Genomic DNA, 82,400 nt, shown 5'->3' with positions numbered 1-82,400 from the left:
CGGGACCAGCCTGCGCGGCGGCCGCGGCGGAGTGGGCCTCACCCTGCTGGGCATCCTGACTATCGGCTACCTCGAAAAAATACTGAGCATCAACGCGGTGGGCGAGGAGAGCCGCCTGATGCTGACCGGCCTGATAATAATAGTGGCGGTCCTGTTCCAGAAACGGCAGGCCTGACCATCCGTCCTCCACTTACCGGGAGAGCCACAGCCATGCAGAACAACCGTCCGAACCGCGCCCTGCTCTTTGCCGCCCTTGCCCTCGCCCTGGCCGCCCTGGCCTGCGGCGGCGGCGCCAAGACCGAATCCGCATCCGAGGGCTCGGCCGCGCAATCCGGCAAGGCCAAATGGATTATCGGGATGAGCCAGTGCAACCTGGGTGAGCCCTGGCGCGTGCAGATGAACGCCGACATCCGGAAGGCCGCCGAGGCGCACCCCGAGGTGGAGGTGATCTTCAAGGACGCCCAGAACGACAACCTGCGCCAGAGGTCCCACGTGGAGGAGTTCGTGCGCACGGGGGTGAACCTGATCATCATCTCGCCCAAGGAGGCCGCGCCCCTGACCGAGCCGGTGGCGGACGCCTACAAGAAAGGCATCCCGGTGATCGTGCTCGACCGCCGCGTCCTGGGTGAGGACTACACCTGTTTCATCGGGGCGGACAACAAGATGATCGGCAAGGCGGCCGGCCAGTGGATCGTGACTAAACTGGGTGGCAAGGGCAAGGTGGTGGAGCTCAAGGGCCTGATGACCTCCACTCCCGGCCAGGACCGTCACAGCGGCTTTGTCGAGGGTATCCGAGGCTCGGCCCTGGAGGTGATCTTCGAGGCGGACATGAAATGGCTGGAGCCCAACGCGCGCCAGGAGATGGAGAGCGCCTTGGCCCGTTTCGACAAGATCGACCTGGTCTACGCCCACAACGATCCGGGCGCGCACGGGGCCTACCTGGCCGCCAAGGCCGCTGGACGCGAGAGCCAGATGCTGTTCGTGGGTATCGACGGCCTTCCGCAGGAGGGCCAGGTCTATGTGAAACAGGGCGTGCTTGCTGCCAGCTTCGAGTACCCCACCGGCGGGCAGGAGGCGATAGACAACGCCCTGAAAATCCTGAGCGGCGAGAGCGTGCCCAAGGAGATCACCCTGCGCAGCCGCGTGTTCACCCCGGAGAACGTGGATCAGGGCGGCGAGTGGCTGGGAAATCAGTGAGAGATGCCTCTGCGGTCGTTGGGCTTTTTGTCAATGTAGGGTCGCACTCGCGTGTGCGCCCGGGCGGACACAGGGGTCCGCCTCTACGCTGATACGAATGTACATTGCCAACTCCACGAGGGAGGCCGGATGAAAATTCGCCTGAGCTGGAGTGTGCTGAGCCTTCTGGTGTTCACGGCCACGGTATCGGCCCAGACAGCCTGGACCACCCGCTCCGTGCCGGCCACACTCGACCTGCGCGAGCACGCCGCCGCCTCGATCAATTTCCTCACCCGCGCACCCGATTCGGCCCAGGGCATGCTGCCCTATTTCTGGACCTTCATCGGGCCGGACTGCACCGAGCTGCGCCACAACCACTGGGACTATTCCGAGAACCCGGGCCGCAACCTCTACGGCCTGATCGCCGCGCGCCAGATCACCGGCAGCCTGGAGGGTCTCGAGGCCCAGCGCGCTTACCAGAAACTTATCTACCACTCGATCTCACCCGAGTACGGCCTATCCTCCCGCCCGGCCTACAGCCCGTTCATGCGCGGCGAGGGCCGCGCCGAGGTGAACCTCTGGGACAACCGCAGCGTGTTCATGGGCCTTCTGAGCCTGTACATGCTGTACGGTGAGCCGGAGGTGAAAGACCGTCTGGAGGCCATGCTGGACGGCCTGGAGAAGCTGGCCGTGCGCCAGGGCAAGTATGTCTGGTTCGAGAACGAGGCCTACTACCCGGGCCATGTGGTCGACCCATCGCGCCCGCCGCGGGTGAGCCAGAACTCCGGCGGCTGGATCACCCCGCTGGTCAAGTACTGGCAGGTGACCGGCAGCGAGCGCGCCCGCGCGTTGGCCGCGGGTCTGGCCAATTTCATTGTCGACTACCAGCACACTTCGCTGAGCGGGAAAAAGAAACTCGGCATCGCCAATGTCCACGGGGCGCTGTTCGCCGTGGCCGGGGTGATCCGCGAAGCCCTGGCCGGGGGCGACCCGGAGCACATTCTCTGGGCGCGCCGGATGGTGGACTACGCCTCGGAGCACCTGGCCAGCCGTTTCGGCTGGGTGATGGAGATGGAGGGGCGTGAATGGATGAAGCCCGAGGACACCAACTCCTGCGAGACCTGCGCCGTGGTTGACATGCTCCAGTGCTACCTGTTGCTGGCCGGGGCCGGGTACCCGGAATACTGGGACCGTGCCGAGCGCTATCTGCGCAACTATTTCACCGCCGGGCAGATGATAGACACCGGCTGGATGCACGCCTGCTCGCCCTGCCCGGACAACGTGGCCTCCTCCTGGACGGATGTCCCCTCGCGGGTGCGCGGCTGCTTTGTGGGCTGGGGCGCGCCCAACGACCTCGTTGACGACCACGCGCGGGTCAAAAACGCGATCCAGAACTGCTGCGCCCCGCACGGGGCCTGGGGCCTGTTCCTGGCCTGGCGCCGGATCGTGACGGTCAGCGGCGACACGGTGCGGGTGAATCTGGCCCTCAACAAGGAGACCGCCGCCTGCCGGGTGGAGAGCAGCCTTCCGTACCAAGGCAAAGTCGAGGCCGTGCTCTACCGGGATGCCGTGGTGCTGCTGCGCGCCCCCGGTTGGGTGGACCGCGCCGCGGTGCGCTGCCGGGTGGACGGCCGCGAGGTGGAACCTGTCTGGAACGGAACCTATGTACAGTTCTCAGGGGCTAAAACCGGCCAGCGCCTGAGCCTGGAATACCCGCAGAGCACCGAGACCCGCGTCGAGAAGCTGGACGGCCGCGAGTACAAGGTCCGCTGGCGCGGCGACACGGTGGTGGCCCTCGACCCGCCGGGCGCGCATGTGCCGATCCTGGAGCGGCCCTGGTTCGAGAAGGACGAGGTCCCGCAGCGGCAGGAACCCCAGTTCCAGTTCCGCGAGGAGATCGACCGCGCGCTGAACGAGATAGACTGGTAGAACCGGGCCCGGCGTGCTATCTTTAGAGCGGTTCTTAATTCCGCGCCAGGTAAAGTGACAAGGAAAATCGACGTGGACTACACCAACCCCCCGGAATGGCTGGTCAAGGTGGAGCGGGTGGTGAACAACCGCCTGTGGAGCCTTTCCTACGGTAGCTATGTGCGCTCGCTCAGGCTCAAGGGAAGCGAGCGGGTGCTCGATTTCGGCAGCGGCAGCGGCGCGGCGGCCGTTCACCTGGCGCGCGCGTTGAGCGCGGGCGGTGGACGGCTCACCTGCCTGGACATCTCCGAGAAATGGTTAGAGTGCGCCCGGGCCGAGCTGGCCGCGTTCGGCAATGTGGATTTCGTGCTGGGCGACATTTTCAGCGCCGCCCTGGAGAGCGGGGTGTATGACGTGGTGTTCGTGCATTTCGTGCTGCACGACATCGCCCCGGACTCGCGCGCGGAGGTGGTCAAGGCCCTGGCCGCGCGGCTCAAGCCCAACGGGCAGATCTACCTGCGCGAGCCGCTCAAGATGGGGTTCGGCCTGCAGCCCGAGGAGGTCCGCCTTCACATGCAGGCCGCAGGCCTGGGCCAGGAGAGTTTCCGCCTGGAGAAAGTGTTCCTCAAGGATAGTTTCCGGGCCGTGTACGCGCGTCAGAAAACCCTCCAGGAGCAGATGGAGGAGTTCGCGCAGGGAGGGATGAGGCCGTAAAGATTGTAGAGGGGTGATACGGACTCTTCCGTTGGATTGCTTCTCACCTCGTCGTAGGTATCCCTAAAAATGACAGACCGTCAAGCCAGCCGCACCGCCGTGGGCGTCGCCTACCTGCGCGCCGCCCACCAGATATTCGACGCCTGCCCGCTGATCCTGGACGACCCGCTGGCCTTGCGCCTGCTGGGCGAGGGGACCGAAAGTAAGATACGCTCGACGCCCGAGCGTTTCCAAACCCCCGAGAACATAGCCCTGCGCTCGCACGTGGTGCTGCGCTCGCGTTTCGCCGAGGACTGCCTGCAGGAGTCGGTGGCACGGGGTGTGACCCGTTACGTGCTCCTCGGCGCCGGGTTCGACACGTTCGCCCTGCGGCAGCCCGAGTGGGCGAAGGGGCTGCAAATCCTGGAGGTCGACCATGCCGGCACCCAGGCCGAGAAACGCGCCCACCTCGACGCCGCCGGGCTTGCGATCCCCCCGAACGTTTCTTTCATCCAGATTGATTTCGCGCACGAGTCTCTGCTGGAGGGTCTGCGCCGTCAGGGGGTCCAGCCCGATGCACCGGCCTTTTTCTCCTGGCTTGGCGTGTGCATGTACCTGGAGCGGGCCGCGATAGAATCCACCCTGCGCTCTGTGGCCGCGTTCCCGCCGGGCAGCCGGATAGTGCTCACTTTCCTGCCGCCCGAGGCCAGAGCACAGCTGTCTTTCTCGCAGTTGGGCGTGCACGTGGCGGGCCTGGGCGAGCCGTTTGTCAGTTTTTTCACCAGAGATGAGATGCAAGCGCTGCTGGAGGGGGCCGGTTTCAGCCGGGTGGAGTTCCTGACCCCGGAGGCCGCCCGCGAGCGCTACTACGACTGCCGCCCGGCGGACCTTCCCCCGCCCGCGCGCAGCGGGATCGTGAGCGCGATACGGTAGGGGAAGTAATCACAACGCATTGGCACAACAAGCGCCGGGGCGCAACCATCACACCCCGGCGCTTCCGTTTGCTGCAATGTTATGGCTGCCTTGGCTTTAGTCCCCTCTCGAGAGGGGCGCCCGCGCCGCAGGCGCGGGCGGGGTGTGTAAAGCCTGCGGGCGGGATATATCCCGCCCCTACGACAGCGCCGGTGGGCGCTGCACAGGCCATCCACCGTCTTTCCCTCTTTGGGCAACGGGGGAAACCTCCAGCCTACTTCTCGAACGGCCCCTCCACGGGCAGGCCCTTAGCCGCCTTGTGGCTCAGGCTGGCCTCAGCGGAAAAGTCGCCGCAGAGGAACACTTTCATTCCCAGGGCGCGCGCCATGGCCGCCTTGGCAATGGCGATGGAGTTGGCGCTCTCCGGGTCGGGGGCGTAGCTCACGGTTATGTGGTTGCTGCGGTGACGGGCCATGAGCTGGTCGCGGCTGACTCCGTACAGCAGGGCGTGCATCAGCGGCCACTGCTCGGTGGTGGCGTCCCAGCGGCGGCGGCTCTCGGCCTCGGGCAGCTCCAGCGCGGCCCCGCGTCCCACATCCAGGCAGAACCGTCCGCCGTCCACGTACACCCGGCTCCAGACCAGCTCGCCCGGACGGGCCGTGCACTTGGTGCAGATTCCGCCCTCGACGAAGAACTCATAGGCCTGGCGCGTGGCCTCCATATCAGCCCAGCCTCGCTCGGCGTGGCCGGCCGGGGTGTTGCCGCTCAGCTCGAAGGCCCAGAGGAACGCTTCAACTTTCAGCTTGCCCTTGCCCGTGAACTTCGCCTGGCCCTTGTAGGTCTCGCCCCAGCGGACATCGTGCTGCGTGGTCTCCCAGAGCCGTGGGGGCAGGCCGCTGGCGCGGTAGATGAACTTGCTCAGGGTCTGGTCCACGGCGCAGCCCATGTCGGCCTCGTTGGCGCACATGATCGGCTCGCCGGGCATGACCGTGGCGCCGCGGTACTCGACGGGCGGACGGTCGGAGCTGTTGAGCATGGCCTCGGCCAGGTCGCTGGCCGCGGTCAGGCGGGCCAGGCCCAGCTGGTAGGGGATGCCCAGGCCGTCCAGGCGTTCCTCGGCCAGGTGACGGGCCATGGCGGCGTACATCCGTCCGCTCTCCACCACCGCCGACTCGGTGATCTCGCGGAACGGGTCGGAGCCGATCGTGAGCTTGAACCCGCGGTCCACCAGCCACTTGATATAGCCCAGGGCCTCGCGGCGCGGGATGTCCTGCATGCGGGCGTAAAGGTCGCTCTGGTTCAGGCGGCGCAATTGGATGCCCAGGCCGAGCATGTCGTGCTCATCGAACGCGGCGTTGATCATGCCCATGCAGAGCGGGTCGTAGAGGCCGATGATCCGGGGGCGGGCCCGGAAATCCCCGGCCGCGGCCTCGCCGAACCTGACCGCCGGAAGCAGAGCCTTATCCGCCTCGCCGAACTCGCGCGCGTGCGACATGTCGTGCGTGATCGCACCCTTGGCCAGCCATTCCTTGAGCTTTTTCACACTTTCCTTGTCCTTGAACTCCTCACTGCTCCAGAGCAGGCTGTGGCCTTTCTGGTCGCGGGCCCAGGCGTGCTTGGTCAGGCAGGCGGCCAGGCCCAGCGCGCCGACCAGCCCCGGCCACTGGCCGTCGAAATTCGAGGCGACCAGGATCGGCCCGCGGTGCTCCCAGAGGTTGTAGGCCACGTGGTTGGAGTACTGCCAGACCGCCTCGGCCACCACCAGCGGGGTGTCCTTGGGAATGCGGGCGAAGATGTCGCGGCCCTGGGCCTGGGTCTCGATGAAACAGTGGCCCAGCTCCGGGTCCACCTCGGGGTGGGCGCGCAGCAGCTTCCAGCCCTGTTTCTCGAACGCGGCGCGGAGCTGCCTCTCGCACTCTAACTGAGCTTTCTGGCAGGAAAGGTTGGCTGTGCGGCGACGGTCGCCGTTGGCCACGAGGATCGCCTCTTTCGGCCCCGGTTTCAGCATCTCCGGGCCGGAGAACACGGCTTTGTCCCACTTCAGCATCGGACTGCCCCCTGTAAAGGTTGCCTTGTCAGTCGGGAACGGGTCGGGTTATTTTTTTTCCTCATCACCCCAGAGTTGCTGGCCGTTGCCCAGGCTCTTGCGCCAGGCATCGCGCCAGCGAAGTATCTCCACACCGGTCGGCACGGGCATGGGCTTGCGCGAGGTCCGGTCGCCGATGGCAGGGAACGGCTTGTGCGGCTCGCTCTGGTACCAGTAGGCCACCGTGGCCAGCTCCAGGGTCAGGGTGTTGTCGTGGCCGTGCTCTATGGTGGCGCGCAGCGATTTGCTGAAGCGCACCGGGTCCTGGATGTGGAAACGGTAGCAGTGGCTGCGCCCCAGCCAGTCGGTCTCGTTGTTGATCCGGGCCAGGCCGTAGTAGGGGTGGTTGTAGAGTTCCTTGGGGCACCAGCTCATGTTGAAATAGTCCTCGGTCCCGGTGCCCTGAAGGCTGGCGGGCCACTTTTCGCCGTCGATGAAGAACATGTCGTCACCCTCGCCGTACCACATCGGCTGGGGGCTGGTCACATAGTAGTTGACCCCCACATACTGGCCGCTTCCGGTGGTCTCCATGAACACGTAGTTGCTGTCGCCGGTCGTGTTGTGCCCCTGCGGCCAGAGTACATCCCACTCGTTCTCGCCCTTGGGGTCGGCCGGGGTGATGCGGTGGTTCCACCAGGCGTGGAAGCGCCCCAGGTCGGCTTCCAGCTTGGGGTGGACCTCGTAGTCCACGTAGTAGTAGAAAGCCTGGACATCCGTGTCCGAGTCGTTCTGCAGGGTGATCCGGGCGCCAGCGGCAAACGGCATCGGGAAATAGCAGACCATGGCCCGTCCGCCGCCCGGCCCGGCGGAGAGGTAGGGGGTGACATAGTTGTAGAACTCGCCCCAGCCCTGGCCGAAGAAATCGCCCAGAGGGGCCTGGACGCTGGGCTCGGTCTCGCCGTCCCAGTACATCCTGAGGATCAGGTTGCGCCGCGACAGCGGGTCATCGTGGTTCACCGTGACCCAGATGTGGGTGATGATCCCGGCGCCCTTGACATTGAACAGTTCGGCGGTGGTCCCGGCCGGGATTTTCAGGAAATCGTTATTGCCGCCGTTGCGGTCGTAGCTCGAGACCCGTTTGCTTTTCACGTCGTTCTTGATCCGGGCCAGGTCTTTCAGGTCGCCGAAGCTTTGGGCGGCGAGGACGGCGGCGGCGATCAGGCTGAGGACGAGGCTGAGAATCAGGGCGCGAGCGATCCGCATCGTTTTCTCCCGGTCTGGGGTTGGGACGGTTGACAGGCTGCGGCGGAGTGCGCTGTAAAGATAGCGTCCCGAACCCGTTCGGTCAACGCCCGGTACTTGGAAGTGTGCCGGGTGGGTCACCGGAGAAGCCCGCCCGTTTGCCGGAGGTACTTGTCTTTATTGTATAATTTCTATAAGCTTAACAAGATCGAGCCTTGAAATGCGCGATTGCGGGTCAGGTAAAATCCTGATGGCCTTGGTGTTATAAACATGGCCTTTCTCGGTGGCACGTTGTATCCCGTATCATCCAAAACCGGTTTCACTGTCGTGCTGAGTACAAGATGGAAAAAAAGAGTTCAAAGACAGGCGAAAAGAGCAGGAGCGGGCGGAAGATAAAAGAGGCCGGGGCTGAGGTATGCCAGGCTGTGTCGCTGGATGCGCCCGGCAGCGACCTGTCGGTGCTGTTCCAGGTCGGCAGCCTGGTGATGCTGATCATCGACCCGGCGGACGGCCGGATCGTGGATGCCAACGAGGAGGCCCTGCGTTTCTACGGTTACAGCCGCGAGCGGATGCTCGAGCTGACAATCGGCGCAATCAACGGCAAGCCGGAAGAGCGGCTGTGGGAGGACATGCGCAAGGCCGGAAGCGAGGGCGGGCGCTTTATCTGCCGGCACCGTCTGGCGGACGGGTCGCTGCGGGACGTGGAGGTGGTGAGCGCCCCCCTGCACGGCGAGGGCCGTCCCCTGCTGTACTCGGTGATCCTGGATATAACCGCCAGCAAAAGGGCCGAACGGGAGCTGGAGGAATCGGACAACCTCTATCGCACCCTGTTCGAAAACGCCGGGGATGCGATTCTGATCCATGATCTGGGGGGCCGTTTCCTGGAGTGCAACCACCTGGCCCATGAGCGTCTGGGTTATACCCGCGAGGAACTGCTCGGACTTTCCCCGCTCGACCTCGACACCGCCCGGAACGCCGCTCTTTTCCCCGAGCGTCAGAAAGAGCTTGTGGCAAAGGGACGCCTGCTGGTCGAAACCGAGCACCGGCGCAAGGATGGGTCGATCATGGCGGTGGAACTCAGCAGCGTGATCATCCGCTTCCACGAGCAGCCCGCGGTGCTGACCATCGCCCGCGACATCACCCGGCACAGGGAAAGCATAAACAACCTCGAGCAGCAGGCCGATTTCTCTCAGCGCCTGATCGACACGATCCCCAGCCCGGTATTCTACAAGGATATCCACGGGTGCTACCAGGGCTGCAACCGCGCCTTCGAGGAATTTGTCGGGATCAAGCGCGACCAGCTGATCGGCCGGACGGTGTTCCAGACCTTCTTCGATGAGCACGCCCGTCACCACCATAGCTTCGACCAGATGCTGCTGAAGAACCCGGGAACCCAGACTTACGAGTCGGTGGTCCGGGCTGCGGACGGCCAGGAGCATCAGGTGGTTTTCCACAAGGCCACCTATTACGACTCAGAGGGGCGGGTCGCGGGGATGGTGGGAGTGTTCACCGACATGACCGAGAGGATTCGTTTCGAGGAGGTGCTGCGCCGCTCGGAGGAAAAATACCGCCAGTTGGTGGAAAACATCAGCGAAACCCTGTTCACTCTTGACGCCCAGGGACTGATCGAATATGTCAGCCCGGCGATCAAGCTCATCCTAGGGTTCGAGCCGGAAAGCCTTCTCGGGCGGATGTACGAGGATGTCATCTGGCCGGATGACAGGCAGCGGGCGGAAGCATTTGTCCAGGTGCTGCTTTCGGGTAAAGAGGATATCACCGAGATACGGCTCCTCACCAGGGAGGGACGCTCGCACTGGGTGCGGGCGGCCTGCCGCCCGTTCTACGATGAAAACAAAGTCCCGCAGGGGATTCAGGGTGTCCTGACCGACATAGACGAGCGCAAGAGGGCCGAGGAGGCGCTCCGCGAAAGCGAGGTTTTCATCCGCTCCACGGTCGACTCGCTTTCGGCCCACATCGCGATAGTGGAGGCCTCCGGCCGGATCATGTATGTGAACCGGGCCTGGAAAGAGTTTGCCACGGCCAACGGGGGCGACCGGGGCGAGCATGTGGGGATGAACTACCTCGAAATTTGCGACCGGGTGCACGGTGGATCCGAAAGGGAGGCCCGCCTGGCGGCCGGGGGCATTCGGGACGTGCTGGCCGGTAAAAAGGACAAATTCGAGCTGGAGTACTCCTGCCATTCGCCGGAGCGCGAACGCTGGTTCAACCTGCGGGTCACCCGTTTTACGGGGGGTATACCGGCCCGCGCGGTCGTGGCGCATGAGGATATCACCGAGCGGGTGTTGTCGCAGCAGGCCCTGCGTCGCTCGGAGGAGACCTACCGCGACCTGGTGGAGAACATCAGCGATGTCATATACTCCATGGATACAGACAGGAAAATAAGCTACATCAGCCCGGCCATCGAGCGGATCACCGGCTACACGCCGGAGGAACTGGTGGGAGGCGGGATCGACAGGTTCGTTTTCCCCGAGGACATGCCGCAACTGGAGCAGAGGATCGAACTGCTGTTGCGGGATGATGCCGAACCGGCCGAGTACCGGATTCGGACCCGCGCCGGAGGGACACGCTGGATACGCGCGGTCAGCACCCGGGTGGTGCAGAACGGCCAGGTGGTCGGACTGCGCGGACGGCTCACCGATATAACCGAGCGCAAACGCGCCGAGGAAGCGATCCAGACCCTGGTGGAAAGCTCGGTGGGCACGATCGGCCAGGAGTTTTTCGACCGGATAGTGGGCACGCTCTGCCGCTGGCTGGGGGCGGATGTGGGAGTGATCGGCGAGCTGGTCGGCCCCTCCCGTCTGCACCCGCTTTCGATGATGGTCGACGGCGGCTATGTCCAGGTGGACGACTACGACCTCGCCGGCACCCCCTGCGAGAAAGTCTACGCCGGAGGATTCAAATATTATCGGGAAAAGATCACCGAGCTGTTCCCCCGGAACGAGGAGCTGCGCCGTCTGGGCGCCGAGGGCTATATCGGCATCCCGCTGACTGCCAAGGATGGGAGGCCGATCGGCATCATCAACGCGGTGTTCAGGCGGGTGACCAACCTGCCCCGCCGGGCGCAGGATGTGCTTTCGATAATCGCGGCGCGCGCCTCGGCGGAACTGGAGCACAAGAAGCTCAAGGAGCTTCTCTCGGTCGAATCACGGCTCAATTCCTCTTTCGCCGAGTTGTCCTCGCGGCTGATCCAGAACTCGTCCCTGGAAAGCATCTCCGCCACCGTGCTCGATTATGTCCGGGGCCTGACCGGCAGCCCGGCTGGCTTCGCCGGGTTCATCGACGCGCGCAGCGGGAGCCTGAACATACCAGCCGCCACCAACGATATAGTCAAACTGGAGCCGGGCCTTTCCAAGTCAATCGAGATAAAGGAATTCACCGGTCCCTGGGGCCCGTGCCTCAGAGACTGCAATCCGGTGATCGCCAACAGCGCCGAATCGTTTGCCGGTTACGGGACCGTTCCGGAGGACCATATCGACATCGGCCGCTTCATCGCAGTGCCGGCCCTGATCGACGGGGAGCCGGTGGGGGTGATAGCCGCCGCCAACGCGAAGGAGGACTACACCCAGGAGCACCGGGTGATCCTGGAACGGGTGGCGACCCTGTACGCCCTGGCGATCAAACGGCGCCGCGCCGAGGAGCAGGTGCGGAAGCTGTCCGTGGCCGTGGAGCAGAGCCCCACCTCGATCGTGATTACCGACAGCACGGGCGCAATCGAGTATGTCAACCCCAAATTCAGCCAACTCACCGGCTACTCGTTCGATGAAGCCCTGGGCCAGAACCCGCGGATACTGAAAACCAGCGGCACTCCGGCCGAAACGCACCGCGTTCTCTGGGAAACGATCATGGCCGGCAGGGAATGGAAAGGCGAGTTCCTCAACCGGAAGAAAAACGGCGAGCTGTTCTGGGAGATGGCCTCGATCGCTCCGGTGAAGAATGAAAACGGCGAGATCACGCATTTCATCGGGGTGAAAAAGGACATCACCGACCTGAAACAGGCCGAGGAAAAGCTGCAGAAAGCGCACGACGAACTCGAGGAAAGAGTTCAGGAGCGCACCCGCGAGCTGATTCAGGCCAACGTGGAGCTGAAAAAGGAGGTCAACGAACGTCAGCGGGCCGAAGTGGCGCTCAAGCTCGAACGCAGCAAGCTGGAAATGATGTTGAGCCAGAAAAGCCTGCTGGCCGAGATCGCCTCGCGGCTCAATTCTGCGGAGTCGTTTTCCGAGGTCACCGGGTTCCTGCTGGATGACATCCGGCAGACCATGCATCTCGACAGCGCCTGCCTGTTCCGCTTCGGCGAGAACCAGTCGGCGGTCTCCCTGCTCAGCGCAGGCGCCGGTCCAACCGGGAATGAAACTGTGGTCTGCCCCGGCACTCTGGCCTTGAACGAGGACAATACTCCCGGTCTCCTCGTCACGGTGCTGAAAAACGAGGTGTATTTCATCCATAACGTGACTGAGGCCGTGGGCAAGGAGCGGGAATATTTCGAAAAAAGAGGGATACAGGCCCTGCTGGCCTGTCCCCTGGCCCTGGCCGGGCAGGTGAAGGGCTTGCTGCTGTTTGTCCACCACAAGCTGCATTTCTGGGTCCCGGAGGAAATAAACCTCTTCACCACTATCGCCGACATGGTGGTGGGCGCCTGGGAGCGCAATCTCCAGGTGCACGAGCTGATTGAGGCCGAAAGGAAGCGCACCGAGGCCACCCGCCTGGCCGAGCAGTCCTCGCGCCTGGCCTCGATCGGAGTGATGGCTGGGGGAATAACCCACGAGATCAACCAGCCGCTCAACGCGATCAAGCTGACCGCCGACAGCGTGGTGCTCTGGATCCAGCGCAACCCGGTCGAGATACCGGGCAAGATGGTGGAGAAATTCAAGAAAGTCTCGGAACACGTGAGCCGGATCGATGAGATCATCAAGCACATGCGCCAGTTCTGGGTCGCCCCGACCCAGTCGCCCCCCGGAGTGTTCGATCTGCACGACACCGTGTGCAGCGCGCTGGACCTGATCGAGAACCAGATCGGCTCCCACGGCATCCATCTCGAAACGGTGTACTGCCGGGAACCTCTCAAGGTGCAGGGCGCCCGGATCAATCTGGAACAGATCGTGATCAACCTGGTGGTCAATGCCATGCAGGCCCTGGACGAAACGTCGCGAAACGATAAATTCATTCTGGTCAAGACAGTCCGGGTCGGAGACAAGGTCAGGATCGAGGTCCGGGACAACGGACCGGGTTTCCCGGCCGAGATGGCCGACCGGCTTTTCGACCCCTTCTATTCGACCAAGAAACCCGGACAGGGCACCGGGCTTGGGCTGGCCATTGTCAAGCGTTTCGTGGATGAGATGAGAGGACGGGTGGAGGCGGCTCCGGTCCCGGAGGGAGGCGCTGTTTTTTCGGTCATGTTGCCGTTGCTAACGGAAAGGAACCTGAGGACGGATGCGAATTCTTCTCGTTGACGACGACCCGCACGGGCGGGAACTGCTGGCGGACTACCTGACCGACCAGCTCTATCACGATGTGACCCAGTGCGGGAACGGGATCGAGGCGCTTGCGACGTTCAAGGCGCAGCCTTTCCCTCTGGTGATTTCCGATATCCGCATGCCCGGCATGGATGGGCTGGAGCTGCTCCAGCACCTGAAAAGCCTGCCGCTGGGCGACAAGACCGACCTGCTGTTCATCACCGGGCACGGCGACATGAGCACCGCGGTCCAGGCCTTGCGCGGCGGGGCCTGCGACTATCTGCTCAAGCCGGTCAACCTGGAGGAATTAGAGCTGATTGTCTCCCGGATCGCCGACAACCGGGCCATGCGCGAGGAGAACCGCGAGCTGACCACCCGGTTCCGGGAGAAAGTGGACGAGGCCACCCGAGAAACCCGCGACCGCCTGGCCGACCTGCAGAAAGCTTTCGCCCAGGTGGTGGGAGTAGGAAAGGTGGGCGTGTTCTCCGACAAGATGCAGGAGATCGTCGCTCTGGCCGAGAGGTTCCATGAGGACCGCTCCGTGCCGGTGCTGATCGAGGGTGAGACCGGCACCGGCAAGGAGGTGGTGGCCCGCCTGGTGCACTACGGGCACGCCGCGGTCAGCCCGGAGCCGTTCATCCCGATCAACTGTTCGGCCATTTCCCCCACGCTGTTCGAGAGCGAGCTGTTCGGCTACGAGGGCGGCGCGTTCTCCGGGGCCAGAAAGACAGGCCAGCCCGGCAAGTTCGAGCTGGCCTCGGGCGGGACCCTGTTTCTGGACGAAATCGGCGACATGCCCCTCGACCTTCAGCCCAAGCTGCTGCGCGCCCTCCAGGAGCGGGAGTTCTTCCGGGTGGGCGGGATCAAGCGCATCGCCGTGTCGGTGCGGATTGTCTGCGCCACCAACCAGGACCTGGCCGGACAGGTGCGGGAGGGCAAGTTCCGCCGCGACCTCTATTATCGTCTCAACACCGGACGGATCCGTATACCCCCGCTGCGCGAGCGTCAGGATGAGGCGCTGCAACTGGCCCGGATGTTCCTCGAGCAGTTCGCCGCGCAGAGAAAGAAAGCCTTCCACGCCTTTTCGCCCCAGGCCGAAAGGATACTGCTGGATTATCCCTGGCCCGGCAATGTCCGCGAGCTGCAGAATGCCATCGAGCGGGTCACGCTGCTGCACGACGCCACGGAGGTGTCGCCCGAGCATCTGGCTTTCCTGGCCACAGAGGAGCGTTTCGACCTGCCCGCCCCCGATGGCGGCGCCGATCCGGCCGAGGGACTGCTGGTCCGGTTCCCCGCCGGGGGCCTCGACCTGCGTCAGGTCGAGGAGCGCGTGATCCGGCGTGTCCTGGACATGTTCGAGGGCAACAAGAGCCGGGCGGCCGCCTACCTGAACGTCAACCGCAACACCCTGCACAACCGACTTAAATAGACCTTCCCCTCTGCTCCCCAAACAGTGCTGTGCATTTCAGCAGTGCTTAAAAATTAGGCGCTGTAATATTTGGCGCCTTGTCTCCCCGCTGTGTTTTCCCTCTTGGAGTGATTGTTGTAACTCGTTGTAATTCAAGGAAAAAGCGAATCTGATTTCCGTCGCCTCCCATTGGCACCGTTCTTGTATTAACACCAGTCAAGAGTTTTTGACAATCGAGCAATACATACGAGCCGGGAGACACGGAGGTGGTAACAGCAATGAACAAAGCACTCAACATAATGCTGGTGGATGACGATAAGGGCAGCCTCGAGGCCCTGGCAGACGCCCTGACAATCAGCGGGTTCGAGGTCTCGCCGTTCTCGAATCCGGTCACGGCCATCGAGAATTATTCCTCCGAGCGTTTCGATGTCGTGGTGACCGACATCAACATGCCGGAGGTCTCGGGTATCGAGGTGCTGGAACAGATACGACTGAAAAACCCCAAGGCCTGCGTCATAATCCTGACCGGGTTCGCCGACATCGAAAACGCCATCGCGGCCAACAACCAGGGGGCTTACGGTTTCTTCCGCAAGCCGCTCGATATTATCCGCTTTCTGGAAACCCTCGAGAAAATTGATCGTGAGCAACGGCAGAAGAAAACCGACGCGCTGGAGGCCAGCCGTTTCCAGGAGATGGAGACCGATCTGGACATGACCTACCGTGAGCTTCAGCACTACGTGGTGCTGCTCGACCAGCTGCAGTGGGTCAGCCGCAAGATTTACGGCGCCGGCGGCCTGCGGGAAATCCTGAGCGAACTCGCTGGCAGCGCCGCGCACCTGATAAACGCCGATGCCAGTTTCATCGCCTTCAAGGACGGCATGGACAGTTGCTGTTACGGTTACACGCGTTCCGACTGCCAGATCACCGATTACTTCCACGGCGGGCTGCCCGAACGCGAGCCGTTCCTTACCTGGCTCAATGAGAAAGGGTATCACCTCGAGAATTCTCCGGACGCCTCTCTGAGGGGCAAGCTGCGCGAACTCGGAGTCGAGGTCGCCAACTGCATCCGCCTGCCGCTGATCAGCCATGACCGGGTGATCGGCGCGCTGGTGGCGGTCAACAAGCCGGGCGGGTTCAACTCCACCGACAAGTTCCTGGTCGACTCGCTCGCCAATTCCGCTGTCACCGCGATAACCAACTTCAGGTTGATCTCCGACCTCGAGATGCTGTTCGAAAAGACGCTGATCGTGCTGTCGCACGCGATCGAGGCCCGGGACAACTATACCGGCGGACACACCAACCGGGTCAACGCCTTTGCCATGACCCTGGGCCGCCGTCTCGGACTGAGCGAACCCGAGCTGAAAGACCTGCATATCGGCACCCTGCTCCACGACATCGGCAAGATCGGCATCCCGGACGCGGTGCTGAACAAACCCGGCCGCCTGAACGACCGGGAGTTCGAGTTGATGAAGAGCCACGTGCTGATCGGGGAGCAGATGGTGAAAGACATCCCACAACTGGCCGGGGTCCTGCCCGCGATCCGCAATCACCACGAGCGCTACGACGGCCGGGGGTACCCGGACGGCTTGCGCGGAGAGGGCATCCCGATCGCGGGTCGCATCATCGCCGTGGCGGACAGTTTCGACGCCATGACCAGCACCCGGGCCTATCGCGAAGCGCTTTCCGTGGAGTTCGCTCTTGCCGAACTGCAGACCTGCTCCGGTTCACAGTTCGATCCCAGGATAGCGAAAACTTTTATCGAGTTGCACGAGGAAGGGGCTTTCGGTCCGGCCAACATAGGACTGAAAGCGGTTGCCGGCAACCGGAACGAAAGGATGAGAGCCTGATCAACTGAATTTGCATCAAGCATTCGAGCAATGTCGTGAAGTCAAACTTGAATCTGTCCTGGAGGGACGGATGCAGATTACGGGAGCAGCGATGGAAACCAGATGGCGCAGGGATAGCGCGAGCGAAGCCGGGGAAAAATATCTCACTTTCCGGCTTGCGGATGAAGAGTTCGGAGTGGATATCCAGAAAGTCAGGGAAATAATCGGGATGATCGGCATCACACGGATCCCCAGGGCGCCGCAGCATATCAGCGGGGTGATCAACCTTCGCGGCAGCGTGATCCCGGTGCTGGACCTGCGCGAGAGGCTGGGGATGGAGCGGCGCGAAAAGACGCGTACAAGCTGTATCATGGTGGCCAACTTGAGGCTGCGCGACAGATACCTGAACGTGGGAGTCGTGGTCGACAGTGTTTCGGAAGTGCTGGACTTACGTCCGGATGAAATCGAGTCGGCCCCGTCTTTCGCTCCGGATGTGGAGTCTGGAATGATCGAGGGGATCGGCAAAAAAGGGGAGAGGGTGATTATGCTGTTGAACCTGAATGCGGTGGCCACGGAGGAGGACTTGAAATTCACGCTCGGCCAGAATTCGAAGGGCAGGGAGAAATAGACTGTCGGTGCGGAACGGCGGCGCTTGCGCCGCAAACAGCGATTCTGATTCTGAAATCCAGGCCATGACCCGAAAGCGGGTCGATTCTCAAGGGGAGAACGGAAAATGAAAATGACGCTCAAAACCAGGATCAGCGCGGGGTTCGCCTCCCTGATCGCCATCACGCTCGTCCTCGGTTCCGTGACTATCTGGAACATGAGCAAAGTGATGAGTGAGTCCAAGAAGCTTGACAGCGAGTACATGCCGCAAGTGGATGTCTCGAACGACATAGAACGCTCCAACCTGTTGACCATGTACAACATGCGCGGCTACGGCTTTACCGGTGACGCCGAGTTGCTGCGGCTGGGACGGGAGAATCTCGACGAAGTGCGTAAGAGCATCCAGACCGCCCGCGACCTGGCAGCCAAGTCCAGTCATCTATCCGAGCTGAATTCCCAGGCCGATGAAATGGAGAAACTGGTCGAGCGTTACAGTTCACTGGTGGATCAGACAGTAGTCGTGAACGATGCCGACGCCACCGCCCGGAATAACTTGAACGCAGCAGCGGCCGATTTCATCCGCGAGGCCACTTCGTATGTCGAGAGCCAGAAAGCCGATGCGCTCAAGGAAATCGGTTCCTCCAAAATGGGTGAGCGGCTGAAGAAGATCAATCAGGCCAACGATGTGATCAGCCTGGCCAACGCCTCCCGGGTGCTGGTCTGGAAAGCCCAGGCCCTCCGTCAGCCCGAGCTGATGGAGCAGTCGTTGCCCAATTTCCAGAAAATCAACGAACTGCTGGAACAGATCCGTCCCCTGACCCACAAGGAGGTCAACCTCCGTCAGCTCGATGTGATCACCGCGGCGGCTGAGAGTTATAAGAAAGCCACCCAGACCCTGATCGACGACAATGTCAAGCTGGGGCAGCTTCGACAGGAGCGTGAGAAAGCGGCTGCGGAGCTGATGACCCTGTCCGAGGCGAGTTCGACCAAGGGCATCGAAGCGGCGCGCAAGATCAGCGGCGACACCCGCATGGCCCTGTCCAGCACCTCCTGGATGACAATCGCCGGTTCGGTGATCGCCATGGTCCTGGGCGTGATCCTCGCTCTCTGGCTCACCGGGATGATAACCCGGCCCATTATCCGTATCACCGAGATCGCCCGCGGTCTGGCCAAGGGCGACCTGAAGCAGAACATAGAGATCCGTCGCGAGGACGAGGTGGGCATGCTGGCCGATTCTTTCCGTGAGGTGGTGGGCGCCCTGGATCAAGTCAACCGTGACCTGGCGCACCTGACCCAGGCCGCCCTGGACGGCCGTCTGGACGAGCGGGCCGCGCTGGAACGCCACAACGGCAGCTTCGGCGACCTGGTCAAGGGGCTGAACGAGCTGCTGGGCGCCGTGGCCTCGCCGATCAACGAAACCTCCAACGTGCTGGAAAAGGCCGCCGACAAGGATCTGACCGCCAGGGTCAAGGGTGATTACCGCGGACAGTTCGCCGACCAGCGCGACAATGTCAACCGGACCCTCGAATCCCTGGACGATGCGCTGACCCTGGTCTCGACCTCCGTGTCCGAGGTGGCCACCTCGGTGGATCAGCTCAAGACCGCCTCTGAGCAGGTGAACTCGGCCAGCAGCCAGATTTCCGCGGGCAGCCAGTCCCTGGCCGAGGGGGCCAACGAGCAGGCCAGCTCCCTGGAGGAGATTTCCGCCAGCCTGGAAGAGGTCGCCTCGATGACCAAGCAGAACGCTGACAACGCCAATCAGGCCAAGGTTCTGTCCCTGGCGGCGCGTGAGAGCGCGGACAAGGGCACACAGTCGATGCACCGCATGAGTGATGCGGTCAACAAGATCAAGGATTCCTCGGACAAGACGGCGCGTATCGTGAAGACTATCGACGAGATCGCGTTCCAGACCAACCTTCGGGCCCTGAACGCGGCGGTCGAGGCGGCCCGGGCCGGCGAGGCGGGCAAGGGCTTCGCCGTGGTGGCCGAGGAAGTGCGCAACCTGGCGCAGCGCAGCGCCCAGGCCGCCAAGGAGACGGCCCAGATGATCGAGGACTCGGTGCAGAACGCCGAGGGCGGTGTGCAGATCACGGCCGAGGTGGCCTCCGCCCTGGAGGAGATCGCCGAGGGCAACCGCAAGGTGAGCGACCTGGTCAGTGAGATCGCGGCCGCGGCCCGTGAGCAGTCCACCGGGATCGACCAGGTCAACACCGGCGTCTCCCAGCTCGATCAGGTGACCCAGCGCAACGCCTCCAGCGCCGAGGAATCGGCCAGCGCGTCCGAGGAACTGAACGGTCAGGCTGAGAACATGAACGCCCAGTCGAACGAACTGCGTTCTCTGGCCGATAACCTCAACCGTAAGGTGGCGGAGTTCAGGCTGACCCATCAGGCCGAGAGCGCCCCGGCGGTCAGGCCGCAGGCGAGCCTCCCGCCGGCCCGGCGCACCGGTTCCGATTCCGGCGCGCGGGAGCGCCTGTCCGGGAGCAACCTCGCGAGCCGGAGCGTGTTCTCGAAAGGCAACCGGGTCAACAACGGCGGCTCAGGGGCGCCGCGTAACGGAAAGAGCCCGAAGTCTCTGATCCCGCTGGATGACGAGGATTTCAAGGACTTCTGAGTTGTAGTGCCGGAGAGGGTCTCACAGGGAAGTGAGACCCTCTTTGTTATTTCCAGTTGTACGAGTTGATACTTCGGTTTATTTTACATACCACTTTCTATTTCCAACCGTCTTTCCAAATCCTCAGCCGCGGGTTCAGGGGCAAAGAATGAGATATCCGTTAGTGTTGGCAGGATTATTGTGTCTTTTTTCGTCGTCTGCCGGGATCTGTCAGAACGAGGCTGATTCAGCGCAGAATGAAAAGGGATCGAAAACACAGCTAAACGTATCGACCGCCGTGATGAGCCGGTATATCTGGCGGGGGCTCCGACTTACCGACGGTCCGGTGTTTCAGCCGTCGGTGAATCTGTCCAAAAGAGGTTTATCATGCAATGTCTGGTTTAACATGGACTTGTGTGATGCCAACGAGGATCGGTGCAAGGTGAACGAAGTGGATTATACACTTTCATACGACTTTTCCATCAAACCCTTGAGCTGTACTGTTGGAGGAATGCACTACACATACCCGAAAACTGGTGAAATCTCGTCCACGGAACTTTTTCTCGCGGTCGGGCTGGATGCATTCATGCAGCCGACAGTGAGCATTAACCAGGACATTGATGAAGCCAAAGGCTCCTATGTCTCTTTCAGCCTGGGGAATGAATTGCCGGTCGATTTCCTCAAGACTCAAATAGAATATTCCGCCACTGTCGGCTGGGGCTCCTCCAACCATAACGGGTACTATTATGAAGTGGAGAAGAACGCATTCGCCGATGCGGGCTTCTCGCTCGAAATACCGTTCACGCTGCGCCAATGGCTGACTGTCACTCCGGTATTTTCCTGGTCCAGCTTGATTGACGGGCAAGTGCGCAAGTCTCAGTCGTTTGATGATCACCTGTTTTTCGGCGCCACTCTATCGTGCGATCTGTGATATTGCCCATCTCATCGTGAAGACAGATTTGGATGCTTGGCGATGCTTGGAGGGAATTAGAAATGTACATTTTCAAACGCCGGATTACGATAAAGAGCATCGATAAGAAAATAGCGTTGATCTTCATCTGCCTGTGGCTGGCCGGATCGAGTCTGCTGGTCTTGCTTTCCTATCAGTCGATGAAGAAAGAGCTGATGTCGGATATCCGCACGCGCGTTCGGGATTATGTCGCCCTCGGCGTGCTGAGCCTTCCGACCGAAAAGCACGCCCTGTTGCAGCGGAAGGAGGACGAGGGGGGTGAGGCGTACCAGCAGGTGGTCGCCGCTCTCCGGCGGATACGTGGTTTCTGTACGGATATCCGCTTCGTCTACACGATACGCAGGAACGAGAAAGGACAGGCCAGCTTTGTGGCGGATGCCGAGGAAAACGCCGATCAAGTGTCACATCTGGGCGATGTCTACGAGGATGCTCCGCCTCTGTTGCAGCAGTCGCTGGGCGGTCTGACCTCGGCGGTGGTCGAAAATGATTTTTATACGGACGAGTGGGGGACTTTTCTCAGCGCCTATGCACCCATCCTTACCGCCGACGGCAGGCAGGATGGTCTGCTGGGTATCGACATCTCTCTGGAAAATGTCCAGAAAGCTTTGCGCGGGCTGCTTTGGCGGGACATCCTGCTGCTTGTCATCACCACAGTCCCGGTGATTCTGGTGGTTATCCTCGTGTCGCGCCGGATTTCCAATCCGATAACCGTTATCAGCAAAGGGCTCAGTAGACTCGCCGAGGGTGACCTCAATCAGGAGATCGATATTCATCGCGAGGATGAAGTCGGGATGCTGGCGGATTCGCTGCGCGAGGTGATTCGGGCCATAAAGCAGGTCAGCGCCGACCTGGGCCGTCTTACCGACGCGGCTCTTAACGGACGACTGCAGGAACGGGCCGACGTTTCCAGCCACAACGGCAGCTACGCCGAGCTGGTCAAGGGGCTGAACGATTTGCTGGTCGCGGTCTCGGCGCCGATCAACGAAACCTCGAGCGTGCTGGAGAAAGCCGCGGCCAAGGACCTGACCCCCCGGGTCGGGGGCGATTACCACGGGCAGTTCGCCGACCTGCGCGACAATGTCAACCGGACCCTCGAATCCCTTAGCAGGGCCCTGAGCCTGGTTTCGGGTACTGTCAGGGAGGTCGTCGATTCGGTTGACAACCTGAAAACGGTCTCCGATCAGGTGAATTCGGCCAGCGGGCAGATTTCGTCCGGCAGCCAAGCCCTGGCCGCGGGGGCCAACGAGCAGGCCAGCTCTCTGGAGGAAATCTCGGCCAGCCTGGAGCAGATTGCCGCGATGACCAGGCAGAACGCCGACAACGCCAACCAGGCGAAAAGCCTGACGATGTCCGCGCGCGCGAGCGCCGACAAGGGCGCCCTCTCCATGCAGCGCATGCGCGAGGCGATCATGAAGATCAAGGACTCCTCCGACCGTACGGCGCGGATCGTGAAGACCATCGACGAGATCGCGTTCCAGACCAACCTCCTGGCCCTGAACGCCGCGGTCGAGGCGGCGCGGGCCGGCGAGGCGGGCAAGGGATTCGCGGTGGTGGCCGAGGAGGTGCGCTCCCTGGCGCAGCGCAGCGCCCAGGCGGCCAAAGACACGTCCGCGCTGATCGAGGAATCCGTGCACAACGCCGAGGGCGGTGTGGAGATCACCGCCGAGGTGGCCGCCTCCCTGGAGGAAATCGCCGAGGGCACCCGCCGGGTGAACGACCTGGTCAGCGAGATCGCGGCCGCGGCTCTTGAGCAGTCCACCGGGATCGAGCAGGTGAACACCGGGGTGTCGCAGCTCGACCGGGTGACCCAGCAGAACGCCTCCGGCGCCGAGGAGTCGGCCAGCTCGGCCGAGGAGCTGAACGCCCAGGCCGGCAACATGAACGCCCAGTCGGATGAACTGGCCTCCCTGGCCGAGGGGCTCACCCGGATGGTGACCGAGTTCAGCCTCAGCCAGGGGGCCGCCTCGCCGGCGGCGCCCTCCAGGCCGGACCGGCTCGTGAAGAAACCGGACAACCGTCCCGCCGTTCAGAGCCGGGGGCCTTTGGAGGTCAAACGTCCCTCGCCGGGCCGTCCGGACAAGGGGCCCGGCGCCAAGCCGGAGGAGGGGACCAGAAGTGGGGAGAAAAAAGCGCCCCGACGGATCATTCCGAGGGATGACAAGGATATCATCGGGTTCTGATCCCGGCTGGGTTGTCGTACAGGGTGGGTGGGCCCCCGCAGGCCACCCACCATTTTTTTTCGCTCGACGCCACCGTTGACAGGACAGGGAAATGGTGCTTTAATATAGAAGTACGTTAGAAAAGCATTTTCAGCCCAAGGAGGAGCGATGCGATCGACGCTGTTCGGCCAGTTCCTGCTCGAAAGGAACATCATCGACGCCGATCAGTTGAAAGAGGCCCTGGAATACCAGGTGCGCAACAACCGTTTACTGGGAAAACTGGCTCTGGACAAGGGTTTTCTCTCCGAGGCGGATGTCCGCCGCGTCATAGAGCGTCAGTGGACCGAGGACAAGGAATTCGGCACGCTGTCCGTGGAGTTGGGAATTCTCACTCCCGAGCAGCGCGATGAGCTCCTGCGCGAGCAGAAAAGCCATCATATCCCCCTGGGCGAGGCCTTGATCGCTCTGGGCACGCTCAGCCGCGAAACCCTGCTCCAGAGCCTCGATGAGTACTCGGCCAGCCGAGATGAGGCCATAGAACTCGGCAACTGTGATTACTGCAATGCCGAGAGCAGCCACGAACTGTGCTTTTTCAGCCTACTGGGCAAGCTCCTGCCCCGGGTCACCGGGGGGCGGTTCATTCCGGGCGGGTTCTATCCCACGATCTCGATCAACCGGTTTGATGTGGCGATCAGCCAGCGCGTGCGCGGCCAGCTCGACCTGGAGGCGGTCCTGTTGCTCCCGGAGGCCCTGCTCGAAAGCATGGCCCTGGCCTCGCTCAACGGCGGCGGCGGCTCGGCGCAGATCGACGGCCGCAAGCCCAACCGCTTCGAGCGCACGGTCAAGGGCATCCTGGCCCTGGTGGTGCGGAATTTCATCTGTCAGCAGGAGATTCTGGGCCGGCATTGCTCGGCGAGTTCCGGTCCGCGGCGGATCAGCGAGAACACGTTCCGCGCGCACCGAAGCCGGGCGCGCAAGGTCAATTGCGTCGAGGTGATCCTGATCAGCCCGCCGGCCCCGGCCGGGGATTTTCTGCAATTCAATATCTGCCTGCTCGATTACCGGGACAAGGACTGAGCCGCTCCAGCACCGCGGCTCAGAAACCCTTGGGGCGCGGGAAGATGAACAGCAGCGGACGGCGCTCGTCGCTCTGCCGCAGGGTTTGCAGGTTCCCGTCCAGCGCCACCAGGATCACACCATCGGTCAATCCCAACCCCTCACTGTTGCGGTATTCCTCGCGCTGATTCACATAGCGGTGCTTGAGGCTGTCGGCGCAGGTCTTGAACGAGGCCACCGCCAGAATGCGCCCGCTTTCCGGGTCGATCTTGTAGACCTCGCTTCTCATCCGTCCCAGGGCGTACAGCCTGCCCCTGTCCACGCACAGATCGGTCAGGTCCGGGCTGTCCGCGACTTCGATCCTCTTTTCCAGCTCCAGGCCCCGGTCCAGGCGGTAGACCAGGACCACGGCCGGCCGCATCTCGTGGGCGATGAAAAGCCGGTTGCCCAGGCGGGCCACCCCCTCGAACGAGGTGTTGAGGCCGGCCGCCAGAAGGTCCTCCTGGCCGCGCAACAGCACCTCCGGCCCGGCCACCAGGCCGATCTCCGCCGCGGATGGGTCGAACTCCAGCAGCAGGCGGTCGCGCTCATCCACGGCCCAGAGCTTGCCGCCCGGCGCCAGGCAGAGTCCCTCCAGGTCGTACTTGTTCACCTTGCCGGCTTTCTGCGCCAGGGCGGCGAAATCGAACGCCCCTCGGGCCGGCCCCACCGGGTGAAGCCGCACCACTCCGGAGCCGCTGTGAAGCAGGCTGTCCAGGCCCGCGGCCAGCAGGACCGGGTTTTCCGGCTGCCAGTCGGGAGGCGTGGGCCCACGGTCATCGGCAAAGAATACCCTCCCGGTGGAATCGATCGCCACGGCGGACAGGTTGAGCACTTCGGGATATTCCAGAAAAACGGCGCGTTCGAGGTGCAGGTCCACCGAATCCGGGTGAATCACGGGGCTGGCCGCCAGACAGGCGGACAGGGGCAGGATTCTTGCAAGTCTTTTCAGTACGTCGCGCATAGGGCGGCTTTCTCCAGGGGGGTGATTGTGAATCTGTCTGCGATACAATGAATCATGCCGGAGCGCTCTGTCAAGTGGTTCTGTTCAGGGAGCCGGATCGTGCACGCCGCGGGGTGGGCGCGACGGTTATTCTTGAAAATAGGCGTCAAGTTGTTATATTAAACAATTGTTTTATTTGAGTTTAGTCCGAGGACAGAGGTCGCAGTGGAGGATAACCCCGACTCCGGCAGCGCTTTGCGTATATCGGCGACCGGATCGGGCACTCGACGCCCTGAAAACGGGAAGGGACCATGAAAGGTGTAATCCTGGCCGGAGGTCTCGGCACGCGGCTGCATCCGCTGACCAAGGTTACCAACAAGCACCTCCTGCCGATCTACGACAAGCCGATGATCTACTACCCGATCCAGGCTCTGGTCAACGCCGGGGTGCGGGATATCCTGGTGGTCACCGGCGGGAACAACGCCGGAGATTTCCTCCGCCTGCTGGGCAACGGCAAAGCTTTCGGCCTGGACCGTCTGAACTACGCCTACCAGGAGGGCGAGGGCGGGATCGCCGAGGCCCTCGGTCTGGCCCGCCATTTCTGCGAGGGGCAGAAGCTGGTGGTGGTCCTGGGCGATAATATAATAGAGAAAAACATCTGCGACGCGGTGCAGGATTTCGAGCGCCAGGAGCGCGGCGGCAAGATACTGCTCAAGGAGGTCCACGACCCGGAGCGCTTCGGCGTGGCCGAGGTGCAGGACGGGCGCGTGGTGCGGATCATCGAGAAACCGAAAAACCCGCCCTCCAACCTGGCGGTGGTGGGGATCTATTTCTATGACTGCCGCGTGTTCGAGATAATCGGCACCCTCAAGCCCTCGGCGCGCGGCGAACTGGAAATCACGGACGTGAACAACGCCTATCTGGAGCGCGGCGAGCTGACCTACTCGGTCCTGGAGGGTTGGTGGACCGACGCAGGGACGTTCGAGTCCCTCTACCGCGCCGCCAACCTGGTGGTCCAGACCGGGGCGAACAACCTCTGAGACGGCCGCCGGATGGCGAGCGCCTCAGACTGGAGAGCGAGATGATAGAAGGCGTGGCGACCAAGACCCTGAAGGTGATCCCGGACGAGCGTGGCCGTCTGATGGAGATACTGCGCGATGACGATGCGCTGTTCGACCGTTTCGGGCAGCTCTACATGACCTCGGTCCATCCGGGCGTGGTCAAGGCCTGGCACTACCACAGCGATCAGACCGACCACGTGGCAGTGGTGCACGGCATGATCAAGCTGGCCCTCTGCGACTGGCGGCCCGGCAGCCCAACCTACCGTCAGGTCCAGGAGTTCTTCCTCGGCGAGCACAACCCGCTGCTGGTGCGTATCCCGCCCATGGTGCTGCACGGCTGGAAAGGGATCGGCGAGAAAGAGGCGCTGGTGGTCAACCTGCCCAACCGTCACTACCAGTACGACCACCCGGATGAGTTGCGCCTGGCCTGGGATGACCCGGAAGTGCCCTACGACTGGGCGATCAAGTTCTATTGAGATTTGACGGAAAGCTGGACCATGAAATTACTGGTCACCGGAGGGGCCGGCTTCATCGGCTCCAATTTTGTGCTCTACATGCTGGCGCGCTACCCGCAGCTCAGCCTGGTCAACCTGGATTGCCTGACCTACGCCGGCAACCTGGAGAACCTGGCCGCCCTGGAGGGTGACAACCGTCACCGTTTCGTGCGCCTGGACATCCGCGAGGCCGCCCCGCTGGAGAGTTTTCTGGCTGCGGAACGTCCGGACGCGGTGGTGAATTTCGCCGCCGAGAGCCACGTGGACCGCTCGATCACCGGGCCGCAGGTGTTCGCCCAGACCAACGTCCTGGGCACGCTCAACCTGCTGGAGGCTGCACGCAAGGCGGGTGTGGGGGTGTTCCTGCAGGTCAGCACGGATGAGGTCTACGGCAGCCTGGGCGAGCAGGGCTTTTTCACCGAGGACAGCCCGATCCGGCCGAACAGCCCCTACGCGGCGAGCAAGGCCGGCGCGGACCACCTGGTGCGGGCCTGGCGACACACCTACGGGATGGACACGCGGATCACCCGCTGCTCCAACAACTATGGGCCCTTCCAGTTCCCGGAAAAGATGATCCCGCTGATGATGACCAACGCCCTGGAGGGCAAGAAGTTGCCGGTGTACGGCGACGGCCTCAACGTGCGCGACTGGCTGCACGTGGAGGACCACTGCCGCGCCCTGGACCTGGCCCTGCACAAGGGCAAGGCCGGCGAGGTCTACAATGTCGGCGGGGGGACACAGCTCACGAACCTGGAGCTGGTGCGCACCCTGCTGGGTATCCTGGGCCGGGATGAGAGCCTGATCAGTTTCGTCCCTGACCGCCCGGGCCACGACCGCCGCTACGCCATCGACGCGTCCAAGGCCCGCCGCGAGCTGGGCTGGCAGCCGCAGGTGACGTTCGCCGAGGGCCTGCGCCGCACGGTGGAATGGTACAGCGGGAACACGCGCTGGTGGGAGCGGATCAAGTCCGGGGCCTACCGCGAGTATTACGAGAAGATGTACGGGAAGCTCGAATGAAAGTGCTCGTGACCGGCGCAGCCGGGATGCTGGGCCATGACCTTCTGCCGAAGCTGGCCGCTCGCGGCCTGACCGCCGTGGGCGTGGACCTCGACCGGGCCGATATCAGCGTGCCTGAGTCGGTGCGCGCCCTGCTGGCGGATGAAAAGCCGCAAGTGGTGATCCACGCCGCGGCCTGGACCGATGTCGAGCGGGCCGAGAGCGAGCCGGAGGCCGCCCGGCGGGTGAACGTCGACGGCGCGCGCAACGTGGCCGCCGCCTGCGCCGCGCTTGGGGCGCGGATGATCCTGATCGGAACGGATTTCGTGTTCGACGGGGCCAAGGCCGCCCCTTACGTGGAATCGGACCAGACCGGGCCGCTGGGGGTCTACGGGCGGACCAAGCTGGAGGGCGAACTCCTGGCCCGCCGCGAGCTGCCGGGTCTTACCGTGGTGCGCACGGCCTGGCTCTACGGTGCGGGCGGACAGAATTTTCTCACCCGTATCCTGCGCGCCGCCCGTGGCCGCACCGAGTTGAACGTGGTGGAGGATGAATTCGGCAGCCCCACCTGGAGCGTGGAGCTGAGCCGCCTGCTGGCCGGCATCGCGCTATGCGAGGCCCCGGGGCCGCTCTACCATGCGGCGGGCGGCGGCTCGTGCAGCCGCTACGGGCTGACTGCGGCGCTGTTTGGCCGGCTGGGAATCGATGCGGTGAAACTGAAACGGGTTAAAGCTACGGCGTTTCCGAGCCGGGTGAGTCGTCCGGCCAACAGCGCCCTGGCCTCGGAATGCCTGGAGCGGGATGGGTTCGCGCCGCTGCGGCCCTGGGAACAAGCCCTGGATGATTTCGTGAGACTGGAGCGGCAAAGGCTGTTGAACGTGTATCGGGGTGTGGATGACAAATAAAGGGCCTCAATGCTGCCCGCTACGGCGGCTCGTTCCCTGGCTGCTGCCGGTGCTCTGGCTCCTGTTGATATTCGCTTTGAGCAGTATGCCCATACCGGTGTCGCGCCTCAAGTTTTTCCGGCACCAGGACAAGCTGGTCCATTTCATCGAGTACGGGGTGCTGGGCTTGCTGCTGGTGCGCGCCGCGTACCAGAGCACGGTGCGCCGACGGCGCAATTACTGGCTCTGCCTGCTCGTGGCGGTGCTCTACGGCCTGAGCGATGAGTTCCACCAGATGTTTGTCCCGCACCGTACGGCGGATATCTGGGACCTGATGGCCGACTCCGCCGGGGCGTTCGCGTTTGCCTGGACCTGGCTGGCGCTGAAAGGCCAGCGCCTGTTCGGCCGGGCGCGCGCCGTCCTGGAAAGCGAGAGCACCATCGGCCCGGAGTGAGCGCACGGGGTTGTCGTTAGGTGGATGTAGGGGCGGACCCATGTGTCCGCCCGGGCGCACACGCGGGTGCGCCCCTACAGTGATCCGATTAACGCGAATTGAGCCGATCCGCTCGCAGTTGACTTGTTTTTGGGGCACGGCAGGCCGCGCCCAAGATCGAAAAATAAATCCAGGAAAGTACAAAGAGGCTTTGATGAAATACAGCGCACCACGGGGCACGCAGGACATTCTCCCGGCCGACAGCGCGGCCTGGCAGGCGCTCGAGGCCGCCTCCCGCGCCGTGTTCGAGCGTTACGGCTACCGCGAGATCCGCACCCCGATCTTCGAGCAGAAAGAGCTTTTCCTGCGCAGTGTGGGCGAGCAGACCGACATCGTGCAGAAAGAGATGTACACTTTCACCGACCGCAAGGCGCGCGAGTTCGCCCTGCGGCCCGAGGGCACGGCCTCGGTGATCCGGGCTTACATCGAGAACCGGCTCTGGACCGAGCGGCCGCTGCAGAAACTCTACTATCTGGGCCCGATGTTCCGCTACGACCGTCCGCAGAAAGGCCGCTACCGCCAGTTCCACCAGATCGGGTGTGAGGCGGTGGGCAGCCTCAACCCCCTGGTGGACGCCGAGGTGATCGCCCTGATGGGCGACATCCTGCGCGCGGCCGGGGTGAGCCGGTTGAGCCTGCACCTGAACAGCCTGGGGGACGCCGAGACCCGCGCCGCCTACGGTGAGGTGCTGCGCGGCTATTTCGGCGCGCGGCGGGAGGAACTCTGCTCCGACTGCCAGGCCCGTCTGGAGCTGAACCCCCTGCGCGTGCTGGACTGCAAGGTGGAGTCGTGCCAGAAGCTTTCGGCGGGTATCCCGCCCATCGAGGACAGCCTGAGCCCCGACAGCCGCGCCCATTACGAGGCCGTGCAGCGCTGGCTTACGGTGCTTGGAGTCGATTTCGTCAAGGACCCGCGCCTGGTGCGCGGCCTGGACTACTACACCCGCACCGCGTTCGAGTACCATCACGGCGAGCTGGGCAGCTCGGTGGCCTTGGGCGGCGGCGGACGGTACGACCGTCTGATCGCCGAGTGCGGCGGCCCGGACACGCCCTCGATCGGCTTTTCGCTGGGCGAGGAGCGCGTGCTGCTGGCCGCGGCGCAGGACAGTCAACTGGCCGCACAGGCCGCGGCCGAGGCCCGTACGCCGGGCTTTTACCTGGTCTACCTGGGGGATACGCTGCTCGAGCCCGCCGTCCGGCTGGCCCGGCAGCTTCGCAATTCCGTGCGGGTGGAGCTGGACCCCGAGCCGCGCAGCCTGAAAGCCCAGATGCGCCAGGCGGACAACCTGAAGCTTTCCCACGCCCTGATCCTGGGCGAGAGCGAACAGGCCGCCGGGAGGATCGTGGTCAAGGACCTGGCCGGCGGGACTCAGGTCACTCTGGAGCAGTCGGCGCTGACCGCCGACCCCCTGGGTGCGCTGGCCGGACCCGGCCGGGACGGTTGAAACGGCGCGGGCAAACTGTGAATAGATGCTTGTTCTTCAGGATAAATTCATGAATCGGGCAGGAGGCTTGAAAGCTAAAATGGAATCCAAACATTACAAGACAGCCTATAGAACGGAAACCTGCGGCAACCTCAGGCTCGAGGACAAGGGCCGCGAAGTCACCCTGGTGGGCTGGGTGTTCCGCTGGCGCGACCACGGCGGGATCGTGTTCATCGACCTGCGCGACCGCTACGGAGTGACCCAGATCGTGTTCGACCGCAAGAGCTCCGAGCAGGACATCGACTCCCTGGCGCACAAGCTGCGCGGCGAGTACGTGGTGCAGGTGCGGGGGCTTGTCCGTCCGCGGCCCGAGGGCACGCTCAACGAGTCCCTGATCACCGGCGCCATCGAGATCAGCGCCACGCACCTGGAGATCATCACCGAGAGCGACAGTATCCCGTTCCGCCTGGATGACAAGGGCTCGGTGTCCGAGGATCTGCGCCTGACCTACCGCTACCTGGACCTGCGGCGCGAGGAGTTGCAGCGCTGCCTGATCGTACGCTCGCAGGCGGTTTCGGCCACGCGGCGTTATTTCGACAGCCTGGGCTTCCTGGACATCGAGACCCCGATACTGTGCAAGCCCACACCCGAGGGCGCGCGCGATTTCATCGTGCCGGCACGCCTGCACCCGGGCAAGTTCTACGCCCTGCCGCAGAGCCCGCAGTTGTACAAACAGTTGCTGATGGTCAGCGGGTTCGACCGCTACTACCAGATCGCGCGCTGCTTCCGGGACGAGGACCTGCGCGCCGACCGTCAGCCCGAGTTCACCCAGATCGACGTGGAAATGTCGTTCATCGCTGAGGACGATATCATCGCGGTGACCGAGGGGCTGCTCAAGGACATTTTCAAGGCTACGCTGGGGGTGGAGATACCCACCCCCTTCCGGCGGATGAATTATACCGAGGCGATGGAGAAATACGGCTGCGACAAGCCCGACCTGCGTTTCGACCTCCAGATACGCGACTTCAGCCCGGCGTTCAAGGGCTGCGGGTTCCGGGTGTTCGAGTCCATGCTCGAATCGGGCCAGCGAATCCGCGGCATCGTGGTGCCGGGCGCGGCGCGCTACAGCCGCAAGGAGCTGGACGACCTGGGCGCCCTGGCCGTGGAGATGGGGGCCAAGGGTCTGGTCTGGCAGCGTGTGGGCGAGCCGGGGGCGCACGACAGCTCGATCAAGAACATCATCAGCCAGGAGACCATGGACCGCGTGGCCGCCCTGCATCCGGCCAAGCCCGGCGACCTGATTGTCCTGGTGGGCGGCCCGGACTGGATGAGCAGCAAGGCCCTGGCCCGCGTGCGCCTGTTCCTGGGCGACAAGGAGGGCCTGATCGACAGGACGGCGCTCAATTTCCTCTGGGTGGTGGAGTTCCCGATGTTCGAGTGCGACCCGGCCACCGGCGCCCTGGGCGCGGCGCACCACCCGTTCACCAGTCCCAAGCTGGAGGACATGGACAAGCTGGAGAGCGACCCGGCCTCGGTGCGCAGCCGGGCCTACGACGTCATCCTCAACGGCAACGAGATCGGCGGCGGCTCGATCAGGATTCACCGCAGGGACGTGCAGCAGCGGGTGTTCAGCGCCCTGGGGATCAGCCCGGAGCAGGCCGAGTACAAGTTCGGTTTCCTGCTCAAGGCTTTCCAGTACGGCCCGCCGCCTCACGGCGGCATCGCCTTGGGCATGGACCGTCTGGCCATGCTGATCAACGGCACGGATTCGATCCGCGACGTGATCGCGTACCCCAAGACCGCCAAGGCCAGCGCCCTGATGGAGGACTCGCCCTCGCTGGTGGATGAGCGCGAGCTGCTGGAGCTGCATGTGCGGCGTATCGTGAAGAAGTAGCACCCCTCCATGCCCCGATGCCGGAGCCGCAACCCACCGCCATCGGGGCGTGGAGTCTCCGGACGGGCCGCCGACAGCGGCTCGCGGAATGCTGTCTTGAAAATGCGGAACGATTGTGGCAGAATATAGCAGTGCTGTTCCAGCCGGCCGGCGGGAAGGAGTGCTCTGGTCGGCTGGGGCGAAGGATTGTCGGTCAGGGACCGCGAAACTCTCGCAGGGGATTGACCCGCAGATGGCGAAAACCAACAACCGCACGCATTTCACCCGCCGTATCCCGGTGGAGGGCGTGGACATGCTCACCCTGCTCGGGCCGAACGACCAGAACCTGCACCTTCTGGAGACGATGTTCGACTGCGAGGCCTACATCCGGGGCGATGAACTGATCCTGATCGGCGAGGAGGGCGCGGTGCAGGACCTGGAGCGCACCGTGCGGCGGATGATCGCCATGGTGCAGACCGGCAAGACCTTCCAGGTCTCCGAGATCGGCGGGATCGCCCGCGAGGTGCGCGAGGGGCTGGTCCGCGGCCAGGACCTCTACGAAAGCGAGCAGGTCTACCTGACCGGCAGCCGCAAGGTGGTCAAGCCGCGCGGGGTTGGGCAGAAGCAGTACCTGAAGATGGTGCAGGAGAACGACATCGTGATCGGCATCGGGCCGGCCGGTACGGGTAAAACTTACCTGGCCGTGGCCGCGGCTATCGACGCGCTGAACAAGAAACGGGTCAAGCGGATAATCCTGTCGCGGCCGGCGGTGGAGGCGGGCGAGCGCCTGGGCTTCCTGCCCGGCGACATGCAGGAGAAAGTCGACCCCTACCTGCGGCCGCTCTACGACTCGCTGCAGGACATGCTGCTGCCGGACGCGCTCAGCCGCTACCTAAGCTCCGGCACCATCGAGATCGCGCCCATCGCGTTCATGCGGGGACGCACCCTGCACGATGCCTTCGTGATCCTGGACGAGGCGCAGAACGCCACCCGGATGCAGATGAAGATGTTCCTCACCCGTCTGGGGGTCAACTCCAAGGCGGTGATCACCGGGGACAAGACCCAGATCGACCTGCCCAGGCCCGAGATGAGCGGCCTGCTGCAGGTGGAGGAGATACTCAAGGGCATCGACGGGATCGAGTTCGTCTATTTCACGGAAGAGGATGTGGTCCGTCACCGCCTCGTTCAGCGGATAATCCATGCCTACCAGGAGTCGGGGCAGGGCGAGGGGGAGCAGGCGGGCGGCGACACAGACGGGGCGGTAGGGGGGTGAGGCCTGAGGGCCGCTGTGTGTAAGACGGCGGCATTCCTTCAGCGGCGGACCTGTCCCGGACAGGGGCGCCGGGAGCCGGATGTTGCGCAAGATGAAATGGAAAGTCAACACCTACCTGCGCCGCTGGGTCCGTCGGCTGCGGGAGGGCTCAAGGGCCGTACTCGACCGTCTGCGGCGGCCCTCTCTGCATCACGGCCTGCGTTTTGTCCTGCCCGTGCTGCTGTCCTGGGGTGCGCTGGTGCTCACTCCCTCGCGCGAGATACCCGACCCCTTCATCGACATCGCCGCCGGACGCGTGGCCGACCGTGACATCATCGCCCCGTTCGATTTCCAGGTCTACAAGAGCCCCGAGGAACTGCAGAGCGAGCGCGAAAAGGCCGCGGCCGAGGTGTTGCCCATCCTGGAGTTCCAGCCCGAGGTTAAAGAGCAGGTCCTGGCCCGGATGCTCGACTTTTTTAACGCCCTGCACCGGGTGGCCCAGGAGCCCGAGATCGCCCGCCGTCTGCCGAACTGGAATGACTACACCCGCCAGGGCTCCGCGGGCCGTCACGGCGGCTACACGGTCAGCCCGCGCGTGCTGCGAGCCCTGTACGAGGTCGACTCGCTGCTCTCGCTCTCGGACGACGAGATAGTCTACCTGCTTGACCCCGACTGCGCCCGTATCCTGCGCAACAGCCTGAAGGATTTCATGGTCTACCGCCTGCGCGAGGGCCTGATCGACCGCGAGACCCTGGGGCAGGTGGACGGCGATTTCGTGGTGCTGCGGCGCGAGGGCAACGAAAGCCTGATGCAGAAAAACGAGCTGTCCACCCTGCGGCAGGTGATGGACCTGGCCCGCGCCGAGACCGTGGACCAGCGCTACCCCGAGATCAGCAAGAACCTCTTCATCAGCATGCTCAGCCGCTTCATGCAACCCAACATCCATTACAACTCCGACGAGACCCAGAACCTGCGCTATCTGGCCCGTCAGCGGGTCAAGACCACCCGCGACCAGACCGTGCTGCGCGGCGAAAAAATAGTGGGCCGGGGCGAGCGGGTGACCGAGCAGCACCTGGAGCGCCTGGAAAACCTGAAACGCCAGTTCGCCCTGCGCCAGAGCGAGGCCGGCGGGATGGGCCAGTTGCGGCGGGATACCGGCCTGTACCTGATCTACCTGGTGCTGCTGTTGCCGTTCTGGATCTACCTGCTGCTGCACCGGCCGGAGGTCTACCATCGGCTGTCGCCCATGCTGATAGTCTCGATCACGTTCCTGATCGTGCTGGGCTTTTCCTGCCTGGTGCTAAGGAGCGAGGACTTGCCGGTCTACATGATTCCGGTGTCGATAGCGCCGCTGCTGCTGGCCTACCTGATCGACGACCAGGTTGGCATCGCGGCCATGGTCAGCCTGTCGCTGATGGTGGGAGTGCAGGCCGGGTTCTCGATCTATGTCACCCTGTTCAGCCTCACCGCCGGGGTGGCCGCCGCGATCAGCGTCCGGCAGGTCAAGAGCCGCAAGGGGCAGTACCTCTCCATCCTCTACATCGCCGTGGCCAGCCTGGTGGCCGTGTTCGCCATCGATTTCCTGTTCCGCGGCGAGGGTGCGGCCGAGGTGGTCGCCACGGCCGGCTGGTCCACGGTGAACGCGTTCCTGTCCACGATGATAACGATCGGCCTGTTGCCGCTGATGGAGATAATTTTCAAGGTGACCAGCAATTTCACCCTGCTCGAGCTGAGCGACCTGAACCGTCCGCTGCTCAAGCGCCTGGCCATCGAGGCTCCCGGCACCTACCACCATTCGATCATCCTGGGCAACCTGGCCGAGGCCGCCGCGGCCGGCATCGGGGCCAATCCGATATTCGCGCGCGTGGCCGCCTACTACCACGACATCGGCAAGCTGCGCAAGCCGCTGTATTTCGTGGAGAACCAGGCCGGACGGGAGAACCCGCACAACAAGCTCAGCCCCAAGATGAGCAGCCTGATCATATCGAACCACGTTAAGGAGGGGGTGGAGCTGGCCCGCGCCGCCCGCCTGCCCGAGTGCATAATCGACGTCATCCGGCAGCACCACGGCAAGACCCACATCTCGTTCTTCTTCACCAAGGAGAAAGAGCGCAACCCCGAGACCCGGCTGAACGAGCACGATTTCTGCTACCCGGGGCCCAAGCCGCTCACCCGCGAGGCGGCCATAATCATGCTCGCCGACTCGGTCGAGTCGGCCTCGCGCACCCTGAGCGAGCCGACTGTCAGCCGGATTAAGGGGTTGGTCAAGAAGATAATCGACGCCAAGTTGCGGGACGGCCAGTTGGACCACACCGGGCTGACGCTCAAGGACCTGACCCGCATCGGCGAGGAGTTCGTGCCCATCCTCATCGGTGTGCACCACCAGCGGATCGAATACCCAGACAGGGGAAATGCCGAGGATGCCAAAGTCAAAGCCACAAACGGACGGAATAGAAATCAGTCTAAGCCGAACGGTGAGAAAGCCGCTGGAAAGCCTGTTCCCGGCGCTGAGGAACATGCTGCACTCACTGATGAGGACGCATCGGAAGCCTGAGGCCGAAGTCTCGCTCACCTTCGTCGGGCGCAGCCTGATCCGCCGTCTCAACCGCGAATACCTGGGCCACGACTACGTGACCGACGTGATCTCGTTCAGCCTCTCCGAGCCGGAGGAGGCCGAGCTGGTTGGGGATATCTACATCTGCCTGCCGCGGGCCGAGCAGCAGGCCGCCTGGTACGGCGCCCCGGCCCGCGAGGAACTGGTCCGCCTGGCCGCCCACGGCACGCTGCACCTTCTGGGCTACGACCACGAGAAACCGGAGGAGGCGGCCCGGATGAACGAGTTGCAGGAGGCCTGCGTGGACAGTTTCCGCGCGGGCCGGTACGACAGCGCCGAAGGTGGCCGGCCGGCGGAACGCGAACCTTGATATTCCACCGCGCCGGGATATAATTGTAGCAGCCTTTTCTCCCTTGGGCGACGCCGCCCGGGGAGTCGCCAGGAACCTCACGCTTTCTGCCAGGTCGGCCGGATGGATGTCTACCTTCTGATTGCCTTTCCCTTGCTGATCATGCTCTCCGGCCTGTTCAGCAGCTCGGAGACCGCGTTTTTCAGCCTCTCCAATTTCGAGCTTTCCGAACTCGAGGAGGAGCATCCCGCGCGCGGCCGCCTGGTGCGCCGGTTGCTGGCCGACCAGGATATCCTGCTGACCGGCATCCTGCTGGGCAACCTGATAGTGAACATCTGCGCCACCTCTGTGGCCACGATCATCCTGCACCGCTGGGGGCTGCGCCTGGGCTGGAGCGAGCACGTGGTCTACCTGGTGGACATCGTGGGCATGACCTTTGTCCTGCTGGTGCTGGGCGAGATCGGCCCCAAGGTATACGCCCTGAGCAACGCCCGCCGTCTGGCCCTGCGCCTGACCGGGTTTGTGCGTGCCTGGCTGTCGCTGACCCGCCCGTTGATCCGCCTGCTGGCCTTGCTGAGCGGCTGGGTCAAGCGCCTGAGTTCCCATGCTGGGCAGGACCGTCAGCTCCTGGAGGACGAGCTCAAGCTGATGGTCGACCTGACCGCCGAGCAGGGCGGTCTGGAGCAGGAGGAAAAGCAGATCATCCACAACATTTTCGAGCTGAGCGAGACCACGGTGCGCGAGATCATGGTCCCGCGCACGGACATTATCGGCATCCCGGACGGCACGCCGCTGCCCGAGGTGGTGAAGATCGTCCAGGAAAGCGGCCACTCGCGTTTCCCGCTGTTCCGGGACGATCTGGACGATATCGTGGGCATCCTCTACACCAAGGACCTACTGGGGCCTCTCTACCGGTTCGGACCCGACCAGACGCTTTCGGCCCTGGCGCACGAGGTCTCCTACGTGCCAGAGACCAAGTCGTGCAGCGACATGCTCCAGGATTTTCAGAAACGGGGCATCTACATGGCCATCGTGGTCGATGAGTACGGCGGCACGGAGGGGCTGGTGACTGTGGAGGACGTGATGGAGGAGATCATCGGCGAAATCCAGGACGAGCACGACACCGAGGAGCCGATGATAGTCTGGGAGGCCCCCGACCGTTTCCTGGTGGACGGGCTGATAAATATCGAGGACCTCTCGGAAGAACTGGGCGTGGACCTTCACGGCGAGGGCTACGAGAGCCTGGGTGGGTTCACCCTCTCGCGTTTCGGGCGGTTGCCTCATCCGGGCGAGTCCTTCGACGAACAGGGCTACCGTTTCGTCATTTCGAAGCTATCCCGGCGGCGGGTCTGGAAAGTCCGGATCCTCCGCCTTCCGCAACCCGAGCGGCAGGGCGGCGCTGGGGACGGTTCCGGCAGCGGCGGCGGGGAAGACAGCCGGTAACTCAACCAGAGGAAAACGTGGAAGCAGAACAATGGCTCCTGCTGCTGACGCTCCTGGGGAGCGCGTTTTTCAGCGGTACGGAGACGGCTCTGATCTCGATCAACAAGATCAGGTTGCAGAGCCGCCTGGACAAGGGCGGTGCCATAGCCTGGCTGGCGCGGCGGTTCAGTGGCAAGCCGGGCGATATCCTGTCCACTCTGCTGGTGGGCAACAATGTGGTCCATATCCTGGCCACGGTCCTGATCTCGGACATGGTGTTCGAGTACATTCCGCAGGACAGTTCGCACCCGCTGCTTGTCTCGGTCCTGTTGATACCGGCGATTGTCACTCCACCCATCCTGCTCTTCGGCGAAATACTGCCCAAGAGCCTGGCGCGCGACCACGCCGCGGGCCTGCTGCCGGTGCTGGCGGCGCCGCTCTGGCTGTTCTACTACCTGCTTCTGCCGGTGAACCGGGTGGTGCACCGCGCGGCCCAGGTGCTGCTGAAACTGGCCGGAGTGTCCAACCCCGGGCAGGAACAGCTTTTCACCCGCAAGAACATCCAGCGGGTGCTGATGGAGAGCGAGCGCGAGGGGGTGCTGCACAAGGAGGAGAGCAGCTACATCTCCGGGGTGTTCGATTTCAGCGAGACCATGGTCCGCGAGATCATGACCCCGCGCACGGACCTGGTGGCGATCCGCCACGAGGCCTCGTTGCGCGAGGTGGCCGAGAAGATGAGCGAGAGCTACTTTTCGCGCATCCCGGTCTACGAGGGCACGCTCGATCACATCATCGGCATGGTGCACGTGGTCGACCTGGTGCGTAGCGAGCCGATCGAGGCGCCGGTGATCCACCCGGTGATTTTCACCCCCGAGACGAGCAAGTGCGACAGCCTGCTCTACGAGATGCGTCAGAAGAAAATCCACCTGGCCGTGGTGCTTGACGAGTACGGCGGCACGGCCGGGATCGTGACCCTGGAGGACCTGTTGGAGGAACTGGTGGGCGACATCCGGGACGTGCACGACAAGCGGGGAGCCCTGGTCACGGTGGGGCGCGACCGCAGCCTGACCGTGAGCGGCAGCACGCGCTTCGAGGACCTCGAGGGGCAGATCGAGCTGCCCGAGACGGACCACGAGGTGGAGACAGTGGCCGGGCTTCTGATGGCCGAGCTGGGGCGTATCCCCGAGGTCGGCGAGAAATTCCAGCTCGGCTCGGTGCGCATCACCGTGTTGGAGGCCTCGCCCAAGCGGGTGGAGCGCCTTCAGCTCAAGCAGATGGATGACAGCGGACACCCGGCGGCCCGGGATGGGGACGGACGGGTGCACATTCGTCGGATTGAGGACAGACAGGAGTGAGAGCGTGAGCGAAGACAAGGGCCTCGACAGCCAGGAGCAGTACGCCGAGGGACAGCAGCCTCTTACTCTCGAAGAGGTGCGTGAACTGCTCGAAGCGGGCGAGACGGGCCTGGCCAGCTTGGTCGAGGCGGTGCAGTCCGAGCACCCGGCCGACCTGGCCGACCTGGTCGAGCGGATGGATGAGGACGAGCGCAAGCTGTTCTTCAACCTTCTGCCGGCGGAAATCGCCTCCGAGACCCTGGCCGAGACGCGCGAGGAGGACCAGGAGGAGCTGATCCGCAATCTGGATGACCAGGCCCTGTTCGAGCTGTTCGAGGAACTGAGCGATGACGACGCCACCGACATCGTGCAGGAGCTGTCCGAAAAGGAGGCCGCCCGCGTCCTCAGCGTGATCGACAAGGAAGACCGCGAGGACATCCAGACCCTGATGACTTACGCCGACGACACGGCCGGCGGAGTCATGACCAGCGAGCTGGTCTCGGTCGAGACCGGGCTGTCCGCGGCCGAGGCCATCGAGCGGGTGCGGCGGCTGGGCCAGGAGATACAGTTCTTCACCGTGTACGTGGTGGACAGCGAGAACATACTGCGCGGCACCCTGGCGACCACCGACCTTATCCTGGCCGACCCCGGGGCGAAAATCGCCGACATCATGGACACCGACATAGTGAGCGTCTCACCGGAGATGGACCAGGAACAGGTGGCCCACCTGCTGTCGCGCTACAACCTGGTCTCCATCGCGGTGGTGGACAGCCAGGGGCGTCTGTTGGGACGGGTCACAGTGGATGACGTGATCGACATCATGGAAGAGGAGGCGACCGAGGACATTTTCCGCATGAGCGGCGTCAACGAGGACGAGAGCGTCGAAAAGCTGGGCGTGTTCCAGTCCGTGCGCTACCGCCTGCCCTGGCTCGTGCTCAACCTCGGTTTCACCCTGGTCTCGGCCCACATCATCAAGCTGTTCATCGGAGTGCTCGAACGCGAGGTGGTCCTGGCGATGTTCCTGCCGGTGGTGGCGGGGATCGGCGGCAACACCAGCACACAGAGCCTGGCCGTGACCCTGCGCCGCCTGATCCTGCGTGAGATGGAGGGGCGCAAGAAAATCGTGGTGATGAGCGAGGCTGCGGTGGCGCTGCTCAACGGCCTGGCGATCAGCCTGGTGATCGGGGCTTTTGTCTGGTTCACCCAGTCCAACGCCCAACTGGCGCTGATCGTGGGCTCGGCGGCCTGGACCGCCATGACCATGGCCGGCACCCTGGGGGCGATCTGGCCCCTGATGCTGCGCGCCCTGGGTTTCGACCCCGCGGTCTCCTCCACGTTCATCACCAACATTACGGACATTATCAGCTTTTTCCTCATCCTCGGTCTGAGCGCGATGTTCCTGCTGCACTGAGACCGGTGGTGTACAGAACCCGGACTTGGGCACAGAGGCGCGTGATGCAGCCGCTCAAGCAGGATGCCATAGTGCTCGGCGGGGTCGACTACAGCGACACCAGCCGGGTGATCTGGGTGCTGACCCCGGACGCTGGACGCCAGAGCCTGATGGTCAAGGGGGCCCGACGTCCGCGCAGCAAGTTCCAGGGTTGCCTCGAAACGTTCAGCCGGGTGAGCCTGATCTACCGCAAAGCGGCCCACGGCGCCATGCCCACCTTGCGCGAGGCCGACCCGCTGGCCCAGCGTCCCGGGCTGCGCGAGAGCCTGGAGGCGTTCCTGGCCGCCTCCGAGGCGGTGGAGGCGATCAAGTCTTTCAGCGAGCCGGACCAGGAAAGCACCGCGCTGTTCGGCCTGCTGGATGAGTTTCTGGTCCTGTGCGACCTGCACGGCCGCGAGCACGATTTCCTGCGCCTGGCGCGCCTGGCGTTCCGCTGGCGTCTGGCCGCGGTGCTGGGGCTGGAGCCGCAGCTTGTCGAGTGTGTTCGCTGCGGACAGCCCCACGGGCGGCGCAGCCGCTACCGTTTCGTGATCGCCGAGGGCGGGCTGCTCTGCCCGGAGTGCGAACCCTCCCGCCAGGACCAGGACTATGCCCCTGAGGGCGGCCTGGATTACGCGGGCTTGCGTTTCCTGTACCGCAGCCTGCGCCGTCTGCCCGCCGGGCCGGATGACCTGCAACAGGCCCCGGACGAGGACAGCCTCAGGGAACTGGAACGCTTGGCCCGCCGTTATTTCGCCTACCATGTGGGCGAGTTGCCTGCCGCCCGGGAGGGCCTGTCCTGGAACGGGCCATCCACCGGCGGCGCCTGAGGAGGAGATTTGTTCAACCCGCTTAAAAACGCGTTCGTGGCCCGGCACTACCGGACTTTCATTTTCAGTCTGGTGCTGATCAATACGGCGCTGATCTTTTTCCTGATCGTGTACATCTGGTCCTACGGTTCGGAGAGTGCCACCGGCCGCTGGGCCGCCACGGGCACACTCAGCCGGCGGGCGGTGCAGCCTGCGGTGGTGGTGGCCGAAAGCGAGACCGCCTGGAGCGAGCCGGGCGGGGCCGGGGCCGGGGCGGTCAGCCGGGGCGTGCTGGAGCGCGGCCTGAGCGTGGACATCGTGGACAGCACCCGTCAGGACGGCCAGCTGTGGTACTGCCTCACCTGGAACGAGGGACGAGGCTGGGTGCCGGCCGGGGCGGTGCGTTTCATCCAGGCGGCGCGGTGAATATAACGACAGAACGCCAAGTGATAGCTTCAAAAGTGACAGGGTGGATAGACCGATTTACTATTTAAAATGAGATAAATGCAATCAAGACAACAAGGTGGTGCGTGTAAATTAATTGAAGGTTGCGATGAAAAAATTGTTGTTAATAATTATATTGATATTAGGGGCGGTATTGTTTCTTCTGGGATGGGATAAATACACAAGTCCGGAATATTCTTTGGGTGAGGTTATAAGTGCCATTAAAAATCATGATGTCACCCAATTTAATAAATATGTAGATATTGATGGGGTGGTTGAAAGCGCTATAAATCAACTATTGAGAGGGCGAGACAAAAACAGTGTTGTGCTAAATCAACGGGAAGAAACAGGACCGAATATTGATAAAGGGCTGCTTGATATAATGCGGCCACAACTTGTCAATGACTTGAAGAGACAATTGATTGACCAGGTTGAAACCGGGAGCTTTGAAAGCGATGATACAAGTTCCTGTTTTTCTGAGACGCCACTGCTGTATGGCGTTGATGTAAAGGATGTATTGAATTGTATAAAATTCGTGAAACAAGAAGGAAGCATAGCATATGTTGGAGTCGATGTGTCTTTGGGCAGTGCTGACGACGTGTTTGTTGTTAATCTGAAAATGAGAGACAGGGGTGTTTACTGGCAATTAGTCGAGATTGTTAATATTGATAAAGTATTGATAAAGAAGCGATCTATTGACAATGCAAGAGCTGTGGAATTGGATGAGAAGGAATTCCTTAAGATAAAAGAATCAAAAGATGTAAATGTTTTAAAAGGGTACCTCAATGCGCATGCTGGTGGATTGTATGTAACAAAAGTGCGCGAGATGATAGAGGAAGTGTTGTATGAAAAGCTTTCGGATAGCAGCTCGATTGAGGATATGAAAAAATATCTGAATGAGTGTCCTCGATGCGTTCATGAACAAGAGGTGCGAGCGGCTCTGGGTCGAAAAATTGAGATAAATATAACAGAACCAATGGGAATTAAAATGGTAAGTATCCCGGCGGGCGATTTTATGACTTTAGATCGCAGCAATTTCGTTCCATTCACAAAAGTGAGTGGTTTTAAGATGAGTACGACGGAAATTACAATTCAACAGTTCAGAGTATTTGCAAAAGATGTCAATTATCCTCATGGCGAGTGGAATGACCAGTATCCATACATTTCAAATGAGCAGCCAGTGGTATTTGTGTCATATCAAGACGCGACAGCATACTGTGATTGGCTCAGTCAAAGAACAGGATTATATTTTCGACTTCCGTTTGCATATGAATGGGAATATGCCTGTAGAGCGGGTTCGGATACAAAATATTTTAGCGGTGATGAAGAATTAAATTTAAGTGAAACAGATTGGTATAAAGGGAATAGTTCCGGGAAAACGCATATGGTGGCATCGCGTAAGGCGAACAAGTGGGGTCTTTATGATATGCATGGAAATGTAAGAGAATGGTGTTCGGCTGACATTCATGGTGTAGCGCCGATAGCTGCAGGCGGAAGTTGGATGTCTGAAGCGAATTATTGTGTTTCTTTTCGACGTGATAAGTATGATAATAACACAAAATTTGGAAGTATCGGCTTCCGTGTGGTAAGAGAATATTGAAAAGCAGGATGATAAAAAATATGAAGGCCGGTCCAATTGCTGGACCGGCCTCTTTCATTTCCAGGTCTCGTTCACGCCGGCTGGATTATTCATCCTCCAGCTTGCTGGCTCCCGCGGCGGCCGAATTGGCCGGGCCGGCGGCCAGGCTGGGCTCGGGCGGGCCGTAGGGCGAGCCGATGTGATCCATACGGTGGACCATTTCGTCGCGGTGCGATTTGTAGGCGCTCAGCACCGACTTGTCGATCGGGTCGCCGTTGGGGATATCCACCTTGAGCGGATCGACCGGGGTGCCGTTCCTGAAGAAGCGGAAATCCAGGTGCGGGCCGGTGGCGAGCCCGGTGCTGCCCACCAGGCCGATCACCTGCCCCTGGCGGACAGTGGTGCCGCTATGCACCAGTATTTTCTGCAGGTGGCCGTAACCGGTGGCGTACATGCCGTTATGCTTGAGCAGGATGAAATTGCCGAACCCGCCCTTGCGGCCGGAGAACGTCACCCGTCCGTCGCCCAGGGCCAGCACGGGGGTCCCGGCCGGGGCGGCGTAGTCCACGCCCAGGTGCGGACGGCGGATCTTGAGGATCGGGTGGAAACGGCTGTAGGTGAAACGGCTGCTGATCCGGGGCATGTACTTGAAGGGGGACTTGAGGAACTTGCGGCGCATGCTCAGGCCATCCAGATCGAAATAGTCCTGGCTGCCGTCCTTGTTCGTGTAACGGATCGCGTAGAAGTCGCGTCCCGCGCTCTGGTAGACCGCGGCGAAAATTTCGCCCACCTTCGCGGTTCCCTTGGGGTGCACCTTTTCCTCGTAGATCAGCTTGAACCGGTCACCCTTCTGCACGTCACTGTGGAAATCGATCTGCCAGGCGAAAATCTCGCTCAGGCGCATGGCCAGCTCGGGCTGCCCGGCCACGTCCACCACGCTCTGATAAAGAGAATTCTCGATCGTGCCGCTGACCTCGCGCTCGCGCACCTGGTACTCGGTCTCCACCAACTCGGCGTTCCAGTCCACTTCCGCCATGGTGTCGGCGCAGGTCAGGCGCAGCGTGCGGTCGGGGTCGATCTCGTACTCCAGGGCGGCGAGCTTTTCGTTCTGGAAGATGAACTTGATCTCGCGTCCCACCACCACGCGGTTCAGGTTGTACAGCGGACGGGCGCACTGGATCATCTGGAGCATGCGGTCGTAGTCGATGCCGTTGCGGCGCAACAGGGTCTCGAACGTGTCTCCCACCCGCACTTTGTCCAGGGTGCTGATCGGCTCGACCAGCCAGCGGATGATGGAGGATGAATCCCGGGCGGCGTGCGGCCCGCCGCTGGAATCGAGGTCGGAGTTGTCGAACTGGATTTCCGGGGAGGGATCGAAATAGAGGTTGAGCGTATAGAGAGCGGCCAGGCTGGCGGCCAATACAGTGGCATAGCGGCGTATTTTCTGTCTGCGGCCGGCAGGGGTCCGTGCTGGCCCCTCGGCGCTGCCACGCGCGGGGGTATCCTTAAAATCTTGCATGGGCATTCAATCTCGATTTGAATTGAAACTTATCCGTGGAGGCGACCCCGCGGCAGCTGCCGTGGGACGCGGATTTGTCTGATTGTTGTGCCTTGGCGGCTGGCCGAAAATATACAGCGTGCCGGTTAAATGCAAGATTATACTCAAAAGTTGCAGCCTGTCAAGATCGTGAGCTGCTTAAAATAAATTTTTCGAACTTTACCGAAGAAATCCAAAGCCAGTTCTGTGCGGTAGTCAGGATAAGTCCAATCAAGGCTTTCCAGCCTTCCGGCCCGCACGAGCAGGGTCACCTCGGCGAACACCCTCCGCCCGATGGCGATGCGGTGCGAGTAGTTCTTGGTCGAGGCCAGCACGAGTTTGGCATCCGACCAGTAGCCCGGGTCCACGTTCACCCGCCGTCCTCCGCCGGGGCGGGAGCCGCGTAGACGCTCACAGGCCGCGGTCCGGCGCTTGAGCGGGGCCAGGAATTCCGGAAGACTTAGGCGGCTGAAACTCACAAATCTCTTGACAAGAGGCCCGCCCATCTCCCGGCGGTAGTAGTCCGAAAAATCGAAAAGATAATCCGGGCTGCTCAGGTCCACCGGGCCGAGTTCCTGGGTCAGGTTTGCCACCGCCGCGTCCAGCAGCTCCGGCTCGGCGGACATGACCGCGGCCACGGGTTTGACCAGCCTGGGGATGCGAATCTTTCTGCCGGCCATCTCGACGCTTCCCGGCGGGGGGCCGCCCGGTAGAGATTGCACCGGACGGCCGTTTCAGTCAAAGAGACCTTTTCAGTCGATCTGGCGACGGATGAAAGTCGGTATCTCCAGTTCCTCGTAAGTCAGCGGGTTCGGCTTGCCGGGCGCGGTCGGGATCGGCTTCGACGCCTGGGGCTTGTCGCCGCGCAGCATGGAGCTGCTGCGCCCCGAGACCACGAACGAGCCCGAGCCCGACAGGTCATCGCCGATGGCGCGGTCGATGGCGCGCTCGATCTCGATCACGTTGTTCAGGGGCTTTTCCGCCACCATGCGCTCGGGGACGGCCTGCTCCTCCTCGCGGCCGAAGCCGGTGGCGATCACGGTCACGCGCACCTGGCCGTTCATCGACTCGTCGATCATCGCGCCGAAAATGATGTTGGCATCCTCGCCCGCGGCCTCGTATATCACGTTGTTGGCGTCGTTCACCTCGTGCAGGGTCAGGTCGCTGCCGCCGGTGATGTTGACCAGCACGCCGCGCGCACCCTTGATGTGCACGTCCTCCAGCAGCGGCGAGCTGATCGCCTCCTGGGCCGCCTCGGCCGCGCGGTACTCGCCGCTGGCGAAACCGGTGCCCATCAGGGCGTCGCCCATGCCCGACATGATCGTCTTCACGTCCGCGAAGTCCAGGTTCACCAGGGCCGGGGTGGTGATCAGCTCGCTGATTCCCTGGCAGGCGTAGAGCAGGATGTTGTCGGCGATCTTCAGGGCTTCCTCGAAGGTGGTGTTCTTGCCCACCAGGCCCAGAAGGCGCTGGTTGGGCACGATGATGATCGTGTCGACGTGCTTGCGCAGCTCGGCGATGCCCAGCTCGGCCTGCTTGATACGTTTGCGGCCCTCGAAAATGAAGGGCTTGGTCACGACTCCGATGGTCAGCGCGCCCAGCTCACGGGCGATCTCGGATACCACCGGGGCCGCCCCAGTGCCGGTGCCGCCGCCCATTCCGGCGGTGATGAACACCATGTCCGAGCCCTCCAGCATGCTGGCCAGCTCATCACGGTCCTCCTCCATGGCCGCCTTGCCCACCTCGGGGCGAGCGCCCGCGCCCAGGCCCTTGGTGAGCTGCTTGCCGATCTGCACCTTGTAGGGGGCGCGGCTGATCGAGAGGGCCTGGACATCGGTATTGGCCGCGACGAAGTCGACGCCTTTCATTTGCGAGTCGATCATGTGATTGATCGCGTTTCCGCCGGCGCCGCCCACTCCCACCACCGCTATCCGGGCCATCTGGTCCGCAAGATCGGTCAGTTCAAATTTCATTTTTCCTCTCCCCCCGCTACGCTGCGGGTTGCCGGTTTATGGGTCTCAGATTCGACACCTGTTGTATATTCTTTTTACCAGAGGTCGTTGAGCCAGTTTTTCATGCGGTCGACGACCTTGTTGAAAACGTTGCTCTCATCGCCCTGGAAGCGTCCCTCGCCCGGCTGCTGCTGCGCGCCAAAAAGCACCAGCCCCACGCCGGTAGCGAACTTGGGATCGTCGATCATGTTGGTCAGGCCGGTCACACCTCCGGGCTTGCCCACACGCACCGGCAGCTTGGTCACGTCCTCGCACAGCTCCACGATGCCCTTGAGCCCGCTGGTCCCTCCGGTGAGCACGATCCCCGCGGCCAGGAGGTCGTTGTACTCCTCGATCTCGCGGAACGCCAGACCCAGGATTTCCTCCATGCGCGGCTGGATGATCGAGGCCAGCAACTGGCGCGACACCTGGCGCTCACTCTGAGTCGAGGCGCTGGGCACTGAGATCATCTCATCCGCGTTGACCATCGAGGCCACCGCACAGCCGAATTTCTCTTTCAGCTCGCGGGCCTTGTGCGCCGGAGTGCGCAGGCCGATGGCGATATCGTTGGTCAGGTTGTCGCCGGCCAGGCCCAGCACGCTGGTGTGGCGGATGCTGCCGCGCGAGAACAGGGCGATGTCGCTGGTGCCTCCGCCGATGTCGATCAGGGCCACACCCAGGTCTTTCTCGTCCTCGGTGAGCACGGCGTAGCTGGAGGCCAGCGGTTCGAGCACCAGGTCGTAGACCTCGAACCCGGCGCGGTGGATGCTTTTTACAATATTCTGCGCGCTGGTGACCGCGCCGGTGACTATGTGCACCTCCACCTCGAGGCGCACGCCGCTCATGCCGACCGGGTCGCGGATGCCGCGCTGGTCATCGACTATGAACTCCTGGGGGATGACGTGGATCACCTCGCGCTCAATCGGGATGTGCGCGGCCTGGGCCGCCTCGACCACCCGGCGCACGTCCTCCTGGGTGATGTCGGTGTGCTCGCGCGAGACCGCGATTATACCCTTGGAGTTGATCGAGCGGATGTGGTCGCCGGCGATCCCGGCGTAGACCCCGCGCACCTCGACCCCGGCCATCAGCTCGGCCTCCTCGATGGCCTTGGTGATCGACTGCACGGTTTTCTCGATGTTGACCACCACGCCGCGCCGCAGGCCCTCGCTGCGCGAGGTGCCCACGCCGACCAGCTTGAGCGCCCCCTCCTCGGTCGGCTCGGCGATCATGGCGCAGATCTTGGTGGTGCCTATATCCAGCCCCACGATTATGTTGTCTTTGGCCATCAGTCCTCCCGGACGGCCGGCGTGATGTTGCGGCTTTTATCCCCCGCGCGGGCGGCCGGCCGTTAACTCGACGCGAAGGTCCAACCTTTGACTGTATTTTTTCCGTTATCGGCGGATCAGATGCCTTTGGTGTCCTTGACTATTATCTGGCCGTCGAAGCTCAGGTCCACCTCGCGCGGACCGGCCTCGCCGCCCTCGGCCAGACGGGCCATCATCCACTTGAGGTAGCGCACCGTCTCGGGACGGACCCATTTGCCGATCACCACCTGCACGCCATCGTTCAGGGTCACCAGGGTGATCTTGCCCTCGGAGTTCACCGTGAACTCGCTGATAAGCGGCAGCATCTCGGGCGCGGCGCGACGGAAAGCCAGGGAGGTCTCCAGCAGCATCCGCCCGTCCTTGTCCAGGCGGTGGCGGCTGTCGCCGGGCTCCAGGTTCTCGAAAGCGGCCTTCCGCGGGGTGAGAAGCGGCAGCTTGGCGCAGGCCGCGGGGTCGTTGAGCGGCAGGACATAGCCCTCGTTGTCCACGGGCAGAAGCTCGCCGCAGTTGAGCATGGCCACCGGCTCACGCTCGGTCACCACCACCTTGACCCGGTCCGGGAAACGCCGGTGCAGGCTGACATCCTTGATCAGGGGGTGACGGCGCAGGACCGCCTCTGCCCCGGTGAACCCGCCCAGCATGCTGCGTCCCAGAAGGGCCTCGCGGCTCAGGGCCAGCAGTTCGCCGGCCGGTATCCGTCGGGTGGGCTCCACGCTCACCTCGCGCACCGAGAAATAGTGCGACAGGTCACAGCGCTCGGCCCCGTAGCAGGAAAGCCCGGTCAGAGCGAGCAACAGAAGCAGTTTGAGTCCCCTGGCGCCGCGTCTCCGTCCTGATGCGCTCCGGCGACGGTTCCGGACCGATCTTCTCCCGACTGTCATCGCACCCCTCGCAGCATTGAATGTTTAGTGTCCCAGAATCAATTCTTTACGATGGAGACCGCATAAGGGGTGAGGTCTCCCAGTTCTTCCGCTGTGAATCCCAGCAGGCGGACCTCCGGCTCCAGGGTGATCCCGGACTGACTGCGCACGGTGTCGCGCACCAGCTTGATCAGGGCCAGGATGTCCAGAGCGGCGGCGCCGCGGTCGTTCTCGATGAAATTGGCGTGCTTGGGGCTGACCCGCGCTCCGCCGATCTGAGTCCCCTTGAGCCCGGCCGCGTCGATCAGCTTCGCGGCGATCATCCCCTCCGGGTTCTTGAACGTGGAGCCGAAAGTACGGCTGTTCCACGGGTGTTTCTGTTTTCTCTGGCTCGACAGCTCTGTCGCCCGTATGGCTTGGGAGGCCGGGTCGCCGCCGGGGCCGCGCCGGAAATCGAGCCGCGTGATCACGCCGGCCTCCGGGGCCAGGCTGCGGCGGTAGCCGCGGCTTAGCGCGGCGGCCGGGTATTTTTTCAGCTCGCCCCGGCCGTTCATCAGGTAGAGGCTTTCCACCAGGTCGCCCAGCTCTTTCACATGCGTGCCGGCGTTCATCGCGGCCGCGCCGCCCACCGAGCCGGGCACTCCGCTCAGTTCCTCGAACCCGGGGAACCCGCCCTGCACGGCCAGACGGACCAGACGCGCCAGCGGCGCCGCGGCCCCGCAGACCAGGCGCTCACCGCTCAGGGCCAGCCTCCGGAAACCGCCGCCCAGGCGGACTATCACCCCGGGGAAATCCCGGTCGCTCACCAGAAGGTTCGAGCCTCCGCCCAGGATGAACCAGGGGGCGGCCCCCAGGGCGAGCAGAAGGTTGCGCAGGGCGGACAGGCTTTCCACCTGGGCGAACCAGCGCGCCGCGCCCCCAGCGCCGATAGTGGTCAGGCGTTTCAGGGGATAGCCCTCGCGCAGGGAGAGGCCCTTGACCCCGGTCAGACCGGCCAGGCTTATGTCCCGGCTTTCGCTCAAGCCTTGCTCTCTCCCAGGAGGGTCAGCACCTGCTCGCCCACCTTGTAGATATCGCCCGCGCCCAGGGTCACGATCATATCTCCTGGCTGGGAAAGCCGCACCACGGCCTCGGCCAGGGCCTCGCGCTCCGGCGCGTACAGCACCTGCCTGTGCCCGTAGTTGCGGGCCGCCTCGGCCACGCTCTCGGCGCTCACTCCGGGGATGGGTTTCTCCCGCGCCCCGTAGATCGCAGTGACTACCAGAATGTCCGAATGCATGAACGAGCGGCCGAACTCCTCGACCTGGTCGCGGGTGCGGCTGTACAGGTGCGGCTGGAACACAGCCACGATCCGGCGGTTCCAGGCCTTTTTCAGCCCCTCCAGGGTGGCCCGCACCTCGGTGGGGTGATGGGCATAGTCATCCACCACCATCCGGCCGGCGGCCTCGCCTTTCACCTCGGAGCGGCGGTGCACGCCGCTGAAAGCGGCCAACCCCTCCGACATCCTGCCGAAATCGAGGCCCAGTTCCAGGCCCACGCCCAGGGCGGCCAGGGCGTTCTTCACGTTGTGCTCGCCCGGCACCTGGAGGTGCAGCTCGCCCAGCTCTGCGCCGTGGCTGTAGACCCGGCAGTGGGTGCCGCCCTCCTGGTGCACGATGTCGCGGTGCTGGAGGTCGGCCTGGGCCGAGCCGCCGTAGGTGACCAGGCGGCGCTCCAGGCGCGGGATGATCGATACGGCCAGCGGGTCATCCAGGCAGGTGACCAGCGCGCCGTAGAACGGGACCTTGTTGGCGAACTCCACGAAAGCGTCCTTCAGCTCGTCCAGACTGTTGTAGCAGTCCATATGCTCGCGGTCGATATTGGTGATTATGGCCACCGAGGGGGTGAGGCGCAGGAAGCTGCGGTCGAACTCATCCGCCTCGGCCACCAGTATGTCTCCCGCACCGCTGCGGGCGTTGCGGCCCAGCGAGCGCAGGCGCCCGCCCACGATCACCGTGGGGTCGAGGCCGGCATGCTCCAGCATCTGGCCGATCATCGAGGTGGTGGTGGTCTTGCCGTGGGTGCCGGCCACCGCGATGCCGTATTTCATGCGCATCAGCTCGGCCAGCATCTCGGCCCGGCGGATCACCGGGATATGCCGCTCGCGGGCGGCGACCTGCTCCACATTGTCGCGGTCCACGGCCGAGGAGATGACCACTACATCGGCCCCCTCCACCTGCTCGGCGCGGTGGCCGATCCAGACCCTCGCCCCGAGCTGGATCAGGCGGTCGGTGGTGGCGCTGCGGGCCATGTCGCTGCCCGAGACCGTGAACCCGGCCTCCAGCAGTATCTCGGCGATGCCGCACATGCCTGTGCCGCCGATACCCACCATGTGAATGTTTTTCACCCGCCTGAACATGTCGAGCTGGGTCATGCCGGTTCTCCCTCGGTGCTGCGGCTGATGTTGTTCAGTATCCCGATGGCCCAGAAGCTGGTGAAAAGGCTCGTGCCGCCGAAACTCAGGAACGGCAGGGTCAGACCGGTGGTCGGGGCCAGGCCGGTGGCCACGGCCAGGTTTATCAGGGCCGAAAACAGGAGCGACAGGGTCAGCCCGCCGGCCAGCAGGAACCCATAGAGGTCGGGCGCGCCCCGGGCGATCCGTATGCCCACGAAAGCCAGCCAGCAGAACGCCGCGATCACCAGCGCGCCTCCCACGAACCCCAGTTCCTCGCCGATGATAGAAAAGATGAAATCCGTGTGCGCGGCGGGCAGGAAGAAATATTTCTGCCGGCTCTGGCCCAGGCCCACTCCGGCCAGCCCGCCCGAGCCCAGGGCCAGCTTGCTCTGGTAGGCCTGGTAGCCGCCGCCGCTCTTGTCGTCCTCGCCCATGATGAAGCTGCTGATACGCTCGCTGCGGTAGCCCACTTTCATGACGAACTTGTAGGTGACGAACGGGGTCAGGCAGACCCCGAGCAGCAGGAGGTGGGTCAGGCGTATGCCGCCGACATAGCCCAGGATGATCGACAGGCTGAACACCACCAGGGCCATGCTCAGGTCCGGCTGCTTGACTATGAGCAGGCAGAAAAAGCCCACTATCAGAAGATAGGGGACAAACCCGCCCGAGAACCGTCCGATCCGGTTGTTGCGGGCCACAAGGAACCCGGCCGCCCAGCAGATCAGGAAGAATTTCACCAGCTCCGAGGGCTGGAAAGTCAGCGAGCCCAGATGGACCCAGCGCCGCGCCCCGCCGATGATCGGGGCGATCGAGTAGGTGCCCGGGATCAGGCAGATCAGCATCAGGAAAAGCGACACCAGCAGGGCCACCAGGCTGATCCGGCGCATCAGGTGATAGTCCAGGCGCGAGGCGACCAGCATGATCACCAGGCCGACCAGTGTGCGCAGGGCCTGTTTCTGGAAATAGGCGTAGCTGGAAAGGTGCTCGGCCTGGGCGCTGATACTGGTGGCGCTCAGGACCATGACCATTCCGGTCAGGGCCAGCATGATGGAGATGACCACGGCCTGTCCGCCGAGACGGCGGCTGTCGGTCGGTTCGCCCTTACGAAGCATCCGCCACGATCCTCCTGATTGCCTCGCGGAAACGGTCGCCACGCTGCTCGAAATCGGTGAACATGTCGAAACTGGCGCAGCCCGGCGACAGCATCACCGTGTCCCCGGGGCCGGAGAAAGTCCAGGCCGCCTTGACCGCGGCCTCCAGGCTGTCGGCCCGCGAGACCGGCGCCAGGCCGCCCAGGTCCTGGTGGATCAGGTCGGCGGCCTCGCCGATCAGGATCAGGCGCTTGACCTTGGCGCGCACCTCGGCGGCCAGAGACTTGTATGGCGCGCCCTTGTGGCGGCCGCCCATTATGAGGATGACCGAGCCGGCGTAGCTTTCCAGGGCCCGCTGGACCGAATCCACCGTGGTGGCCTTGGAATCGTTGACCCAGGTGACGCCCTCGGACTTGACCACTATTTCCAGACGGTGAGGCAGGCCGACGAAAGAGGGCACGCCCTTGCGGATACTGGCCGGGTCCAGGCCCAGGGCGGTCACCGTGGCCGCGGCGGCCAGCAGGTTTTCCTGGTTGTGGCGGCCCGGCAGCGGGAATTTGTTCAGCGAGATCACCTCCACCGCCCGATGGTCCCGTCCCCGCACGAAAAGGCTGCCCTCGAAGCTGAACGCCAGGCTTCCCACGCGCTCCTTGAACCCGAACCAGGCCGGCTGCATCCCGCCCACCAGCGAGGCCCACTCCGCGGTCTCCGGCTGGTCGGCGTTGAAAATCGCCGTGTCGCCCGGGCCCATGATGTCGAACAGGCGCAGCTTGGCCGAATAGTAGTCGCGCACCTCGGCGTAGCGGTCGAGGTGGTCCGGGGAAAGGTTGAGCAACGCACCCACCCGCGGGCGGAACGTGCGGATGGTGTGGAGCTGGTAGCTGCTGATCTCGGCCACGATCACTTTCTCGTCTTTCAGCTCGCTGATCGCGCGGCAGAAAGCGTAGCCGATATTGCCGGCCACCTTGCAGTGCACTCCGGCGGTGTTCAGCAGGTGCCCGACCAGGGCCGTGGTGGTGCTCTTGCCGTTGGTGCCGGTCACCGCGGCCACGGGCAGGGGGCAGAACCAGTAGCCGATTTCCACCTCGCCGAACAGCGGGATGCCGTAGAGGATGGGCTCGGTAAGCAGGCCCTTGGTCTCGTCGATCCCGGGGCTGACCACGATGAATTTCGAGGCGGCCAGACGTTTGAGGTCGTGACGGCCCAGTTCGACCTCCACGCCCAGGCCGGACAGGGCGGCGCACTCGGTTTCGAGCTTCGGGGTGCGGGCGCTGTCGGACAGGTAGACCTCGTAGCCCTTTTCGGCCAGCAGGCGGGCGGCGGCCTGTCCACTGCGGGCGGCCCCCAGCACCGATACGCTCGCCGGAGGTGGAATCAAGGGTTCGTGCTCGTTGGGTTCGGGCAGCTTCCAGTTGTTCATACGAACTCCTGTTCTATGGCGCGGAGCACCGTTTCCAGACGCATTCCCCGGCTGGCTTTGAGCAGGACCAGATCCCCAGGCCGGAGAAATTCCCTGAGCGCCGTCCAGGCGGTGTCGCTGTCGGTTGCGGCCAGGACCCGGTCACGCTGTCCGCCGGCCTGAATAAAAGATTCTTTCATTTCTTGCGCGTACTTCCCGACGAAAAGGGCCAGGTCCAGCTCCCGTGCGGCTGCATCCCTCGCCACGCGCGCGTGCAGGTCGCCCGAGAGGTGGCCCAGCTCCAGCATTTCGCCCAGCACGGCCAGACGGCGGCCGGTGTGCTCGATCTGCTCCAGGGTGTTCAGGGCCTCGGTCACGCTGGAGGGATTGGCGTTGTAGCAGTCGTTGAGCACCTTGAGCGCGCCGACATGGAGCATCTGCATGCGCATGCCCAGGGCCTCGGCGGCCTCCAGGCCCGCGCGAATCCCCTCGTAGTCCATCCCGAAAGCCTTGCCCACCGCGGCGGCGGCCAGGGCGTTGAGCACATTGTGGCGGCCGGGGATTCCCAGCCTGACCCGGCAGGCCCCGTCCAGGCTGAAACCCGCCCGGGCCTGATCATCCAGCGAGATTTCGGTGGCGCGCGTTTCGGCGGCCTCGCCCAGCCCGAACCCCAGGGCGTCCGGGAAACGCTGCGGCACGGCCCCGGCCAGGCGCGGGTCATCGCTGTTGTAGAGGCGCCAGCCGGCCGGGACGGTCTGCTCGAACAGCTCCAGCTTGGCATCCCGCACGCCCTCGACACTGCCGAAGCCCTCCAGGTGCGCCGGGGCGATATTGGTCACCACCGCGGCATCCGGAGCGGCCAGGCCGGCCAGATGGCGAATCTCGCCCGGGTGGTTCGCTCCCATCTCGGCCACCAGGACCTGGGTCTCGGGCTCCAGGCTCAGGAGCGTGAGCGGCACCCCGATATGGTTGTTCAGGTTGCCCGGCGTGGCCTGGGTGCGGAAAGCGCGCCCCAGGACCGCGGCGATCATCTGCTTGGTCGTGCTCTTGCCGTTGGAGCCGGTCACGCCGACGACGCGGCAGCCGCTCATCCGGCGGCGGTGCCAGGCGGCCAGACGCTGAAGGGCCTCCAGGCTGTCCTTGACCCGGAAACACTGGAGACCGTCGGGAAGCTCCTCCGCTCCCGGCCCGACAATCGCCCCGGCTGCTCCGGCCGCGGCCGCCGCGGCCACGAACCGGTTGCCGTCGAAACGCTCTCCGGCCAGGGCCACGAACAGTGTGCCGCTGCAATCGGCGCGGCTGTCGGTGGCCACCCGCGCGTACCCGCGCTGTCCCTCCGGTCCGCAAAGGACCGCCCAGGGGAGGGCTGAGCGTATGTCAGCGGTCGTCAGGAGCATCGTCACCTACCAGTGGAGGACCCGGCTGTCGTTGAGCAGCACATCCCCGTTGTCGTTGAACGCCAGTATCTTGAGCGCGGTGTAGTTTTCCAGGCTGTCCTTGAGCGGCACCAGGGCGTCAATTTGCTTGAAGCGTCGGATCGAATAGCTGTCGCCCAGGCTGTAGACCACCGGGCGGGAGCGCTCCAGGTTCAGCTCGGGGAACGTGCCGTACATGTCGACATCCCCGCTCTTGTGCTGGGCGATTACCATCAGGTAGCCGTTGAGGGGCCGCTCGTCCGGCGTGGTGTTGGTCAGCCGGAACCCCAGGGACAGGCTGTGGGTGTCCTGCGAGCGGACTTGCACGTCCTCCACCTTGAGCTGGTTCGAGCTGACCACGCTACTCAGCTCGGTGGTGTCCTGCTTGCCGTCCACCAGAAGGATCAGACCCTTGCGGGAGTCGAGTTCGCTTTTCAGGCTCTCGAGCTGGTTTTCTTTTTGCTTGAGGTCGATCTTCAGGCTGTGGAACTCGCTGCTGAGCGAGGAGTACTCGCGACGGATGTCCCGGAAGCGGAACAGGGAGTAGCCGGCGCTGGAGAAAATGGTCAGCAGAAGGACGAAAAAGAGCGCCAGCTCACGCAGCGAAAACTCCATGGTCATGGGTTCGCGTGTTTCCGGGACCAGCACGATGGTGATGGAGTCTCTTCTCACCGGACCTCCCCGTAGGATTGTTTCCGGGCCGGGGTTTCGGCCCTGGCCTGCTCGGTCTCGCCAGTGCGCGAGACTGAATTGTTTCGGATGTCGACCGGCACTCCGGTCAGGGTGACCACCTCACCGGGGCGCAGGCTGGCGCCGGGCGGAGGGTTCTGCCCGAGCACGCGCACCGCGCCGGTCACGTTGACTTTAAGGCCCAGTTGTTCCAGGCGCGCCGCGGCCAGACGGATTGTCATTTCGCGTACATCCGGCGCCACCAGGGTTCCCTGGCCCACACCGAGGCTGTCGGCAACCGGCTTCCGCGACCGGGCGGGTGAGGCGGCCGGCTCGTGGAGCGCGGCGAGCTGGGAGGCCGGCGCTGCTGCTGCTGCGGCCACCTGCATCTCGGCGCTGGGCAGGCCCAGTTTCACCCGGTCGAGCACGGTCGAGCGCGACAGCAGGGTCTTGCGGATCGACTCGCCGAACACCGGCGCGGCGCAGGAGCCGCCCCAGCGGTGCTGGTAGTCGGGGTCATTTATCATTATATACATGGCTATCTGCGCGTCATCCGCCGGGAAATAGCCGCCAAACGAGCTGATGTACCCGGCCCCGTTGTACCCACCGCCGGGATGGGCTTTCATGCTGGTGCCGGTCTTGCCCGCCACCTTGAACCCAGGGACCTGGGCCGCGATTCCGGTGCCGGAATCGACCACCGAGACCATGGCCCGGCGCATCTGCAGCACCGCCTGCTCATCCAGGGCGCGGCGCACCATGCGCGGGGTGAAAGCCGAAACGCGGCGGCCGGAGTCATCCACCACCTCGCTGACCAGGGCCGGCTCGTACAGGATGCCGCCGTTGGCCAGGGCGCCATAGGCCATCGCCATCTGCAGCGGCGTGACCATCAGATTGTAGCCGATCGCCAGGCTTGTCTTGGTGGTCTTGTCCCATTTGGCGGGTTCGGGAAGGATACCCTTGTCCTCGCCGCCGAAACACTGGCCGGTGTACTGGCCGAAACCCAGGGCGCGCAGGGTGCGGTAGAGCTCGGCATCCGGGATGCGCTGGATCAGCTTGCCCATGCCGACGTTGCTCGAATGGGTTATCACCTGCAGGAAATTCAAGTCGCCGAACCGGTGGGTATCCCGCATCGTGCGGCGGGCGCTGATCACCCAGGCCCCATTCTCGCAGAACACGTGGTCGCTCAGCTTCACGTGGCCGCCGGCCAGAAGGGCGCAGCCGGTGAGTGTCTTCATCGTGGAGCCTGGCTCGAACGGCGAATTGGCCGCGATGTTCTTGAAGCCGTCGCGGGCGAAAGAGCTTTCGTCGTTCAGGTCCAGCGGGGGATAGTTGGCCAGGGCCAGGATTTCGCCGGTGGCGGGCCGCACCGCGATCGCGCAGCCGTTACGCGCCCCGCTTTCGGTGATCGTGCGGGTCAGCTCGGCCTCGACGATCTCCTGGAACTCGGCGTCCAGGGTCAGGCGCAGGTGGTCGCCGTTCTGCTGGCGCACCACCGGGTAGTCCAGCAGATTGTAGGGGCGGCCGCGGGCGTCGCGCTGCACCACCAGCCAGCCCGGCGTGCCGCGCATCAGCTTGTCGTACTGGAACTCCAGCCCGGTCAGGCCCTCCTCGTCGATCCCCACGTAGCCGATCAGTTGGGCGGCCAGGGTGTGGTGCGGATAGTAGCGCTTGGAGGAGGGGATGAAGCCGATCCCCGGCAGGTTCAGACTGCGCAGGTGCTCGACCTCCAGGGGATTGACTTTCTGCTGGATCATCACGAACGGGCGGTCGTTGGAGATGCGGCCCAGGATGCTGCGGCTCTCCAGACCGAGCTGCTCGGCCAGGGCGGAGGCGGTGGCGCGCTTGTCCTCGATCTGCTCGGGGACGGCGTAGATGTTCAGGCCCTCGGCCGAGACAGCGAGCGGCTCGCCGTTGCGGTCGAAGATGTGGCCGCGACGGGCCGGCAGCACTATCTTCTGCTTGTGCTGGCGCTCGGCCTCGGCCAGGTAGCGCTCATGACTGAGCACCTGGATGCGGAACAGGTTGACTGTCACCACAGCGGCGCCGAGAAAGGCGACCGCCAGGGCCAGCCGTATGCGCTTGTCTGCCTGGGAGGGGACCAAATCACATACCTCTGAAAACAGTTATTGCCGGGCCATATCCTTGGCGCCGGTTCCTGCTGCGGTGCTTTCCAGCCTGACCCAGCGCACCTGGCCGGGTTCGGGAAAATCCAGCCCGAGCCGTTCCCTGGCGAAAGCGATTATCCTCTCCCTGGACAGATATTCCTGCTTGCGGCTGATATAGATCGACTGCTCGGTGATCAGGCGCTTGTGCTCGGACTTGAGGTTCTGCACCTCGATCAGCAGTTGCTGCCCCACGGTCCGCTTGCCGACCAGGACACACGAGGCGAGAAACAGCAGGAAAAACGCGACCAGGGCTCCGGAAAAAGCCGTGCGGCGCTGAATGCGCCGGTTGACCACCTGGTTCCGTCTGTAGGCGCCGGCATACGGGTTCATCGCGGGCCCTTCCGTTCAGGCGGCCAGACGTTCGGCGGCGCGAAGGCGGGCCGAGCGGCTGCGTGGGTTGGCCTCCAGCTCGTCCGCGGCAGGGCCGACCGGATGGGCGGTCAGCACCCGCGCCCGGCTCTTGCGCCCGCAGGCGCAGACCGGAAGGCCAGGCGGACAGACACACGGGTTTTCCAGGCCGCGGAAAAAGTGCTTGACCAGGCGGTCCTCCAGGCTGTGATAGGCGATCACCGCCAGGCGGCCACGTTCGGCCAGGGTCTCGAACAGGGCCGGCAGGCCGCGTTCTAAGGCCCCCAGCTCGTCGTTCACCGCGATCCGGAGGGCCTGGAACACCTGGACCACGCTCTTGCGCTCCTGGAGCACCGGGACGGCGCGGCGGACCGTGTCCGCCAGCATCGCGGTGCTGTCAATGTATCTGTCGGCGCGGGCGCGGACTACGGCCCGGGCGATGTTGCGATGGAAACGGGTCTCGCCGTAGCGGGCGAAAAGGCGGTCCAGCTCAGCCTCGTCGGCGGAGTTGACCAGGGCGGCGGCGGACTCGCCCCGGCCGGACATGCGCATGTCCAGGGGGCCGTCCTTGTCGCAGGAGAAGCCGCGCCCGGCCTCGTCCAACTGATGCGAACTCACGCCCAGGTCCAGCAGGATGCCGTCGAACCGCAGGCCCGGGAACGCCGCGGGGGCCTGCTCGAAATTGGCGCAGGCCAGGCTCAGGCGGCCGGCGAAAGCGGCCAGGCGTGCGCGCACCGCCTCCACGGCCTCGGGGTCGCGGTCCAGGGCGCAGACACGACCCTCCGGGGCGCTGGCCTCGAGCAGGGCCCGGCTGTGGCCGCCGCCGCCCGCGGTGCAGTCCAGGTAAAGGCCTGCGCTGCGCGGGGCGAGCAGCTCCAGGACCTCGGCGACGAGGACGGGGTTGTGGTATGGGGAGCGATAATCCATTTCCGCCAGAATCCGGTTCGGCCCCGGCCGCCGGTGAGCGGCCCGTGCCTGGAAAGGTTCTTGCCGACTGCAAAAGCCGAACTGCCGCCGCGTTCAGTCGAATATCTCGGCGATATCCTCGAAAGTGAGCGACTGCTCCTTCTCGAAGCGGCTGGTGTACTCCTCCTGCCGGGCCGGGTCCCAGAGTTCCACCCGGTCGTTGGCCCCCTGGAACACGACCTCTTTCTTCAGGCCGGCCAGGTCGAGCAGCTCCCGGCTGATCAGGATCCGGTTCTGCGTGTCGAGCTGGACATCCGTTGCGAACTTGGTCCACTCGCGCATGAAGAACCGGACATTTTTCTTGTTGCCGGGAAGGTTCTGGATCTTTTCGAGGGTCTGCTCGTACTGCTCGGGAGTGTAGAGATAAAGGCAGCCGTCCAGGCCGCGGTTAAGGACATAGTAGTCCGTGTCCTTCTGGCGGAACCGCGCGGGCAGTGAGACTCTGCCTTTCGCGTCAAGGGAGTTGATTGACCGTCCCCAGTGTCTCATGCCGCCTCGCCCGGGATTGACTGCGGTGGTGCAGAACGTCTTTGGGATATGCTGCCACTTTTTGACACAATTTGACACCCGAATTCAATATAAAGGCCTCAGAAAGCTTGTCAAGATAAAAGAAGGGGTATTTAACACTTTTTTTTAAAGAATTTTTCTACGCCTTGGGAAAAGAACGCTTTAGCGGGTCGGCTTAATGTGACGGATCAGGTTGTGGCGGCCTGGAAAACGTGAAAAAAGGGTGGGTCTGGGGCAGGGAAATGGGCTACTATCCAATCGGATAGCAAAATGATGTAAATGAAATAAAACAAGTATGATACAGATCGAGATGCAGGTGGGGAGCGGTGTCAGCTCATTATGATCGGGTCATCCGGCGCGCTGCCGGCTGGAGGCAGGGGGCGGAGCAGGCCGCGCAGGCGGCAGAAAAGGCGGCGCTCGAAATCGGCTGAGGCGTGGATGCCTTGCATTTCACGCTGGTCCCAGAGGACAAGCAGGCGGTTCACCTCGCACAATTCGTCAAGTTGCTTTCTCCAACTTTCGTTTTCCAGGAGTGTCGCTCTAAGTCCGGCCGATTCCTCCTCCGGCAGCTCACCGTCGAGGTAGGCGCTCAAGCGCTCGGAGTTATCGGCCGGTCTGTTCATTCTCGGAGCACCGATTTCAGATGAGTGGAAAGACGCTCTTTGAGCTGGTTTCGCGCCCGGTGGATCCAGATCTTGACCTCGTTGAGCGAGGCACCCATGATCTCGGCTATTTCCTTGTAGCTGTAGCCGTGGAACTGTCGCAGGATCAGCACAGTGCGATAGCGCGGGGAGAGGCCGCCGAGCTGCTGGCGGATTTTCTGCCCCAGTTCCTTGCTGTAATACTCCTGCTCCGGGTCCGGGCTGCTCTCGTCGCTCAGCAGGTCGTGCCTGCTCATCCGGTCCATGCCGCCCTCGGGCATGGCGTCTATCTCGACCGTGGTATAGGCCTTGCGCTTGCGGAACTCGTCCAGGCACAGGTTCATCAGGATTTTAGACAGCAGGGTGATGAACTTGGCCGTGATCTGGTACTTGTGACGGTACTTGTAGAGGCGGATGAACCCCTCCTGCGAGATGTCCTCCGCCAGCTCGTAGTCCCGGACGAACCGGTAACAAAATCGGACCGAGTAGTCCTTGTAACGGCCCAATATCTCGTTGAAAGCCTCTTCCCGGCCCTGCTGGAGCTCCAGCATCAGCTCCTCGTCCGATATTTCCGGGAAAGAACGCTGCGTTGCCATTTCGGCACTCTCTGCACCAGAGTTTTAACGGAAATTATGCGAGTGTGTTACTTGCAAATGCCCTTGTTAATCTGGACATCAAGGTACAGTATAATTGTACTCCGGGCTTTGCCGGTTGTCAAGAAAACCCTTACAAAATAATGTTCAGTAAGCCTCGGAGCTGCCTCAATTCTTGCAATGGAGGCGTACCGGCAGTAGAATAAGGGGGCGCGGCCGGAGTGTGCCGCTACGCCGGGACGAAAATGAAAAGATGTATCTCATTTGGATGATATTACTTGGAGCGAGGGTGAGGGTGTGAGCGGTTGCCGGTTTCACGGAACGCCGCCGTACCGGGCTGTGGCGGTGCACGGTGGGCCGGGGGCGCCGGGTAGCGCTTCAACGCTGGCCGCCGGGCTGGCCCGCTGGCTGGGGACAGTCGAGCCGCTGCAGAGTGCGGTGAGCGTGTGGGGCCAGGTCGAGGAACTGGCCGGCCAGATACGGGAGCACGCAGCCTGGCCTGCGGTGGTGTTCGGCCACTCCTGGGGCGCTTGGCTGGCCTGGCTGCTGGCCTACAGCCGCCCGGAGCTGGTGGAAAAAATTTTTCTGATCGGCTCCGGGGCGTTCGAGGCGCGCTACGCCGAACAGATGACCCGGCGGCGGCTGGCCCGCCTGGAGCAGGTGGAGCGGGAGGAGTATCTCCGGATCGTCAAGACTCTGCCGGAGTCGCGGGGCGAGGCGCATAACGGGCTGCTCGCCCGGCTGGGCGCGCTGGCCGAGCGCGCGGACAACTTTTCGGTGGAGGACTCGCCGGAAAACTCGGACGAGCTGGTCCGGGTGGACAGCGGCCAGTACGCCAGCGTATGGGCCGAGGGGGCGCAGTTGCGGCAGGAGGGTTTCTTTGTGAAAATAGCGCCGGATATCGCCCGGCCGGTCCGGGTGCTTCACGGCGCCTACGACCCGACTCCGCTCGAGGGGGTAATCGGCCCGATCCGCGGGCAGGTCAAGGATTTGCGCTGGTACGAGCTTGACCGTTGCGGCCACGCGCCTTGGAAGGAAACACACGGCCGGGAGCGGTTCTGGCGGATCGTGGCCGCCGAGCTGGGGCTGACGGAGGCCGAAAGCTCGTGATTGCGTAGCGGTAGCCAGTGTGTATTGTTGATCTGAATCAGGAATTACGAACCGGACATGTTAAACTACTTTAAGTCAAGGAGAGCCGGGTGACCAAATCTCTCGATGTTCTGGCCGTGGTGGCCCACCCGGATGACGCCGAGCTGACCTGCGGCGGGACCCTGATCCGCATGGCGGATGCCGGCTACCGGGTGGGAGTGCTCGATCTGACCGGAGGGGAGACCGGGACCCGTGGGGATTCCGCTCTGCGCCGCCGCGAGGCCGAGGCGGCCTCGGAGGTGATGGGGCTGGCGGTGCGGGAGAATCTTGGCCTGCCGGATGCCGCTCTTCAGGATGACCAGGACTCGCGCCTTGTCCTGGCCCGCGCAATCAGACGCCTGGGGCCGCGGGTGCTGATCCTGCCCCACTGGCGCAGCCGTCACCCCGACCACGAGACCGCCGCCAGCCTCGGCCGGGCCGCGGCTTTCCTGGCCGGGCTGAAAAATGTCCCCGGCGAGGGCGAGCCGGTCCGGCCGGAAAAGATCCTCCACCCCTTGAGCTTCATCGAGCACGGCGGCAAGCCGACTTTCGTGGTGGACATCAGCGCCCAGTTCGAGCGCAAGCTCCAGGCTGTGCAATGTTTCGCCAGCCAGTTCGAGGGACGGGTCGAGGCGGGGGAGCTGTTCCCCAACGGCCAGCCGCTGTTCGAGCTTCTGCGGACCCACGCCCTGCACTACGGCTCGCAGATACGCGCGCTCTACGGCGAGCCTTTCCTCACCCGCGAGACTGTGCGGGTGGATGATATTGTTAGCATGGGTGTGAAATCGATCTGAGCTTTATCTGATTGACACGTATCGGCTAATACGTTCAGCCGGCAGATGTAGGGGCGGACCCATGTGTCCGCCCGGTCGCACACATGGGTGCGACCCTACATGAAAAGCACACCGGCGCTTCAAACCATCGGATCGGCGCAAGGGCACGCCGCGCCATGCCCCGCACGGTTCGAGGTTTCTTTGTCAAGAGATATGCTGTCGACACGGCAAGCGCCATAAAGGAGGCGGGAATGATCTGTCATGGCTGCGGGCGGGATGTCCAGGTGGCGGACAAGGTGTTCCGGGGCGATATGTGCCCGGGTTGCGGGCGGCCCCTGCACGCCTGCCTCAACTGCGCGCTGCACGACCGCAACGCGCACAACGAGTGCCGCGAGCCGCAGTCCGAATGGGTCCCCGACCGGGCCAAAGCCAATTTCTGCGACTGGTTCCGCCCGCGCGAGGGCGGCGGCGGCGGTCCGGCCGGACAGGTCGGGCCAAACCCGGGGCAGGCGCGCAAAAAGCTGGATGACCTTTTCCGGAAATAAGCCGCGGTTGTCAGGATTGTAATCGGGGAGGGTAAGCCGGTCAGGCCTGATGGTTGCTGGTCAGCTCCCAGACCCGGCCCTCACTGAATACCTTGAACAGGTCCGGGTCGATCTTGCCCTCACCGACCTCCCAGCTCAGGATGCTGAGGGCTTTCTCAGGCGGCATGGCCGGCTTGTAGGGTCTGTCCGTGGCGGTCAGGGCGTCGTAGATGTCCGAGATGGTCATCATGCGGGTCTGAAAGCAGATACGGTCGGCGCTGATTCCCAGCGGGTAGCCGCTGCCGTCCAGCTTCTCGTGGTGGCCGTGGGCGATCTCGGGGATGTTCTTCAACTCGCTCGTCCAGGGTATCTTGGTCAGGAAATTGAACGAGTGGGTCACGTGCGATTCGATCTCGTGGCGCTCCTCCGGGGTGAGCGAGCCTTTGGGGATCGTGAGCACTCGGTGCTCCTCCGGCACGAGCAACGGCAGCGGCCCCTCGTCCGCGTCCGAGATCACCGTGTGGGCGATCTCCTCCAGCCGGGAGAAATTTTCCTCCACCAGCACAGTTGGCTCGTTGGCTGTGATTATCTGCTGCAGGTACTCGTCCAGCAGGGCGATCCTGGCCGCCAGGGCCGCGTCCACCTCGCCGAAACTGGACAGGAAAGCCTCCCGCCCGGCCTCGAGCAACAGCTCCATCTTGTTGCGGTTGGTTTCCTTGCGGAAAATCTGGCGCGCGATGTCGAAACGCTTCTTGATCAGCTCCAGGTGCTGAGGGTACAGCTTTTTGGCCTTGAGCAGCACGTGCTCGCGCACCCCGACCTTACCGAAATCGTGCAACAGGCTGGCGTAGCGTATTTCCTTGATCTGGTTCTCGCTGAAACGCACCTCGCGCAGCCGCCCGGCGCCGGTGCGGTTGACCAGCTCGGCGATCCCCACGGTCAGGGTGGCCACTCGCTCGCTGTGGCCGCAGGTGGTCGGGTCTCGGGATTCAATCGCCGTGACCGAGGCCTGGACAAAACCCTCGAACAGCTTTTCTATCTCCTGGTACAGACGGTAGTTTTCCAGGGCCACCGCAGCCTGCGAGGCCAGGGCGCCGATCAGGCTGCGCGAGCGCTCGTCGAACGGTATCACCTGCGCCTCGGCCACCTGCGGGCCGGAGAGCAGCAGGTCGATCCTCGGCTTGCGGTTGATCAGCTGGATCACCCCGGTGATTTCGTCTTTCTGGTTGCGCATGGCCACGGCCAGCATGCTCTTGGTACGGTAGTTGTTGCTCTCGTCGAACGAGCGGTTGATCGAGAAATGGTACTGGCGGGGGATATGGTAGCAGTCGTCCAGGATAAGTGACTCACCGGTCAGGGCCACGTAACCGGCGATAGAGTCGGGCCCGATCGGGATCGAGAACTCCTTGAAATCGGTCTTGATCGAGTTGCCCCGCGTGTTGCGGAAACGCAGGACACTCTCGCCGCTGTCGTTGGCGTCGATGATGTAGATGCTCCCGGCGTCGGCCGTGGTCACGTTGCAGGCCTCTTCTAGGATTTTGTCCATCAGGCGGTCGATGTTGCGCTCGCTGGAGAGCGAGATTCCGATCTCGATCAGTTTCTGCAGGTCGCTGTGTCCGCTGTCCAGGGTGCCGCGCAAGAGCTCGATCTCGCGGTTAAGGCTGGCGTTGCGGAACGCCTCGCGCACGGCCACCAGCATCTGGCGCTCGGTGAACCGCTCGTTCAGCAGGGCGCAGACATACTCCGGCATGCTGTCGCCGTAATCTCCGTCATCGATCAGGATCACCGGCCTGCGGTAGTGGCTGGCGGAGATGAAAGCGTTGATCTCGTCTTTCTGGGCGCTCCAGCCGGCCGAGTCGAGGATGAAAATCGCCGGCTCGGGCACGGCCCCACCGGCCTCGGAGTCCAGCAGCCCGCGCAGGAAGAACCCCAGACCCTGCAAGGACTCGCGCATGAACGCCACCCGGCCGCTTTCGGCCAGGAACACTGTCCCTTTGTATTTTTCCACCCTTTTACGCGGGGTCATTCCTGGTGTTAGGGTTCCAGTTTCCAGGGACATCGCTCTTCTCCAAGCCGCTGACAGACCGTCACTCTTGACCTTGCCGGGCGTATATTCTAATTTAAGAAACACTTCTTTGGATTTCAATATGAAGTTTTAATTCAGCCGGATCTGAGAGTCGATGCCCTCCAGAGAACAGCCACTGCCACGGAGGGAGACACCGCCTGACGCCGTGGTCCGTCCGGACAGCCGCCCGGCCTGGGGCCCGCGCGAGGCTGCGCTGAGGCTCCTGTCGCGCCAGAAATGGGATGAGGCCGCGCGGGAGTCCGCCCTGCGGCCCCTGGATGAGCGCGACCGCGCCCTGGCCGCCGGGATAGCGGCCGGAACGCTCCGCATGCGGGGCGCCATCGACTTTTACCTGGGGCATTTTCTGCATCAGGATCTGTCCGTCCTCCCCACCGGCGTCCTGAACCTTCTGCGCACGGCCGTTTTCCAGTTGCGCTGGCTCGACCGGGTCCCGGACTGGGCCGTGGTCAGCGAGTCGGTGGAGCTGGCCAAGCGGATCGAGGGCGGCCGTCACCACAAGCTGGTCAACGCCGTGCTGCGGCGTTTCATCCGCGAGGCGGACAGCGTGCCGCTGCCCAGCCTGGAAAGCGAGCCGGTGCGGGCGCTGTCCGTGCGGCACTCGTTCCCGGAATGGCTGGTCGGACGCTGGCTGGACCGTTACGGCCCGGATGAGACAGTGCGCCTGCTGGAGGCGCTGAACCGTCCCGCGCCCCTGACCCTGCGCGCGCACGCCACTGCGGAGGGCGCCGGGAGACAGTCCGCGCTGGAGGATCTGTTACGCGGCGAGGGAATTCAGTTCAGTCCCGGAGCTTACGCCCCGGAGGCCCTGAGCCTGGAGTCCGGGGCCAACCCGGTCCGGCTGCCAGGCTACGCGGAGGGCCTGTTCTACGTGCAGGATGAGGCCGCCATGCTGGTGAGCCGTCTGGCCGCGCCCGCAGCCGGGGCGACCGTGCTCGACCTCTGCGCAGCACCGGGCGGCAAATCCACGCACCTGGCAGAGCTGGCAGGCCCCGGCGCGACCATAGCCGCGGCCGAGCCAGCCCCGGTGCGCCTGGGTGTGCTGCGGCGGAACATAGAACGTCTGAAAGCCGGAAATGTTTTCGCTGTGGAGGCCGAGGCGCTGCATCCGCCGTTCCGGCCGGCCGATACGGTGCTGTGCGATGTCCCGTGCAGCGGCACCGGGGTGATCCGGCGAAAGCCCGACCTGCGCTGGCGCCTGGCACCGGACGATCTGGTGAGCCTGCCCGCTCTTCAGGGGGCGATCCTGGCCGCGGCCGCCGAGGTCGTGCGTCCGGGCGGCGTGCTGCTCTACGCCACCTGCTCGCTGGAGCCGGAAGAGAACCGGGCTGTGGTGAACGCGTTTCTGCGCGCGCGGGGTGATTTCAGCCTTCAGGATGCGCATGGGTTCCTGCCCGCTGCGGTGGTCTCGGCCGAGGGTTTTCTGGAGACCCGGCCCCAGAGTCACGGGATCGACGGGGTTTTCGGGGCGCGGCTGCTCAGGCAACAATGAGCGGCGGTCTTTATTATTTTTCTCTGGAGTGCTCATCGTGAAAGGCAGATTGCGCTCGTTTCTGGTCTACACCCTGACTGCGGTTTTCTCATTCTTCCTCGGCCTGTTCATACTCGACCAGGTGATCCTGCCCCAGATCACGGGGGGCAAGGAGGAGGTGGAGGTGCCGAAGCTTGAGGGGATGTCCCTGGATGAGGGCCGCTCGCTCTGCCGCGGGCAGGGCCTGGAGCTGATCGTACAGGGCGAGACCTACCACGCCAGCGTGCCGGCCTCGCATATCATGAAACAGGACCCGGAGGCCGGGGCAATGGTCAAGCGGGGCCGGCAGGTGTACGTGCTGTCAAGCCTGGGACCCGAGACTGTCACCGTGCCGCCGGTGGGCGGCCTGACCCTGCGCCAGGCCCAGATACTTATCGAGCGGGGGATGCTCAAGGTGGCCGCGGTGCACCGCAGGCCCGACTCCCGCGTGGCCCGCGACCGGGTGATCGAGGTCCAGCCGGCCGAGGGCAGTCCGCTGCCCTGGGGCGGAGCGGTTGAGCTCACAGTGAGCGACGGGGTGGAGCAGTTGCGCGTGCCGTCCTTGATCGACAAGCCGCTGCAGGAGGCCGAAAGCACCCTCAACGCGGCCGGGCTGCGCCTGGGACGGGTCTCGTACCAGCAGAACAGTTTCATTCCGGCCGGACGGGTGCTGGATCAGGCCCCGCTGGAGCGGGCGATTGTCAACTCCGGCGCGGCGGTGGACGTGGTGGTCTCGGGCACGGCCCCCTGAGAGCCCGGGGTGGGGACAGTCATTGCAGAGCTGCACGAAAATATTGATTTATAGTGAATTGTAGATTAAATTCTAACTTTTATCAAGACAATCTCTCCGCGCGGCGCGAAAGCGGTTGGATTTCGCGCCGAATGCGGTTTTGTGCGTTTACGGGACTGTGAGATTCCCACGAGGACGCCGGAAAACGGAAAGGGTTCGGATCGATGTTCGAAGAGCTTGGCGAACGGTTGGAAGGGGTAATCCGGCGCCTCGGCGGCCGGGTTGTCCTGAACGAGGAGACGATCCGCGAGAGCCTGGGCGAGATTCGCAAGGTCATGCTGGAGGCGGATGTCAACTACCGCCTGGTCCAGGATTTCCTGAAGCGGGTCGAGCAGAAAGCCCTGGGGCGTGAGGTCATCAAGAGCGTCTCCCCCGGCCAGATGATGGTCAAGATCGTGCACGACGAGCTGGTGGAGATGCTGGGCGGCTCGACCAAGCCCCTTCAGCGCGGCTCGGGCGTGACCACGGTCTACATGCTCTGCGGCCTTCAGGGCTCGGGCAAGACCACCACCGCCGGAAAGCTGGCCCTGCAGCTCAAGGGCCAGGGCCGCCGTCCCATGCTCATCGCCGCCGACATCTACCGTCCCGCCGCGGTGGACCAACTGCGAACCCTCGGCCGCGACATCGATGTCCCGGTGCACGGGGTGGATGACCCGGCCGGCCGCAAGGTGACCTCGATCATCAAGGACGGGCTGGCCGAGGCCTCCAAGCTCAAGGCCGACACAGTGCTGATCGACACCGCCGGTCGGCTGCATATCGACCGCGAGATGATGGACGAGCTGGTCGAGATCAAGAAACACGTGCGGCCGGATGAAATCCTGCTGGTGGTGGACGGCATGACCGGGCAGGACGCGGTCTCGGTGGCCGAGACTTTCAACGGCGACCTGGGCCTGACCGGCCTTATAGTCACCAAGCTGGATGGTGACGCCCGCGGCGGCGCGGCCCTCTCGATCTACGGCGTGACCAAGGTGCCGATCAAGCTGATCGGCGTGGGCGAGAAGATGGACGCCCTGGAGGTGTTCCACCCCGACCGCATGGTCTCGCGCCTGCTGCAGATGGGTGACATAGTCTCCCTGGTCGAGAAGGCCGAGGAGAAGATGGACATGGAGGTCGCCGAGAAGCTGGAGAAGAAAGTCCTCCGGCGCGGCGACATGGACCTGGAGGATTTCCTGGTCACCCTCAAGCAGATGAAGAACATGGGCTCGTTCGAGAGTATCCTCAAGCTGATCCCCGGAGTGAGCAGCAAGATGCTGCGCAACACCGAGGTGGACAACGACCGTTTCCGCCGCATGGAGGGGATAATCAACTCGATGACGCCCCAGGAGCGCCGCGAGCCCGACCTGCTCAACACAAGCCGCAAGCGCCGTGTGGCCGAGGGCAGCGGGGTGACGATCCAGGACGTGAACCAGCTCCTCAAGCAGTTCGACCAGATGCGCAAGATGATGAAGCAGATGGGCCTGTTCTCCCGCGGCCGTGGCGGCGGGATGTCGGGCCGCCGGATTTCCAATCTATTACGCTGAATTCAGACCAAGGCACCTAACATAAACCCTCGGAGGAATATCCATGTCGGTTCGTATCAGGCTGCGCCGGATGGGGAAGAAAAAAAGCCCCTCCTACCGTCTGGCGGTTGTCGATTCCCGCGTCAAGCGGGACGGCAGATTCGTCGAGTTCGTGGGCTACTACAATCCGATGACCCAGCCGCCCAAGGTCAAGCTGGAAGAGGAAAAGATTTTCGGCTGGCTCAAAAACGGCGCCACGCTGTCCGACACCGTGGGCAGTATCCTTCGTGATGCCGGAATCCTGGCGCGCTGGCACGAGATGAAGACCGGGCAGAAGGTCGAAAAAGGCGCCGCTCCTGCGCCCGCCGCGCCCAAGCCCGAAAAGCCCGCTGCCAAGAGCAAGGCCAAGAAGGAAGAAGCCGCCCCGGCTGCGGCCCCGGCTGTAGCCGAGGCTCCCGCGGCTGAGACCCCCGCGGCTGAGGCCCCGGCTCCCGAGGCGCCGGCCGCGCCCCAGGAATAAGAGCGGTTGGACGGTAAACGGGCCATGGACAGTCGTCTCTTCCTGCAGGTCGGACAGATAGTCAAGCCGCACGGCGTGCGCGGTGAGCTGGGCATAATCTGCCTGACCGAGCGCCCCGACCTGCGGTTTGTCCCCGGGGCTGTGCTCCTGGCCGGGCCGCGCGAGAACGCGCTAAAGCCGCTCAGTATCGAGAGCGTGCGCCCCTACCGCCAGGGTTTCCTGGTCTGTTTCGAGGGGGTGACCGACCTCGACCGGGCCGAGGCCATGCGTGGCTGGGGGCTGTTCATCGACTCGACCGAGGCGGCTGAGACCGAGGACGACGCCTGGTACCACCACGAGCTGATCGGGCTGGAGGTGGTGCGGCAGGACGGCAGCCCGGCCGGGCGGGTGGAGAGTGTGATGGAGATGCCCGGCCAGGACCTGCTGGAGATCAAGCGTCCGGATGGGCGCAGTTTCATGGTCCCGATGGTGGCCGAGTTCGTGCTTGCGGTGGACCTGGAGGCAAATCGCCTGACCGTGCGGTTGCCGGAGGGGCTCGAGGAACTCTGAGACAGCCCTGTCCTGGGAGAGAAGGCGTATGCTCCGGATCGACATTGTGACCCTGTTCCCGGATTATTTCCAGGGTGTGCTGGGACTGAGCATTCCGGCCCGTGCCGCGCGGGAGGGCCTGGTGGCTTACCGCACGGTGCAGTTGCGCGATTTCGCCGTGGACCGTCACGGCACCGTGGATGATTACCCATACGGTGGCGGCTCGGGCATGGTGATCCGGCCCGACCCGGTGTTCGACGCGGTGGAATACTGCCGCGGCGAGGAGCCGCAGGACCGGGAAAAGACCCGGGTGGTGCTGCTCTCGGCGCGCGGCGAAAGGTTCGATCAGCGCCTGGCCGAGCGCTTCTCGCTGCTCGACCGTCTGGTCCTGGTCTGCGGGCACTATAAGGATGTGGACGAGCGCGTGGCCGTGCACCTGGTGGACCAGGAGGTGCGGGTGGGCGACTATGTCCTGACCGGCGGCGAACCGGCCGCGGCGTTGATCCTGGACGCGGTGGTGCGGCTGATCCCGGGCGCGCTGGGCGATTTCGGCTCGGCCACTGAGGACTCGTTCTTCGAAAACCTGCTGGGCGCGCCCCAGTACACCCGTCCCGCCGATTACCGCGGCCTGAAAGTGCCGGAAGTGCTGACCAGCGGCGACCATGCCCGGATCGAGGCCTGGCGTCAGGCCGAGGCCCTGCGCCTGACCCGCGAGCGACGGCCTGACCTGCTGGCCGAGGATTGAGCGCGCAGCGATTTTATTGACATAGAGACTGTTGAGCGTTACTGTTTTTACCCTTGCGCCGAATGTATATTGTGTGAATATTGAAAGACAGTTCGACCGCCCCGCTGGGTCTGGTCGGTGGACATGAAATAAAGCCAATCACTGTACCGGCCGGGCGCCGGAAAGAGCAACGAGGGTCATATGAACAAATTCACCGAGATCGAGAAAGAGTTCCTCAAGAAACCTGAGGCCATCCCGGAGTTCGGTCCCGGAGACACGATCCGGGTGCGCACCTGGGTCCGCGAGGGCAACAAGGAGCGCATCCAGGTGTTCGAGGGCGTGGTGATCGGCCGCCGCGGCGGCGGGATCAACGAGACTTTCACCGTGCGCAAGATTTCCGGCGGTGTGGGCGTGGAGCGTATTTTCCCGCTGCACAGCCCGATCGTGGAGGGCCTGGAGGTGGTGCGCCGCGGTAAAGTGCGCCGGGCCAAGCTCTACTACCTGCGCAAGCTGACCGGTAAGGCGGCCCGTATCACGGAGCGCAACATCCAGTAGAGCCGGTTCTCGAATCCGAGATTCAGAAGGGCGTTCGCGGCACTCTTGCCAGACGCCCTTTTTGTTTTCAAATTGTGTATCGGGCCGGTAGAATGTCTTGTTACTGTAGGGGCAGGCCCCTGTGCCTGCCCTCGATGCCGTGAGGGCGGCCACTGGGGGCCGCGCCGGTGGAAAGATGCTATACCCGATGAGCTTCCGGTTGTTGTAGGGGCGCACCCGCGTGTGCGCCCGGGCGGACACATGGGTCCGCCCCTACGTGGGATAACATCGATGGGCGGATTATGGATTTTTCGGATTTGAGCCTGGCCGCGATCCGCGACTGGCTGGGCGCGCAGGAGCAGGTGGATGACAGCCTGATCGAGGCCCTGAGCCGCGACAGCCGCGCCGGGGTGCGTGCCCTGGCCGCGGCGGCGACTGCCCGGCGGGAGCGGCGGCGGCGGCATGAGGCGGAACAGGCGCGCATGCTGGAGCTGGAACACTCGTTCCACGCCCGGGGCCTCACGAACGTGGCCGGGGTGGATGAGGCCGGACGCGGGCCGCTGGCCGGGCCGGTAGTGGCCGCGGCGGTGGTGTTCCCGCCGGGGTGCGACTATCCGCCCGCGCGCGACTCCAAGCAATTGGACGAGGCCCGGCGCGAGGAGCTTTTCGACCTGATCCATGCTCGCGCGGCTGCGGTGGGGGTGGGGCAGGTCGAGAGCGACGAGATCGACCGCCTGAACATCCATCAGGCCAGCCTCAAGGCCATGTACCTGGCGGTGAAGGCCCTGGGCGGGCTCCCCGTGCACGCCGTGCTGGTGGACGGCCCGATGGTGCTGCGCCTGGGTTGCCCGCAGGAGGCGGTGATCGGCGGGGACGCCAAATGCCTGTCAATCGCCGCGGCCTCGGTGGTGGCCAAGGTCACCCGGGACCGCCTGATGAAACAGTACGACAGCCAGTACCCGGGCTACGGTTTCGCCCGCCACAAGGGCTACTGCACGCCTGACCACGAGGCTGCCCTGCGCCAGCTCGGCTCCTGCCCGATCCACCGCCGCACTTTCCACCAGGTGGCACGCCTGACCCAGCCGCCGTTGAGCCAGCGTTGCCTGGCTTTCCACGAGCGCCTGACCCGTGCCGGCTCGCGCGACGAGCTGGAGTCTGTGGCAGCGCAGATCCGCCAGGTGCGGGACAACCTAAGTGACTTCGAGCTGGACAGCCTGCGGCGGCGCTACCTCAAGACCCGCCGCGAGCTGGAACGCGGCCTGCCGGGCTGAAAACCTCTCCAAACGAACGTAGGGGAGGATTTCAAACCCTCCCCTACGTTTTATCTCCACTCGTCGACAGGCTGTGCGGTCAATTCCCGCTTTCCGTCTTCGGGTCCAGATCGTACTCGAATTTACGCAGGTAGGCCGGCTTGAAGCCCAGGCGGTCGGTGAAATCGGTCAGGAGCTTGTACATCACCGGCACGTAGACCAGGGTGAGCAACGTGGCGAAAGTCAGGCCGAAGATCACGGCAATGGCCATCGGGCCCCACCACTGGCTGCTCTCGCCGCCGATCTCCCACTTGAAATCGATGAAATTGAACCCGATTCCGGTGGCCAGGGGCACCAGTCCCAGCACGGTGGTTATCGCGGTCAGCATGACCGGCCGGAAACGCACCAGACCCGCGGTGATCACGGCCTCAACCTTATCCATGCCGCGGTGGCGAAGCTGCTGGACGTAGTCGATCAGCACGATGGCGTTGTTCACCACCACCCCGGCCAGCGAGATCACCCCCAGGCCGGTCATGATGATGCCGAACGAGGTCCCGGTCACCATCAGCCCGATCAGCACTCCGATCAGCGACAGGATGACCGAGAACATGATGATCAGCGGCAGCACCAGCGAGTTGAACTGGCTGATCAGCACCAGGGCGATCAGGAACAGGGCCACGAAGAAAGTCTGGGTCAGGAATTCCTGGCTCTCGTTCTGTTCCTCGTTCTGGCCGGTGAACTCGATGAAGTAGCCGGTCGGCAGATTGTACTTGGCCAGCTTGTCCATGCACTCGTGCAGGGCGGCGTTCTCGTTGCGGCCGTCCACCTTGGCGCTGACAGTCACCACGCGCTTGAGGTCCTTGTGCTGGATCGTGCCCACGCCGGAGGAGCTTTCGATCCGGGCGATGTTGGGCAGCGGTATCTGCTCGCCCTCGTAGAAAACGTTGACCCGCTGGAGGTCCTCCACGCTGGAGCGGGATTCCTTGGCGTAGCGCACGGTGATGTCGTACTCATCCTCACCGATGCGGTACTTGCTGGCCTCGGTCCCGTTGATCGCCGTGCGGACCGTCTCGGCCACGTCCTTGGTGGTCAGGCCGAGCAGGGCGGCTTTCTCGCGGTCCACGGTCACCCGTATCTCGGGCAGCGCAGCGTCGTAATCGTCCTTGATGTCCACCACGCCCGCCACGTCGCGTATCTGCTCGCGGATTGCCTTGGCCTGCCGTCCCAGGACCTCGTAATCCTCACCCGAAATCTCGATGTTGATCGGGTCGCCGGTCGGCGGGCCGTTCTCCTCCTGATTCACCTCAATGTCCGCGCCGGTGATGCCGGTCAGTTTCTCCCGCAACTGATCGCGGGTCAGGCGGCTGTTCTGGGTGCGGTCATCGAAATCCTGCATGTCCACCATCACGCGGCTCTTGTTGGGTGTACCGCCGCCGAACGAGAAATTGATGTCCGAGCCCTGGCTGCCCACGTTGGCAACACAGTTTTTGATGTCGGGCAGGACTTTCACCACCTGCTCCACCTGGCGCACCATCTTGTCGCTGGTTTCGAGGTTCGTCCCGCTGGGGGCGTTCACATCCACGTAGACCTTGTTCGGGTCCGTGTCCGGGAAGAACTCCACCCCGTGGCCGAACACTCCGTAGAGCATCGCCACCGCGATCAGCAGCCCCAGCGAGGCGGAGAACGTGAGCAGAGGCCGTTTCATCGCCGCGCGCAGGAAACGCAGGTACGAGCGCAACACCAATCCCAGGTTCTGTTCGCTGGCCTCGATCACCCGGTGCTCCTGGCTGGGTTTCATGAACCGCGAGCAGATCGCCGGGTTGAACACCAGGGCCACGAACAAGCTGGCCGTGAGCGAGATGATTACCGTGAGCGGCAGGTAGTACATGAACTCACCCACGATCCCAGGCCAGAACAGCAGCGGCGCGAACGCCACCACCGTGGTCAGGGTGCTGGTGGCCACCGGGATGGCCACTTCGTTGGTCGCCGCCAGGGAGGCCTGGGGTATTGTCTTGCCTTCCTGGTGGTGACGGTAGATGTTTTCCACGATCACGATGGCGTTGTCCACCAGCATGCCCACCGCCAGGATGAGCGAGAACAGCACCACCATGTTCATGGTTTCGCCCATTATCCTGAGCACCAGGAAAGTCAGCAGCATCGACAGCGGAATGGCCGTGCCCACCAGGAACGCGTTGCGCGTGCCCATCACCACCAGCAGCACCAGCACGACCAGCACCAGGCCGCTGATGATGTTGTTCTCCAGTTCCTTGACCATCTTGCGGATATCGGTGGACTGATCGCCGGTGACGCTCATCTCCACGCCGACGGGCAGCTTTTTCTTCATTGTATCGATCTGGCCCTTGACCCGGTCGGCGATCTCGATCAGGTTGGAGCCGGAGCGCTTGGTGATGGCCAGCGAGACGGTTTCCTCCCCGTTCAGACGGCTGATCGAGTCACGCTCCTTGAACGAGTAGACCACCTGGGCCAGGTCGCGCATGAAAATGGGCCGTCCGCCCTCGACCTTGACCACGATGTTCTTCATGTTCTCGGGCACGACGAACTCGCCCGGCACGCGCACCAGGTACTTGGTGGTCCCCAGGTCGATCGAGCCGCCGGGGGTGTTCAGGTGCTCGTTCTGCACGGCGTCGATCACGTCCTGCACCCCGAGGTTGTAGTAGCGCAGGCGCTGCGGGTCCACGTTGACCTGCACCTCGCGGGTCAGGCCGCCGGTGATGTTCACGTTCAGCACGCCGGGGATAGTCTCGATCTCGTCCTTCAGGTCCTCGGCGATCTGCTTGAGCCCCACCAGCCCCATCTTGCCCGAGATGTTGAGGATCATGATCGGCAGGTCGGAGAAATTGATCTCGGACAGCACCGGGTCCTCGGCGTCCTTGGGCAGGTCGGGCTTGGCCAGGTCGACTTTCTCGCGCACCTTCTGCAGAGCCGCGTCCACATCCGTGCCGGCCACGAACTCGATGATCACGGTCGAGAAGCTTTCCTGGCTGGTGGAGCGGATCTCTTTCACATCCGCCAGGCCCTTGAGCTTGCGCTCGATAGGCCGGGTGACCAGGTTCTCCATGTCCTCGGGCGAGACGCCGAAATAGGGCGTGGAGACGATGATATAAGGAATCTTGATGTCCGGCGAGGATTCCTTGGGCAGTTTGATATAGCTCTGGAACCCGAGCACGATGATGATGAACATCAGCACGAAGGTGCTCAGACGGTTTTTCAGAGCTATTTCCGTAATATTCATCTTGGGCTCAGTCCTTTCTCCCGGTCACTTTCACTTTCTGTCCGTCCACCAGCTCGCGGTTGCCGGTGACAACCACCGCCTCCTCGGATTTGAGACCCTCGTCTATAACCACCAGGCCGCTGTTCGAGGCGCCCGGCCTGACCGGCTGACGGCGGGCGGCGTCGCCCTCCATCACGAACACACTGCGGCCGTCCTCGGTTTCCACCAGGGCGCTCTGCGGCAACACGAGCACGCCGCGGTGCACGATCTTGAGCACCCGCACCCGGGCGTACATCCCACCGCGCACCTGACCCGAGGGGTTACTCAGGATAAACTCGCAGGGGAATGTCCGGCTGGCGCTCTGCGCGCTGGCGGCTACATAGGAAAGCTGGGCGTGGAACATCGAGTCCGGGAACGCGTCGAAAACCACCTCCGCGGTTATTCCGGGCTTGAACGTGACCACGTCCTTCTCGGCGAACTCGCTCTTTATTTTCAGGCTGGAACAGTCCACCAAGTGGAAAAGCTGGCCGCCCGGGGCGACCATCTCGCCCGGGTCCACGAAGCGGTCGTCGATCAGCCCGCTGAACGGAGCACGCACAACGGCGCGGTCCAGGTAGCTCTCGGCGGTCTTGACTCCGGCAGCGGCCACATCGTATTCCACCTGGGCCTGAAGCTTCTGCATCGAGGTGATGCTGCTGCGCTCGAACAGGGCCAGGGCCTTTTTCAGCGCGGCGTCCTTGAGCCTCAGGTTGGCCTGGGCCTCGGCGAGCCTGGCCTCGTAGATGTCGGCGTTGACCCGCGCCAGCACCTGGCCCTGGCTCACCCGGTCGCCCCGGTCCACCAGGAGCTGCTGCACAGTGCCGCCCTGCTCGCTGGAGATCACGATGTCGTGGCGGGCCTCGGTGGCCCCGCTCAGCTCCAGGTACTCCGGCAGGTCGGTGGGATGCAGGACCTCGACCTCCACGTTGGTCAGGCGGACCTGCTCCAGCGGGGCCTTGGATTGGTCGTTTTCGGCCTGGCCCTTGGAGCAGCCGCATAGCAGCGCCAGGACCGCCAGAGCGGCCAGGGCGCCGGCAAGAATCGTACGTCTCATCGTTCCAACCCCGTTTCTTTCAGGAATGTGGTGCGGTTTGTTTCTGTATTCTCTGTTCATGGTTTCAACCCTTGATCTCGAACAAGTGATCCGCCGGTACTCCCATCACCCGCTTGAGGGAGGCGATTTCCTGGAGCAGGGTGTAGCGCGCCTGGATGTAATTCTTGCGCGCCTCGATCACCCGGCGGTTTGAGTCGAGCAGCTCGTAGACAGTGGCCAGTCCCTGCTCGAAATTGTCCGCCGTGACCCGTTCCTCCTCCTCGGCGCTCTGAAGCGACACCTGGCGCGACTGGTAGACCTCCAGTGCGGCGCCGCAGGCATCCGTGGCCTGAAGGGCGTCCAGGCGGATACGCTCGCTCAGGTCGTGGCTCTGAATCTCGCGCTGGCTCTTCTGGGAGCGGTACTGGTTCACCTGGCCGCGGTTGCGCAGGCCGTCGAACACCGGCACCTTTACGGTCAGGGCCACTCGCCAGGCCTCGAAGTTGCGGTCCAGAAGGTCCTGCCGCCGGATGGTCGAATAGCCGAAATTGCCGTCCAGGTCCACCCGCGGCCGCATGTCGGCCTTGAACACGTTGACCGTGCGGCTGAGCATGTCCACCTGGACGTTGAGCTGGTGCAGGTCGGTTCGCTGGTTCAGCGATACAGTCACCACGCTGTCCAGGGGCGGCACCTCGAACGAGCCGTCGAAATCCACCGGCACGGTGTCCACAGTCTCATCCAGGCCGCGGCCGAGCCGGTAGTTCAAGTTTTTCTTGGCCTGGGCCAGGTCGTGACGGGCCTGGAGCAGGTCGGGACGGGTGGCGGCCAGGGCCGCCTCAGCCCGCAGGACATCCAGCCGGGTGGCATCCCCCAGGTCGAAATAGTCCGTGGTCTGTTTGAGGTAGCGCTTCTGCACCTCGAGGGACTTTTCGTACATGGTGATCGTTTCCTCGGCCAGGAGCGCGTTGTAGTAGGCCTCCGTAACCTGCAGGGCCACGTCCTGGCGCTTGGTCTCCAGCTCCAGGTTGACATCCTGGATGCCCATCTTGGCTATTTTCACCGCATTGCTGACTTTGCCCCAGGTGAATATGGGCTGCGAGAAAGTCAGGCTGAGGCCATAGAATGTCTGCGGCTTGGGCATGATCGCGTCGATCGGGAAATCCATGCCCCCCATATCGCCGCCGCCGCCCTTGAGCAGCTCCTGGCCGAATGTGCTGTTGAGGAACCCCGGGTCGCGCACCCGGTAGCCGTCGGCGCTGAGGTCCAGTTGCGGCAGCGCGTCCGCCCGGGCCTCCAGCACCTGCCCGTAGCGCTCGTTGATTTTTTCCCTGACGGTCTGGATATCGCGGTTGTGTTCCAGGGCGTAACCGACCGCCTCGCCCAGGCTCATGGCGGATAGCCCGCCCGCGGCGAGCAGGGCCGTGGCGGCCGTCATCGCGGCGAAACGCCTGTATGCTCCTGCCGGTACGATTTTCATGGATACTGTCATTCTCCTTCTTCCGGTTCGATTCTTTTCGAGGCTTGAATCTACTTGTTTCATCAGGCTACGTTGTGTACGCTGCTTACCGCGGCTTCCGGTTTACCGAAAGCCTGGCGGAAGGCTTTCACCATCTGCGAGGCCTTGCGGTTGATGATTTCCTGGGGCTGGCGGAACAGGCCGAAGCCGTGGTCCATGAACTCCATCAGCACCCCGTCGTGAAAACGGTCCATCACGCTGTCGATCATGAACGCCGCAGCGTCCAGGTCGATGTCCTCTCGTATCTCGCCGCGGGCGATGCCGCGCTGAAGGACCAGGCGCGTGTAGTAGGTGCTCAGCCGTCCGAACTTGGCCAGCACCTCGCCCTTGAAGTCCAGATGCTCCTGGTAGAGCACGTTGCAGAGGACATTGTTGTGAACGGCGAAGCGTCCCTCCAGGGTGTAAATCGAGACCAGGTGGTCACGCAATGTGGAGAACGCATCGTGGTTGCGGTGCTCCTCCAGGAACTTCTGGACGTACTGGTCGATCTCGTTGACCAAGTTGTCCACCAACATGAGGTAAAGGTCCTTCTTGCCCTCAAAATACCTGTACAGCGCGCCTTTGGCGATTTCGGCCTTTTCCGCGATCATGTCCATGCTGGTCTTGGTGTAGCCGTGCTGCGAGAAACAATCCAGCGCGCTCTGAAGTATCCGGGCTTTCTTCTTTGAATCCAGTTTCTCGAAAGTCTCACTTGGCATGCTTGTTTTCCTCCTGAAAAGTGACTGATGGGTCACAATATAAATAGGGCTTTTTATTCTGTCAAATATTTTCGAAATAAATCCACATCCTTGCGGTATGCCATTGTGGCAGCCATTGGACGGAAAGGGCCGCGTGGGGTTTCAGTGAAATGTTGACTGATTGGTTCTGCTTTATTGCGGAAAGACGCTTCTATCGGAAGGACTCACTCGCGGTCCGCTGGGAGCAGGCCCGGCGAAACAAAGCCGGGGCGGGTTGATGACCCGTCCCGGCGATTTTTCGCACAGCTATCGGTTGGGGGACACGGATGGAGTGACCACTGAATTCAGGTGCGCCGGTCAGGGCTCGATCGCGGCCAGGGCCGGCACGTCCAGCACCTGGAACCCCCGCGCGGCAGCCTCGCGGCGCTCGGCAAGGCCGTTGTAGCCCCAGCCGGCCAGGAAACAGCGCACCCCCAGGCCGTCGCAGTCGATCAGGTGGCTGACCTTGTCGTCGATGAAGAAAATGTCGTGATATTCCACGCCGAAGATGCCGCGCAGGGCGGCCAGATGGGCGCGCTTGGACTCGCCGGCGCTCTTGTCCACCAGCGACCCCGGACGGAAAAAGCGCTCCACCCCGTAGGTGGCCAGAAGCGCGTTCACCGAGCGCCCGTCCTTGCTCGTGGCAATCGCCAGGTCGAAACGACCGCTCAGTGCGGCCAGGGCCTCCGGGATGCCGGGATAGGCCGCGTTGAGTGCCAGCCAGCGCGACTGGTCGGCCGCGGTCAGCGCGTAGCGTTCACGGTAGAACTCGGCGTGGAATGCCTCCAGCCAGGGCTCGAACCGTCGACGGTAGCCGTCGAACTCAGCCTGGGTCGCCAGGCGGCGGTTCTCGTGCACCGCGGACTGAATCACCAGATAATCCTCGCAACGGTTGCCGAACGGCACCAGGGCCGAGAAATGCTCCCAGTGCGCCTTGTGGCTGTCGCGGAAGACTTGGATCGACTCCAGGTCGGGCCGGGGCTCGGAGGAGGCCAGCTCCGGCAGTACGGCGCCGCTGATGCGCCAGGTGATGAGATACGCTTCAAGAAGGCTTTCGCTCAGCACTCCATCGAAATCGAAGGCAAACACTTTTTTCATGCTTCCGGTCCGGTTCTCCGTCCTGTTCACCCGTAAGCCCGGAACTGATTCCGGGCGTGCTCTCAGCTCTGTTTGTCCAGCTCCAGCTCGACCAGCGCCATCGCCGCCGCTCCCACCATCCCGGCCTCGAACCCCAGTCGCGCGGGCACGATGGGGGCCATGCGGAGCTGACGGTAGAAAAGGTAGCGCTCGTAGGCGTTCTGGATGGGCTCGAAAATCACATCCCAAGCCTGGGCGATCCCGCCGCTCAGGACCATGGTCTCGGGGTCGAACACCATGGCGAAATGCGCCAGGGCCATGCCCATGTAGTGGCAGGACAGGTCGATCACCTCGCGGGCCAGGGGCTCGCCCTCGCGGGAGGCATCCAGCACCATCTTGGCGGTCAGGCGCTCCAGGTCGCGGCCCGCGGACTCGGTCAGCCGGGTGGAGCGACCGGTGGCCACGGCCTCGCGCACCTGGCCCACGATGCCCTTGGAGGAAAGGTAGGCCTCCAGGTGGCCCTCGATGCCGCAGGGGCAGCGCCGTCCGCCGATCTGCACCACGGCGTGGCCGATCTCGCCGGCGCAGTAATTGGCCCCACGGTGGATACGCTTATTCAGCACCACGCCGCCGCCGATCCCAGTGCCCAGGGTGACCACGAACACGTGCCTCAGCCCGGCGCCGGCCCCGAAAGTGGCCTCGCCCATCACCGCGCACTTGGCGTCGTTGTCCACGAAAGTCGGCAGCCCGAACGTCTTCTCGATCGGCTCCTTGATCTGGCGGCCGGTCCAGTTGGGGATATTGGGCGCGCAGTACATCACCAGCCCGCGCTGGACATCGATCGCTCCGGGAGTGCCCAGTCCGATTCCCAGCACGCGACGGCTGCCGGCCCGGGCAATTATGTCGCGGATCGAGGCCAGGATATTCTCCATCGCCCGGTCCGGGCCGAGCTGGCTCTCGGTGGGACGGGTGAAATGATCGAGCAGCTCGCCCCGCGGACTGATCAGTCCGCTGGTGATAGTCGTTCCGCCGACATCGATGCCGGCAATGCAGGTCTGCGTGTCCATGTCTGTCCGACTGTCGAAAAGGGTGGAGGGGAGAGGCCCGGCGCGGTCAGCTCCCGCGCGCCGCAGCCCATACGGCGCATGGAACTGTCCTGCGCCCTGGATTTCTGTTTAATTGTCTCAGCTATGGTAACAGGCTTGGAAACCTTTTGTCTTCTTCGCCGAATCAGCAATGTCCGGTTAGGAACTTGCAGTTTGAAGCTGACCGTCTCATTTCTGCTTTGGTTTCGGTCAAAGCAGCAAAGCCAGCGGGGGCCGCAAACTCGTCCAAACCGAGACTCTGCGTCAATCTTAAGTGTTTACGGAGTCTTAATTCCGCTCCCGCGTTGCAGCGGCGGCGCTGCCGCGAATCGCCGCCGAACCGTGCGGCAATTACAGCCCCGGCCGTTTCTCGCTCAATTAAACGCTACCCTGGCGGGAGGCTCAGACAGGTGCGGCCCCCAAAGGCAACAGCCGGCGGCCTGTCAGCCGCACGGGGTTTGGCTTTGACCC

At 63.5% G+C, this 82,400-nt stretch carries 65 protein-coding genes and 1 pseudogene; 39 read left to right on the top strand and 27 right to left on the bottom strand.

What is annotated here, in order from left to right; genetic code table 11:
- Positions 1 to 210: 210 nt before the first annotated feature.
- The 4 genes from LLH00_04565 to LLH00_04550 all read left to right on the top strand — a co-directional run bounded on the left by LLH00_04565 (position 211) and on the right by LLH00_04550 (position 4,710).
- On the top strand, positions 211 to 1,197 hold the full coding sequence (locus LLH00_04565; GenBank protein ID MCE5270537.1) for a substrate-binding domain-containing protein: 987 nt from the start codon (positions 211 to 213) through the stop codon (positions 1,195 to 1,197).
- 129 nt (positions 1,198 to 1,326) lie between these two features.
- Positions 1,327 to 3,105 carry a glycoside hydrolase family 127 protein gene (locus LLH00_04560; GenBank protein ID MCE5270536.1) on the top strand — a complete coding sequence of 593 codons (1,779 nt, stop codon included), beginning with the start codon at positions 1,327 to 1,329 and terminating at the stop codon, positions 3,103 to 3,105.
- A 54-nt stretch (positions 3,106 to 3,159) separates the two neighbouring features.
- Positions 3,160 to 3,798 (top strand): class I SAM-dependent methyltransferase, encoded by a 639-nt coding sequence (locus LLH00_04555; protein ID MCE5270535.1) that lies wholly within the window; start codon positions 3,160 to 3,162, stop codon positions 3,796 to 3,798.
- A 69-nt stretch (positions 3,799 to 3,867) separates the two neighbouring features.
- Positions 3,868 to 4,710 carry a class I SAM-dependent methyltransferase gene (locus LLH00_04550; GenBank protein MCE5270534.1) on the top strand — a complete coding sequence of 281 codons (843 nt, stop codon included), beginning with the start codon at positions 3,868 to 3,870 and terminating at the stop codon, positions 4,708 to 4,710.
- Between the two features lie 253 nt (positions 4,711 to 4,963).
- Here LLH00_04550 and LLH00_04545 read toward each other — a convergent pair whose 3' ends face one another.
- Together LLH00_04545 and LLH00_04540 are read right to left on the bottom strand one after the other, a co-directional pair.
- The gene (locus tag LLH00_04545) at positions 4,964 to 6,736 is read right to left on the bottom strand and encodes a fucose isomerase (GenBank protein MCE5270533.1); all 1,773 of its coding nucleotides are present in this window, start codon (positions 6,734 to 6,736) and stop codon (positions 4,964 to 4,966) included.
- A gap of 48 nt (positions 6,737 to 6,784) precedes the next feature.
- Complete coding sequence (locus tag LLH00_04540) at positions 6,785 to 7,978, bottom strand: DUF2961 domain-containing protein (GenBank protein ID MCE5270532.1); 1,194 nt, start codon at positions 7,976 to 7,978, stop codon at positions 6,785 to 6,787.
- A gap of 404 nt (positions 7,979 to 8,382) precedes the next feature.
- Here LLH00_04540 and LLH00_04535 point away from each other — a divergent pair, with 404 nt between their 5' ends.
- From LLH00_04535 to LLH00_04500, 8 genes are all read left to right on the top strand, one after another.
- On the top strand, positions 8,383 to 13,428 hold the full coding sequence (locus tag LLH00_04535) for a PAS domain S-box protein (GenBank protein ID MCE5270531.1): 5,046 nt from the start codon (positions 8,383 to 8,385) through the stop codon (positions 13,426 to 13,428).
- A complete protein-coding gene (locus LLH00_04530; GenBank protein ID MCE5270530.1) occupies positions 13,409 to 14,860 on the top strand; it encodes a sigma-54 dependent transcriptional regulator in 1,452 nt (483 codons plus the stop codon). The genes LLH00_04535 and LLH00_04530 overlap by 20 nt, the downstream gene beginning before the upstream one ends.
- A gap of 257 nt (positions 14,861 to 15,117) precedes the next feature.
- Positions 15,118 to 16,686, top strand: coding sequence for a response regulator (locus LLH00_04525; GenBank protein MCE5270529.1), 1,569 nt, complete (start codon positions 15,118 to 15,120; stop codon positions 16,684 to 16,686).
- A 91-nt stretch (positions 16,687 to 16,777) separates the two neighbouring features.
- The gene (locus LLH00_04520; protein ID MCE5270528.1) at positions 16,778 to 17,293 is read left to right on the top strand and encodes a chemotaxis protein CheW; all 516 of its coding nucleotides are present in this window, start codon (positions 16,778 to 16,780) and stop codon (positions 17,291 to 17,293) included.
- Between the two features lie 105 nt (positions 17,294 to 17,398).
- The gene (locus tag LLH00_04515) at positions 17,399 to 19,885 is read left to right on the top strand and encodes a methyl-accepting chemotaxis protein (GenBank protein MCE5270527.1); all 2,487 of its coding nucleotides are present in this window, start codon (positions 17,399 to 17,401) and stop codon (positions 19,883 to 19,885) included.
- A 421-nt stretch (positions 19,886 to 20,306) separates the two neighbouring features.
- Positions 20,307 to 20,795: a hypothetical protein gene (locus LLH00_04510; protein MCE5270526.1), complete on the top strand. Its 489-nt coding sequence runs from the start codon at positions 20,307 to 20,309 to the stop codon at positions 20,793 to 20,795.
- Between the two features lie 62 nt (positions 20,796 to 20,857).
- The gene (locus LLH00_04505) at positions 20,858 to 23,014 is read left to right on the top strand and encodes a methyl-accepting chemotaxis protein (GenBank protein MCE5270525.1); all 2,157 of its coding nucleotides are present in this window, start codon (positions 20,858 to 20,860) and stop codon (positions 23,012 to 23,014) included.
- Positions 23,015 to 23,161: 147 nt separating this feature from the next.
- Positions 23,162 to 24,070 (top strand): hypothetical protein, encoded by a 909-nt coding sequence (locus tag LLH00_04500; GenBank protein ID MCE5270524.1) that lies wholly within the window; start codon positions 23,162 to 23,164, stop codon positions 24,068 to 24,070.
- 19 nt (positions 24,071 to 24,089) lie between these two features.
- Here LLH00_04500 and LLH00_04495 read toward each other — a convergent pair whose 3' ends face one another.
- On the bottom strand, positions 24,090 to 25,052 hold the full coding sequence (locus LLH00_04495) for an esterase-like activity of phytase family protein (protein MCE5270523.1): 963 nt from the start codon (positions 25,050 to 25,052) through the stop codon (positions 24,090 to 24,092).
- 290 nt (positions 25,053 to 25,342) lie between these two features.
- Here LLH00_04495 and LLH00_04490 point away from each other — a divergent pair, with 290 nt between their 5' ends.
- From LLH00_04490 to LLH00_04415, 16 genes are all read left to right on the top strand, one after another.
- On the top strand, positions 25,343 to 26,071 hold the full coding sequence (locus LLH00_04490; protein MCE5270522.1) for an NTP transferase domain-containing protein: 729 nt from the start codon (positions 25,343 to 25,345) through the stop codon (positions 26,069 to 26,071).
- 41 nt (positions 26,072 to 26,112) lie between these two features.
- Positions 26,113 to 26,568, top strand: coding sequence for a dTDP-4-dehydrorhamnose 3,5-epimerase family protein (locus LLH00_04485; protein MCE5270521.1), 456 nt, complete (start codon positions 26,113 to 26,115; stop codon positions 26,566 to 26,568).
- A gap of 21 nt (positions 26,569 to 26,589) precedes the next feature.
- Positions 26,590 to 27,603, top strand: a complete 1,014-nt coding sequence (rfbB, locus tag LLH00_04480; protein ID MCE5270520.1) for a dTDP-glucose 4,6-dehydratase — start codon at positions 26,590 to 26,592, stop codon at positions 27,601 to 27,603.
- Positions 27,600 to 28,487 (top strand): dTDP-4-dehydrorhamnose reductase, encoded by an 888-nt coding sequence (gene rfbD / locus LLH00_04475; protein MCE5270519.1) that lies wholly within the window; start codon positions 27,600 to 27,602, stop codon positions 28,485 to 28,487. Before rfbB ends, rfbD begins: the two co-directional genes overlap by 4 nt.
- Positions 28,477 to 28,920, top strand: a complete 444-nt coding sequence (locus tag LLH00_04470; GenBank protein ID MCE5270518.1) for a VanZ family protein — start codon at positions 28,477 to 28,479, stop codon at positions 28,918 to 28,920. The genes rfbD and LLH00_04470 overlap by 11 nt, the downstream gene beginning before the upstream one ends.
- Before the next feature lie 193 nt (positions 28,921 to 29,113).
- Positions 29,114 to 30,403, top strand: coding sequence for a histidine--tRNA ligase (gene hisS / locus LLH00_04465; GenBank protein ID MCE5270517.1), 1,290 nt, complete (start codon positions 29,114 to 29,116; stop codon positions 30,401 to 30,403).
- A 79-nt stretch (positions 30,404 to 30,482) separates the two neighbouring features.
- Positions 30,483 to 32,276 (top strand): aspartate--tRNA ligase, encoded by a 1,794-nt coding sequence (gene aspS, locus LLH00_04460; protein ID MCE5270516.1) that lies wholly within the window; start codon positions 30,483 to 30,485, stop codon positions 32,274 to 32,276.
- A gap of 232 nt (positions 32,277 to 32,508) precedes the next feature.
- Complete coding sequence (locus tag LLH00_04455) at positions 32,509 to 33,528, top strand: PhoH family protein (GenBank protein MCE5270515.1); 1,020 nt, start codon at positions 32,509 to 32,511, stop codon at positions 33,526 to 33,528.
- A 91-nt stretch (positions 33,529 to 33,619) separates the two neighbouring features.
- Positions 33,620 to 36,061, top strand: coding sequence for an HDIG domain-containing protein (locus tag LLH00_04450; protein ID MCE5270514.1), 2,442 nt, complete (start codon positions 33,620 to 33,622; stop codon positions 36,059 to 36,061).
- The gene (gene ybeY / locus LLH00_04445; protein MCE5270513.1) at positions 36,024 to 36,431 is read left to right on the top strand and encodes an rRNA maturation RNase YbeY; all 408 of its coding nucleotides are present in this window, start codon (positions 36,024 to 36,026) and stop codon (positions 36,429 to 36,431) included. Before LLH00_04450 ends, ybeY begins: the two co-directional genes overlap by 38 nt.
- 102 nt (positions 36,432 to 36,533) lie before the next feature.
- Positions 36,534 to 37,853: a hemolysin family protein gene (locus LLH00_04440; GenBank protein ID MCE5270512.1), complete on the top strand. Its 1,320-nt coding sequence runs from the start codon at positions 36,534 to 36,536 to the stop codon at positions 37,851 to 37,853.
- 17 nt (positions 37,854 to 37,870) lie between these two features.
- The gene (locus tag LLH00_04435; GenBank protein ID MCE5270511.1) at positions 37,871 to 39,187 is read left to right on the top strand and encodes a hemolysin family protein; all 1,317 of its coding nucleotides are present in this window, start codon (positions 37,871 to 37,873) and stop codon (positions 39,185 to 39,187) included.
- A 4-nt stretch (positions 39,188 to 39,191) separates the two neighbouring features.
- The gene (gene mgtE / locus LLH00_04430) at positions 39,192 to 40,577 is read left to right on the top strand and encodes a magnesium transporter (GenBank protein MCE5270510.1); all 1,386 of its coding nucleotides are present in this window, start codon (positions 39,192 to 39,194) and stop codon (positions 40,575 to 40,577) included.
- A gap of 44 nt (positions 40,578 to 40,621) precedes the next feature.
- On the top strand, positions 40,622 to 41,425 hold the full coding sequence (recO, locus tag LLH00_04425; protein ID MCE5270509.1) for a DNA repair protein RecO: 804 nt from the start codon (positions 40,622 to 40,624) through the stop codon (positions 41,423 to 41,425).
- 9 nt (positions 41,426 to 41,434) lie between these two features.
- Positions 41,435 to 41,830, top strand: a complete 396-nt coding sequence (locus LLH00_04420) for a hypothetical protein (GenBank protein ID MCE5270508.1) — start codon at positions 41,435 to 41,437, stop codon at positions 41,828 to 41,830.
- Positions 41,831 to 41,957: 127 nt separating this feature from the next.
- Positions 41,958 to 43,448 (top strand): SUMF1/EgtB/PvdO family nonheme iron enzyme, encoded by a 1,491-nt coding sequence (locus tag LLH00_04415; protein MCE5270507.1) that lies wholly within the window; start codon positions 41,958 to 41,960, stop codon positions 43,446 to 43,448.
- Between the two features lie 85 nt (positions 43,449 to 43,533).
- Here the strand turns inward: LLH00_04415 and LLH00_04410 are convergent, their stop codons facing one another.
- From LLH00_04410 to LLH00_04330, 17 genes are all read right to left on the bottom strand, one after another.
- Complete coding sequence (locus LLH00_04410; protein MCE5270506.1) at positions 43,534 to 44,946, bottom strand: peptidoglycan DD-metalloendopeptidase family protein; 1,413 nt, start codon at positions 44,944 to 44,946, stop codon at positions 43,534 to 43,536.
- 143 nt (positions 44,947 to 45,089) lie between these two features.
- Positions 45,090 to 45,644, bottom strand: a complete 555-nt coding sequence (locus LLH00_04405) for a DUF4416 family protein (GenBank protein MCE5270505.1) — start codon at positions 45,642 to 45,644, stop codon at positions 45,090 to 45,092.
- Between the two features lie 72 nt (positions 45,645 to 45,716).
- Positions 45,717 to 46,937, bottom strand: a complete 1,221-nt coding sequence (gene ftsZ, locus LLH00_04400) for a cell division protein FtsZ (protein ID MCE5270504.1) — start codon at positions 46,935 to 46,937, stop codon at positions 45,717 to 45,719.
- A 74-nt stretch (positions 46,938 to 47,011) separates the two neighbouring features.
- Positions 47,012 to 48,241: a cell division protein FtsA gene (gene ftsA / locus LLH00_04395; GenBank protein MCE5270503.1), complete on the bottom strand. Its 1,230-nt coding sequence runs from the start codon at positions 48,239 to 48,241 to the stop codon at positions 47,012 to 47,014.
- A gap of 116 nt (positions 48,242 to 48,357) precedes the next feature.
- The gene (locus tag LLH00_04390; protein ID MCE5270502.1) at positions 48,358 to 49,074 is read right to left on the bottom strand and encodes an FtsQ-type POTRA domain-containing protein; all 717 of its coding nucleotides are present in this window, start codon (positions 49,072 to 49,074) and stop codon (positions 48,358 to 48,360) included.
- A 125-nt stretch (positions 49,075 to 49,199) separates the two neighbouring features.
- A complete protein-coding gene (gene murB / locus LLH00_04385; protein ID MCE5270501.1) occupies positions 49,200 to 50,162 on the bottom strand; it encodes a UDP-N-acetylmuramate dehydrogenase in 963 nt (320 codons plus the stop codon).
- The gene (gene murC / locus LLH00_04380; protein ID MCE5270500.1) at positions 50,159 to 51,553 is read right to left on the bottom strand and encodes a UDP-N-acetylmuramate--L-alanine ligase; all 1,395 of its coding nucleotides are present in this window, start codon (positions 51,551 to 51,553) and stop codon (positions 50,159 to 50,161) included. The genes murB and murC overlap by 4 nt, the downstream gene beginning before the upstream one ends.
- On the bottom strand, positions 51,550 to 52,686 hold the full coding sequence (ftsW, locus tag LLH00_04375; GenBank protein MCE5270499.1) for a putative lipid II flippase FtsW: 1,137 nt from the start codon (positions 52,684 to 52,686) through the stop codon (positions 51,550 to 51,552). The genes murC and ftsW overlap by 4 nt, the downstream gene beginning before the upstream one ends.
- The gene (gene murD / locus LLH00_04370; GenBank protein ID MCE5270498.1) at positions 52,676 to 54,085 is read right to left on the bottom strand and encodes a UDP-N-acetylmuramoyl-L-alanine--D-glutamate ligase; all 1,410 of its coding nucleotides are present in this window, start codon (positions 54,083 to 54,085) and stop codon (positions 52,676 to 52,678) included. The genes ftsW and murD overlap by 11 nt, the downstream gene beginning before the upstream one ends.
- Positions 54,082 to 55,461: a UDP-N-acetylmuramoyl-tripeptide--D-alanyl-D-alanine ligase gene (locus LLH00_04365; GenBank protein ID MCE5270497.1), complete on the bottom strand. Its 1,380-nt coding sequence runs from the start codon at positions 55,459 to 55,461 to the stop codon at positions 54,082 to 54,084. The genes murD and LLH00_04365 overlap by 4 nt, the downstream gene beginning before the upstream one ends.
- Before the next feature lie 6 nt (positions 55,462 to 55,467).
- Positions 55,468 to 56,151: a hypothetical protein gene (locus tag LLH00_04360; GenBank protein MCE5270496.1), complete on the bottom strand. Its 684-nt coding sequence runs from the start codon at positions 56,149 to 56,151 to the stop codon at positions 55,468 to 55,470.
- Positions 56,148 to 58,250: a PASTA domain-containing protein gene (locus LLH00_04355; protein MCE5270495.1), complete on the bottom strand. Its 2,103-nt coding sequence runs from the start codon at positions 58,248 to 58,250 to the stop codon at positions 56,148 to 56,150. The genes LLH00_04360 and LLH00_04355 overlap by 4 nt, the downstream gene beginning before the upstream one ends.
- 21 nt (positions 58,251 to 58,271) lie before the next feature.
- Positions 58,272 to 58,643, bottom strand: coding sequence for a hypothetical protein (locus LLH00_04350; GenBank protein ID MCE5270494.1), 372 nt, complete (start codon positions 58,641 to 58,643; stop codon positions 58,272 to 58,274).
- A 15-nt stretch (positions 58,644 to 58,658) separates the two neighbouring features.
- Positions 58,659 to 59,588 carry a 16S rRNA (cytosine(1402)-N(4))-methyltransferase RsmH gene (gene rsmH, locus LLH00_04345; protein ID MCE5270493.1) on the bottom strand — a complete coding sequence of 310 codons (930 nt, stop codon included), beginning with the start codon at positions 59,586 to 59,588 and terminating at the stop codon, positions 58,659 to 58,661.
- Positions 59,589 to 59,681: 93 nt separating this feature from the next.
- Positions 59,682 to 60,116, bottom strand: a complete 435-nt coding sequence (gene mraZ, locus LLH00_04340) for a division/cell wall cluster transcriptional repressor MraZ (GenBank protein MCE5270492.1) — start codon at positions 60,114 to 60,116, stop codon at positions 59,682 to 59,684.
- A gap of 347 nt (positions 60,117 to 60,463) precedes the next feature.
- Positions 60,464 to 60,757, bottom strand: a complete 294-nt coding sequence (locus tag LLH00_04335) for a zf-HC2 domain-containing protein (GenBank protein ID MCE5270491.1) — start codon at positions 60,755 to 60,757, stop codon at positions 60,464 to 60,466.
- A complete protein-coding gene (locus tag LLH00_04330; GenBank protein ID MCE5270490.1) occupies positions 60,754 to 61,371 on the bottom strand; it encodes an RNA polymerase sigma factor in 618 nt (205 codons plus the stop codon). Before LLH00_04330 ends, LLH00_04335 begins: the two co-directional genes overlap by 4 nt.
- 261 nt (positions 61,372 to 61,632) lie before the next feature.
- Here LLH00_04330 and LLH00_04325 point away from each other — a divergent pair, with 261 nt between their 5' ends.
- The 3 genes from LLH00_04325 to LLH00_04315 all read left to right on the top strand — a co-directional run bounded on the left by LLH00_04325 (position 61,633) and on the right by LLH00_04315 (position 63,814).
- Positions 61,633 to 62,478: an alpha/beta hydrolase gene (locus LLH00_04325; GenBank protein ID MCE5270489.1), complete on the top strand. Its 846-nt coding sequence runs from the start codon at positions 61,633 to 61,635 to the stop codon at positions 62,476 to 62,478.
- A gap of 89 nt (positions 62,479 to 62,567) precedes the next feature.
- Positions 62,568 to 63,290 carry a bacillithiol biosynthesis deacetylase BshB1 gene (gene bshB1 / locus LLH00_04320; protein ID MCE5270488.1) on the top strand — a complete coding sequence of 241 codons (723 nt, stop codon included), beginning with the start codon at positions 62,568 to 62,570 and terminating at the stop codon, positions 63,288 to 63,290.
- A gap of 230 nt (positions 63,291 to 63,520) precedes the next feature.
- A complete protein-coding gene (locus tag LLH00_04315; GenBank protein MCE5270487.1) occupies positions 63,521 to 63,814 on the top strand; it encodes a hypothetical protein in 294 nt (97 codons plus the stop codon).
- 40 nt (positions 63,815 to 63,854) lie between these two features.
- Here LLH00_04315 and LLH00_04310 read toward each other — a convergent pair whose 3' ends face one another.
- Positions 63,855 to 65,801: a GAF domain-containing protein gene (locus LLH00_04310; GenBank protein MCE5270486.1), complete on the bottom strand. Its 1,947-nt coding sequence runs from the start codon at positions 65,799 to 65,801 to the stop codon at positions 63,855 to 63,857.
- A 172-nt stretch (positions 65,802 to 65,973) separates the two neighbouring features.
- Between LLH00_04310 and rsmB the strand changes: the two genes are divergently transcribed.
- The 8 genes and pseudogenes from rsmB to LLH00_04270 all read left to right on the top strand — a co-directional run bounded on the left by rsmB (position 65,974) and on the right by LLH00_04270 (position 73,252).
- Positions 65,974 to 67,368, top strand: a complete 1,395-nt coding sequence (gene rsmB / locus LLH00_04305; GenBank protein MCE5270485.1) for a 16S rRNA (cytosine(967)-C(5))-methyltransferase RsmB — start codon at positions 65,974 to 65,976, stop codon at positions 67,366 to 67,368.
- A gap of 37 nt (positions 67,369 to 67,405) precedes the next feature.
- On the top strand, positions 67,406 to 68,137 hold the full coding sequence (locus LLH00_04300; protein MCE5270484.1) for a PASTA domain-containing protein: 732 nt from the start codon (positions 67,406 to 67,408) through the stop codon (positions 68,135 to 68,137).
- 203 nt (positions 68,138 to 68,340) lie between these two features.
- Positions 68,341 to 69,696 carry a signal recognition particle protein gene (ffh, locus tag LLH00_04295; protein MCE5270483.1) on the top strand — a complete coding sequence of 452 codons (1,356 nt, stop codon included), beginning with the start codon at positions 68,341 to 68,343 and terminating at the stop codon, positions 69,694 to 69,696.
- Positions 69,697 to 69,739: 43 nt separating this feature from the next.
- Positions 69,740 to 70,009 (top strand): annotated as a pseudogene (rpsP, locus tag LLH00_04290) (30S ribosomal protein S16).
- A gap of 210 nt (positions 70,010 to 70,219) precedes the next feature.
- Positions 70,220 to 70,744 carry a ribosome maturation factor RimM gene (gene rimM / locus LLH00_04285; GenBank protein MCE5270482.1) on the top strand — a complete coding sequence of 175 codons (525 nt, stop codon included), beginning with the start codon at positions 70,220 to 70,222 and terminating at the stop codon, positions 70,742 to 70,744.
- A gap of 28 nt (positions 70,745 to 70,772) precedes the next feature.
- Complete coding sequence (trmD, locus tag LLH00_04280; GenBank protein MCE5270481.1) at positions 70,773 to 71,468, top strand: tRNA (guanosine(37)-N1)-methyltransferase TrmD; 696 nt, start codon at positions 70,773 to 70,775, stop codon at positions 71,466 to 71,468.
- Between the two features lie 180 nt (positions 71,469 to 71,648).
- The gene (gene rplS / locus LLH00_04275) at positions 71,649 to 72,002 is read left to right on the top strand and encodes a 50S ribosomal protein L19 (protein ID MCE5270480.1); all 354 of its coding nucleotides are present in this window, start codon (positions 71,649 to 71,651) and stop codon (positions 72,000 to 72,002) included.
- A gap of 281 nt (positions 72,003 to 72,283) precedes the next feature.
- Positions 72,284 to 73,252 (top strand): ribonuclease HII, encoded by a 969-nt coding sequence (locus tag LLH00_04270; GenBank protein MCE5270479.1) that lies wholly within the window; start codon positions 72,284 to 72,286, stop codon positions 73,250 to 73,252.
- Positions 73,253 to 73,331: 79 nt separating this feature from the next.
- On the opposite strand, the gene LLH00_04265 is transcribed toward LLH00_04270, so the two are convergent.
- From LLH00_04265 to LLH00_04240, 6 genes are all read right to left on the bottom strand, one after another.
- Positions 73,332 to 76,484 carry an efflux RND transporter permease subunit gene (locus LLH00_04265; GenBank protein MCE5270478.1) on the bottom strand — a complete coding sequence of 1,051 codons (3,153 nt, stop codon included), beginning with the start codon at positions 76,482 to 76,484 and terminating at the stop codon, positions 73,332 to 73,334.
- A gap of 7 nt (positions 76,485 to 76,491) precedes the next feature.
- On the bottom strand, positions 76,492 to 77,556 hold the full coding sequence (locus tag LLH00_04260) for an efflux RND transporter periplasmic adaptor subunit (protein MCE5270477.1): 1,065 nt from the start codon (positions 77,554 to 77,556) through the stop codon (positions 76,492 to 76,494).
- Positions 77,557 to 77,620: 64 nt separating this feature from the next.
- The gene (locus LLH00_04255; GenBank protein ID MCE5270476.1) at positions 77,621 to 79,012 is read right to left on the bottom strand and encodes a TolC family protein; all 1,392 of its coding nucleotides are present in this window, start codon (positions 79,010 to 79,012) and stop codon (positions 77,621 to 77,623) included.
- Positions 79,013 to 79,074: 62 nt separating this feature from the next.
- Positions 79,075 to 79,749 carry a TetR/AcrR family transcriptional regulator gene (locus LLH00_04250; GenBank protein ID MCE5270475.1) on the bottom strand — a complete coding sequence of 225 codons (675 nt, stop codon included), beginning with the start codon at positions 79,747 to 79,749 and terminating at the stop codon, positions 79,075 to 79,077.
- A 336-nt stretch (positions 79,750 to 80,085) separates the two neighbouring features.
- Positions 80,086 to 80,865 carry an HAD family hydrolase gene (locus LLH00_04245; GenBank protein MCE5270474.1) on the bottom strand — a complete coding sequence of 260 codons (780 nt, stop codon included), beginning with the start codon at positions 80,863 to 80,865 and terminating at the stop codon, positions 80,086 to 80,088.
- Positions 80,866 to 80,927: 62 nt separating this feature from the next.
- On the bottom strand, positions 80,928 to 81,911 hold the full coding sequence (locus LLH00_04240; GenBank protein ID MCE5270473.1) for an ROK family protein: 984 nt from the start codon (positions 81,909 to 81,911) through the stop codon (positions 80,928 to 80,930).
- Between the last annotated feature and the right edge of the window lie 489 nt (positions 81,912 to 82,400).

The organism is bacterium, from assembly GCA_021372515.1.
Lineage (GTDB): Bacteria > Gemmatimonadota > Glassbacteria > GWA2-58-10 > GWA2-58-10 > JAJFUG01.
This window is presented reverse-complemented; position numbering and strand designations above follow the sequence as displayed.

What these genes read in the sequence shown, in the direction of transcription:
- LLH00_04565 (MCE5270537.1), top strand. Translation starts at nt 211, where the DNA reads ATGCAGAACAACCGTCCGAACCGCGCCCTGCTCTTTGCCGCCCTTGCC.
- LLH00_04560 (MCE5270536.1), top strand. Translation starts at nt 1,327, where the DNA reads ATGAAAATTCGCCTGAGCTGGAGTGTGCTGAGCCTTCTGGTGTTCACG.
- LLH00_04550 (MCE5270534.1), top strand. Translation starts at nt 3,868, where the DNA reads ATGACAGACCGTCAAGCCAGCCGCACCGCCGTGGGCGTCGCCTACCTG.
- LLH00_04545 (MCE5270533.1), bottom strand. Translation starts at nt 6,736, where the DNA reads ATGCTGAAGTGGGACAAAGCCGTGTTCTCCGGCCCGGAGATGCTGAAA.
- LLH00_04540 (MCE5270532.1), bottom strand. Translation starts at nt 7,978, where the DNA reads ATGCGGATCGCTCGCGCCCTGATTCTCAGCCTCGTCCTCAGCCTGATC.
- LLH00_04530 (MCE5270530.1), top strand. Translation starts at nt 13,409, where the DNA reads ATGCGAATTCTTCTCGTTGACGACGACCCGCACGGGCGGGAACTGCTG.
- LLH00_04525 (MCE5270529.1), top strand. Translation starts at nt 15,118, where the DNA reads ATGAACAAAGCACTCAACATAATGCTGGTGGATGACGATAAGGGCAGC.
- LLH00_04520 (MCE5270528.1), top strand. Translation starts at nt 16,778, where the DNA reads ATGGAAACCAGATGGCGCAGGGATAGCGCGAGCGAAGCCGGGGAAAAA.
- LLH00_04515 (MCE5270527.1), top strand. Translation starts at nt 17,399, where the DNA reads ATGAAAATGACGCTCAAAACCAGGATCAGCGCGGGGTTCGCCTCCCTG.
- LLH00_04505 (MCE5270525.1), top strand. Translation starts at nt 20,858, where the DNA reads ATGTACATTTTCAAACGCCGGATTACGATAAAGAGCATCGATAAGAAA.
- LLH00_04500 (MCE5270524.1), top strand. Translation starts at nt 23,162, where the DNA reads ATGCGATCGACGCTGTTCGGCCAGTTCCTGCTCGAAAGGAACATCATC.
- LLH00_04495 (MCE5270523.1), bottom strand. Translation starts at nt 25,052, where the DNA reads ATGCGCGACGTACTGAAAAGACTTGCAAGAATCCTGCCCCTGTCCGCC.
- LLH00_04490 (MCE5270522.1), top strand. Translation starts at nt 25,343, where the DNA reads ATGAAAGGTGTAATCCTGGCCGGAGGTCTCGGCACGCGGCTGCATCCG.
- LLH00_04485 (MCE5270521.1), top strand. Translation starts at nt 26,113, where the DNA reads ATGATAGAAGGCGTGGCGACCAAGACCCTGAAGGTGATCCCGGACGAG.
- rfbB (MCE5270520.1), top strand. Translation starts at nt 26,590, where the DNA reads ATGAAATTACTGGTCACCGGAGGGGCCGGCTTCATCGGCTCCAATTTT.
- rfbD (MCE5270519.1), top strand. Translation starts at nt 27,600, where the DNA reads ATGAAAGTGCTCGTGACCGGCGCAGCCGGGATGCTGGGCCATGACCTT.
- LLH00_04470 (MCE5270518.1), top strand. Translation starts at nt 28,477, where the DNA reads ATGACAAATAAAGGGCCTCAATGCTGCCCGCTACGGCGGCTCGTTCCC.
- hisS (MCE5270517.1), top strand. Translation starts at nt 29,114, where the DNA reads ATGAAATACAGCGCACCACGGGGCACGCAGGACATTCTCCCGGCCGAC.
- aspS (MCE5270516.1), top strand. Translation starts at nt 30,483, where the DNA reads ATGGAATCCAAACATTACAAGACAGCCTATAGAACGGAAACCTGCGGC.
- LLH00_04455 (MCE5270515.1), top strand. Translation starts at nt 32,509, where the DNA reads ATGGCGAAAACCAACAACCGCACGCATTTCACCCGCCGTATCCCGGTG.
- LLH00_04450 (MCE5270514.1), top strand. Translation starts at nt 33,620, where the DNA reads ATGAAATGGAAAGTCAACACCTACCTGCGCCGCTGGGTCCGTCGGCTG.
- ybeY (MCE5270513.1), top strand. Translation starts at nt 36,024, where the DNA reads ATGCTGCACTCACTGATGAGGACGCATCGGAAGCCTGAGGCCGAAGTC.
- LLH00_04440 (MCE5270512.1), top strand. Translation starts at nt 36,534, where the DNA reads ATGGATGTCTACCTTCTGATTGCCTTTCCCTTGCTGATCATGCTCTCC.
- recO (MCE5270509.1), top strand. Translation starts at nt 40,622, where the DNA reads ATGCAGCCGCTCAAGCAGGATGCCATAGTGCTCGGCGGGGTCGACTAC.
- LLH00_04415 (MCE5270507.1), top strand. Translation starts at nt 41,958, where the DNA reads ATGAAAAAATTGTTGTTAATAATTATATTGATATTAGGGGCGGTATTG.
- LLH00_04410 (MCE5270506.1), bottom strand. Translation starts at nt 44,946, where the DNA reads ATGCAAGATTTTAAGGATACCCCCGCGCGTGGCAGCGCCGAGGGGCCA.
- LLH00_04405 (MCE5270505.1), bottom strand. Translation starts at nt 45,644, where the DNA reads ATGGCCGGCAGAAAGATTCGCATCCCCAGGCTGGTCAAACCCGTGGCC.
- ftsZ (MCE5270504.1), bottom strand. Translation starts at nt 46,937, where the DNA reads ATGAAATTTGAACTGACCGATCTTGCGGACCAGATGGCCCGGATAGCG.
- ftsA (MCE5270503.1), bottom strand. Translation starts at nt 48,241, where the DNA reads ATGGCCAAAGACAACATAATCGTGGGGCTGGATATAGGCACCACCAAG.
- murC (MCE5270500.1), bottom strand. Translation starts at nt 51,553, where the DNA reads ATGACCCAGCTCGACATGTTCAGGCGGGTGAAAAACATTCACATGGTG.
- ftsW (MCE5270499.1), bottom strand. Translation starts at nt 52,686, where the DNA reads ATGCTTCGTAAGGGCGAACCGACCGACAGCCGCCGTCTCGGCGGACAG.
- murD (MCE5270498.1), bottom strand. Translation starts at nt 54,085, where the DNA reads ATGAACAACTGGAAGCTGCCCGAACCCAACGAGCACGAACCCTTGATT.
- LLH00_04365 (MCE5270497.1), bottom strand. Translation starts at nt 55,461, where the DNA reads ATGCTCCTGACGACCGCTGACATACGCTCAGCCCTCCCCTGGGCGGTC.
- LLH00_04350 (MCE5270494.1), bottom strand. Translation starts at nt 58,643, where the DNA reads ATGAACCCGTATGCCGGCGCCTACAGACGGAACCAGGTGGTCAACCGG.
- rsmH (MCE5270493.1), bottom strand. Translation starts at nt 59,588, where the DNA reads ATGGATTATCGCTCCCCATACCACAACCCCGTCCTCGTCGCCGAGGTC.
- mraZ (MCE5270492.1), bottom strand. Translation starts at nt 60,116, where the DNA reads ATGAGACACTGGGGACGGTCAATCAACTCCCTTGACGCGAAAGGCAGA.
- LLH00_04335 (MCE5270491.1), bottom strand. Translation starts at nt 60,757, where the DNA reads ATGAACAGACCGGCCGATAACTCCGAGCGCTTGAGCGCCTACCTCGAC.
- LLH00_04330 (MCE5270490.1), bottom strand. Translation starts at nt 61,371, where the DNA reads ATGGCAACGCAGCGTTCTTTCCCGGAAATATCGGACGAGGAGCTGATG.
- LLH00_04315 (MCE5270487.1), top strand. Translation starts at nt 63,521, where the DNA reads ATGATCTGTCATGGCTGCGGGCGGGATGTCCAGGTGGCGGACAAGGTG.
- rsmB (MCE5270485.1), top strand. Translation starts at nt 65,974, where the DNA reads ATGCCCTCCAGAGAACAGCCACTGCCACGGAGGGAGACACCGCCTGAC.
- ffh (MCE5270483.1), top strand. Translation starts at nt 68,341, where the DNA reads ATGTTCGAAGAGCTTGGCGAACGGTTGGAAGGGGTAATCCGGCGCCTC.
- rimM (MCE5270482.1), top strand. Translation starts at nt 70,220, where the DNA reads ATGGACAGTCGTCTCTTCCTGCAGGTCGGACAGATAGTCAAGCCGCAC.
- trmD (MCE5270481.1), top strand. Translation starts at nt 70,773, where the DNA reads ATGCTCCGGATCGACATTGTGACCCTGTTCCCGGATTATTTCCAGGGT.
- rplS (MCE5270480.1), top strand. Translation starts at nt 71,649, where the DNA reads ATGAACAAATTCACCGAGATCGAGAAAGAGTTCCTCAAGAAACCTGAG.
- LLH00_04270 (MCE5270479.1), top strand. Translation starts at nt 72,284, where the DNA reads ATGGATTTTTCGGATTTGAGCCTGGCCGCGATCCGCGACTGGCTGGGC.
- LLH00_04265 (MCE5270478.1), bottom strand. Translation starts at nt 76,484, where the DNA reads ATGAATATTACGGAAATAGCTCTGAAAAACCGTCTGAGCACCTTCGTG.
- LLH00_04260 (MCE5270477.1), bottom strand. Translation starts at nt 77,556, where the DNA reads ATGAGACGTACGATTCTTGCCGGCGCCCTGGCCGCTCTGGCGGTCCTG.
- LLH00_04255 (MCE5270476.1), bottom strand. Translation starts at nt 79,012, where the DNA reads ATGAAAATCGTACCGGCAGGAGCATACAGGCGTTTCGCCGCGATGACG.
- LLH00_04250 (MCE5270475.1), bottom strand. Translation starts at nt 79,749, where the DNA reads ATGCCAAGTGAGACTTTCGAGAAACTGGATTCAAAGAAGAAAGCCCGG.
- LLH00_04245 (MCE5270474.1), bottom strand. Translation starts at nt 80,865, where the DNA reads ATGAAAAAAGTGTTTGCCTTCGATTTCGATGGAGTGCTGAGCGAAAGC.
- LLH00_04240 (MCE5270473.1), bottom strand. Translation starts at nt 81,911, where the DNA reads ATGGACACGCAGACCTGCATTGCCGGCATCGATGTCGGCGGAACGACT.